Genomic DNA, 115343 nt, shown 5'->3' with positions numbered 1-115343 from the left:
TGTTGTACAAATGCATTCAATCATGAAAAAATATATCGCTCATCTCTCAGTCATCGTGTTGGTGATGTTGGGGAGTTGCACCAACGATTTTGAAAAGATCAACGTTAATCCCGTAGCGCCCGTAGATGTGCAGCCGGAGCTGTTGTTGCGTAAAGTGCTCTTCGATTACGCTGACCAAATGTCGTACGAAGGTTTTGTGGCAGGCAATCTGCTGGGACAGTTATTCACCGCCATTGACTTCAATCTATTCGACCGTCATAGCCTTACCGAAGCGCAATACGGCGGAAATCCCTGGCTGTTTCTGTACGAAAATCTCCGCGACAACGAGATATTACTTACCAAATCCCGCTCCAATCCGGCGTATGCGGTCTACGAAGGCCCGGCCCTGATCTACAAAGCGTACCTGACGGGCGTACTGACGGATTTGTACGGCGATGTGCCTTACAGTCAGTCGTTGAAAGGAAAAGAGGGAAACGTAACGCCGGTATACGACGCACAACGGGATATTTATTTGGGCAAAGACGGCATCATTGAAAACCTCACCAAAGCCGTGAACGTCATCAGTGCTTACAAAGGGGCGCAGGCGTTGCAGGGAGATATTATTTTTGGAGGTAACTTGTCGGCGTGGCGAAAGTTGGCCAATTCGCTGAAATTCAAATACTTGATGAGACTGTCGGCGCAGGAAAATGTAGCCGCTGAGTTGGCAAAAATTTACGCAGGCGGAGACTACATCAAATTACCTTCAGAAAACGCGGCGTACCAATTTACGGCCTCGCAGCCCAATAATTTCCGCATGTCTACGGCGCGCGTTGGTGACTTTAATCTCTTCATTATGTCGGAAACGGTCGAAGAGATTTTGACCAAACTAAATGACCCCCGGAGGCAGATATTCTTTCGACCCACGGCCAATAATGCCAACGTCTACAAAGGATTGCTCAACGGGCCGGATGCGTCCAAACTTTCCATATCGGTCGGGAATTATTCCTTTGCGGGACGGATTTTCCGGGAAGAAGCCGGGAAGTTGAAAGCCAATTTCCTGACGAGTTTTGAGGTCAATTTCCTGATGGCTGAAGCCGCCGAAAAGGGTTTTATTGCCGCCGACGCCAAACAACTCTACGAAACTGGCGTAACGCAGGCCTTTGAGTATTGGGGAGCTACGTTGCTCGATACCTACCTCAAAACCGCCCCAGCGGCTTATAAGCAGAACGGGGCTAACCCCCTTGAGCAGATTATTACGCAAAAATGGTTGGCCAACATCATCAACGGCTACGAAGGTTGGATCGAGTACCGTCGGACGGGTTTCCCCAAATTGAAAACCATCTCGGCGAGTTTGAATCAAAACCTGATACCGGTGCGATTGCCTTATCCTACCACCGAAGATGCTCTGAATAATGCTAATTTTAGAACGGCCGCGTCCAAAACCAATAACAACAGTGTAAATTCGCCCGTTTGGTGGGATAAATAATTTTGTATGGATGCAATTACGTGGCAGTGGGTGATTATGATCGGGTCGAGTCTCCTGTTGTTTGTGGTCTCACCGCTGACGAGTAAAACCAATGATTTTTTTAAAGGAAGCAAAGACAACGTACCGCCCAATTCGCTGTGGCTGACGAGCAGTTTGGTGATTTCGTGGCTCTTTGCCAAATCCATTACTAACGCCGCCGATTTGGGCTATGCCTTCGGATTTGTGGGCGGGGTGGCCTACGCGGGGTATTACCTTTCGTTTATGGTAGCGGGCGTGCTAATCTACCAAATGCGCATCAAAGGGAAGTTTCGCAGTATCCATCATTTCCTGGAAACGCGCTACGGGGAAGTGGCGGTAGGGCTGTTTTCGTTGCTGATTGGTTTCCGACTCATCAACGAGATTTGGTCCAATACCATCATCATTGGTACCTATTTTGGCGAGCAGGGGAGCGTCCCGTATTTTTCGTCCATCACGGTGTTTACGATTCTGACGTTGGCGTACACACTCAAAGGTGGGATGCGGAGCTCAATCTTTACCGATATGATTCACTTGGTGCTGTTTATGGTGCTTTTGGTGTTCATTTTGGCCGTGCTGATTCCCCAAACACCCGGTGGTATCACGACCTTGGCGAGCAAAGGCGAATGGAAAATGAGTCAGGGCCTTAATCTGCTGTGCGTAGCGGTTTTGCAATCCCTGAGTTATCCTTTCCACGACCCCATCATGACCGACCGGGGCTTTATTGCGCCGCCCCGCACTACGTTAGTTTCCTTTGCGATGGCGACCGTTATTGGAATGTCGTGCATCATCCTGTTCAGTTTTGTCGGCATTTTTGGTTCTATGAAAGGCCTGCCCGCCCCCGCCACGGTGGAAGTAGCCAAACTGTTTGGTTTGCCCATGGCGCTGATGATGAATTCCATCATGGTGACCTCGGCGGCCTCTACGATTGATTCTACCTTTTCGTCGTCAACGAAGCTTATTCATCTGGATTTGCTCAAAGAAAAGGGAATCAGCGTTCGTAAAGGGCGCATCACGATGGTGCTGTGCGCTTTGTTCGGAACATTGCCCGTATTTCTAAATCCCGAAATTCTTTCGGCCACCACCATCAGCGGCACGATGGTGCTAGGATTGGCCCCGATTTTTCTGTTTTGGTGGATAAAAGCCCCGAAATGGTCTTTTTATGGCTCCGTTTTGTTCGGCATTGCGTGTGGGCTGACCACGATTTTTGTCAAAGACGTTCATTGGATTCAATTTTCCGAAGGCAAATACGCCGACCTGCTCAGCATCAACGTCGTCGGAACAATAGGGTGCTTTACGTTGTTTTTTATACCTGTTCTGTTTAAAAGAAAGTGACGCCTGAAACGCAACATATCGGTACCCTGCGCGGAAAAGTCCTGATCTTTGGGGGTGTTTACTCCAATTATCAGGCGTTGGAAGAATTGTATCAATTGGCAACGAAGGAAAATATTCCCGCGCAAAACATCATCTGCACGGGCGATATTGCCGGTTACTGCGCTTCGCCGGTCGAGTGCCTGAATTTTTTGGAAGACTGGGGCATTCGGGCGATTCAGGGCAATGTAGAACAAAATCTGCTCAACGGCACCGACGACTGCGGCTGTAATTTTTCCGAAGGCAGTCGGTGTGATTTTTTTGCCAAACAGTGGTTTCCGTACACCGCCGTTCGGATGACCCGCCGTAACCTAAACTACCTCGCAACGTTACCCCTTTTCCTTGACTTTGAATACGCCCAAAAACGGGTAAAGGTGCTGCACGGCTCCATGCAGAATATCTCGGAATTTGTGTTTAAGTCTACGCCGTGGGAAGTAAAAGCGGCCAATTTTGAAGCGGCAAAAGCAGACGTCATTCTGGCCGGTCATTGCGGATTGCCGTTTGCGGATGCCCGGGAAGATAAATTATGGCTCAACGCCGGCGTGATCGGAATGCCCGCCAACGACGGCACCCCCCGCGTGTGGTACGTAATGTTGGACGATGCCAACGACACCTTTTCGTACGAATTCAGAAGTTTTGAGTACGATGCGGGCGAGGCTAACCAACTCATGATGGAAAACGGCCTGCCCTATTCCTATTCCGAAACCCTCCTGACGGGCCTCTGGGACAACTGCGACATCCTGCCTGACGAAGAAACGGCTTTGCAGGGCGTGGCTATTGAGTTTTAGGATTGCATAGAAAGAGCAATTTAAGGTGCCTCCTGATACTCCTAATGATTCACTTTTGCTTTAACCCCATGCCGCGCGGCGGTCCGACTTTAGGCTGAGATATATTTTCAGGAGTATCTTACAACTGCTGATAAAGCCTCTTTAACTCTGCTCATTTACTTAAATCTCTACATAGCATCTTCTCCGTGTTCCGAATATCCTCAATCTTTCCCCAATTGCTTCAACCGCCCCTGATAAGCCTGCCAATAATTTCTTTTGGTAGAATCGTTGAGAAAAGAGGCGGCAACCATTTTTTCAACCGTTTCGGAGCGGGATAGCAAGGTAGTAAGCAGACTATTAAAGATAGTTTCACTGATACCAGCCTGTGTAGCCAGCGTGGCAAATTGCTGACGCATTTTTCCCTGCGCCATGTTTCTGGGTAAAAGTCCATCTTCCAAGGCAAAGTCTTTATCTTCCATGCGGATGCGGCTGTTCAGTAAGTCGTACGCTGGGCTTAGCCGATAGTCGCCCAAGGGGGTTTCGAGCACTGAAAAGTTCTTGAAATGCGCATCGCCATTGGAAAAGAGATAGTTGAACAGCAGGATTTTTAGGAGCTTAGGCGCTTCCAATGGGTAGGCTGGTAGATAGGTCTGCATCAATTGAAATAACTCCGAGTAGTTGCCTGCATACTTGTAATGCGCACCGTGGGTTTGCGGGGTTCGGCCGGCCAAAGAGGCAAAATCCTCCTGTCCCGCTTTTGTTCCATCCTCCCGAATATCAAAACGCTTGGTAATATAGGCGGGAGCACCGTTTTTGAAGAAAATCAGAGCATTTTCGGCCGTTTCCAGTCCAAAGACCTGCCGGGCAATCTGCATGGTAAGGTGCTCATTGGCGGGCATTTGGTCGGGTTTTTTGCCTGCCCCGGGAATAGGTTTCAGAATATGGGTGCCACGCTCGCCTTCATGGGTAAGTCTCAATTTATTTTTTTCAAGCACAACCGAAAATTTTTCCTGTACGCCTGAAATAGACATACGTTTTCTGTTCTCTTCAAACAGGTCATCGGTGTCAGGATTGAACGCCGGCGAATCGTAGGGCAATACATGATGCACCTTTTTGCCATAAAATACCCTATTCAGACAGGCTTTGCTATACGTGCTGAAACCCTCCGCTAAGGTTCCTGGACAATGCGTAAGTTGAGGTACATTCATGGCATTTCCGATTTAATAACCCGAACGGCACCGATGCTGTCGGTGGCCGCCGTAACCATCAGCAAGCCAAAATAATCATCGGCATCAATTCGATGGTGTTTGCAAACGACTTGCTTATTTGAACCTTCAGGCAGCATATTATAGAAAAATGGAAATAAATAATCTCCATTAAATTCCCGGTGTGTCTTGGGAAACGTAAGGCTTATGGATGGCTTATTGCTGTCTGCCCAGGTATCATGATAGCGAAACGTAAACGAGCCGTCATCGTGTTGGGTCAATATCCCCGCTTCTTCATTTCGTAAGAGTATTTTGGCCTGTCTCATGGGTTACGGGAAATCGTTTTTAAGCGTAAGCTGAGTTCCATTCCCAACACATCGGCCAGCTTTTGCAGGGTTTGCAGGGTAGGATTCCCTTTGCCGCTTTCAAACTGTTTTAATGTACGCAAACCGACGCCTGACAACTCCGCAAGGGTTTCCTGCGTCACCTGCATCATTTGTCGGCGTTCTTTGATTGATTTTATTAGCTCTTCAAAGTGCATTATACCGCTCTTTTTTGTGTAAATATACAATCAAATTCAGTAATTATATTAAAAAGAGCATTTTAATGCACTATTTCTTGAAATTATCTTGTATTCGATGAATTATACGGCCCAATAGTGCGATATATGGCACTTTTTAGAATGAATCAAAAATATAGTAACCCTCCGCGTTGTACGCCTCTGTGCCTCCGTGGTTAAAAAAATGCCATTCAAACATAAAAAAATCGGTACCGAAGTCATTCGATACCGATTTATCTGTCAAGCTGCAAAACACTTATTTGGCTACTTCTCCGCCACACGAACTGCCGGCTCCCGCCGTACATCCATAACAATGCTGGTTGATGATGATGGAGCGTTGGGTCAAGGCTTCCATGTCAAAATCCCGCAGGTGCTTGGCTTTGCCCGCTACTTTGAGGTCCAGCATTTGATTAAAATCGCAATCGTATAAGTATCCATCCCAACCAATCGACAGCGTAGTACGGCACATGACGTTGGCCGCTGCCGTCGGATTGAAGGAGTTGACGAGCTTTTCCATGTATTCGCTATAATTGCCGCTCACCAACAAATAATCTAAAAAGCGACTGATGGGGATGTTGGTGATGCAAAACAAATGATTGAATTCAATGCCGTATTTGGCCTTTAGCGCCCGTTTGAATTCCTTTTCCATGCCTGCCTGTCCGCTCGGCAGAAAAGCGCCGGCTGGATTGTAGACCAAATTAAGCGTTAGGCCGCTGTCTTCCTGCCCGTAGCCTACGGCATTGAGCATTTGCAAGGCTTTGATGGAATCTTCAAAGACGCCATCACCGCGCTGCGAATCGGTGCGGGTGGCGGTATAAAACGGCAACGACGAAGCCACTTCAATGCGGTGTTGCTTAAAAAAATCGGGTAAATCGTGGTATTTCTTATTGGCTAAAATAATGGTCAGATTGCACCGAACGATGATGTTGATGTCATTGTCGATGGCCCTGATTTGCTCAATAAACCAACGAAAATGCGGATTCATCTCAGGTGCCCCGCCCGTGAGGTCTATGGTCTTGAATTTATGTTTTTGCAGAACACCCAAACACAACTGCATGGTTTCTTGCGTCATGATTTCCTTGCGGTCTGGCCCCGCATCTACGTGGCAATGCTTACATACCTGATTGCACATTTTCCCCATGTTGACTTGAAAAATGTCGATTTCGGTGGGCTTCAGCGGAAAAAGGCCAATAGGTTCTAGCTTCTCACGAAAAGACGGGAGGTGTTTCCCCAAAGTAAGGCGGTCGTTTAACACCTCCAATTGAAACGCAGATTCGCCCAGTTCATGCTTTCGGGCTTTCAGTGATTTGACAGGATTCATATTGTGGGCAGGAGTGAGGAGTGAGAAGTTTTTTTACTCACTTCTGATTCCTCACTACTCAATTACATTGTTAGTTCTTTTGCTTTATTGATCATTTGGGTGCTATGTACCAGGGTAATTCCCGCTGCCATGACCGCCCCTACGTGAACTGCCTCCATCATTTCGTCTTCTGAGCAGCCTTTTTCGAGCGTATCGGTCGTGTAAGCGTCAATGCAATACGGGCATTTGAGTACGTGAGCCACGGCCAGTGCAATCAACGATTTTTCGCGGGAGGTGAGTGCCCCTTCGGCAAATACGTCACCGTAATACTTAAAAAAATCGTTGGCCAAATCTTTCGCCCCAAAGGCCCCGATACTACCAAATTTCTTGAGGTCTTCGGAATTGTAATACGTCGACATAAAGCGATAATGTTTATGGTTATCTATAATTACGTAAATATAGCAATGTTAGATTTGGACCGTTGTACATAAATTTAAGAGGGTCGGGGCAGTGTGTGTGTATTTATAACTATCTTTCGTAGGGTTTTGTCTTTTAATGGGGTAAAAAAGATACGGATAGAGACATTGAAATGTAGCTTTTGGTAAGCAGCTATAAGTATCCCAAAAGTGTAGCAAAGCCCGCAACGTGACGAGCCGACGGGAATCAATGAGCTTATTATGTAATGTTTTTCCGTAAAAAATGGTTATTTAAGCAGAAGTAATTTTAAGTATGAATAAAAGAAAAAAAAACAGCGAGGTAAAAAACAAAAAAACTCGCTCCCAAAAAAAGATTGTTACTTTTTTGGATGAATTCAAATCAGAGATTGCCGCTTTTTTTGAAATCAATAACGAACAGCCATTTGAACTGCAACAGCTTCACGACCATTTTGACGCCGATGACCATAAAATGCAGTTGATTCTGAATGGGTTACTCGATGAGCTTATTGAAGAAGGACGCATCAAACGTACGCCGGAAGGTTTGTACGTATCCAACGTAAGTGCCAATGTGCTGATTGGAAAAGTAGAACACGTCAACAAAAACTACGCGTTTATTGTCATGGATTCGCCGTTGCCCGAAGGCTCCAAACTTTCGGAAAATGCCGACGTGTGGGTGGACTCCGATGATTTGCGCGGAGCCATTGATGGAGATACGGTGCGCATTACTCTGTTCAGCGATTATCGCAGCGGTCGTCGTCGTGAAGGACGCGTAGAAGAGGTCATTGCCCGGGGAAAAACAGAATTTGTGGGTGAAATCGAACTGTGGCCGAAGTACGGCATTGTGGCTTTAGACAACCGCCGGATGTACGAAGATGTGTACATTCCTGAAAATAAACTTAAAGGGGCACAGGATGGCGATAAAGTACTCATCCACCTGACCCAGTACGCTACGCGCTCGCGCCGCATGGAAGGGGAGGTAGTAGAAGTGCTCGGAAAAGCAGGCTCGCACGAAACTGAAATGCACGCCATTTTGGCGGAATTTGGCTTGCCGATTCGCTTTTCCGAAGAGCTCGAAGCCGAAGCCAACGCGATTCCCGACACCATTTCTGCCGAAGAAATAGGGCGTCGCCGAGATATGCGCGATATCACGACCTTTACCATTGACCCTGCCGACGCCAAAGATTTTGACGATGCGCTTTCGGTGCGGTTTTTAGACAACGGAAACTACGAAATCGGCATCCACATCGCCGATGTGACGCATTATGTGCGCCCCGGAACGGCCTTGGAACAGGAAGCCTACGCCCGCGCCACGTCGGTCTATTTGGTGGATAGAACCGTGCCAATGCTGCCCGAAAAACTTTCCAATAATCTCTGCTCACTACGCCCTAACGAAGATAAACTCACGTTTTCGGTGGTGGTTGAAATGACGCCCGAAGCTAAGATAAAACACGAGTGGTTTGGACGTACGGTGATTCACTCCGACAAACGATTCTCGTACGAAGAAGCGCAGGAAATCTTGGAAATGCAGGCTGCCGCTGATAAAGCCGCCAAAGAAGAGGGCTTCATTGACCTTTCTGCACCGTTGCCGTATGCCAAAGAATTGACGCTTTTGAACACATTGGCGCACAAACTTCGAGCAGACCGATTTGCCAAAGGAGCAGTTAATTTTGAAACTGTTGAGGTGAAATTTCGGTTGGATGAAGCAGGAAAACCCCTCGGGATTTATACCAAGGTGCGCAAAGATGCGCACAAACTCATCGAAGAGTTTATGCTTTTGGCCAATCGACGAGTACCTGAATTCATTTACCAAAAATCAAAAGACAAAGGCAACCCAAACACCATGGTGTATCGAGTTCACGAAGAGCCTGATATGGAGAAACTCCGCATATTTGCCGCTTTTGCGGGGCGTTTGGGGTATAAAATGAAATTTGAGAATGAAAAACTTGCCGCCCAGTCGCTGAACCAGTTGATGGAAGACCTCGAAGGCAAGCCCGAACAAAATGCGCTCGAACAGTTGGCAATTCGGACCATGGCCAAGGCCCGTTATGGCACCGAAGACGCGGGTCACTTTGGGCTTGCGTTTAAGCGTTATTCGCACTTTACGTCGCCCATTCGACGCTATCCCGATATGATGGCGCATCGTTTGTTGCAACATTATCTGGATGGAAAGCCCTCACCCGACCGTGCCGAACTTGAGCCGGCCTGTAAGCATTCCTCGGCGCGGGAGCAATTGGCCGCCAATGCCGAGCGTGCGAGTATCAAGTACAAACAAGTGGAGTTTATGGCTTCCATGGAGCCAGACCGTGTTTGGAACGGCATCATTACGGGCGTGACTGAATTCGGGATTTTTGTGGAAATCACCGACACCGCGTCTGAAGGATTGGTGCGGATGAATGACCTCAACGACGATTATTACGAACTCGACAAAGAAAACTACCGCTTGGTAGGACAGCGCACCAAAAAGTTTTACACTTTTGGTGATGCCGTAAAAGTAAAGGTTAAAGAGACCAATATTTCGCGCAGAAGCATGGATTTGGTGTTGGCCGATGCCAACCCAACGCGCAGTACTTCATCGTTTAAAAATACCACCGAACGGAGTCGTCAACGCAGCGCTGGCTCATCGCCCAAAGATAAAGGCGCCCGCCGAAAACGTAGATAGCAGTCCGTTGGAAGCTATTGATAACCAATAGCTTCCAACTATTTTACTTCTATCCGAACACTTACTTCTTTTTGGGGTTTGCAAAACCAATCTCCTTGGCAGCGTAGGTAATAAGTGGTGGTCACTTGGGGATAAAATCGGCGCTCATTGCGGGCCGAATAGCTGAAGCGTTGGACCAATTCTTTGGCATTTCCATCGGTTTGTGAAAACCATTCCAAGGGCCCTTGTGCCCCATCTACCACGGGACATCCTGAAAAATAGAGAATTGTTTCCTCCCCTTTTCCAACCGTGGTGGTAGAAGCGGTGAGGGTAGGTGCGGGAACGTCGCAGGTAGCACATTCTTTTTCACGCACAACGATGTATTCAACGTTGGGGGCAAAATCGGCGGCTTTGAAAAAATAACGCGACGACCAGCTGGCCGTGGCGGCATTTTCCAAAATAACACGCTGTGTATCAAAAGCAGGCGTTGTCGAAAGGCTTACCTCGGCGCACTTAACTTCGTTGAGTAAACCTGAATAACCCTTGCGGAGGGCTAATTTGTACTCGCGGGCGGTGGGTAGGGTCACGTAGCCTGAATCTTCTTTGACCGTGATTTCGTACGGAAAAGGGTAAAGCGTATCGGGCTTTGGTAAGTCACGATCTACGTCATCCTGGTAGCCTTTGTCTGTAAAACGAATCAATGCCCGCGTAGCCTGACGGTCGGAGGTGACGCCTTTGGGGCCTTCCCAAACGATTTTGAACTTTCGTGAAATAACATTTTTATAGGAAAACGGGCGTTTTACCAACTCACACGGATTTGTAATTCCGCCTCGGTAAAAAACGCCATAAACGATAGTACCGTAGTAAAGGCTGTCTTTAGGGTTATAAAAACCCCGTTCGGTGTTGGTTTCTTCCAAAAAAGAAACGGGTTGGTCGGGCAGACATTTTCCCGTTGTTGCCTGATTGTCGTTGGTTCTCTCGGCTTTGGGCAATATCAAATCGCATCCCGTCAGGGCGGCAATGCTCAGCCACATTCCTACTTTTAGCCACTGTTTCATCTCCCCGAAATAGATAATGGTTTTTACAAATATACGGTGATTTTATCCAAAACGTTTTCCTTGGGTTTAATACAGATTTTGTATCTTTGAAAAATAGCTCCAATAATTGATTCGTCGCACTTTTTAACCTTCCTCACCATGAAATGGGCGTATAGTTTGCAACAAAAATTAAAAATTGCCGTGCTATTGACGGTTATTTTTGGATTGTTATTTGTCAAAAATTTGCTTGACAAACAAAATTTTACGCAGTTAGGCGAGGCGTTTTCTACGGTTTATGAGGACCGGCTGCTGGCAGAAAGCTACATTTATAAATTCTATCATCACTTATCAGATAAGAAGATAGTCATTGATGGCTGTGTGGCGTATGAGGATGTAAATCGGATTAAAGGGCAACTTTCTCGTCACAATGAGGCGATTAATGCGCTGATTTATGAATTTGAAAAAACCAAGCTAACGCCTGCGGAGGAGGTTATTTTCCGCAAATTCAAATCTCACGTGGCCGAAGACTTGCGCTTGGAAAAGCGTTATTTTTACCAAAATGATGGGGTAACAGACATCGTAAACGCCAAAAAAGTGTTGAATAAGTCATTTTATGTGATGTCAAATGACCTGAATCTTCTATCCAATATTCAAATTTCAGAGGGGGAAAAAGTGGCAAACAGCTCGCGACAAATCGTTCTTGGCTCGGCTTCTCAAAACCGATTTGAACTGTCTTTGCTGATTGTGCTGGGATTAGTGGTCCACGTATTGATTTTTGCTTCAAAATCTACGTTTCCAAAAACACCGCAAAATCCGTCATTAAACTAAATTATTTACCAATACACCTCAAAATCAACGATTTCTGATGCCTTTTGATGGGGTTGATACAACCAAAAATACAGCTCCTTGCCCACGGTATCGGCGGATGTAGACACAAAACTACGTTGTGGGAAGTTATCTAGGTTGTTTTTCTGCATTTCTAGGATGCGCTTGTCTTGCTGGATAATGATTCCGAAGAGCTTTTTTACGACCCATTTGCCAAAAAAACGCAACCAAGGGCGTCGCAGAAATACCCGCGCCGCATAAGTACATCCCGCTTTGGATTCATTGAGGCAGGCTTCAATTCTAATGAGCGGCTGTTGGTCTTGGGTGAGGTATTCCAAAATCGCGATGTTGGGATAAATATAATGCGCCGTTGGGGTCAGAAGTTGGTAGTTTTTGGGCAATAGTTTAGTGAGCAATCCTTTGGCTGGTTCGGCTTCATATACCACCATAAAACCATTAGGTTTGGGAAAAAGACGCGCTTTGAGAGGAGTGCGTTTTGTGTTTTCTGAGCGAATAAAACCGTTGTGTACGTAGTGTGTGTGGCTACCTTCTAGAAAATTCTCCAACGTATTGAGCAAGTTTGCGGTGGTGTTTCCCCCCAGCATTACATCTTGTGTTAAGGCAGAAATGGCAGGGAATGGCGCAGTTTCAGAAGTGGTTGCCCACACAATACCACCCTCTACGCGAAGCGAAATACACTCCAACGCAGCATCGGTGGCTTTGTTGATGACGGGTACAAATGTATTTTTGCCTTTATTGTTAAAACACCAGCCGTGATACGGACAAACCAATTCACCGTTTTGCACCCAGCCCTGTGACAACGGCGCACCACGGTGCGGGCAACTATCCTTGAATCCCGCCCATTGGTTATTGGTTTTGTAAATAACCAACGCACCAAAAGGTGATGAAACAGGACAGGGCTGATTGGCCTTGAAATCACGCTCAAACCCCAGCGGCCACCAGGTATTTTCGCTATAACTCATATTTTTCAAGCAACGGAATACCGATTTTGTTGAGTAAAAATAACAGCGTTTTCCACATTTGCTGCCGCGCGGCTGGCAAATGGTTGAAATAAATGGCTGAATATTCCAAATGGCCCTGTCCGCCGCGTAATCGCTTGAAAGATGCTGCCCCAGAACTTAGATTCAGTACGTGGCCAGTTTGGTGCATTCGTTTGAAAATCAAATCAATGGCTTGGATGTAGAGCCCTTTTTTGGGACTTTCGGATGTGTCATAACCTACGATGGGTGAAGTGATAGTGCCGTTTAATTCAAACAAACCCACGACCGATTTCAATAGCCCTTCGTCGTTGCGGTATCCTTCAAACCGAAAAAGTTGATTGGAAAATGCTTTCTCAAAAAACAATTCCGTAAAGCGCGGATTGTGTTGGGAGTATTTTTGGATGTATAATTGATTATAAAGTTCTCTGATTTGCGAAACATAATCACCAATTTCTGTGGGTGAGACGTAAGTCAGCTCAGATTTTTGTACCAGTCGGCGGTCATTGCCAATGTTGTTGTGTTTAGACCAGGTTTGGGCGTTGGGATGAAAATAATATACCTGCCGACTAGCGCCAGTTCGAAACCCGTATCGTTCAAATTCGTGCAGCAAAAGAGAGTGTTGAACTTGGTTGAGTGACCTAAAAATGAGGGTGTGTTGCGGGAATTGTTCGGTTAAAAAACGGACAATTTGCGGCAAATAGATTCCGTGCCAATCGGGGTAAGGGTTGGTGGAAAGTAGAAAATTATTGACGTGAATAGTTTTGTTTATTTCATTGCGAATCAGCCAATTAGACGTGCCTTTCAGGAGTAGATTCAACGATTTGTTCAGAAAAGGATTTCGGATATTTCGGTCAAGTTCTTCAATTGAGTAGGTTACGCAAGCGGTGTAGGGCGAGCATACGTAAGAATTATCAAACTCAGTATCGTTGATAGTGACGGGCAGAAACCAGCGGTCGTTGATGGATAAAAGGCGAAAATCGGTACGAACGTTTTCAATGAGTTGTTGGGACGGATGCTGCTCAAACAATTCTGCCCACGCCCGTATTTGTGGGTTAGGAATTTGCGAAGGAAGCAGCCACTTGATCATCTAGCGTTGCTCTTCAAGCTTGAATCAAGATTAATTCCACTATATTTTTTGCACTTTCAAATTTTAGGTCAGAAGTAACCAGTTTCGCTTTCATTTCAACGGCAGAAGCTACGATAATTGAGTCTACTAATTTCATTCGTGTAGTTAATCTGATTTGAATCGCCTTGTGTTTAATAGCAGCATTAAAGGGGACAATTACGCAATCATCAAGCATTTCACGAATTAATTTGCGCTGCGACTTTGTTAAATCGAATTTGCATAACATCTCCATTTCAGTCATTTCAGAGATGAAAATGATTTTGTTAGAGAGAATTTTGTCGATAATTTCATTCCCATCCAATGGGTCTGATGAGGCTATTGGTATCAGCAAAAATTGTATCCATTTATCCTTCTCGTAATTCTCGCTGATATTCAACGGCGTCTTGTCCCCATTTGATTTTACCGAAATATTTTTTTGTATTGAAGCCTTTGCCGGGTTTCAACTTTTTTAGCTGTTTTTCAATTTCAGCTTTTGAGTCATTGGGTTTAATAATGACGGTCATAATTTTGTATTTTTTGTACAAATATACTAAAAACGCTCGGGTTACCCATTCCACTCAATATCCTGAGTAGAAGCCTGTAACAGCGTTTTGTTTTGCAAGAACTTGATTTTTAAGAGTTCTACCAAACTCAACGGTTGTAAAAATAACGGTAAGGGGTCATGGCCGCTGAAAATCACGTCGTTGGCTAGGTAAAAATCCCGATTCAACATCCGATGCGGCTGCGTAATCAGAAAAGCAAATTTGACGGCCATGTGCTTTTGGCTCGGATTGAGAAGTTGGAAAGAATCGTCCAGAAAACAGCGCGCCAAATCATCGCCAATCAAATGCGCCCCGCTGATGCCGCGCGGGTTGCATTCCAGCACCACAGGCGTACCGTCGGGCTGAATGATAAAGTCAAAACTTAATTGGCCATGATAACCAATCGCTTCCCCAAATCGTTTGATGGAAGAGATAAGTGCTTGATGAGTGACGGGTTCAAAATAAATCCCTGAGCCTTTTCCGACGCGGTATTTAGGGTGATAAATTGTAAGGGCTTTGGGGTTTCCGTGGGCCCAAATGGAATAAACGCAGACTTCTTTGCCACTGACAAATCGTTGGGCTACCCACGCCGTTGAATCAGGGATTTGTTTTATCTGTGCAACCGTTGGGCGGAGGAGCGTAAAATTGGCAAAGCGGGAATAAATGGGCTTGAAAACGTAGGCATTTGCATTTTCAAAATCGGTAAAATCCGCTGCATTTATTGTATCAGGTACGGAAAAAAATCCCTTCGCCAATTCAATAAAGGTATCTTTTCGGTGGAGTTGATGCATCAATTCAAGGCCAGCCGTCCAGACTTGACAAGGCAGGGAATCTTTGGCCATGGCCACGAAAAAAGCCTCCTCACAGGTGGGGAGGCAGTGGTCTATTTTTTCGTCGATGATGATTTGCCTGAGTTTTTCCTGAAAAGATACAAACGCGTAAGCGGGCGGTGGTAAATGGTAATAAGTCGACACGTATTTGCTCCACCGTGCCAAGGTAAACCGCAACGAATCTGCCATGATGACGCGGTGGCCTTGTTTGCCAAAGCTCCGCGCCATCTCAAGCGCAATGGGCGCTCTTGCCCCCAAAATAAGGATGTTTTGCGGCGTCAATAGGATTATTTAGTTTTAAACATCAACAGACTAGCCCCGCTGCGCGATACTAAAAACTGTGTGTCTTTTCCATTTTTAATTGGTTGAATATCACGCACTTCACCAGTCAATAAGAAGCCAGAGTTTGTGGGCAACAACGGAGTGAATTTCCCTTTGGCTTTGGCAAAATTGTTTTCTAATACCAGTCCATAACTTGCATCGTAGCGTCCTTGATAGGTGCTGACGTTGTAGAAATTGCCGCCCAATAAAATGTCGGGCTTACCATCTTTGGTAACGTCGGCGATGTTAAGAGCGAAGATTTTGGATACCTGAGCCTCGCTTGGGAGGTAATGCAATGTAAACTCACCTTTGCCCGTATTTTCAATCCACACGCTTTCAAATATATTCACTTCGCGCTCCTCAGCAGCTTTCAATTCGGCCGATTTAAAGATTTTGCCAAGGGTATTTCCCGCAAAATCTTTGTTGTTGGGAAAGCGTTTGTTTAAGAAGGGTAGCGTTTTCCCGAGCTCATCTTTGGACGCAACGGGATAAAATTCGTCGCCTTCGCCATAAGCAAGAATTTGGTCGTATTTAGCCCCACTTTTTAAGAAATCACCCGCATACATGCGGAGCTTAGCGTCGGTATGTCGTCTGAATTTGGAGTTGGTTCCTAAGTTGCCCACCACAAAATCTAGGTCGCCGTCGCCGTCCAAATCGGCTGGTTTGATGGTTTGCCAAAACCCTTTTTTGTCTTCCAACGAAGTATGTTTTACGTCCAACGACGATTTGTCGTTTTCAAAAACGGTAATGCCCATCCAATCGCCCACAATCACCAAATCAACGTCTTTGTCGTTGTCAATATCGGCCCAAGCGGCATCCGTAATCATCCCCGCTTTACGAAGCTCAGGCGCGAGTTTGTCGGTTTGGTCAGTAAAAATACCCTTGCCATTGTTGATTAATAAATAAGAATCGGGAATTTGTCCGTAGTGAAAGGCCACTATGCGGCCGCCGACAAATAAATCTAAGTCGCCATCTTTGTCAACATCGCCCGCTTTGACGCAGGATTTGTTACCGTAAAGTTTGGGCAAGGCGGCTCGGTTACGGGCAAAATTTCCCTTGCCGTCGTTGAGATACAGCCGGTCGAGTAGCGGCTCATCTTGCGCAAAAAACTCATTGCCACCGCTTACTACGTACAAATCAAGGTCTTTGTCGCCATCGACATCGAGGAAAGACGCGTCGATGTCTTCGCAAAGTGTATCCGTCAAAAACGCCCCCTGTTTGCTTTCTGTAAACTGCCCGTCTGTTTTTTGGACAAACAATTTTCCCGCTTGATATTTTGGGCCACCCACGTAAAAATCATCCAATCCGTCGCCGTTTACATCGCCAACGGCCATCTTGGGGCCTTCCGTAGAAATCTTAAAGGGCATGAGTGGCTCACGCGTAAAATCGTAGTATTCGTTTTCTTTATGGACAAAATCAACGGGATATTGCTTTGTTACGTCTTCAAAAATGGGCGCTTTATCCGCAGGTAATTTCCATTGGCTAGCGGCTGCTTCTTGTTGCAACGTTAGGGTTTGGTTCGATTTTACATTCGTCAGAATCTGGGCTTTCTGCGTAGGCCATATCACCACGAGTGAGTCAATAGTGGCGGCTTTTCCCAATCCAAACGTCAACCAAGGTTCTACCGACGACATAAACCCGCGCGTGGGCATGTTGTGTTGGTATAGCCATTTGCCACTGGTTTTAAGGTACACTTTTGCTCCAATTCCAAAGCCGTTCTCTTTTTGTCCTTGAAGTTTAACTTTCAGAAAAGCGTTCTTAAACACTTCATTCGCCTTGTTTTCGTAGATTCCAGCGGGCGCGTTGAGGTTATTGGTGATGAGTTCCAAATCACCGTCATTGTCTAAGTCGGCGTAGGCGGCCCCGTTGGCGCAGTTAAACTCTTTGAATCCCCAGGCCAGTGATTTGTCCTCGAAAAGCAGACTGTCGGTCCCTTTGTAAAGGTAGTTGTGCCAGCGGCCGTTGGGCATTTTGTCCAAGGCTTCTTTATCGCTTTTCTTGCCTTTTTCTAGCATGATTTCGACCATTGGGTTGGATACGTACTTGATGTATTCCAAGTCGTTGGGGCGGCGTTCAATGCCATTGCTGATAAACAGATCTTTAATGCCGTCGTTGTCATAATCGGCCAGCAGCGGCGACCAGCTCCAGTCCGTGGCCGAGATACCCGACATGGCACCGATGTCGCTGAAGCGCTCGCCCCCCAAGTTTAATTGCAGAGTATTGCGGGTGTATTGGTTATAATAGCCGAATTGCAGTTTGTACAAATATACGTCGAGCGGGTCTTCGCCCATCGACGATTTTTCGACTTTGGGGTCTTGCGGATACATGTCGACGGTGACTATATCGAGCAGGCCGTCGTTGTTGATGTCGGCCATGTCGTTGCCCATCGAGAACTTACTCGTGTGTGTAAAGTGCTCTCTCAGCGCTTCTTTGAAGGTGCCGTCTTTTTGATTAATGTAATAATAATCGTCTTCGTGAAAGTCATTGGCAACGTAGATATCTTCCCAGCCGTCGTTGTTTAAGTCACCCACCGAGATTCCCAGTCCGTAGCCTTGGGGGGCCGCGTAAATTCCTGCTTTGATGCTCACGTTGGTGAAAGCCTTGCCGTCATTGCGGAAAAGATAATCCCCCGCCAATTCATCGCGTTCGAGCGCACGAACGTTGACGCGGTCGTAGGAGATAGATGTATGTACGGCATGATTGAGCAGATACATGTCTAAATCGCCGTCGTGGTCGTAATCAAAAAAGGCGGCTTGGGTTGAAAACCCCTGAAAATCTAACCCGTATTCTTTCGATTTTTCGGAAAAAGTTCCGTCTTGATTGTTGATAAACAGCTCATTATGGCCTTTAAATGATTTGTAGTTGCTGACGGCACATACATAAATATCCAACCAGCCATCTCCATTGACATCGGCCATGGTGACGCCCGTTTTCCAATTGGCGTTTCCGCCGATGTTGGCTTTTTCTGAAACGTCTTCCATTTTTATCCCGCTTCCAGCCTTCGTTTTATTGAGGTAAAGGTGATTTTTTTGTTGGTTAGAAACAAAAAACACATCTGAAAGCCCATCATTGTTAACATCTCCCACGGCTACACCGCCGCCGTTATAAAAATACAGGTAGTCCAAAATATTAAGTTCTCTGGTATCCCGCACTATGTTTGCGAAGGTCACACCGCTTTTTTCGGGGGCGATTTGCTCAAAAAGAGCAGGCCCATCCGCGTTATTGTTGGAGTTTTTGGAACAATTGGTTAGAAAAAACAGACTAAAAATTAAAACACCCCAGGTGTTTCCTTTTATTTTTTTCATCACAGGTTTTATTTTTCTACTACTGAGTTAATCAAAGGACTATTGATTCAGCCCTACTACTTGAACTTTGTCTTTGTTTTTGGCCAGAATAATCAACTCTTTGCCATTGGCACTGCGCGCTTTTCGCATTTTTCGTACCTGACCTTTGACCAAAAAACCTGATTGTGCAGGCTTGACGGTGGCAAACTGCGGCAGACCGTTTTTGTCTTTCCCCAATCCTCGCAGAACCAATCCATCATTTGCGTCATAACGGCCGATTTCAGGTAATACATCGAAGAAATTTCCCGTTAATAGAATGTCAGTTTTCCCGTCCTTGTCGTAGTCGGTTGTCACGATTCCGAAAATAGGAGAGTATTGAGCAGCGAGCGGCAGCGATTGCAAGGTAAATGCGCCTTTGCCATTGTTGATGAGCAACGAACTGTTGGATTGATACACCACTCTTTTTTGTACGCCTTCCATTTGTTCTCGCGAAAAAATGGCATCTATGGGCTTACCGCCGTACTCTTCGTGGCGAACAAATCGTTTTTTTATTACGGGCAATACTTTTTGCAAATCGGGTTTTAGTACCATCGGATACGTTTTTCCGTCGGGATTGTAGCAGGTAATAATCTGTTCTACACTACCGTTGCGATCAAAATCGTTGATGTACAGCTCGGCGGGTTGGGTCTCTGAGCATTGGAGCTTTGTGTTACGTCCTAAGTTTCCCACGATAAAATCGGTGTCGCCGTCACCGTCTACGTCGGCTGCTTCTAGGGCATTCCACCAACCGTTTGAATTTTTAATGGGAATATTCTGGGACTGCGGGAAGTTTCCTTTTCGATTTTGTAAAATCATGATGGGCATCCAATCCCCTACGGCAATGAGTTCAGGATAACCGTCTTTGTTTAGATCTTCAAAGCGTGCATCCGTTACCATGCCCAGTTGGTTGTTGGATAGGGCCTCTTTGGTTACGTCTTTAAAGTTGCCTTTGCCATTGTTTTGGAGTAGGTAGCTGCGCGGGCTGAGGCCATATTGACCAGAAATCATCCGAGAGCCTACGAATAAATCTAGGTCACCATCGCGGTCATAATCGGCCACGGCCACGCATGAGCCATTTTCAAAAACAGCCGGCAGCCCTTGGTTGAGGCTGAAGTTGCCTTTGCCGTCGTTGAGGTAGAGTTTGTCCGCCAAGATTTCTTCGCCCGTCATAAACTCATTTCCGCCCGTCACGACGTATAAATCTAGGTCTTTGTCACCATCGGCATCAAAGAAGGTAGCGGCAGTTTCATCGGCAATGGCAGGGGGGGCAAAAGTAGCTTTTGAAGTTTCTACGAAGCTGCCGTTGGGTTGTTGCATAAACAGCGCGCGTCGTTTTCCAGAACCTCCGCCAATGTAGGCATCGTCCAATCCGTCGCCGTTAATGTCGCCAATGGCTAGGGCTGGGCCTTGCGTAGAATACATTTGTTTCAACAATCCGTCGCGGTTGTAGTCTACGAAGTCGTTTTCTTCGTGTTTGAAATCCAATCCAGAGGCGTTTGTAATGTCATTGAAAGGGGGGGGGATGGTTGAAGCAGCGGGCAATTTCCATAAGTCTTTTGCATCAGCATGATTCAGGGTCAGTTCAACGTCTCCTTTCAGATTTTTGAATGACTGCATTTTGTCGTCGGGCCATACAACCCTCAGCGAATCAATCACTGGGTTGGTACCAAGGCCAAAAACCAAGTTTAAGTCGCTGGATGATTGAAACCCGCGATTGGGCATTTGCTGTAAATACTGCGTCTGTCCTTTTTGATAAACGTAAACTTTGGCCCCAATGGCGTGGGGGTTTTTAGCATTACCTTTTAGTTTTACGCGCAAAAAATGAGTCTTTAATTTTTCTACCGACTGGTTGCGGAACACGCCCAAGGGGGCATTGTTGTTGCTCACTACCAAGTCCAAGTCGCCGTCATTGTCCAAATCGCCATAGGCGGCACCATTTGAGAAGCTGGGTTCACCGAGTCCCCACGCCATGGCTTTGTCTTCAAATTGCAGTTGACCTTTGTTACGAAATGCAAAATTCGAGATAGGCGTCGTTGAAATCATGTCTACGAACTTGCGATAATCAAACTGTATTCTGCCTTCAATCATGGCCTGTATATTTTTTTGGTCGGACAAAAAGGCCACGTAATCTTGGTCTGTCAAGTTTTTAACAATTCCGTTAGCCACAAATAAGTCTTTTTGACCATCATTATCCATGTCAAAAATCAAGGCTCCCCAACTCCAGTCGGTGGCGTGTACACCCGCCATTTGCCCTACTTCGGTAAAAGTAGTGGCAGCAACAGAGGAGGACTCTTTACTCCCGATTGCTGGTTTCTGATTTCTAACACCCTGATTGAGGTGCAGCATATTGCGCATGTATTGGTGCCAATAATCCTGCTTTATTTTGAATTCGGTCAATTCATACCCTTCAAAAACGGAGGTTGTTTTGAGTCGTTTATCATCGCGAGGAAGCATATCTGTTACGAAAATGTCCAGCAATCCATCGTTATTGATGTCGGCAATATCCGCGCCCATCGACGACAGGCTAATGTGATTCATGCTTTCTTCCAATGATTCTTTGAAGGTGCCATTGCGCTGATTGATGTAGAGGTAGTCGCGCTCGTAAAAGTCATTTGAAATATAAATATCGGGCCAATTGTCCTCATTAACATCACCGACGGTGATTCCTAACCCAAAAGCAATCAAGCTGCCATAAATTCCCGCTTCTTCGCTTACATCCGTAAAAACGGGTTTGGCCACGGATGCTGAATCATTTACCACTGGTTTTGGTAACAGTTTATTGGACGTGGCACTGATTGTCTCGTTCCGAAACAGCTTATGTCCACCCAGAGGGTCACGGTATTTTCGGAAATTCTGGTATTGTAGTTTGTCAACGGGCGTAAAACTGTTGTTGAGCAGATACATGTCTAAATCGCCGTCGCGGTCATAGTCAAAAAAAGCCGCGTGGGTGGAGAATCCTCCGTCGAGCAGGCCGTATTCTACCGCTTTATCCACAAACTTTGGTATACCGTCGGGGCCGATGCCCTGATTGATGAATAATTCATTCCCTCGGCTATCGCCTTTGATATTACCCGCGTTACAAACATAAATGTCCATGAGCCCGTCGCCGTTTACGTCGGCAAAAGTGGCACCCGTCGACCATGCTTTGGTACCTCCCACGCCAGCGGCTTGGGTTACATCATCAAATTTCCATTGGTCGTTGGCGTTTTTTCCTTTGTTAAGGTAAAGGTGATTTTCTTCAAAATTGGAGGTCACGTATATATCGGCCCATCCATCATTGTTTACATCGCCGATGGCTACGCCCCCCCCGTTGTAAAAGTTACGGTAATTGAAAATATTCAGTTCTTTTTTATCCAGTAAACGGTTGGTAAAATTAATTCCTGTTTGAGAAGCAGGAAGGGATTCGAACAAATTTTTGTCGGGGTCTTTAGTACAACCCGACATGAACGCCGACAGGAGCAAAATGACTAAAAAGGGTGAATAATTGATTTTGTTCATCATTAGGTTGTGGCAATCACTTGCGGTAAATCTTTTTACAAAATTAACTAAAAAACAAAAGCGAGTGAGTTATTAGACTCACTCGCTTTGTATCAGTTAGCTGATTTAACGTATAACGTTATAAATTAGTAGCCAGGGTTCTGAGCCAATCCAGGGTTGGCATCACGACGTTGCTGAGGAATTGGGAATAACAACGTCTTGGCAGCTGGTTCTTTCATGAATTTAGAACTGAATTTACCACCTACTTTGTTGAATTCACCAAAGCGAATCAGGTCATTGCGACGCCATGCTTCCCACGCCAATTCGCGACCGCGCTCGGCCAGAATATTGTCGAGTGTCAATTGAGAAACAGTCCAAGCTGATACACCAGCACGAGCTCTTACGATGTTGAAATCAGCCAAGGCATCCGCTGTTTTTCCAAGACGGAAAAGGGCTTCTCCGCGCATGAGGTAAACATCGGCCAAACGGAACATTGCCCAGTCGTTATCTTGGTCAGGTACTGTGTTGCCGCGTTGGATTTCGTATTTTCCGAGACGCACACCTGCTCCCTGAAACTCAGGGTCAGCCGAAGTCATTTCGTCTTTGGTCATTACGGGATTGAAGTCCAAATCTTTACCGTTGTCGTCTTTCAACGCTTTGCCATCAGCACCGTACTGAACGCCTGAAATCCACATTTTCTTGCGCAAGTCATTGTCTGAAAATGAGTTATAGAATTCAGCAATGGTACAGAATCCGTTCCAAGGCTGGCCACTCAAGTTATAAGTGCTTTGGCTTTGGTAGTGCAATGTGCGGTACGTAATGGTCATCCCACCTGCCTGAATACGGTCAAAAGGAATAGCCCAAATGTTTTCGGTCGACCCCTCATTTTTTACCGCAAAGTTGGCAAGGAAGTTGGGCTCTAACTTGTATTTTCCTGATTTGATGACGATGTCACACATATCAACGGCTTTCTGCCACTCTGGAGTACCTTTGTATACACCAGCGTTCAAATAAATTTTGGCCAACAATGTTTGAGCCGTCAATTTATTGATACGTCCGTAGTAAGAACCACCAACGTTGTCAGAAAGGTTAGGCAGTGCTTCGGTCAATTCCTTCTCTACAAACGCATAGATTTGCGCGCGGGGAGTGGTGCTTACAGTACCTGAAGTAGATTCTGTAATCAACGGAACGTTACCGAAATAGTCCATGGCAAGGAAATAATAGAAAGCGCGAACCGCTCTCAATTCAGCAATCGCCACTGTGTTGCCAGCTACTTGCGGAATCAGGTTGTTGATGGTGTTAATACCGCTTTCAAAAATCCATCCCCACATGTCGTTGATGGGTCCGTGCGTGGTAGTCCAAGTGTGACGGTTGTAGTTCAACCAGTTACCACCATCATACCAGTCTTTTCCGCGAGTAGGTACTAAGCCTACGTCAGTAGTTACTTCAGCGTTGTGGGCATTCCATGCATAATCCCGTAATCCAGAGTAAGCAGGACCCAACAACGAAGCCAACTGCTCGGGAGTTGAACCAAAGCCCTCTTTAGGTATAACTCCATACACTGACTCATCCAAATTGGTACAAGAGGCTATCGTAAGCACACCCGCCAATGCAAGGTAAGAGAATGTTTTTTTCATTTTTATTCAGTTAGTTTTTGATGTTACAAGTTGATAGTGTAACAGTATGTTTATGTACGATGTTTAGAGAAATTTAGATTTTTCAAATACCTCTAAAGTCGTGTTAATTAGAACGATAGGTTAAAGCCAGCTTGGAAACCGCGTGCTTTAGGGAATTGCTGCTTGGTATAGATACCAGCGGTAGCAAAACCTGTGTTCATTTCAGGGTCAACACCTTTGAATTTGGTCAATACAAACAGGTTGTTTCCTGAAATATACACCTGTGCACGGCTCAATACGCCTTTGCCAGGAATTTGGTAGCCCAGACGGAAGTTAGCCAAACGTACAAAGCTGCCATCTTCTACGAAGTAACTGAATGCACCTGTACGTGTATCACGAACGGGTGAAGTCAACGCTTCGCGAATGGTATTTTCAGCAGGAAGACGGTTGTTTGGATTGGCATACATCATGCGCTCGGCATTGAAGATTTTGTTGCCAAACTGACCATTCAGTAAGAAGCTCAACGAGAATGCTTTGTACGTAAAGTTATTGGTCAAAGAAGCAGTAAACTTAGGAAGTGGACTTCCTTGGAAGTCACGATCTGCATCGTTTTCGCTAATTTTACCGTCGCCATCGATATCTTTAAAGATGAATTGGCCTTTTTCGTCCAATTTCTCAACAATACCGCCGAAGAAAGCTCCTACTGGCAAACCAACTTTGATGAGCGAGAAAGGCACAGCGGAAGTACCCCGAGTGGCGGCTCCCAAACCTGAGAACAAGAAGATTTTATCAGAGCCGATAAATTCACCTTTGGCAAGCGCTGTTACCTCATTTTTCAATGTAGCGGCCGCGAGCGTTGCTTCATAGCGGAAGTCCCCTTTTTCTACAATACCCGCAGTCAACGATAATTCCAAACCTTGGTTACGCATTGAACCTACGTTGGCAAGGATGGTGGGATACAACGGCTTGATAGAAAGCGGAGCGGCAATTTCGTACAATAGATCTTTGGTATTACGGATGTAATAATCCAATGAACCAGTAATGCGGTAGTTCCACAAGGCAAAGTCAATACCTGCACCGTAGTTTTCGTTTACTTCCCATTTCAAATCTGGGTTAGGGTTCTGCGAAGGCTTGTAGGTAGGCAACCAGTTACCATTGTCGTAGTATTTGTTGCTTGGTCCCACCAACGCCAAAGAACGATAAGGTGCAATACCCTCAGAGTTACCCGTCTGACCATAGTTGACGCGAAGCTTCAGGTTGTTGACGGTTGGATTACCTTTCAGGAATGCTTCTTCAGACAATGCCCAACCTACTGACAACGATGGGAAAAGACCCCATTTGTTGTTCTGTCCAAACTTAGTTGAACCATCACGACGAACGGTCAAAGTAGCAAAGTACTTGTTATTCAGAGCTGCAGTAGCACGACCAAAGAAAGAAATCAATTTGTAGTTTGAACGGAAAGAACCAACGGCATCATTTGCCCGTTGGCCAAGCGATACACCAGCTCCAGCCGCTAAGTTGTTAAACAATAAATCGTCAGTGATAAAGTTGTTGTTTACCGCATTAAATCCTTCAAAGTTTACATCCTGATATGAATATCCTCCCAAAGCGCCAAATGTTAATCCATTGAATGTTTTGTTGTAGTTCAACGTAAATTCTAACAGATTATCCTCACTTTGGCCATTATCAACTGGTCCAGTTGAGCGGCTCGCAGTACCTAAGCCCGCCTGTGCTGATTTAGGGATACGTGATATGTAGAAGAAGCCATCTTGTTTAGACCCTTTCATCGCACCGTTTACCCCAAATACCAAATCTTTGGTCAGGCTATATTTTAGGTTGATATTTCCTAAATATTCAATCGACTTAGAGTAGTTGGTAGTTTGCTCTAAAAGCGCTACAGGGTTAAACGCGCCAAACTCACCCAAACGCTCGAAATAACCTGCTCCCGCGGAGATGCTACCAGGTGTTTGGAAAGTTGGGTCGGTTGTATAAACGGGATCGGTAGGCAAGTTGGTGATTGAATAAGTAAAAGCGTCGTAGTTTACGTAATCACGTTTACCGTTAATCAAAGACAGGCTAGTGGCAATTTTCAATTTGCCGTTTAGGGCCGTTTGGTCTAAGTTGATACGGGCACTTACCCGCTCAAAACCTGATTTCAGCACCAAGCCCTGTTGGTTTAAATAACCAATTGAGGCACGGTAACTAAAGTTTTCGGTACCACCTGAAAACGCTAAGTTGTGGCTCATGATTGGAGCCTTGCGCGTAATTTCTTCAAACCAGTTGGTATTGGCACCTTGATCGTTAACTAAAGTAAAACCGAACTTTTTCACGGCATCGCGGTATTCTGAGCCGCTCATGTAATCGGGAGCTTTGGCAACCATGTCTACACCAAACTGGGCATTGTAATCTACCGAAGCACGTCCTGATTTACCACGTTTTGTAGTAATCAGAATAACCCCGTTAGAAGCACGAGCCCCATAAATAGCGGCCGATGAAGCATCACGTAGTACGTCTACGGAAGCAATATCGTTTGCGTCAATGTTTTGAATGGGTACACCCGGTACACCATCAATCACATAAAGAGGGTCAGAGCCTGCGGCCAATGAACCTACCCCGCGCAAACGTACCGTTGGGCGTGAGTTGGGGTCAGAACCCGTTTGGTTGATGGTCAAACCAGCTACCTTACCCTGAATGGCGGCAAGCGGGTTGGCTACGACCCCAGCGTTGAAATCTTTTGAGTTAACGCTGGCTACTGTACCCGAAATTTCTTGGCGTTTTTGGGTACCATACCCCACAACTACCACTTCATTCAATACTTGATTGTCTTCGACCAAGCTAACATCTACAGTGGTACGGTTACCTACGGCAACTTCTTGCGTTTTGTAACCTACGAAACTGAACACGAGTGTGGCGTTGTCGGGTGCGGAGATTTTGTAATTACCGTCTACGTCGGTGTTGGCACCTCGCTGGGTACCCTTTACGGCGATGCTGACACCCGGCATACCGGTACCGCTTGCATCTTTTACATTACCGGACACTTGTTTGTCCTGGGCCCATACCCCCAACGATACTACTGAGACTAGGACTGTCAACAAAAATTTGCTGACAAAGGCCCTCTGTCGAGCTAAAGAAGCCCGACCTGCTAAGGGGAAACTGTTCATCATAGGTTGAAAATTGGTTTTTGTGAATAATTACCTAATTGGTTTTCGCAATTTGTAACGCACTCACTACTACGGTTTTTGGATTGTTCCAAGTATTTGTTGTCACAAATGCTTTAACCAGACGGCAAATTACAATAATTAATTTTTATAATACAAGTTTAGAGTATTAAAAAGGAAGACTCCATTATCTTCCTTTAGCTCACAGTTTATTTGTTTATTAACTTTTTGAGTTGATAAAACATACGTTCCGCGACGCTCACCTCCTGCGTTATGATTTCGGCAGAAGCGTTAAGGTTATTTTTGAAAGGAAGCGTTTTATGTGAAACCTTCTTGCATCACTACACCGCATTGACTGCGCCAATATTTGTGAGATAGCTGTGTAAGGGCGGTATCTCCTACCCGAATCTGTCCTTGTGTAGGCTCATAAAATCGCAATAGTAGTTTAAGTAGCGTCGTCTTACCACTACCGCTTGTACCAACAATGGCGGTAGTTTTGCCTTGAGGAATAAATAAACTGAGGTTTTTAAAGACAGGTAAATTGCCTGCGCCCGTGTAGGTAAAAGTAATGTCTTTCAAATAGAGATACTTGTCCTTTGAAAGTCCGCGCAACAAATCGTTGTTCTCTTCATCTTCCAATTCATAGATTTCATTCAGGCGTTCCAAGCTAATTTTGGCATCCTGCCCTGATTGTAGTAACCCGATCAAGTGTTCAATAGGACCGTTTACTTGCCCGATGATATACTGAACTGCTAACATACCGCCTAAAGTAAGTTGGCCATTCATTACAGCTTGTGCCGATAAGAAAGTAATAAAAATACTTTTGCTTTCATTAATCAATAATGCCCCTGCCTGTTGCCATTGAGACACCGACAGCCCTTTCATTCCCAATTTAAACGACTGAGTTTGCAATTGTTCCCACTCCCAACGCATGGGCGTTTCGGCACCCGCCAGTCGAATATCGTGCATTCCTTGAATAAGTTGAACCAACGAACCATTGCTTTTGGCTGCAATACCAAACCGTTGGTAATCTAACTTACGCCTAAATTTCAGAAAGAGCATAACCCAACTTGCATATAATACAGCGGCTATCATCAAAACCCCAAAAATTGTAAGATTATAAAAGGCTAAAACTGCTCCAAATATGACCAGATTGAAGAGTGAAAATAGAGTATTGAGCGTTTGACCCGTCAGAAACTGCTCAATGCGATGGTGGTCACCTATACGTTGCATGATGTCGCCAAACTGCTTAGAATCAAAAAACGACAAGGGTAAACGAGTGAGTTTGATCAAGAAATCAGAAAGCAGGGACAAATTAAGCCGGGTACTCAAGTGCATCAATAACCACGACCGAATAAACTCGACAGAGGTACGGCCAATCGTAAGGGCCAATTGCGCCAGCAGTACTAACAAAATAAAGGAAGGATTGCGCGTTTGTACGCCTACATCCACCACCGATTGGGTTAGAAATGGAAAAATTAGCTGTAATAAACTTGCTACCACTAAACCAACAGCCAATTGACCTACCAAACGACGATGCTGCCAGAGATACCCCCCGATTCGGGCAGACCCAATATGATTCTGCTCTTTCCCTTCTTTAAGATTTGTTAAAACGTTTTCTTCATAAAACGCAGGTGTAGGCTCAAGCAGCAACACGATTCCTACTTTCTCATTGCCAGATGTTGTTGTTGCCCATTGCTTTTCAAATTCTTCACGGGTGTAAGTAATAAGCCCTTGTGCTGGGTCGGCCACCTCTATTCCACGCGACGTCCCGTTTCGACCCTTTGTCCTTGTAAGAGAAAGGGAATTAAAAAGCCCCCATTGGGGGTTTGGGACGGTACGCCGCGCGGGCCGCACTACCACAAAATGATTATGTCCCCAGTGAACAATACAGGGAAAAGGAGCATCAGAAAGAAGTTTATGTAAAGGTAGTTTGATAGCCAACGTTCGAAATCCGATTGCCTCGGCTGCTTCAGAAATCCCCAACAAATTCACTCCGTCTTTTCCTATTTGTGTCAATTCTCGTAATTCTTGCGCTGAATAGTTCCGACCGTAATACTTTGCCACCATACGCAAGCAGGTAGGCCCGCAATCCATCGCGTCGAGTTGCCTATAAAAAGGGAATTTTGCCACTTTTCGAAAATTAACTACTTAGTTTATGGAGTATATGTATTGACTCTCCAGTTAGTCTTTACATCCTCCGTAGCAGAATTTCACAGGAACGGTCATAAAAGTGCGCAAAGGTTTTCCATTTTGAGAACCCGGTTGCCAAAGAGGCATTAGCTTTACTAATTTGAGAGCTTCTCGCTTAAAATCCGCCCTGTCTCCGTAGAGAATCCTTTCGCCTGAGATAAGTCCATTTTTTTCTACAATAAATTTCAGAAGAATAGTACCCGAAGCTTTTTCTTTTTGTGCTGTTTGGGGGTACTTTGTATTGGCTTTGATAAATTGAAATAAAGCCCCCGTTCCCCCTGGAAATTCAGGCGACTTCTCCGTGAAAGTATAAACAGTTTCTTCCCCGCCTTTAAGACCAAAACTTTCAGGTTGTAAGTCATATACTTTTGTTATGACAGAATCACGATTTTGGCATTCTCCTCCTTTCTGTACAACAATAAAGATTAGAAAAAAGGCAATCGCTACTTGAAATTTCATGACATTATTAGTTTATCCGACAGTGTAACATCCATGTCCCTGATAATTTGAAGCACCTGGATAATTACATTCCAAATCACTTCTCAAATTTCCATTACAATCACTCAAATTCTCACGTGAACACGGAGTCAATGAGGATACACTAAAATATTGGTTGTTGCCCAAACTATACCAGACTGTAAAACTGCACAATATCTTCTGATATCCTCCTTTGACTTTAGCTTGTTGTTCTCTTGTCAGCACTTCAACCGACACGAAATTTAGTCCTTTGAATTTTGATTTCATTTGTTTACTGATTTCCTGTTTATTGAATTAATTTATGAACCGCTGTTCAAATCAACACATTGTGGCAATAGTACTTTCCATTTACCTGATTCGCGAACCACACGCAGACGCAAATCTACCCCTCGACTATCGGTGAATTCCAGTAATGTGCCATCTGTATCGGTAAATAAAACGTTGACATAGTAGACATTCCCTTTTTTGATTGGTTTATGTATCTGAAGCGTTTTTGTTTTTTTAAATGCCCAAAGGCTATCAGCGGTTTTCATTTTTTTCAGGCAGTCATGTGTCAGAAAAGGATGTACATTTCCAGCAAAAACCATTTGTCTAACGGTTGATTTGGGGGTTGAACACCCCCAAATCAACGGCACCAAAATAATAATCAATAAAATGGTTTTCATACATATTGGCATTGCCGGCCATTAGCACTTTGTGAATAGTTTAAAATATTACAAGCCTGCATACAGGCATCGTATCCCTGAGTGGTGGGTGCGTAGCCGCCATCTACTGGTCCAGCACTTTGACCTGGACAATACCATTTGTGAACTACAGGCTTCGTGGTGCCATACCCACCACTCACTTTCTTTTTTTCTTCCTGTGTCAGCACTTCTACCGACTCGAAATTTAGTCCTTTGAATTTTGATTTCATTTGTTTAGTAATTAGATAGTTATTGTTTTATTTTGAACTTCCGCCAGCACCCGTACATGCTTCCATACATCTTGATAAGCATAAGGCGGCCGAAGCCGATACCCATTGATGAATAGCGTAGGTGTAAATTCTATCCCTACTTCCTTTGCCCATTTCTCATGCAGTTGGTATTGTTCTTCACCACTATTGATGTGTCTAATTCTCAACTGCATTTCGTCCTCAAAATACTTCACCCAGCCCGTAAGTTCCGTGTAGGCTTCTTTACACGGATTGCAATGTGGATTGCTTACCATTGTCACTGTAATAGGCGCTTCCGGGTTGCCGATTTGATCTTCATGCGGAAGATGATTCATCTGCACAGGCTGCTGCACATACAAATGCGATAAAAACAAATCACTGTCGTTTTGCCACTGTTCCAACGCACGTTTGGTAGGTACTAACTGCCGTTCTCGTTGCCATACCTGCTTAAAGAAAAGCCATAAAGCTGCTATAAGTGCAAAACTGGCTGTTGTTAGCAGAGAGTCTACTACGTTGATTCCAGAGACATCCCGTAAGTGCCAATCATAATGTCCAAGCCACGCTACCGCAATCATTATCAAAACGCCCTGTACTATCAGGCACAACATACACCATACCCGTACTACAAATGCTTGATAATAAAGTGAGTAGATTATATAGGGAAGTGTAATAAAATGCAAAAGAGGGAGTGGTGAAACCTGCATCAAGGTTAATTGTGCCATGCTCAATGCAAGGGCACTTCCTCCAAAATACACTAACCCAATTTCTGCCCAACTAAATCCAAAAATCTTACTGCTCGAAGATTGTGTGACTGCATTGCACCCCTGTTCCTCTGAGGGAGGGGTTCCCAAATGACATAATTTTTCTACCCATTCTATCCGTTTGCCATACTCGCTTTGTAGTAGTAAAACGGAGACTACAGTTCCGATACCGTAAAGCAAAAAAATGCCCGACAAATAGAGGTGAGTTTGAAGGAAGATGCCGACCAAAACAACAACCCCAAGTGCCCCCCACATCAACCCTTTTTCGAGTTTTGTTCTTTGTTCTTTTTGTCTGTTTTCCTCGTAGTTGGGCTCTCCAGAGTTTTCATCTGGGGCGAGTAGCAGTACTGTACCACTCCATTTCTCCGAAAAGGCTTCTATGGTTTCGGTTACTTCTCCCCTGCTTTCAAGATAGTAGCTGATTTGATTGTTTTGCAGGCGTTGGAGTAGTACAAAATAGGAATCATCCTTTGTTTGACAGTGGGCTATTGCGGGGAGGCTGATTTCTGAGAGTTGGTCTGGTTTTAGGCGAATGGTTAGATTGGGTATTTTAAAAAATCAAAAAAATGAGTTAAATTCCTAATATTCAAAGGCGGCCACCTATTTATAGCATTTTATATAGTTAAATTTGTATAATTTATTTTTAATGAACTTAAAACTTTATCTAACCATTTTTCCATTAGACACCAAATTATGATTTTAAATTTCAATTATTTATTTTAAAATTGAAGAATATACTATATTATCAAATTGCATTGAAGCCAAACATCCAAACCAAAGGGGGGTGTCTGTGTCTATATTGACTTCATCAAAGTAGTAAAAAGGTTGTTCGTTGAGGTAGTAATAATATTTGTTTCCTATCTTCCTGATAGTGAATTTATTGTATTCTACATTGCTGATGTTAGCGGTATAAATATTTATTGGAATAACATTAAATTGTGGAAAGCGAAGACTATTTCCCTTGTTATCAAAATACATTACAGCATTGACTCCTTTATTGGTAAGAAAGTTGCCCCAGTAGAAAAAAGAAAGTCCCCTGTTTTCAGGATTGGGAAGAATCTTAAACTCAAATTCAATTTCAAAATTTTCTTGTAGGTTGATTTTGAAAGGACATTTTACAGGTACTCGTGTCAGGACAGAATAGCTTCCGTTTTCAATTTTTATCGTGGTATCCTTCGTATCAGCGATTGTCCATTGATTTCGGTTGTCGTCAAATGTTTCTTTCAAAAGTAGTTTCTTTTGAAAAGCCATATTGCCTTGATAAGGCAGTTGGTTATCTGCCCATTCTGGCTTGATAGTATTTTCGTCGAACAATTCATCAATATAATACTTCTTACGAAAACTGAAATAATAAATACCCGCATTAGAAGGATCTGAATCACCCGACCTCATAATACTACTGAACTCACCGTTTTGGAAAGCCTTATTTTTATGGCCTCTTCCTAATACACAATGCCCCAACTCGTGATATAATAAAAGCTCACGTTCATGAACACTCATCCTCCTCCAAGTTGCTGAATCAATGGTGATTTCATTGAGTTTTTGGTCGCATAGTCCGATATAACCCTTTGTCAGTGTGGCGTCTAAGCGGGTTTTTAATGCTGATATATCTATTTTTTTACCCCGCAGCTCTGCCTCTTTTTTAAATGTTGTTAAAAACTCTTCGAATTCATTTTTTACAATAATCGGAGTTTCATCAGGCATTATTTCTTTACTGACTTTGCAGGAAGTGACTATAAAAAAAATAAATAACAACTTAGTGGGGTTCATGGGCTCAGGCTCTATTAAATTAAAAAAGGTTTAGGTGGTTTAAAATAAGCCACCTAAACTTAAAATTAAGGAGTACAAATATTAGATGGTTGGCCGTCGGCTCTTCTATAAGGAACGCATGAGCCTCCACAATTGGCATTACAACGACTCTCCGTGCACCAAACTTTATCGAAGCCAGGATTACTTAGACAGATATAAGGATTCTGATCGTATGCATATTCCCAAGTGTATCCATTTGCGGCACTATATCCGCCTTTCACTTTCTTTTTTTCTTCCTGTGTCAGTATATCCACTGAGTCGAAGTTAAGACCTGCAAATTTTGATTTCATTTTAGATATTTGTTAGACTAAAGAACAAGTTCCTGAACCACTTAAGCCATAATACCCTACTGTAGAACCTCCACAAGCTGAAGGATTTGAAGAGCAGGGCGCAACACCCCAGGCAGTGCAATGGCTTTGGCATTCTGATAAAGTAGAGTAAGTAACACCACCATTTGAACATCTATAGCTGGTGCTAGTTCCTCCATACCCACCTTTTACCTTCTTTTTTTCCTCCTGCGTCAGCACTTCCACTGAATCAAAATTTAAACCTGAAAATTTACTTTTCATGAGTGTTTGTTGTCGAAGGGTTAGGGCTGCTGCACCATGCAACGGCTTATTTCGACATCGGAAAACACGTAAAAAAAAAAACGAAAAATCAAATTTTTTATGCTGTTTTGTTGAAAATAATTTAGCATAAAAAAAATTATCCTAAAAGGGTTATTGTTTATATATACCTGATTTTTAGAAATATATACCTGTTGGTTTTTAGAAAAAAAACATAAAAAATGTTCAAATGAAAATCATGCAATCATTCTGGTCTAATATAGCATATGAGCGTCAAATTCACAACGCGGCTGGCTGGTTATCCGCCGAATATCATTCATTGGATGTCGTGGGCATTAAGTGTGCTTACATTGCGTGAGCACTACGGACAGGTCGAAATTTTTACAGACAGCAGGGGCAAAGAAGTATTAATAGATACATTGGCATTGCCATATTCGCATTGCAATACCGCTTTGGACGCGCTTCAGGGGTATCCAGAAGATATGTGGGCATTGGGGAAAATCTTCACGTACAGTCTCCCAAATAAACCATTTATGCATGTAGATGGGGATATTTATTTGTGGGAGGCATTGGGGAGTCGTTTTGAGGAGGCAGCCCTAATTGCCCAAAATCCCGAAGTGGATTTTCAGTATTATTACCAAACACTAAGCGAGATGCAACAGCATTTTGCTTATATTCCTGACTGTATGCGTCGGCAAATGAACGAAATTCCCGTACACTCCTGCAATACTGGACTAATAGGCGGAACGCGGACAGATATTTTCAAAAAATATGCTGAATTGTCATTTGAACTTATTCATAAAAACCAGGAGGCCCTGCCCAAAATAAACCGTCGTACATTTAACATTGGCTTTGAGCAGTTTTTGTATTATTGTCTGGCCAAAGAGCATGGGGTGCCCGTAACGTACTTTATTGAGCGGGAAGAAGATTTTGACCCCACATACCGAGGCTTTGCCCGGTTTGAGAGCGTACCTTACCAAACCAAATTTATCCATGCCTTAGGAGATTTCAAACGCCAACCCGAAACCTGCCGCCACTTGGCACGGCGGCTACGACAAGACTATCCGGAGTATTATTACAGAATCATTGAGGTATGCAAAGCCGCAGGTGTAGCATTGGATTGTCGTTATTATGGGCAAGTCTCCCATTCGTCGGTCGGTTTTGAACCGACTGATGGATTAAACGGCTCAGGTGCCAATAGCCCCAAAGAGGCGTATCGTGCACATTATGAGCAAGATGTACGCCAATATCGTAAGGTACAAGAGTTATTTAGTTTGCCTTTATTGTCATTTCTTGTACAAAAACTACGATTTCCAGAACAGGTGCAATTAATGGAAAATACCAACCAAGATGGTATTTTAGAACAAATACTTATCATTCCTGATATTTACACACTTACTGATAAAAGCATTTCTTTAGATCCGCTTAATATGGTCTTGTTAGACGCATTTTTAGAAGAGCCTATTTCTATTCAAGAAGCGATTGAAAGGGTTGCGCCCTATTTTAAGGTCGAAGAAGCAAGTACCGAATTAGAGAAATTTCGACAGTTGGTATCAGACCGCATCAAAGAATTGATGTATTGGGGTGCGTTGGTAGTAGAATAAATTTCCCTTATCCAATATTGAGATAGTTATGCCATTTTTACTTTAAACATTTCACAGAACGGGTACTTTAGGCTAACTTTGCAAGTGATAACTTAAAAAGACTTTTATGAAATTCTTTATTGATACCGCAAATCTGAGTGAAATCCGGGAAGCCTATGAACTGGGCGTGTTGGATGGCGTTACTACTAACCCATCTTTGATGGCAAAAGAAGGAATCACTGGCAAAGCCAACATCATGGCCCATTACAAAGCAATTTGTGACATTGTAGATGGAGACGTAAGTGCCGAAGTAATTGCTACTGACTTTCAGGGGATGATCAAAGAGGCGGATGAGTTGATTGAAATTGACGAGAAAATTGTTGTAAAAGTACCGATGATTAAGGATGGAGTAAAAGCCATCAAACACCTTTCAGATCGTGGTATTAAGACCAACTGTACCCTTGTGTTTTCGGCAGGGCAGGCGTTGTTGGCCGCTAAAGCGGGCGCTACCTACGTATCTCCTTTCATTGGCCGTTTGGACGATGTTTCCATGGACGGGATGGATTTGATTGAGCAGATTGTAACCATTTATCAAAACTACGGTTATACGACCGAAGTCTTGGCGGCATCAGTTCGTCATTCTATCCACCTTTTGAAATGTGCTGAATTGGGCGCCGATGTGGTTACTTGCCCGTTAAGCGTTATTACCTCGTTGCTCAAGCACCCTCTGACCGACATCGGCTTGGAGAAATTCCTGTCTGACTACAAAAAAGGAAACCAATAAAAATAGTTTACAGCTGGCAGTAGGCAGTTTGCAGTATTTTATTGCTAACAGCCTACTGCTAACTGCTAACTTCCTACTAAACTATGACTGCTTTTTCATCTGAACCGATTATTCAACTCGAAAATACCGACATTTATCAAAACGGCAATAAGCTGGTATTGGCAGATGTAAATTTCGTAATAAACAAAGGCGATTTTGTTTTTTTGATTGGACGAACGGGAAGTGGAAAAAGCTCTCTGCTCAAAACACTCTACGCCGACCTGTGGCTGGAGTCAGGTACTGGAACGGTGGTTGGCTATCAGTTGCAAAAGCTCAAACAAGCCGACGTGCCTTTCCTTCGGCGTAAAATCGGCATTGTCTTCCAAGATTTTCAACTGTTTTTTGACCGTACCGTGGAAGAAAATCTTGAGTTTGTACTGCGAGCCACTGGCTGGACCGACAAAGCCACCATCAAGAACAGAATTTCGGAAGTGCTGATGCAAGTAGGGTTGGGTACTTTACAAAAGAAAATGCCCCATCAACTTTCTGGCGGGGAGCAGCAGCGGGTTGTGATTGCGCGGGCCATGCTCAACGAGCCTCAGATTCTGTTGGCTGATGAGCCGACGGGAAACCTCGACCCTGAAGTAGGCGAACAAATCATGCAGGTGTTTCAGAGTATTAATACCGCAGGAACCGCCATTTTGATGGCTACCCACAATTATGATTTTCTAAAAAAGTACCCCGCACGCGTCTTGAAGTGCGAAGCAGGAAGTGTAAGTGAGGTGTAATATTAAAAAAATACAAAATTTATTGCGTTGATTGGGAAAAATCCAATATTCTTCTTACTTTTGCATAAAATAACTGCACCGAGCGCTTCTTAACGTCTCTGCGTCTTTTTCTCCCATGGGGTATTGGAGTCCCCATCTTTGTCTGTTAGAAAATCACGCTTCGAATTATTTGGCACCGGCTCATTGAGATTTCATGAGTGTTCAGTGCATGGGCAATTTTTAAAAATCCTGTTATTGATCGTATCCGCCGATAGGTTGAGTTAAAAACTCGTCGAGGGAAGGTAATTGTTGAAAGGTTTTCGCCGGCTAGAAACCCTTCTATGCCACGTTGTGCTTACCGCTCGAACAATTAACGGGAATACTATTAACCGTTTAACTTGTGCGTAAGCACGCAAAAACAATCAATGGAAGTACTTTTTGATTCATTAGGCCTTTCAGAAGAAGTTCTGAAAGCAGTAACAGAAATGGGTTTTACCAAACCCTCACCCATTCAGGCAGAAGCCATCCCGTCCCTTTTGGAAGGCCGTGACGTATTGGGACAAGCCCAGACAGGAACGGGCAAAACCGCCGCTTTCGGTATTCCTGCTCTTGAAAAAGTGGATATCTCCGATAAGCGTACCCAAGTATTAATGTTGTGTCCTACCCGTGAGTTGGCAGTACAGGTAACCGAAGAGTTACGTCGTTTGGCCAAATACAAAAAAGGGTTGAAACTCGAAACCGTTTACGGTGGTGATTCGATTGAACGTCAGATTCGTTCGTTGAAAATAGGTGCCCAGATTGTGGTCGGAACGCCCGGTCGTGTCATGGACCTTATTGAGCGTAAGGCGCTTAAGCTAGATTTCGTAAATTATGTAGTATTAGACGAAGCCGACGAAATGCTCGATATGGGCTTTCGTGAAGATATTGATACCATTCTGGAAAGTGTACCCGATGAGCGCCAAACGGTGTTGTTTTCGGCTACCATGTCGAAGCCCATCATGGGCATTGCTCAAAAATTCCAGGAAGATCCCGTCCAGATTAAAATTACGCGGAAGGAAGTTACCAACGAAAACATTGAGCAAACGTATTTTGAAGTAAAACAACGGGGCAAAATTGAAGTGACTTGCCGGGTATTGGATGCCTACGATTTAAAGCAGGTTATTATTTTCTGTAACACCAAACGCAAAGTAGACGAAGTAACCGAAGAACTTTCTTCCAAAGGATATTCGGTCGAAAGTTTGCACGGCGATTTGCGCCAAACACAACGGAATCAAGTAATGGCGAAGTTTCGTTCGGGAGCCGCCAATATCTTGGTAGCCACCGACGTAGCCGCTCGCGGTATCGACGTGTCGGGTATTGACGCCGTTATCAACTTTGACTTACCGCTCGACGAAGAATACTACGTTCACCGTATCGGTCGTACTGGCCGTGCTGGCTTAACGGGTAAAGCGCTGACGTTGGTAGCCAAAGATGAAAAATACCGTTTGCGCCAAATTGAGACCTATACTAAGGTAAAAATCGACAAAGGAGTTATTCCAACTTTTGAAGACATCGTAGGTGTACGCAAAGCCCGTTTTATCTCGCAAGTAGAAGAGGCGGTTTCGACTGGCGATTTGGATTTGTACGAAGATATGTTGGGGATGTTGCACCATACCACTGGCTTCACTACGGAGCAGATTGTGGCCGCATTGGTCAAAATCAACATGGGTGTTCAGAAAAGCGAATTTGCCGACAATGATTTGGCATGGGATGCTGATCGTGACCGTCGCCCATCAGAAAGAGGATTTGAGAAACGTGGCCGTTTTGAAGACCGCGGCGGAAGAGGCGAAGAGCGTGGCTCAGGGCGTTTCGGCGACCGTGGCGGCGATAGAGGTCCCCGTGAAGGCGGTGGTCCAAAACGTAACGAACCGGGTATGGTTCGCCTGTTTGTGAGCGTAGGCCGCAAAGACCGCGTTCAACCACGCGACATCGTGGGCGCTATCGCTGGCGAGGCGGGTATTCCCGGCCGGGTGATTGGTTCAATTGATATTTTTGATGCGTACTCGTTTGTGGATGTTCCCGAGCGCGACGCCCGCAAAGTGGTGGAAGCCATGAGCGGCAATACCATCAAAGGTAAAATGGTCAATATCGAAGTAGCACGATAACCGCAGGGGCGGTGTTTAGCGCTGCCTTTCAATCATTTGCAGTTCACAATTTACAGTATAAGTACCTTATCTGTTGATTGTGAACTGTTTTTGTATTTAATGAAGACCAAAACTATTTCAGTATAACTTTGGTTGAATAAATGCGTGAAATGACAACACGCCAATTTACATTCCGCAAGAAAAAGAAACGTTGTATGATAGAAAGACCCATCACCGACTGGTTGCCCCTGACAAAAAAAGAGGTTGAAAAAAGAGGCTGGGACGAAGTGGATGTTGTGTTGGTTTCGGGGGATGCCTACGTAGACCATCCTGCCTTTGGTACGGCCGTCATCGGTCGTATCATGGAAAGCGAAGGCTTTAAGGTGGCGGTGGTAGCCCAACCCAACTGGAAAGACGATTTACGGGATTTTAAAAAATTCGGTCGACCCAAATACTTTTTTGGCGTCACGGCGGGCTGCATGGATTCGATGGTGAATCACTACACGGCCAACAAACGCCTGCGCTCCAACGACTCGTACACGCCGGGCGGCGAGGCGGGTTTTCGCCCAGACTATGCCACCACGGTCTACTCCAATATATTAAAAGAACTCTATCCCGATGTGCCAGTATTGATTGGCGGGATTGAGGCGTCATTGCGCCGTGTAACGCATTATGACTACTGGAAAGACCAGTTGATGCCCACCATCTTGGCCGATTCTAAAGCCGATTTGTTGGTGTATGGCATGGGTGAGCAACCCCTGCGTGAGCTGTTGAAGTTGGTGCGCGAAGGAGTTCCGTTGAATACCATTCGTAACGTGAACCAAATCGCCTATTTGCAAGACTCGGAAGCAGAGTTGCCAAGCGACAAAGGTTGGGAAACGGTCGAGCTGGCGAGCCATGAGGTATGCTTGCAAGATAAAATCAAGTACGCCGCCAACTTCAAGATTGTAGAGGTAGAATCCAATAAATGGCAGGCCAATCGAATCATCCAGAAAGTGGGCAACCAAACATTGGTCATCAATCCGCCGTTCAAAATCATGGACGAAAAAGAGATTGATGCATCGTTTGACTTGCCTTATACGCGTTTGCCGCATCCCAAGTACAAAACGCGCGGCACGATTCCTGCCTACGAAATGATTAAGTTTTCCATCAACATGCACCGGGGATGTTTTGGTGGGTGTAGTTTCTGCACCATCTCGGCGCATCAGGGAAAATTCATCGCATCACGGAGCGAGAAGTCAATCATGAAAGAAGTGGAGGAGGTAACAAAACACCCTGAATTTAAGGGTTATATCTCCGATTTGGGCGGGCCGTCGGCCAATATGTACCGCATGAAAGGCAAAGACGAAGCTATTTGTGCGCGTTGCACAAGTCCGAGCTGTATTCACCCTGTGATTTGTTCAAATTTGGATACCTCCCACAAGCCAATTACGGAATTATATAAAAAAGTAGATGCGCATCCGAAAGTGAAAAAGGCCTTTGTAGGGTCGGGGATTCGTTACGATTTGTTGGTGGATGATTTCAACAAAAACAACAAAGACAACAACCACGACGAATACATGGAGCAACTCATTACGCGCCACGTGTCGGGCCGGTTGAAAGTAGCGCCCGAACACACCTCTGACGACACGCTGCGTGTAATGCGTAAGCCGTCGTTTAAGTATTTTAAATTGTTTAAACAGAAATACGATAAGATTTCCGACAAACATAATCTGAACCAGCCGCTGATTCCGTATTTCATTTCTTCTCACCCCGGCTGCGAAGAAGCAGATATGGCCAATTTGGCGGCCGAAACCAAAGACCTTGGCTTCCGGCTGGAGCAGGTGCAGGATTTTACACCCACGCCCATGACCGTGGCGGAGGTGATTTACTATTCGGGCGTTCATCCCTATACGTTGAAGCCCGTTTTTACGGCCAAAACAAAAGAAGAAAAACTAGACCAAAATCGGTATTTCTTTTGGTACAAGCCCGAATTTAGAAGCCTGATTAGAAGCCGATTAAACAAACTGAAACGCCCCGATTTAGCCGATCGACTTTTGAGCAATCCCAAAAAGCAGGAAACGCGGGTGGAGAAGAAAATGGGTAAAAAGCGATAAGTCATTTGTAGGCTTGGCAAGTTTTAAAAACGGGGACGCCCAGTCGGGGACGCCCAGTCTTGCCAAGCCTTTTTTTATTTTTTCTTCAACGAAATCACTTCGCTATACGCTTCATTCAGCGCTTCTACCATTTTATTCCATTCAGAAAAACTCGTTTTCTTGACAAGTAATGTGTTAAGTGTTAGTTTGCTACGAACAATGATTTGCCCATTTTTCTGTTCGTAACTAAGTGCAAACCCAAAATCAGGATTGGCAAACGACCTGTTTTCGGGCAAGTAAGAAACCTCATACCCTGCGGGAATCGGTAAGATTTCGACGGTTTCTTGCGTATGCGTAAATTCGTGTTTCCAGTCATTTTTACGCGTATCTTCCATGCGTTTATCCGCCCAGGTACGTATCAAGTGGGGATTGATAAACAACTCGCCCGCCGCTTCCTGCACGTAGTCGGGCACCCGAAACGTGTAGTCAAATTGCACAGGAACATCCCGCTGATTGATGCCCGAAACCGTCCGTTTTTCCAGCGTCGACTTATTGGAGCCACGACTGAGAATGTTTTTGTAATACTCATCCCGTTGCGGTTCCGAGCGGTATTGAATCGCCGATTTTACGGATGTTTTCCACAAACCTTCAAACATCAACGTGCCTTGTCCCTTCAGCGTTTTGCCCTCGATGGAAAGAATCATAGAATCCCTTCGGAAATTTTGTACAGCTGGAACAATAGGCACAGTTACGATTTCATATTTGTCTTCAGAGGTCATAATCATTGCTTCTTTTCCCTGAATGTGAGATGTAGGTAGGCCAAAATCAATGCGGTCGTCGGTAGCATCCAAAAACTGCCATTTACCATCGCGCTTAACGGCCGCAATCATGTGGTTATCAACACTCATCGAGGGGTTTTCCACATAACGATACGGAATATCCCGCGTACCAATCCAGACCAAATGTGCTGGAACGCCCGCCAAATTGAGCATCGTAGAAGTCAAACTAGCCATGTCTTTACAATCTCCGTAGCGTTTTTGACAAACGTCGGCCGCTTGACGGGGAATAAAACCGCCCAAGCCTTCTTCAAAAGCAATGTACTTAATGTGGTCTTGCACCCAATAATAAACCGACTTGATTTTTTCTTCGTCTGTTTTGCCCCGCGTCAGAGAGTCGGTGAGGGCCTGCAAAGGAGCATTTGGTTGTTTGTTGAGGTCTTTGACCAGACTTTTATAGTAATTAAACAGCTTTTGTACATTTCCCAATACCTCCGTGGTTTTGCCGTCGACGGTATAACTTTCGATGAATAAAAGCACTTGCGGTACATAATACCGCAGGGAGAGGGATTCGGTTTCGAGCGGAGAAGCTTTCAGGTTTTGGGCTTTCCAAGCGTAGGTTGTTTTGCCGTTCAGGGTGGTTTGTTTAAACGTAATCCCCTTCATATCGCCGTAGGTTTTATAGGATATTTTAACCGAGGCTGGAAACGTAACTGAAAAATCGCTGTTGATTACGGGCACGTAGTTGCCAAATACAAACCCCGAAAGCATGTACGGGTTTTTGATGCGCTCACGGTAAGATACGGTGCCGATGCCTCCCTGTTTTGCCCCTGGAAACGTAAATTTTTTAACCTGCATATCATCAAAAAATATCCCTCCTCCCGGGCTGGGGCGTTCGGTTTTGAAGTCGGTGACGGGCGTACGTTTAAATCCTGCTTTTTCAGGAACGTACGAAATGGCCTCCAAATCCTTGATTTCTTGAAACGCATCCGAAAAATAAATGCGCTCGTCGGCCCAAACGCTGGCGCGTTCATCCAAAAACACGCGGTCTTCCTGGTGCAAAACGTCGATTTGCAAGGCCCCATTAACCAAATCTACCGTTACCTGTTCGGAGCGGTTGAGATACGCCATTTCTTCATTCGGAAACTTAGCCTTCAGTTGGGCGACGTTTACTTTGGGTTGTGCCCAACTAAGGGTAAACGAGAGGAGTATAAAGGTTAGCGTTGCGAGGGTGAAGCGGGTGATTCCAACGGTTTTATGGGGCAAAAACGGGTAAGGCATAACTTAGAAAATGATTTATGTGGCGTATAAATAACGGAAGGTTGCAGGGAAAAGTTTTATTTTGTGAAACGTTGCGGACCAAATGACTTTTTTCTTCTTTTGGAGCATAACACTTAATTACATTTTATGGAACAACCATCGGATGATTTGATTGTCAATACAAATGAAGCCATTCAAGCGTATCTAAATATGCCTGATTTGCTGCGAGATTTGCTTCTTCAAATAACAAAAGATTTTCAGACGGCACAAATACCCTTATCACCCGAGTCATTGGTGAATTGTTCTTTTGAAGAATTGTGTGAAAAACTCGTGAAGGCCTTGGATGCGCATTTGGCCAAGGGGGGAACACTCAAAAATGTCTTAAATCGGGTTGATTTAACCGAAAAACAACTAAAAAAGCACATTCCGGAGCGCCTGACGTCCAAGCTGCGCCCTTTGGCGGAGTTGATCATAAAGAGAGAATTACAAAAAGTAGTCATCCGTTATTGGTATCGGCAATCTTCAGAAAAATAAAAAACCGCAGAATCAATCGTCAGTTTTTTAAAGATTTCGTTGAACCTTAGTACCTTTGTAAGTGTTAAGGTGACACTAACTTATGATGGAATAGTGATGAGTAACAGTTATGCGTCTTTGGCGCTGGAGTTGACGACTGCCGTTGACGACGAGCGGCCTGTATATATTGCTGGAAATTTTTGTGAATGGTTTCCCGACATTGAGCGATTTAGAATGCAGAAGGTAGAGCCGGGTAAATATAGATTTCAATTTCCGTCTGATTTTTTGTTTGATAAACCGCTCGAATATAAATACACCCGTGGAGGGTGGGATCAAGTAGAGCTTGATTCTTTTGGAGAGGCACCTCAAAATCGCAGAGTTCGCGCAAAAACAAAGTCCCAAAAAGATTTTGTACCCCACTGGCGTAAAGATGGGCGCTCTTTTGACCCACTCCTCATTCCGACCGTAGAAACGGTTGCGGAACAATTTGAAATGCCACAGCTGGGGCGCACGCGCCGCATTCGCATTTTACTTCCCCACGATTATTATACTTCTGAAAAACGTTACCCAGTGGTCTACCTTCAAGACGGTCAAAACCTGTTTGAAGATGGCTCGGTGTATGGAAATTGGGAAATCGATAAAAAGATGGCTATTCTGGCCGCTCAGGGCAAAGAAAGCGTGATTATTGTGGCCATAGACCATGCCGACGAAGACCGTTTGCACGAATTTGCCCCCTATGCCAATCCTAAATTTGGGAAAGGCTCTGGAAAAAAATATGCCAATTTTATCGTACGTACGTTAAAACCGTACATTGACAAACACTACCGGACCCGTCCTGAGCGCCAGCATACAGGCGTGGGAGGAAGCTCCATGGGTGGACTGATAAGTATCTATGCGGGTTTGATGTACCCCGAAGTACTTGGTCGTTTAATGATATTTTCACCGTCTTTATGGGTTTCTGAAAAAATATACTTCGACGCCATTGAGTTTTTCAATCCGATGGAAACGAAGATTTATGTATACGCAGGAGGTAAAGAAGGGCGGTACATGATTCAAAGCACAGAACGCCTCAAAGAGGCTGTAGAGCGACAAGGATGGTCGCCAGAGCGCCTGCAATTAAAACTCTCCATTGACCCCAAAGGAGAGCATAACGAAACCCGATGGGGGAAAGAGTTCCCCAAGGCCATTGAGTGGCTCTTTTTTGAGACCCGTTGATACAACGCATTTTGGCATTTTTCTTGCTCTAACGCTTGAGGCTTTATTCAAATGTTAGCGCAAGAAACTCGATGCCAATCAAAATGTGTATCTACAAAATCGTCCATCTGTGGGCTTTCGCGGTCAATAACCTGTTGTCAAAGCGGTGTTTTTTCGGCGGCGGGTTGTTGTTTCTTACGGGTGTGATGTATGCACAAACTCCTGTTCTTCTCAAAGATATTAATTCCCTTACTGATCCTATTCGCCCAGGGACAACCTTGAGCAGTGATCCACGTTTTTTGGTGAATCACAAAGGTACGCTGTTTTTTACGGCCAAAGAAAACAGCACTACCGTTGGACTTTGGAAGTCGAATGGTACAGCTAAAGAAACGATAAAAGTAACCGATTTGCCTTATTCTGCTTATGGATTGACCAGCGCAGGGAATCTTCTCTATTTTGCCGCCGACCAGTCAAATTTTGGTTATGAACTTTGGAAATCAGATGGCTCTGCAAGTGGAACCGTGCGCATAAAAGATATATATCCGGGCAGTATGGGTAGTATGCCAGAAAGTTTTACGAACGTCAACGGCGTGTTGTATTTTGTGGCTACTGACCTTGTTCACGGGAGCGAACTTTGGAAATCTGACGGCACCGAAGCGGGAACCGTATTGGTAAAAGACATTCTGCTGGGCAATGGAGGGAGTAATCCCCAAGGGTTGACCAACGTAAATGGCGCTTTATATTTTGTCGCGGATGACGGTTCAAATGGCTACGAACTTTGGAAAACTGACGGTACCGAAGCGGGGACAACGTTGATTAAGGATATTTATGCTGGGCCATCTAGCAGCGCAGCGCAGCATCTTACCAACGTAAATGGCACGTTGTATTTTGTGGCCGACAACGGGACCCATGGCTATGAACTTTGGAGGTCGAATGGCACCGCTGCGGGAACGACGCTGGTCAAAGATATTTGGAGTGGTAACCAAAGCTCGATGCCCCAATTTTTGACCGAGCTAAACGGCCTCGTGTATTTTTCGGCCAATAACGGAACCAACGGCTATGAGCTTTGGAAATCAGACGGTACCGCCGCTGGAACTGTATTGGTGGCAGATATGCAAGCAGGTAACTTAGGTTCTAATCCACATTACCTTAGTAATATACGCGGCACTTTGTACTTCTCGGCAATAAATGGGATAACGGGGCGTGAGTTTTGGAAGTCGGATGGAACAGGAACTGGTACGTTGATGGTGAAAAAAATTGCCCTTGGTGGCGGAGCCTCCGCGAGTAACCCCCTGTTTTTTACCGATGGAAAAGGAATCGTGTATTTTTCCGCAAACGACGGAGAGAAAGGCCAAGAGCTTTGGAAATCAGACGGAAAAGAGGCGGGGACTGCTGCTTTGAAAGAACTGCGGGTGGGGAGTACAAGCAGTGGAATTAGTAATATGATGTCGGTGGCCGATACCGTATACTTTACCGCTGATGATGGGAAGATTGGCGGGGAGATATGGAAATTAGTGCCCTGTGCAGTGGTCAAATTAGTGACGGCCGATACCACCATTTGTCATAAAGGCCCTTTTTCTCTGCCTAAAATGGTTACCAACTCCGCTGACTTTGTCTCGATGGTATGGCGGCAGGGGAGTGTAACAGGTACCATTGTGGATAACCCTGAAAATGCACTGCTTACTAGCGCCGTTACCGATTTTTATGTTACGGCACAGATGACATCAGGCTGTACCAGTACCGCCAAAGTAACCGTCAGAACCATTCCGTTTCCTGAAAGTGTGGGCAGCTTATATCTTTTATTGGAAGGACCCTATCAAAAAGGAATAGGACAGATGACAACCTCCTTAAACCAAAAAGGCCTTTTGCCAGGCCAAACGCCCATTAATGCTTTAGGGGTGGCAACTCCTGCAAGGCAACCGTATTATGGCGCGCCCTGGAATTATAATGGCACCGAAACGACGGCTCCTTACGCTGCCAACGCAACGGATTGGATTTTGGTATCGCTACGTACCAGTCCCAATGACCCCGCCACAACGGTTTTTAAGGCAGCGGCCGTATTACAAAAAAATGGGTTGAGTGTGGTGATTGGGTGCCCTGATAAGTTAAAAAACTACACCAATTACTACGTTGCCGTTGAACACCGCAACCACGTCGGCATTGTTTCGGGTACGCCAGCGCTGTTTATTTATGATCACTTTTTTTATGATTTTACCATTCAGCAATCTTACATCCCGCCTGGAATATCATCCATTGGGCAGAAACGATTTGATAATCGCTACATGATGTATGCGGGAGATTTACAAAAAACAAAGCTAGGGGAGGTAAATGCCAATGACGTCATCATTTGGCAAGAACAAAACGGGCAATTTGCCCGCTATTTGCCCGGCGACGCTAATTTGGATGGCGAAGTGAATGCCCTTGATCAAATGCTTTGGATGGTAAACAATGGTCTTTTTACGGGAATTCGATTTTAATCATCATGAAAAAAAAGATTTACGTTTTGCTGCTGGTTCATTTAATGGCGGTAGTGGCTCACAGTCAAGGAATTCCGAAAGAAGTAATCTATGAACCCGATGAAGGTGGATACCCGTCTGGTTATACACCCACGCAAAAACTTGGCAAATTTGATTTGTCTAGCAGCGCTTCCAATGAGCCGTTTCGGCATTTATTCAAACTTTTTGAGGCTCAAAAAGTCGTTTGGGATGATGTTACCGATTTTCGAGATTATGGATTTAAAGCTTTTTTTGGTAGCGCCGTTGAAGGTAAACCGAAAGAAAATCGATACACCGACATCAATGAAGGGGCTTTTAGGGATGCGTTTACGGTTGATGGAGAATCGTTTCCTAAAAACCCTATTTACAACCCTGACCCTAATCGGCTGCTTTCGGCACAAGGGCAGCGCTTTAAGTGCTTTGATGCACCTTTTCTTTTTGTGACCATTGACGACGTCAATGAAGCCAGTAAATGGAACCCTTTTTTACTGACCGAGCATGAACTGGATCGCCGAGGAAAATACGCGGGTGATGGCAGAATCGGCTTTTTGCGGTGGGACATTGAAACGTTCTCCAATGCAGAATGGATAAGTATTCTCAGAGGCCGGCAGGTATGGGACAATGGAAAATACCGCCATGCCTTCAACGGAGGCACAGACCCTGCCTTTAAAGACTTGACCGATTCCCAATTTTTTGACTACGTACAGCATCGTTGGAGTTATGTGTTTACCGAATTGTTTTACAAAACACGGTATTATAGCAACAACTCAAAGATTTGGCAATATGGCGCGGGTCCCGTCAATCAGGCAGATCCTTTTATTTTTAGACAATTCGATGATAATGGAAATGTTACGTACAACACCGCCAACAATCCTATCTGGAATTTGCGAAATAAATTCAATAATCGGGCCGTAAATGAGGAGTTGAATTACATGGAAGGCTGGGATTTTGTGCAGCAGTTTGCGATGTGGGCTATCTTGCAATACGACTCTCAGTACAAACAATGGGTAAATACAGACATAATTCGATTAAAAAATCCCCCTAAAACCAACGTAACGCCTGGGGCTCCTACGCGTTACCACATTGTTGATATTGGTGTAGATACCACCACCGGAAACCGCCGTGTGCGCGTTACGCTTCATGCCCAAGATGGAAGCCTGCGGGCGGCAAACCAAGCTTACCGGGTTACGTTTCAGCATTGGCGTGGGTTTGCCGAAGCTAATTTTCCCGTAGGTACGCACACTCTAGAGCTGACAACGACGTCGCCCGAACTCGTCTGGCAGACCGACGACCATTTTCTGCTGCTGATTTGGAATACCATTTATTGTGCCCGCTATCTTGAACCGACTAAACTTGGTTTTATCAATTGGGAACCCACTCCCCGAACCTACAACTTTAGCCCTTATTCATTGGCAACGACCGATATTTTTGAACAGCGAATCTACGACGCCGTTGTAGGTTTTGCCAATTTACAAAACTACGGTGTCGTGAATTGGGAAGCCAATACCGTAGGCAAGGTGAATCCGATGGTTAGGGAAAGCATTATTTTGGCGCAAAAAAAAATAGCCCCCTACAAAACGCATATCGAAAATCATACCTTGGTCTTTACCGATGTAAGTATGGATGGAGGCGCTACTTGGATAGAAGGAGGATATGCCAAAAAACCGTATGAAGCCCACTATAACGGCTGGTGGATGGGCGGTTTTTTTCAAAATAATCTACCTTTTCCGATGGTAATGGGCTCTTATAATGAGCAACAAAAAACCTTTCTATTTACGCATTTGGCAGGAAAACTCCCCACGGGTGTCCTCAACTACAAAGTTCGAGTGAGGGTGCCAAAAACGGATACTGTCCATGTCTTTGATGTATCTTCTACCCGAAATCTAGCATATTCGATTTTTAAGATTTAGCTTCGTGAATGCAAAAAATCGTTATCACTGGAGCATCAGGTTTTTTAGGTGGGCGTTTGTTAAAACACCTTACGCATCGAAAGAGCGCACAAAGGGTGGTGGGAACGGGCCGGCGCACCGAGCGGATAGTCGAATTTGAAAGGCAGGGGTGTTGTTATGAAGCGGGAGATTTATTAGACGTTGATTTTTGTGAAACGTTGCTCGCTGAAACCGAAGCGGTTGTGCATTGTGCCGCGTTGTCGGCGCCGTGGGGCAAGCGTGAAGAATTCGTAAAAGCTAACGTCATTGTTACCCAAAATCTGTTGAAAGCAGCCCAAAAAACGGGCGTTAAAAAGTTTATTTTTATCTCTACACCGAGCATTTATTTTAACGCTCGGCACCGATTGAATGTTTCGGAAAGCGACCCGTTGCCTACCAAAATGGTCAATGAATACGCCGCCACCAAATGGGAAGCTGAGCAGGAAGTATTGAGCCAACATTCTCCCTTTTTTCAAACCATTGCCTTGCGCCCGCGTGCCATCATCGGGGCGGAAGATACCGTTATCTTTCCTAGATTATTGAAAGCCTACGAAAGCGGTCGCCTAAAAATCATTGGCAACGGCCAAAATATCGTGGATTTGACCACGGCACTGAACGTTATTGAGGCCGTGAATTGTGCATTTAAAGCTCCCGTGGAGGCTTGGGGGCAAGCATACAATATCACAAATGGAGAGCCGGTCAATTTGTGGAAAGAAATCATTTTTTTACTCAAACAACTTGGCCTGAGGCCCGTAACAAAACACGTGCCCTTGGCAATAGCCGATGCAGCGGCCCGATTGATGGAGCTGAAAGCCCAACTTACCAGCGGCCCTGAGCCTACGCTGACGCGGTATGGCATTGGCGTATTGGCAAAATCGCTGACTATGGATATTTCCAAAGCACAAACCTTGTTGAATTATCACCCTGTACAAACTACTCGGGAAGGAATTGTCGAGTTTATTGAATGGTATCGAACCCAACAACCGTAAGTTATCGCCTCTTTGCGTCGGGGTATTGCACCGCCCATGATCGGATTGTGGACCCCAAAAACGGTCGGGGAAAGGCCCGTTTTTATGCTGTTTGGATGTTGATTGAACACCCACGGCACGGACTTTATGTGTTTGATACGGGATATGCTCCCCGATTTCTGGAAGCAACACGGCATTTTCCTGATAAATTTTACGGCTGGGCTACCCCAGCTTTTATTAAGAATGAAGAAACGGCAATGGCGCAATTGGCGCAGGTGGGCATCAAACCGTCGGATTTGAGCGGAATGATTATCTCGCATTTTCACGCCGACCACGTGGCGGGAATGTTGGATTTTCCGAAAATACCCATTGTCTGTCATTCGGCTGCTATGCAACAAGTGTTGTCGGTGAAGGGTTTGGGGGCGGTCAGGCACGGGATAGTAAAGGCGCTGATTCCGAATGATTTGAGAGAGAGGGCGCGGATAATAACGGAGGATTCTGTAATCTCAAATAAAGCCATAATGCAGAATCCCGATGAGCCGACTAGCCTTCAATTTCAGGATGTGTTTGGGGATGGTTCGGTTGAATTGGCGCAGCTACCAGGACATGCGCGTGGGCAGCTGGGTATTCGTATTCACACGGCTGACCATACGTTATTTTTTGCCACCGATGCTGCGTGGCGCAAAAGCGCTCTGGACGCGGGCATTTTACCAAGCCCCACCGTAAAACTATTTTTTGACGATTGGGCGGCTTATAAAACTACGTTTTCGGCCCTGCGCAACTATCAGCAAACCTTCCCCACGCATCGACTGCTTTTTACACATTGTCCCGAAACGCTGAATTATATTCCCTCATTCAATTCTTGAAAACTTTCGAGCCTTGCTGAGGCTGTTTTATTGATACCTATGTTTTTCAAACTTCAAATTATTTATTTTTTGGCTAAAATTAAGCTGCGTGGCTTGTTCCGAAATCGAGCGCAGCTACAACGTTTTCAACAACGGAGTTGGCATCGTTTTGCCCAGACTATACTGCCTAAATCCACTTTTTATCGCCCCTATTTAAATGTTTCCCTAGACCAAATTCCACTGATGCGTAAAGAGTTGTTTATGGAACATTTTGATGAAATAAACACCGTAGCAATACGCAAAGAAGAGGCAATGAAGATAGCACTCCAAGCGGAAGAAAGCCGCGATTTTGCGTCGGAGCTTAACGGTATTACGGTAGGGCTATCGACGGGAACAAGCGGGAAGCGAGGGCTGTTTCTGGCCTCCAAGATTGAGCGAGCGCAGTGGGTAGCGATGGTGCTCCACCGCGTGGTGAAATGGTCGATTTTTAAGCGTCAAAAAGTGGCGTTTTTCCTGCGGGCCAACAGCAATTTGTACAGCTCGGTCCAATCTTCGGTGTTGGCGTTTTACTTCTTTGATATTTTTAGAAAGACCGAAGAACTGGTGGCCGAGCTAGACCTCCTAAAGCCCGATATTGTTGCCGCTCAACCGTCTCTTTTACGGTATTTGGCCGAGGCGCAGCAGGCAGGGAATCTCAGCATTACGCCTCACCAAATTATTTCTTTTGCCGAAGTGCTGCATGATGACGACCGCACGGTGATTGAGCGCGTGTTTGACCTTAAAATCACTGAAGTGTATCAATGCACCGAAGGTTTTTTGGGGGTAAGTTGTGCGCACGGAACGATGCACCTCAACGAAGATGTGGCCATTTTTGAAAAAAAATACGTGAGCAAATATCGGTTTATTCCCATCGTAACGGATTTTACGCGTACTTCGCAGCCCATTATTCGGTACGAAATGACGGATATTCTGGCTGAACGTACTATGCCTTGCCCTTGCGGGTCGGCGATGATGGGCATTGAGCGCATCGAAGGTAGAATGGATGATGTGCTTCTGTTTGACCAAGAAGGAAAAATAATTTCAATATTCCCCGATACGCTGGTACGAAAAATTGCCCGCGCCACCGACGATTTTAGTCATTACAGTATTAGGCAAGTGACCGCAGATAGGATAGAAGTGGCGGTAGAAACAGAACCGAAAAATAAAGCAATGGTCAGCCAGTTAATAGAAACGGCTATTTTGGAGGTGTTGGAAGGGCAGGGTATAAAAAATACCGTGGTTGTTTTTACCGAAGAAAAAGTAAATGAGAAAGGTGCAAAACATCGCCGTGTAGTGCGTACGTTTAAGAAAATTCTATGAAAATTCAGATTCAAGCCATTGAGAAATACCTGCCTGGAGTTGCCATTGAAAGTGCGCAATTGGAGGAGAAACTGGGTCTTTCTGCGGGCTGGATTGAAAAAAATGCGGGCGTAAAAACGAGGCATTGGGCAGCAACCGACGAAACCGTGGCTTCGATGGCGGCTACGGCCTTACAGAAGGCCCTGACTGCTGCTAGCCTGTCGGTCGATACCCTAGATTTGTTGATTTACGCGGGGGCCTCCTACGATTACCCCATTCCGCACAATGCAGGGCGTATCAAAAAAGCGTTGGGGACAACGGCTAAATTTCCTTGTTTTGACGTGGATTCCACCTGCCTGAGTTTTTTGAATGCACTCGATATTGCGCATTTGTATTTCCAACGCAACGCCGTGCGCACCATTGCCATCGTATCTGCTGAGTTGGCTTCGCGCGCGCTGAATCCCCAAGACCCCAAAACGTATGGATTATTGGGCGATGCTGCGGTGGCGGTTATTTTGAGCAAAAGTGACGAGGGTTATGAGCCCGTTTTTCCCTATTTTATCAACAATCCCGAAGGCGCCGATTTGGCTTGGATACCCACGGGCGGAAGCGTAAATCGTGGTATGGCGGCCGATACACCTGAAGAATCATTTTATTTCAGAATGGATGGGAAACGCCTTATTTCGCTCACTTTGCAAGAATTGAAGCCGTTTCTATCCCAATATGAGCAGCTTTCGGGGCTGGCCTTGACAGAATACGATTACGTTATTCCGCACCAAACCAGTCGGTTTGGAAATGAGATTTTTGCCAAACAATACTACCTAAACGAGCACTGTTTAATTAATACATTGGCCCATTATGGCAACTGTATTTCGGCTTCTATTCCTTTAGGGTTGTGCGATTTGGTCCAACAAAAAAAGGATTTGTCGGACCATAAAATCCTGCTTATCGGCAGTGCGGCGGGGCTATCGCTGGGTGCTTTGACGATTCGGTTTTGAGTTATTTCAACAAAACCCCATCAATCGCTTTCCAGTCGATTTTTGCAACTATCTGACGAGCGATGTCGACGGGTGCCGTAATTGTGACTACGATATTTTCCACTAGTTTACCACCTTTCTTAAACTTGGGTTGATAGCGCGTATCCTGTCCATTTTTGATGAGTTGGGGATTCCATCCACCCAATAAAATGACGGTTTCCTGACGGCCGATTGCCCCCTGTAAATCGGGCTTGAGACGTACTTCAAGCGCTACGGGACTGTTGGGTACGGAAATGGCTTGGGTATTCTCGACAATTCGGGCACTTTCGAGGTGTTGTAGGCGATAGTTGCCAAGGTTCATTTCAACACTCACCGAGTAGGTATCTCTGGCGCGTTGCACAATTGCATTTGGATTTTCTTTGTACATCGTATCGCGGTGTACGTATAGAGAAGTAGGTACGGTGGGCGCGGCTTTGACGGTATCCAGTTCGGCTTTCCGAACCACGGCCAGCTCGCTGTTTTCCATGATGAGGTCATAACGGTCGGTGCAGAGGTGGGTAAACCCGCCCCATTCTGAGGTTACTTCCAAGTTGCCTATTGAATGTTTTTCGTCAAAAACCCGCCAGCTTCCGTTGGGAGTGACGTTGGTAAATTGGCGTTGGAGTTCTTTGACTACCCGTTCGTAGGCGGCATTTTCAGCAGCGGTAGCAGGACGGCATTGGGCTTGTAAGATAAGAGAAAGACCCATCAAAAATGCGGTAAGCAAAAATTTCATAGCATGTAGTTTTTTGTACGTTCGGTGAGAATAAAAATTCCCGAAAATTAACTTAAAAATATCATGCTAACCCTTCTTGGTGTAGAACTATTTCCCCAATATTGCCACATTTCCTTTCTAAACAGAAAATGGACCGCAGAATTATCCACGGCCCATTTTCTGTTATTTTAATTATAAAACCAAAATTATACTCTCGACAATTTGACGGGATACGTTTGTTTGGCGTTCCATTGGCAAATGTAGATGTTCTCGTCATTGTCTACGCATACATCATGGCAGTGCATCAATATGCCACCTACTGCCGCCGCATCCTGAACCATCATCTGAAGTTTTCCGTCGCGGTATTCGGGTTTGGTGCCGCCCGGGTTTGAAACTACTTTGTCGTTTTTGTCCAAAATCGTGACGAAACCCGAGTTGTTGGTTTGGTTCATGTAGCGCAAACGCGACCAGCAAACGCCCGCAAACAAATGGTCTCCGTGAATCACGGGGCGACAAACGAACGCGCCGGGGAGGAAAATGGTCGATAAATATTTGCCGTCCAATGTGAAACGTTTGAACGAATTATGCACCCGTGAGGTGATGAGCAACGTGGGGTTTGCTTTATTTCGGTAATCTACCGTGATACCATGGGCGGTGGCAAATTGGTCGTCGCCGTCGCCGGGGCCACCGAATTTACGGATAAATTCGCCCTTAGAGCTATATTGTAAAATCCACTGTGAACCATACCCGTCGGCTACATAAATGTCCCCGTTGGGCCCAACCGTAGTTTCGGTAGGCAGGAATTTTTCTTCGGGTTTGTAAGCGCCAACTTTGGACGGGTGCTCAATGGTGAAAATTACTTTTCCGTTGATGTCGGTTTTGGTAACGCGGTTGGAGTTGGGGTCACAGATAAACAGAAACTCTTCGCCGTTGGCATTCCAGAGCGTAAGGCCGTGTCCGCCAGGGTATTCATGCCCCCAGCTGTCTAGCAGTTTGCCAGAACGGTCGTACACCAAAATGTTGTTTTTGGTTTCATCCGTGACCATAATAAGCCGTCCTTTGCTGTCCATGACCATTTCATGGCAGTTTTTGACGGGAAATTTTGAGGAGTCTAATTTACCCCAATCGGCATTGATTTTATAGCGGTGTGACCCGTGGCCGATGATGCCGTCGGCCGGTTGGGCGTTCACCGAAGTGATAATAGAAGGGGCCAGCAACGTGGTAGCGGCGGTTTTGACAAAATCGCGACGGGAAGTGGAAAGGTTCATGGTTTAGAATGTGCTTTTTTAGCAAAAAGGGCAGAGGCTGCTTTTTTTACTTCTTTATGGATATATGCTTTGTAATGAACAGATTGAAACACAGTTTATATTTGGGGAAATTCCCAAGGGGCACGGTAAGTGGGGGTAATGAGGGCATTGGCGGCTTTATTTTTGCCGAACGATTGCGCCGCTTCATTCCATTCCAGGCGCGAATTGGTGCGCAATGCGATGTTGCCTGCGTGAGCATACAAGGCAACCAATCGGCCGTTTTCGATGGGGCAATTCGTTTCTTTGCGGGTTCTGATGCATTCTAGCCAGTTTTTTACATGCTCTTCGTGCGTTTCTTTGCCGCTTCGTTTGGGAATTGCGGGCACTTTATACCCGCCTTTGTCAATTTCTGGAAACAGCTCCCAACCGCCCCGGTCTATCACGAGCGTGGCGTCATTGCCGATAAAAGCCAGCCCATAAGAGCGCCCATAAGGGCCGTTTTGGGTGCCAGCGGTTTGTTCCCACGAAATGGTATAATCGGGAAGTTGGTACATTACACTCAAGGTATCAAACGCTTCGTGGGCAAAGTCGGGCGAATAAAAATTGCCGCCCGAAGCAGCGACCGACAGCGGCGGCGTTTTGATGTTTTTGGCCCACAGCGCAATGTCCAACAGGTGAGCGCCCCAATCGGTCATGAGGCCACCGCCGTAATCCCAAAAAAAACGCCACGAACCGTGGTGTCGGGTTCGGTTGTAGGTACGCAGGGGTGCAGGGCCTAGCCATTGATTGAAATCAATATGGGCGGGGACTGGTTCGTCGGGCACGATTCGAGAGCCGATTGCATAGTTAAAATTGGCCCAACTGTGTACTTTCCGCAGCGTGCCGATGCCCCCTGAATGGATAAATTGCATCGCACTTTGCCAATGCTCTCCGCTACGTTGTTGTTGCCCGACTTGTACTACACGATTGTAGCGCCGCGCTGCTTTTACCATCACGTTACATTCGCCGATTGAATTGGCCAGTGGTTTTTCTACGTACACATCTTTGCCCGCCCGACAGGCTTCAACCATGGGGAGGCAATGCCAATGGTCGGGCGTAGCGATAATGACCGCGTCGATGTCTTTGTTTTCCAATAATTTCCTAAAATCCCCGTACAGTTGGGGTCGTTTTCCCTGCTTACGCATTACTTCATCGGCGCGTTTGTTGCCAATGTTGGTATCAATATCACAAATTGCCGCGCACTCCACATTCGGTTGGTTGAGGGCGTGATTCATGATTCCGTTACCCATATTATTGCAACCAATGACACCAATAACGATTTTTTCATTGGCCGACTTACGCACATGGTTCGTGGCACGGGTTTCAATACTTTGTACAAAGGCGCCCGCTGCCACCGAAAGCTGTGTGGTCTGTTCTAAGAATTTTCTGCGGTTCATTGATTTGAATTATTTTTAACGGTGAAATACAGGAAGAATCAATTTTGGAAAACAGCAACCGATTGTGAATAGCAGCCAGATGGAAATACAACCTATCAAGCATTTCAAGCGGATTTTCTACCCAAAGCGATGAGCGTAGAAAGCGATTGTTTTGACTGTTTAAATGTGGGGAGAAATACCTGTGTTTTAAAGCAATGGGAGCCAACAGTTTTCGACCAAAAACAAACCATTTTTTAAAAACTACGGTTAGTAAATGAAGGGGCATTCCCTAACTTTGTGCCTTTAGCAATCAGCCGCATGAACGTAGCCGAAAACCAACAAAATACTTCCGAAATAGACTTCGAAACCCTCAATCCGAAGCAATACATTATCATTAAAGGCGCTCGCGTCAACAACCTTAAAAACATTGATGTTGCTATTCCCCGCAATAAATTGATTGTGGTCACCGGGGTATCGGGGAGTGGAAAGTCGTCATTGGCTTTTGATACGCTTTTTGCCGAAGGGCAGCGCATGTACGTCGAAAGTTTGAGTAGCTATGCGCGTCAGTTTTTGGGGCGAATGGAAAAACCCGAAGTAGATTATATCAAGGGCGTGTCGCCAGCGGTGGCTATTGAGCAAAAGGTCAATACCCGAAACCCGCGCTCTACCGTAGGTACTACCACCGAGATTTATGATTATCTTAAGCTGCTTTTTGCGCGGGTGGGGGTTACTTATTCGCCCATTTCGGGCTTGCCCGTACGAAAAGATACCGTGACCGACGTGGTTGATTTTATGCTGCACCACGAAGAAGGTACGCGTGTGATGGTGTTGGCACCCTTGATTGTGAAGGAAGAGAGAAGCCTAGCCCAAGAATTAAGTATTTTACTCTCGAAGGGATACACAAGGGTCGTTGTCAATCAGGAAACGAAATCTATTGAGGAATTGATAGAAACTAAGGAGTATGCCGCGTTTTCTGCCGCTGATTTTTTTATTCTTATCGACCGGGCTTCGGTCAAACACGACGATGAAGATACGCAGTTTCGGTTGTCAGATTCGGTACAAACGGCTTTTTTCGAGGGAGAAGGCCTGTGTATTGTCGACGTGATAGGAGGGGAGCGCCGGGCGTTTTCGGATAAGTTTGAACTCGACGGAATGAAGTTTGAAGAGCCTACGGTCAATCTTTTTAGTTTCAATAACCCTTATGGGGCCTGCAAACGTTGCGAAGGTTTTGGAAAAGTGTTGGGGTTGGACCCTGATTTGATTATTCCCGACAAAAACCTCTCGGTATTTGAAGGAGCAATTGCCCCTTGGCGAACCGAAAAAATGGCCGAGTGGCTAGCGCCTCTTCTGCGCCACGGTATTCGTTTTGATTTTCCTATTCACCGGGCCTATAAAGACCTGACCCAAGAGCAAAAAGACATCCTCTGGACGGGAAATACGTATTTTGAAGGGCTAACCGCATTTTTTGAACACCTCGAATCGCAAACCCACAAGGTCCAATACCGCGTCATGCTATCCCGCTACCGTGGTCGTACTACTTGTCCAGAGTGCCGTGGTTCGCGCTTGCGCAAAGATGCGGGGTATGTAAAGATGGGTGGTGTTTCCATTACTGATTTGGTGTTGTTGCCCATTAGTGAGGTGTTGCAGTTTTTTAAGAACCTTTCGTTGCCTGATTATCAATTTAGCATTGCCAAACGTATTTTAATTGAAATAGAAAACCGTTTGGAATACATGGAACGCGTCGGATTGGGCTACTTAACGCTCAATCGTTTGACAAATTCGCTTTCAGGAGGAGAATTTCAGCGGATAAAATTGGCCACGTCTCTGGGCAGCGCACTGGTTGGCTCGATGTATATTTTGGACGAGCCGAGTATTGGGCTTCACCCGCGCGATACCCGCAAGCTAGTAGGCGTGCTGGAATCTCTGCGCGACATGGGCAACACGGTGATTGTGGTAGAGCATGAAGAAGAAGTAATGCGCGCCGCTGACCAAATCATTGACATTGGCCCCGACGCTGGAAATTTAGGGGGCGAAGTGGTATGGCAGGGAAGCTGGGAGGATATTCTGAACCCTATTGAAGGCATTCATTCTCATACCATACGATTCCTGAGGGGTGAAGATAAAATTCCTGTACCTACTTTTCGCCGAAAGGCAACCCATTGGCTTGAACTCACGGGAGCGCGGGAAAATAACCTCAAAGACGTAGACGTAAAGTTCCCGCTTGGGACGTTTACGGTAGTAACGGGCGTATCAGGTTCTGGTAAATCGACGCTTGTTCGAAAAATCTTATTTCCAGCCTTGGCCCGCCAAAAGGGAGAATACAACGAAGAAGCAGGAAAGTACACTAATCTGACGGGAAGTTTGGACCGCATTGACAATCTTGAGATGGTAGACCAAAACCCCATCGGCAAGTCGTCGCGCTCCAATCCCGTTACGTATATCAAGGCTTACGATTACATAAGACAGATGATGAGTGAGGTGCCCTTGGCCAAAGCGCGGGGCTATAAACCCTCTCATTTTTCTTTTAATATCGAGGGAGGCCGCTGTGAAACCTGCCAAGGAGAAGGGCAAGTGAAGATTGAAATGCAGTTCATGGCCGATATTTACCTCAAATGCGAAGCCTGCGGCGGAAAACGATTCAAACAGGAGATTTTGGATGTTCGGTACCAACGTCCCGACCAAGGCTCGGCTGACATTGCCGATATTTTGGATATGACCATTGATGAAGCCATCAGCTTTTTCAGGGCCGATGAACCCAAACTCGCTGACCGCCTTTTGCCGCTTCAGGAAGTGGGCCTCGGCTACGTAAAACTAGGTCAATCGTCCAACACGCTTTCGGGAGGGGAGGCGCAGCGCGTAAAACTGGCTTTCTTTTTGAGCAAATCAAACCCCAATCAAGGACGCTCCTTGTTTATTTTTGATGAGCCCACCACTGGCCTGCATTTTCATGATATACAAAAACTCCTGAAAGCGCTCAATGCGTTGGTAAACCAAGGTGATACCGTGATTGTGATTGAGCACAACGTTGAGGTGATTAAATCGGCAGATTGGATTATTGATATGGGCCCCGAAGGTGGCGAAGCGGGAGGCTATGTCACCTTCGAGGGAACACCCGAAGAAATGGTGAAGCTTTCGGACAATTACACTGCGGTGTTTTTGGAAGAAAAAATGAGGATGTAGGCCTATTTGACAAAAATCTGCAAAGTAGTGCCTTCGTAGACTCCTAAGTTGGCATCTCTCACTTGCTCCATTACGGGGCGCAGAGCGCAGGTGGCTTCATCGACGCAGTCATCACACTTGACATAAAAATGAAGCGATACACAGGGTGTTGGCGCAATAGGGCCGTCAATTACCCTGATGACCTGGGCGAAATTGACTCTTGCAGGTTCCACGCGTAATAAATACCCGCCACCTTTTCCTTTTTGGCTGGACAGAATCCCGTGGTTACGCAGCTCTAAAAGAATAGCTTCCAAGAATTTTTTTGGGATATTTTCACGTTCCGCAATGTGCGAAATGAGAACGGGACCTTTTCCGAATTCTTCGGTCAGCACTTTGAGTGCTTTAAGGGCATATTTTGCTTTCTTTGAGATCATAGCACTAGCACACTATTGAGTAAAAGGTTATAAGAGAGAGGCATAAACAAATTTACTCGATTAATTTAATATATTATATACGAAAAGCTAATTTTTTAAAAACTACCCCGCCTTGTCTATCAATTTGCTTACGATATCAAAGTCTATCTTTAAAACTTTCATACCCAAACGTCTTTACCAATTTGAAGCGCTCATTGGCCTGCCAAATGCCGATGGAAGGAAGATTGACACCGTTGAAGGTGGTAGTTTTCACCATTGTATAGTGAATCATGTCATCAAAGACCAGCGTATCTCCGATTTTTAAAGGTTCGTCAAACGAATAGTCGCCCATAAAATCGCCTGCGAGGCAGGTCATACCGCCTAGTCGGTAGGTAGGTTTATCGGCTACTGGTTCGTGATAGGCACCCAATATGCGCGGTTTGTAAGGCATTTCGAGGGTGTCGGGCATGTGGGCGGCAAAAGAAGTATTTAAGATGGCAACCTCGATTCCCTGGCTTTCTACCATATCCAACACGGTCGATACCAAATACCCGGTTCGCCACGCAATGGCTGACCCTGGCTCTAAAATGACATCCAGATTGTATTTTTCCTTTATTGCTTTTACGAGTGAGATAAGTTTGGGTATATCGTAGCCTTCGCGGGTCATAAGATGCCCGCCGCCCATATTGAGCCACTTGGCTTGGTGGAGCAGGTCGCCAAAGCGGCTTTCGAGGGCTTCGAGGGTACGCTCTAGTACGTCGGAGCCATTTTCGCAAAGTGTATGAAAGTGAATCCCTTCGATTCCTGTGGGCAGTGTATCTCCAAAATGACTGCGTGTTACCCCTAAACGAGACCCAGGAACACAGGGGTTGTACATGTCGGTTTCCACTTCAGAATACTGAGGGTTCACTCGGATTCCGCACGAAACAGTTTTTTCAGGGTGAGTTTGATTATAGTCGTTGACGCGTTGTTTAAACCGCTCCCACTGAGATAATGAATTGAAAGTGAGGTGACTACTGCGTTCCAATACTTCCCCAAACTCTTCATCCTGATAAGCGGGGATGTAGGTGTGCGCCCGATAGCCTAAATATTCATTGATAAGCTTTATTTCATTGAGTGAGCTTGCGGTGGCCCCTGGCAGATACTCGCCCACAATGGGGAATGCGCTATACATAGAAAAGCCTTTCAGTGCCAATATAATTTGGCATCCAGCCTCATCCATGACCTGACGGATAAGTTGGAGGTTTTGGCGTAGAAGACGTTCTTCCAAAACAAAACAAGGCGATGGAATTTGTGCAAAGTCAATGGGCATGATTCTAAATAATAAATGAGGGTGCAAAGGTAAGTAAATCGTGAAGGAAACATTTAATTGGGAGAGTTCGTTTGTTAATTCAGTTATATTCTGGCTGATTTTACGTTAATTTAGAATCTAACAATCGTTTTTTTGTCAATGAAGATAGGATTAGTACTGTCGGGAGGAGGTGCCCGAGGCATCATGCACCTTGGGGTAATAAAAGCGTTACAGGAGCGAAAGGTAGATATTGCTGCTATTTCGGGCACGAGCGCGGGGGCCATCGTTGGGGCGCTTATCGCCCACGGGCATAGTCCAGATGAAGTGCTTGCTAAGTTGCTTACAATCAACTTTTTGAAATACCTTCGTCCTTCGTTTAACGGCCCTGGCCTATTGAGAATGGACAAAGCCGAAGAGCTTTATCGGGAGTTGTTACCCCATAATTCATTTGAAAAATTAAAAATCCCTCTCACTGTTGCAGCCACCGACATAGAAGCTGGCGAAATTGTGTATTTTCAATCGGGGGAGTTGATTCGCCCGCTGATGGCTTCAAGTTGCTTGCCGGGCATCTTTGAACCCATTCGCCACAATAAGCGGCTGTTTGTGGATGGTGCCGTTTTGAATAATCTACCCATCGAGCCGCTCTTAAAAGATGAAGTAAACTTCTTAATTGGGGTCAATTGTAACCCTCCGCTTCCAGATAAGCCAATCCGCTCAATGCGGACCGTCATTGAGCGCAGTTTATTGCTGGCCGTTCGCAATAAAACACAAGAACGTACTCTACAGTGCCAATTGCTGTTTGAACCAAAAGAGGTAGGGAAATACGACATATTTGATGTTCGGAAAGCCCGCGAAATTTTTCTGGTTGGCTACCATTCCGTCACCAAGTCTCCCGATAAACTGCGTATGCTAGAAGATTACGCTAATTTACCAAAGCAATAAATGCTGTTTTATAACTCACTAAAATAGACGAACCCCCCTTTTTTTTAGACAAACTCCTTCGCATAGGGCTATTTTTTTTGCGGTTAAATTGATTTTTTACAAGGTTTTTATTGTACTTTTTAAAGAATTTTTTAAAAGAAACAATTTTGGATTTGACTTTTAGGGACAATTGTTAATACCGTAAATAGGCCCTAATTCCTTAGAAATTTTGCTTAAAAAGGCCTTTTTTGACAATATTATCTACTGTAAGTACAAGTAATTTCATTCTTTTTGGGCTTGAAATTTCTCATTTCCCCAATAAGCCCACTGTTTGAATTGTTATATTCTTTATTTTACTTTACGTTCAGAAATTTTCTTAACCTAACTAAACAAGTACCCTATGAATCGTAACTCTATCTCTTACTTCCCCAAATTTTCTATCCCTCTGATCTAGGATAGGAACAGGCAACATTTTCAAAACTGTGATTGGCTAAACAAACTTGTTTTGCTCGGTTTTTCTATTGCCTTCACTTTAGCGCTTCAGCGATTTTTCCATACATGTTTCACTTTAATCAAACCAAACTAAATTACCCTTATGAGGAAATTTTTATGTATCAACTTTCTGCTTGTGTGCATGGTTTGGGCTACTGGGGTAGCTCAAGACCGTAAAATCACGGGGAAAGTGACCTCGGCAGAGGATGGAAGCCCCCTGCCAGGCGTATCGGTCGTGGTAAAAGGTACATCCAAAGGTGTGAATACCGATGCCGCAGGAAGTTATTCAATCGAGGCTCCGACTAGTGCCACTTTGGTATTTAGTTTTGTGGGTACTGTTTCGCAAGAGATTAATATCGGTAATCGTACGACAGTGGATGTTAAATTAGCCGCAGATACCAAGCAGCTCTCTGAAGTGGTTGTAACCGCCCAAGGTATTGTACGCGAAAAACGTGCATTAGGTTATTCGGTAGCTTCGGTAGATGCCAAAGGTATTCAAGACCGTCCGCAGGCTGACGTAGGTCGTGTACTTCAGGGCAAAGTGGCAGGGGTTAATATTACCCAAACTTCTGGTGTGTCGGGAACGGGTACAAACATCACAATTCGCGGATATTCTTCTATTACTGGGTCTAACCAGCCGCTTTTTGTAGTAGATGGTGTACCTTTCAATTCAAATACCAACTCACGTGCTGGATTTACAGGGGGAGGTCAATCGGCGTCAAGCCGCTTTTTGGATTTGGACCCTAACAGTATTGAAAGTATTAACGTGCTGAAAGGTTTGGCGGCAACCGTATTGTACGGTGACCAAGGCCGTAACGGGGTAATTTTGGTAACTACCAAAGGGGGGAGTAAAAAAGCCCGTAAAACGGAATATAGCCTTACACAATCCTTTTTTACCAACACTGCCCATTTGCCACAGTACCAAAATCAATATGTAGGTGGATTCCAACAAAACTTGGGATACTTCTTTTCTAACTGGGGACCTACCATTGAAGAAGCTAAAATTTATCCTTCACAAAACACCAATACTGCTTTAACCAACCACCCTTACGCATTCTTGTCAAACGCTGCGTTGAGAGGGGCTATGGCTGACTATGTGGCTTCTGTTAGTCCATACACCATGCAAACTTTTCCTAATAACGTAAAAGATTTCTTTCGTACTGGAAAAATAGCCAATACCTCACTTAATATTTCGGGTGGTGGAGAAAAGGTAAGCTACAATATCTCGGCAGGTTATGTAAACGAGCAAGGGTATATTGCCAATAATGATCTGAAGAAGCTGAACTTGGGCCTAGGATTGAATGCCCAACTGAGCAAAAAAGTGACGATCAATACTACCTTCAATTTCGCTAATACAGATCAAGCTACCCCACCTTTGAATAGTGGTGATGGTAACGGTTCGAACGGTGGCTTTCCTTCAATCATCTCTCACGTGATGTTTACACCTCGCCAAGTGGACTTGATGGGCTGGCCGTACGAAAGCCCAGTAGATGGTAGTAGCGTGTATTTTCGCTCGGGCAATGACATCCCTAACCCCCGCTGGATGTTGCAAAATTATAAAACGACCGATGTCGTAAACCGCATCTTTACTACCACTTCAGTAAATATTGACTTGGCTAAAGACTTGGCACTTACGTATCGGGTAGGTTTGGATACTTATTCTGAAAATCAGGAGTATAAATTCAACAAGGGCGGTGTACAGCTGGTCAATGGCTTTTACAATACTTTTGATATAAAGAATACCATTTGGAACAACGATTTGATTTTGTCTTATTCAAAGGCACTCACGTCTAAATTAAACGTAGCGGGTAAATTAGGTGGTAACATTCGTAATGATACATATAGAGGAAACGTGGTAACGAGCCAAAACCAATTGGCACGTAACTTGTTCCGCCACAGTAACTTCATTGACAACGTTGCCCAAGATTTTACCACCGAAGAAACCCGTATGGGTATTTATGGCGAATTAACTGCTGACTACAGCAATTACCTTTTCTTAAACTTTGCGGCTCGTAATGACTGGACCTCGACCGTTGAAAAGGAGAACCGTCGCATTTTCTATCCTTCAGGTAGTATTTCTTTTGTTCCTACCTCTGCTTTTGAAGGCCTGCAAAGTAACTTTTTAAGCTTTTTAAAAGTTCGCGCTGGGGTGGGTACTTCAGCGGGTTTTCCAAGCCCCTACCGTACGCGTAATATTCTCGACCAAAGCGCCCGTGGTTTCTTGAATTCAGCTGGTGCTGCGGTGCAGACTCATGCGGTGAGCAATGTTTTGGGGAACTCTAATCTGAAACCTGAACTACAAACCGAATTCGAATTTGGTTTGGAAGGTAAATTCCTCAACAACCGCGTAAATGCAGATTTAACTTTTTACCGTCGCGATACTCGTAACTTGATCACAGATTCGCCGTTGGATGCTTCTACTGGATTTACCGCTACAACCATCAACATTGGTAAGTTGCGTAACGAAGGTATCGAATTGAGTATTGGTGGTACGGCGGTTAAAAGTGGGAACTTCTCTTGGGAGCCTACGCTAGTATATTCGCGCAACGTCCCTAAAGTACTTGATTTGGGTGGTACGTTACAAGAAGTACAAGTAACGGGCTTTGGCTCGGCATTGGGTAACTACGCCATTGTTGGAAAACCTTTCAATATTATCAAAGGAACAGGATACCGCCGTAATGAGCAAGGACAACTTCTGATTGATGGTCAGGGTTATTTACAAACTACTACTTCTCCCATTATTTTAGGTAACCCTAACCCTGCATTTAATCTAAGCTTTATCAATGAATTTAGCTACAAAGGCATTACGCTCAACATGATGTGGGCCTACCGCCACGGAGGGGCTATGTACTCTTCTACAGCAGGAGCAATTTTAGGGCGGGGTTTGAGCAAAGACACTGGACTTGAGGTAGGATACGACCGTGCTCAGACGTTTATTTTCCCTGGAGTGAAAGCAGATGGCTCGGCAAATACCCACCAAGTAACAGCTTCCGATGTAGGCTTCAACAACGTGTATTTCTTTGGTGATGAAGGTCGTGTTTTTGATGCTACTACCATTCGTTTGCAGGAATTATCGTTGTCATATCAGTTACCTAAAGGACCTCTTTCAAAAATAGGGATTAAAGGTGCGTCGGTGGCCTTGACAGGTAACAACCTTTGGTATCTAGCTCCTAACTTTCCAAAGTATTTGAATTTTGATACGGATAACTTAGGCTTAGGCGTCGGCAATGGACTTGGTTTTGAATTCTTGACTGGACCAAGTGCTCGCCGTATCGGTGGTACATTGAAATTATCATTCTAACCTAATGAAAGAAGATTTTATGGATTCAAAGTAGTAGTTGATGCTTACATTGAAAATGCTACTTAAAATCAATTGCAATAGCAACTTAAAATCAACAATCAACTTAAAATCAACAACAATGATAAAGAAAATTAAAATATCCTTGTTGGCACTGCTTACGGTTGTAGTGAGTTCTTGTGAGCTCAATTTGTTGGATAACCCCAACGCCGTAACTACTGGCAGTACTGACATCAATTACTTGCTCAATAACATCCAAATTAGTCTGGCTGGTCATTTTAACGGATTTAGCGACGCAGGGATGCGCCTTACTCGGATGCTTAACCAAGGGGCTGCCATTTATGACAACGCTATTTCTCCAGGGGGGCAGGATGGAAACTGGAATACCGCTTATGCTGGAATCCTAAACGACGTAAAGACGATTATTCCACTGGCTGAAAAAGCAGAGTTGTTTCAACACGCTGGAGTAGCACGTATCGCTCGTGCTATGGTATTAGCCAATTTGGTGGATCATTATGGCGACGTACCTTTCACCGAAGCGCTCGACCCCGCCAATTTTATCCCAAAAGCTGATGCTGGTGAAGGGATTTATGCCGCGGCTATTGCTGACTTAGATAAGGCCGTCGAAAATATGAATGCAAAATCTAAAGCAGGTTTGACTAGTGACCTTTATTTCGCGGGGAATGCTGATCGGTGGATTCGTGCTGCTAACTCCCTTAAATTAAAGATGTTACTAAACCTTCGTTTGAAAGATGCCGCAGGGTCAAAATCTAAAATTGATGCTTTGATTGCAGGTGGGAAACTGATTTCTGCTAATGCCGAAAACTTTGTTTTCAAATATGGTACTAACTTGACCAACCCTGATACGCGTCACCCACGCTATGCAGCTCAGTACAGCCCAACAGGTGGTGGTGATTATCAATCAAACCAATACATGGGTGTAATGTATGACCGTAGTGACCCACGTATTCGTTTTTACTTCTATCGTCAGACTGTCAGAAACCCAACCGATGTTAATGCCTTGCGCTGCATTACGAATGCAAAACCTGGTCATTATTCAATCAGTGACTATTTCTGCCTCCCTACAGGGGTAGGTTATTGGGGACGCGACCACCTGAGCAACGAAGGTATACCACCAGATGGTTTGTTGCGTACTGCATGGGGGCTTTATCCCGCAGGAGGTCTTTATGACAACAACGCAGGTGTAGGTGTTTCTCTGGGAGCAGGTGCTGGCGGAGCTGGTATTCACCCAATCATGATGCAATCTTTTGTAGATTTTATGTTGGCAGAATCAGCACTGACGCTGAAAACGGCAGGAGATCCTAAGAAACTGCTTGAATCTGGTATTCGTAAATCAATGGCCGATGTTAGAGCTTTGGCTCTTGGTAGCACCGAAGCTGGTAAAATTGGCACTTTTGAAGCTGCCAACGGCATTGTATGGGCGGATGAAGTAAACAAATACGTAGCCAAAACCTTGGACGCTTACGACAAAGCTACTGCTGATAGCGATCGCCTCAATATCATTGCAACGGAGTATTGGCTTTCACTGTATGGAAATGGTATTGAAGCCTACAACATGTACCGTCGTACTGGTAAACCTGCTAATTTGCAGCCAGGCTTAGATCCAAACGTGGGTGGATTTATACGTTCGTTCTACTACCCAACTTCGTATATTGCCCGTAACTCTAACGCCAAACAGAAGGCTAATATGACGTTGCCTGTATTTTGGGATACCAATCCTGCTGGCATGTTGAAATAAAAAGTTGGTGGTAATGAGTTATTGATTTCTATCAAATAACTCATTACCTAATCACCAAATCACTTTAAATCTAATATGACAATGAAACTAATCAAATATTCTTCGCTTATCTTAGCCGTAAGCCTATTTTTTGGGGCTTGTAAGACTGAGATGGTGGAAAAACTCGATGATTTTAACTTGGAGCAAGGTGGATACATGCGTACAGTGACCCCTTATCCAGTAGCGGCTGCTACATTTAGTGTAAGTAAAGCCAACATGGCGGGGACGAAAATGGAGGCCGTATTGGAAGCAGTTACTCCTGATAAAGGAGCTTTGTTTTCCTCCTACGATTTAACCGTAAAATTTGTAGATGCAACCCCTGCCAATGGCAATAAAAGCACTTCAGATGTTACGCTGCGTTCTATCCCTGCTTCTTCATATACCAAAGATGCTACTACTGGCTATCCAAGACATACCCTCGTAATCACGGGTGCGGATGTTCTAACAGCTACAAAGTTGACCGCCGCTGATGTATCAACTGGTGACCGCTTTGAAATCAGTGCTACCATGAAATTGACCAACGGTAAGTCGTTTAATGCGGCCAATACAGGGTTGAATATTACAGGAGGAGCTTTTTACAGCTCTCCCTTTTTCTACCGGTTGAACGTGGTAAACTAAAAAAATACTTTTGTAATAAAAAAATAGCAGCCTTTTGGGGCTGCTATTTTTTTATGTGACGATATTATCCTTTATACAAAATAGCTCTGTCAACTTTAGCAGGTAGTGGTCCCACGGTGCTGATTTTCAGGGCCGCTATATTGGCGCCAGCCTGCGCACATTCGGCGGGTGATTTGCCATCCAACCACGCCGTCAGAAAGCCAGACCAGTACGAATCGCCCGCGCCAGTAGCATCTTTTACTTCAATGGGCTTTCCTGCAATCTCTACATATTGTTTCCCATAATCAGAGGAGACAATACTGCCTTTGCCTCCCAATGTCAAACACACTAATTGTGCGCCCATTTGGTGGAATTTTGCAATAATGGCATCATTGGAAAGGGTTTGCCCGAAGATGCGCTCGGCATCGTCTTCGCTGAGTTTTACGAAAGCCCCGTTTTTGCAATAATCTTCAATAACCTGCTGTGCCTGCGTGCGGTCGGGCCAAATGGAAGGTGCATAATTGGCGTCCAGACTCACAATACACCCAGCGGCTTTGGCGCGCGGGGCGGCGGCTACAACGACACTTTGGGCGGGCTCCTGACTCAAAGCAAAACAGGTAGTATGAAAAAATGAGGCATTTTGAAGTAAATCATCGGGAATATACGCGGCTTGAATCATGCGGTCGGCCGTGCGATAAGCGATAAAGTCGGGTGTACCTTTGGTGCGCGATACTAGCACAATGCTAGTGGGCGCGTGGGTGTCTCGGCCAATATAAGTGGTATCAACACCCGTTTCGGCTACTTTTTCTACGAGGTACGTTCCCACATTATCATTTCCAACGCAAGCGACTAGGGCCGTTGAGTTTCCCAGACGTGCCATGTTGGCGGCAAGGTTGGCGGGACTGCCACCCTGAAATCGTTTGAAGATTTCGGTATCTGCGAGATTTTGCGTAAATTCAGTTCCGATTAAGTCCGCAAGGAGTTCCCCCACCGACACTAAGGCGTATTTTCGAGTCATCATAGGTTTTAGGAAATAGACTGCAATTTAGGAATGGTTTGCAGATTTGCAAAAGAGAAATTTGGCACAAAATTTGAGATAAAATCTTGTATGACAGATAAGCGTTTGTTTATTTTGCAAACACCTATTTGGGAATTAATAAGCCTCCATTGCTCAGTTGCGGTTCGACGTTTCGATAGAGCCTGGCATTGGTGATGTGTAGGTAGTATAATAATAAGCCTCCATAGCCCAGTTGCGGTTCGACGTTTCGATAGAGCGGAGCGTTGGTGATGTGTAGGTGGTATAATGATAAGCCTCCATAGCTCAGTTGGTAGAGCGGCGCATTCGTAATGCGTAGGTCGCAGGTTCAAGTCCTGTTGGAGGCTCGAAGTTAACAGTAAAAACAACCTCTCTGATAACCAGGGAGGTTGTTTTTGTCTAGTGGTATTGGTGATAGGATTCGCAGCTAATTTGGGCAGTATTTTCTCTAATGAACCAGTGCTGGTTTAGGTAAAAACACCTGAGACTTTCAAAAAACATGAAAAGTTGTATTTTTCTCTTACCGCTTGCCATTTGGTTAATGAGTTGTTCATTGGCAACATCGTATCCTGAAACCTTCGAGTATAGCCCGAAAAAAGGAGAAAGTGCTATCGAAATCCAGAAGCAAATGGCAGGGGAGCTGTATGGATTTTACCGAAAAAATAAAGATAAAAAGTACGAGTTTTATGAAGTACAGGTAAGTGAGGCCAACTTGTTGATTAACTATTGTCCTCACAATCAAACACTCTGCCTCTCTTATGATTTATGCAGCGGATGGACTTTTTACTTTGTACAGGTTGATGAAGTGGCGTTGAAAAAGTTGGCAGACGCACGCCTGCCTTTTGTGGGCTACATTAAATTGCTGACTAGGGAAGAGAATACTAAAAAATGGGGCAAAACCAAAACCCATGCCTGTGGAAACTCTTTTTATGAACAGTAGAGTAGTAGCGAAGGATAAATGAAATGTTCCGTCAAACCCTCCGCTCTGGCGTTTTAAAATCAAGCAACAACTCATTGGGCAATACGACTTTTGGCTCCAAGATTCTAACAAGCTGCCCGAAGGCGTCCTGTTTCATCTTGGTGTCGCCTTTGTCAAAACAGCGATAAGAGTCGTAGTTGACGTAAGCCGTATTGGTAGGCTCGTATAAAAAACCGCCCCTGGGTAAGTGATGATTATCCAATTCGGGCACGTACACCACGGTGAGGGTGATGCTGTCCTGATATTTCGGATAGAATGTCCACGTTAACTTCATTCAAAAATAGGTTGCGTTTTGTTTCGTAAAGTCTCCCTTTATTTTACAAAGTACCAGAATTTTCAGAACAAAGCAATAACGCAGAGGCATTACCAGCGAACCGATTTGAATTTCCAGCCGGGAACCTTTTTTTGCATTTCGGGTTCGTCGTCACGTTTGGTGAGGCCGCAAGCAAGATAATTTTGGTGGAGTTTTGCCAACGCTTCGCGGTCAAGCTCTACGCCCAAGCCGGGTTCTTGCGGCACGAGTACGGCGCCTTCTTCAAACTTAAAACGCCCGCCCACGATAACTTCGTCCGATTGCCAAGGGTAATGCGTGTCTAAGGCATACGTCATTTTTGGCAATGCCGCGCCCAAATGCACCATGGCCGCTAACGAAATGCCCAAGTGGCTGTTGGAGTGCATCGACAAGCCGCGCCCAAAGGTCTCGCAAATGCCCGAAAGGGTCATGGAGGCGCGCAGGCCGCCCCAAAAATGATGGTCGCTCAAAATAATATCTTCCGAGCCAAGGGCAATGCTGTTGGGAATATCCTCAAACGATGTGGTACACATATTGGTAGCAAGCGGCGTTTTGAGGGCTTTGCGTACCTTCGCCATGTTTTCCTGCCCGCGTGTGGGGTCTTCTAAATATTCGAGAATCGGCTCCATTTCTTTGCCGTATTTGATGGCCGTTTCTACGGTCCAGAGGGCGTTGGGGTCAACACGGAGCGGGACATTCGGGCCGAAGGCATCGTACAATGCAAACATGGCATCTACCTCCTGACGCGGCTCAAACACGCCGCCTTTGAGTTTAATAGATTGAAAACCACACTCCTTGCACATGGCTTGGGCTTGGGCTACAATTTCTGCTGGATTCAAGGCACTTGCCTGTCGGGCAGCGGCCCATCCCGTCGCGTTGGGGTCGATGTCAAAAGCTAATTCTCCGCCCGCACCTTCGTATTTATAAAAAAGATAGGCGGAAAAAGGCACGCGGTCGCGCATTTTTCCACCCAGCAAATCCACAATTGGCCGTCCTGTTACTTTACCGATGATGTCCATGCAGGCCACTTCTACGGCGCTGAAAATATGCACCAATTTGCGTTGGTCCCAAGGTGTTTCGCCGCGTTGGGCCGAAGTGTCAGTACCAAAACGCTCCACCAACACATGCCTGATTTCATTTAATTGAAATACATCCCGACCGATGAGCAACGCTTTGGCTTCTTCCAAAGCCGCATCAATATCTTTATTCCCCGGTATTTCGCTGATGCCCGAAATATTATCGTCGGTAATCACCTCCATGATGGTACGAAGCGCATAAGGAGCGTGCAGCCCCGCCGCATTGAGCAGGGGCGGGTCAACAACGGCAATGGGCGTAATGATGATTTCTTTGATACGGGGGCCAAATGTAGATGACATAAGAAAAGTGATTTTTTAAAAATATTTTATTAGCGATTTTTATTACACAGAGAGCCACGGAGTTAAAGATGAGAACCACAAAGAAAATACTCTCTGTGGTTCTTTATAAAAATGCTATTTTCCTCTGTGTAATGTTAAAAACCTCACACTTCTTCCGAAACGGTTTGCAGTAGTCCTTTAATGTAGCCGTAGCAAAACGAAAAAGCCTGTAAACTGGCGGCGGGGTCGTGGTGGTGGGGCACGTGGTCGGGCATGACCATGCCTGCATAGCCCACATCCCGTAACGCTCTGACTACCTGCGCAAAGTTCATTTCGCCGTTGTCAGGGTACACTTCCTGAAAGTTATTAAAATTGCCTTTGATGTTTCGCAAATGGACATTGAAAATCTGATTGCGTTCGCCAACCCATTTGATGATGGGATAAATGTCGTTTTTGGGGTCTTTCAAACCTTCGGCAATGGAGCCGATGCAAAAATTAAACCCGTGGTATTCACTGTCGTAAAGTTTGGCAAAACGTTGAATCCCTTTAAAAACATCGGGGCTATTCCAACGCATTACGCCCCGATAAGCGGCAGGTACTGGTGGGTCGGCGATGTGGTTGGCTAATTTAACTTTATACTCCTTGGCAACGGGCAGAATACGGTCGAGTAGGTAAGTGATTCGCTCAAATATCTGATCAACAGAAACATCCCCCGCTACTGTCTTGGGGTCATTCCTTTTCAACGCTTCTTCATAATTCCACGCGCTGTATTCAGCATTGCCGCGTTTGGGGTCGGTGTATTTTCCAGTGCGAAGCACGGGCAGTATGGTGGTGTTGTAATTCAATACTTTAATGCCCGTTTTGCCCGCTACCTGAATCATCTGCTGAAGATATTCGATTTCGCGGTCGCGCTCTGGACTTTTGCCGAGCATTATATTAGGGTAGGCTACTCTATCAATCCCTGCCGAGGTCAGCGGATAGTGGTAAGCGTCAAGGCTGATGCCGTACTTCTCGCAGGCTTCTTTTTTTGCCAATGAATCTTCCAAGTCCCATCCCTTGCCGGGAATGATTTTTGGAGAGCCTCCGTCGATATTAAATACCCCGTGGCGGGCTTTAAATTCGAGATTTTCCACACTCGTGCCGCCCGATTGGCAACCCACTTTCATGAGTACTTTTTTGGGTGGAGTAGGTAAGGTGGCGGCCTTGGCGTGATCGGGCCCGAAAATGGCCGCTCCTACGGAGCCTGCCGTCATTGTTTTTAGGAAATCGGTACGTTTCATCGTAGTAAGTGGCAAGCCACGGTTAAAGGTTACAGTTGGATAAAGGGCGTTGAAAGATTATTTTTCCAGTAGCAATAACAGCGAGCTGTGGTCGAGTTCGCCGTTTCCCTGCGCTACGGCGGCTTCCATTTGGGCCGCTACCAACGCCGTGCCTTTGAGAGGCACGGAAAATTCTTCGCCCGTTTGGAGGGCAATGCCCATGTCTTTTTTGTGTAATTTTATTTTAAAGCCGGGGTTGAAATTACGGTCAATCATGCGTTTGCCGTGGAGATCAAGAATGCGGCTTTGGGCAAAGCCCCCGAGCAATACTTCCCGCATTTTTTCGAGGTCAACGCCCGCTTTTTGGGCCAAGGCAAAAGCCTCTGCCACGGCCTGAATCGTCATGCCGACAATCATTTGGTTGCAGGCTTTGGTAGTTTGACCCGCGCCGGGCTCACCGATATGCACAATGTTTTTGCCCATGGCCTGAAACAACGGCAATGCTCGCTCAAAAGCATTGGCACTACCGCCAACCATGATTGAAAGCGTGGCGCCAACGGCCCCGACTTGTCCGCCCGAAACGGGAGCGTCTAAGGCCTCTACGCCTTTGGCCTGCATTAAGTGGTAGATATTCACCGCCGTAGCTGGTGCAATGGTCGACATATCAATAAACAACGCCCCCGCTTGAATGCCTTCCAACACGCCGTCGGCTCCCGAAACCACCTGCTCCACATCGGGTGAATCGGGCAACATCGTGATGATGACGTCGGAGTGTTGGGCTAGTTCTTTAGTTGTCAAAAAGGCTGTTGTGCCAGCCTCGGTCAATTCGGTGGCGGCGCTGCTTTTGCTCAAAACAGACACGGGGTAGCCTGCTTTCAGTAAGTTCAAAGCCATGGGTTTTCCCATGATTCCTAGTCCGATAAATCCTACTTTTTCCATATTTTTAAAAATAAATGTATCACGCAGAGCCCCGCAGAGGACAAAGAGCGATTGAGTTATAATTACGTTAGAATCTTTACACCAAAGGGAATAGTTTTGCCCCTATCATGATGACCACGAGGCCCGTCAATCCCATCACTACTAGTAGAGGTGAAATGGTTTTCAAGGCTTCTTTTTCGGTCAAATTGCTGAGTTTACAGATAATCCAGAAACCTGCATCGTTCATCCAAGGCACCAACTTAGAGCCACAGCCGATGGCTAGGCCCAAGTACACGGGGTGAAACTCCAGATTGGCATTATTGGCCATTCCCGACAAAATTCCCGACGCGGTAATCAGCGCAACCGTAGCCGAACCTTGGGCGGTACGCACCACGGCGGCAATGAAAAACGCCATCGGAATGAGGGCCATTTGGTACTCTTTGGTCATGTCGGCAATGCGGGCGCTAATGCCTGTTTGTTGTAACATTCCGCCAAAAGCCCCGCCCGCCGCTGTAATCAAAATAATGCCGCCGCCGCTCATCAAAGCTGCCTGCACAAAAGGTGTAAGGCCCTCTTTGTTGTCTTTCTTTTGGCTGGCCAATAGCAATAGAGCGGCAATCCCGCCCGTGACGATGGCAATGTTTTTGTCGCCGAAAAACTTTACAACCGTGATGAGATTGCTCAAAAAGGGCGATTGGGTCTCACCCGGCTTGAATAGATTACTCAGGAAGGTGTCGGCGCAGATAAACACGATGGGAATCAGTACTGGCAGCAACGAAACGCCCAACCCGGGCAGGTGTTTGGTTTCTTTAGCGGCAATGGATTTGAGGTCTTCCAGCTTAGCATCCAATGAATCTCGCAGTTCAATCGGCCATTTTTTGTTGGCCCACAGGGCGAAAAAATAGCCAGCAGTAATGGTAAACAGCCCGACAATCGTGCCGGCAATCATCATCAAACCAATCGGAATATGCATTTCTCCAATCAAAAACAACGGTCCGGGGGCGGGTGGCACCAGTGAATTAGCCATGGCCGCACCCGCCATAATACACAAAACGAGTAAAAGGTAGTTTTTGCCAATCCGTAACGTCATGGCTTTGGCCAAGGGAATCATCAGGAAAAGAACGGTGTCAAAGAACACGGGAATACCCAAAAAGAAACTGCTCACTAAAAACGCGGCGGGTGCTTTGTCGATGCCCGTGAGGCGTAAAACTGACCGTATGATGCGCTCGGCGGCGCCGCTTTCGAGCATACATTTGCCAATGATGGCGGCCATGGCAATTAGGATACCGATTTTGGCGCAGGTATTCCCAAATTCGGTGGCAATGCGCTCGCCGATGCCTTTTTTGGATAACGCCAATGCCGCCGCAGGAGCAGTGCCTTTGGCCAGTGCAAACTGCTCAATGACGGCAGCAGGCGTCATCAACGCTACCACAAATGCCCCTAACAAAAGCGCCAAAAAGGGGTGTAATTTAAGCCCAATGATGCCACCGACTACGATAAGAACACCAACGGATAGGATAAAAATGGGATCAGTCATTCAAAAAAAGGTTTAGGAACGGAGGTTGGTTGGTGGGTAATCGTCGGAAAGCTTCGGTACTAGGTATACGTTGCCCGGGCTGCTGCTAATTTTTTAGCCATGGCCCGTGCGCCGTCGGCCACAAAGGTGGCGTCGGCACCGCAGGCAATGAAACGGATGCCCATGTCGTGGTACTTTTGGTAATCGTCGGGATTGAAAAACAAGATACCCGTCGATTTGCCCGATTTTTGGGCGGCCTGAATGATTCTTTGGAGGGCGTCGATGAAAATTGGATTGTCGAACTGACCGAAAATCCCGAGTTCCATCGAAAGGTCTGCGGGCCCGATGAAAAGTACATCGACCCCTTCCAACGCGGCGATTTCGTCCAGATGGTTCAGGGCTTCTACGGTTTCGATTTGGATAATACCTAAAAGGCTTTCTTTTGAGGCGTCGTAATACGCCTGGAAATTTTGCCCAAATCCCGTTGCCCGGACCATTTTGGCCACGCCTCGGTTGCCGAACGGCGGATAATGCAGGCCGTTGATTACCTTTTTGGCTTCGATAGCATTGTTTACTTTGGGGCACATAACGCCCGCCGCACCCATGTCCAACACCCGTGAAATACGGGCAGAATCACTGCTCTCGACGCGCACAAAGGCGGCCGTAGGCGTGCTTTCCAGCGCCTGCAATTGCGCCAATACATCCTTTTCCGTACCGGCACCGTGTTCTAAGTCAATCAAGACCCAATCGAACCCTGAGAGTCCTACGATTTCAGCCGTGAGTGGGCTTCCAAGATTTAACCAACACCCGTTGAGGGTTTCTCCTTGTTGGAGTCGTTTTTTTAGATTTTTCATGTATAAAAAAGGATGAAAACAAGATGATTTACTTCTTGTCCCACCATATTCTGGTATCTAAAAGGTTAGGGCCTTGGCGGCTAATGGCCTGTTCTACATTGGTTTTATTTACGTTCAGCTCGGCGTCGGTATAAGTCAGGCGACGAATAAATGGCTCGGTCTTAAGGTCGCTGCCCGGATAAGGGTTTGGCGTCAAAATTGGGTAACCACTGCGACGAAAATTAGCCCATGCTTCGGGCCCAATCAGAAAAGAAGCAACCCAGTATTGGGTGTTGATTTGCTCCAATTCTTTGCCAACCGCGAGCGGATTGGCTTGGACGTAAGTGGTGATGGCGGCGTCGGCGATGGCCGTGCTTGCTCCATAATTTGCAAATTGCTGCATGTGTGCCCGAATACCGTTGGCGTACAAGACGGTGGGGTCGCCTGTGGTCCATTTCCGAAAAGCGGCTTCGGCCAGTAAAAGTTGCGTTTGGGCGTAGGTAACCAGAAAACTTGGCGCGGCCAGACCCGCCATGCGGGTGCGGTCGAGTTGGCTGTAATCCCACAGACTCGCCAGTTTGTTGGCCGTTACGGCTGCGCTGATGGTGGTGTTGTCGTAGCCCAAAGGTGCTCCGATTTGAACCCCTGGTGTGCGATTAGCACGGGATTCTACCTGCTGTGCGCCGCTGGTGGCCCCCACGTACCTAACCGCAATCGAAGCTAAACGTGGGTCATTGTTTTTGCTTAAAAAAGTGACAAAATCCTCGGCCAAATAAAAGAAAGCCGATTGGCCGCCGTTGAGTTGCGAACCCACAGGGTTGGTAAAATTGGCGTTATGACGAATGATGGCATTGTCGGCATTGGCTTGCATGACCCCACCCGCCACGGCTTTGGCTACGTATTCGGCAGCTTTGGTCGGGTTAACTTTTGATAGGCGCATGGCCGCGCGCAGCAGTAGCGAATAGCCCAAGCGTTTCCATTTGGTCACATCTCCGTCGTACAAAACATCGCTGGCTACTCTTGCTTTGGAAGCATCCAGACCAGCCGAAGCGGCATCCAATTCACTCAAAATAGCGGTATAGATTGACTCCTGCGTGTCGTAAACGGGAGTGGCAATGCCTTCCAGATAGTTTTTGCCTGCCTGCGTGTAGGGAATGTCGCCGTAGGTATCGGTCAACAACATGAAGGAATAGGCTTTCCAGATGCGGGCCATGTTGTAAAGATTAGAACGCGCAGGGAGGTCTTTGGTTTTGGCCACCACGTCGGTCAATTCCTTGATATTGGTCTGATAGTAGGTATTCCAGTTGCCAGAGGCTACACCCCGATTGTCCTGGTTGAAGTTTGCCGCCGAACCCTGACCACTGAAAGGCGTAATCATTTGCTTGACGATGGTGGTTTCGTAACTCAAATTACCGTAACCCGGCGCGGTGTTGACGATAGCGGTGTTGAGCTGGTATCCGGGGTCAACAGCGGTCAGGGCAATGGGGTTGACGTTCATTTCGTCAAATCCTTTGTCGCAGGAAGCCAGAAAGCAACAGGCGATTATTGGGAGATAAATACGTATTTTTTTCATCTTGATTCTCTTTTGGTGATTTGAATCTTAAAATTTAACATTCAGATTAAATCCGATACTGCGTGTAACGGGCAATCCCGTGGCTTCTAGTCCAATCAGGTTATCGGAAGGAAAACCGAATTGTTCGGGGTGGATATTGGGAACCCATTTTTTGAGCACGGCCACGTTGTTGGCGACGGCATTGAGCCGAAGTCCTTTGATGAACGGAATGGCTGTGGGGAGGAATTTGGTGAAATCGTAGCCAATCGTGATTTGGCGTAATTGCCACAGACCTGCGTTGTACACAAACTCTTCGGCGATGTTTTGAGAGCGTACCGTTTCGTAATAGGCTTGCACGCCTGACTTGGTTTTGTTGACCTCGCCGTTGGGGTTTACCCCATCTCCGATGACGAAGTTTTCGGCCCTTCCCACCAACGTCGCTTTGTGCAATCCGTGCCGCCACGCGTTGTGGTTGGTGCCCGAAATCATCTTATGGCCTAGTTTGAAATCAATCAAGAATGAAAGGCTTATGCCTCTGTATGTGAGGTTATTGGTAAATCCACCCACCCACAGCGGCAGCGCACTGCCAAACGCAATCTGGGTTGGCGTACGTAACGGACGGCCATTACCAGCATCAAATACCTGACGGCCTTGGGCGTCGCGGAGGTAGCCAAAGCCAAACAATTGTCCCATCGGTTGGCCTACCACTTGGCGCAGTTCACCCGTAAAGTCACCCGTGCCGACGGTAATCATATTGTCGCTCACGCCACTGCCCAAATCAAGTACTTTGGTTTTGTTATAAGCCGCATTGAAAATAAAATTCCAACTGAAATCCTGACGTCTGATGGGGTTTAGATTGACCAACATTTCCAAACCTTGATTACGGCTTTGGCCGACGTTGATTAATTGATTGAGGTAGCCGCCCGCGTTGGAGGTTTGAGCGCGGAGGATTTGGTCGGACGACAATTTGTCGTAGTACGTAAAATCCAATCCAATCAGGTTGTTAAACAGCTTCAACTCTAATCCAAACTCTTTCTCCGAAACCCGCATTGGACGGAGGTTGGCATTCGGAACGGTTGAGCCGCTGATGCTTCCCAAAGGCTGTGCTACGCCGCTCGGCGACGGAAATTGCTGGGGATTGATGCCATAAAAAAGGTTGTTGGCATACGGCGACACGTCGGTGTCGCTTCCCACTTCGGCGTAGGCAGCCCTAATTTTACCGAAGTTAATCCAAGAGGGTAAAGAGGTAGCAAATGCCTGCGAGAACACAAAACTCGCCGTAATGGAAGGGTATAAAATGCTGCGATTGGCAGGCGATAAGGTTGAAAACCAGTCGTTTCTGACGGTTCCGTTTAAGAATAAATAGTCTTTGAATGAAACCTCTGCCGACGCATACAACGAATTTACCTGACGCTCCGAGAACTCATAGGTAGCGTCGCGCTGGCGGCTATTGCCGATGGTGTACAGGTCGCGGGTGTAAAAATCTTGGACAAATACGTTATGGCGGCTGATGCGGCGATACATTTGGTTGCCCCCTACGTTCACGTTGACGCCCACAGCACCGAAGGTTTTATTGGCTCCCAACAAGAAGTCAGCGTTGAGTTCGCGCACGTTGCGGGCATCCTGCACGTATTGGCCGTTCACAAATCCGGCGGGAGCGGCGGGTTGACGTTGGGTGCCCGTGGGCAAGTTGTAATCCTGTTCACGAGAATAGTAATCCTGACCAACTCGACCCTGCAAAAACAGCCAATTGGTGAAATTATAGCGAGCGGTCAGGTTGCCAAACACACGGTCGTTGCGGATGTTATCAAAACGTTTGAGGGCAAAATAAGGGTTGGTACGGTTGGTAAAGCGCGACCATACAGTTTCGTTGCCGTTGGCATCGGAGGCGTATTTTTCCAATAAATCCAACGGCATCGAATTGGCCATGTTGAAGATAATTACTGGGCTGTAATCCTGCTCGGCAATGTTTGGTGGATTTTTGCGGTACTCGTTAGAGTAGTTAACGTTGCCCGAAACGGTCAGTTTTTTAAGCGTTTGCGTAAAACCCAAATTAATGGTTCGGCGGTCGTAGCCAGAGTTGCGCAAAATGGTACGGTTGTCTAAGTTGGAAACCGAAAGACTGAAGCCCCCGTTTTCGTTGCCCGAAGACAGGGTCAAGGTGTTAGTCCAAGTGTAACCTTTTTGATAAAACTTTGAGATTTGATTGCGCTGCGGCTCGTACGGAACGGTGATGTTGTCAAAAAGAATATGGGTCATGCCAGGCTGAAACTTCTCTCCAAAACTCCACTGACCTGAGGTGGGAAAAGGTGCCGTAGGGCGAACGCCGTTTTCGCCTTGTCCGTATTCGTATTGATAATCAGTGTAATCCAACGGAGTTTCAGACGTAAAATTAGAGTTGTAACTCAGCGAAATCCCCGAGCCTGTGCCGCGTGTTTTGGTGGTAATCATGATAACCCCATCTTTGGCTCGTGACCCGTAAAGGGCTGACGCGGCTGCCCCTTTCAAGACCGTCATGGCCTCGATGTCGTCGGGGTTGATGCTGCTCAATCCGTCGCCACCGTCGGAGGTTCTATTGCTTCCCTTTTCAGAAACATCGCCCCGCGCACCGTTGTTGGTGTTGTCAATCGGCACGCCGTTGACCACGATTAGAGGTGAGTTGTTGCCGCCGAACGAAGATTGCCCGCGAATACGGATTTTGCTTGTTCCCGCTGGCCCAGAGCCCAACGATGTGATGTTTACCCCCGCCATTTTTCCCTGCAAGGCATTCATAAAATTGGCGGTACGGTTTACGGTCATCTCTTCCGTACCTACCGTGGCGGTGGCGTAGCCGATGCTTTTGGCCTGTTTTTTAATCCCCAAGGCCGTCACGACAACCTCGCCCAAAGATTTGCTTTCGGGGGCTAAAGAAACGGAAATATTGGTCTGATTGCCAACGGTGATTTCTTTGCTTTCATAGCCTACGTAGCTGAAAACCAATACGGCAGCGGTTTCGGGTACTTCCAACTGAAAAGCGCCATCCACGTTGGTGGTGGTGCCTCGCTGGGTGCCTTTAATTAACACGCTCACACCAGGTAGCCCCGTGCCTTTTTCATCGGTAACTTTTCCTTTGACGGTTTGTGCCATTACCTCCGCCTTTTCCAAACTCTTCACTTGCGGTATTTCGCTCGTTATGGGTTTTTCGGTGGGTTGTTCGGGACTGACACTCTCTTGAAATCGGGCGTCAGCTTCCGCCGTTTTAGGAGATTTTTTGGTTTCCAAAATAACGTAGGAACCGTTTTTGACTTTCTTATAACTCAGGCCCGATGTCCGTAAAATACGGTCCAGATTTTGTTCCAGATTTGCGTTCAAATTGACGACATCAGAAGAAACGGTAATGCCTTCTACTAGGCCACCCTCAAACAAAATATCTACTTGATAGCGACTTTTGAGGTCTTTGAGCACATCCCTCAACTTCAGCATGGTTGGTGCGGCGGCCTCTGATTTTTGAGGCAGCTTGTAGGCACGGGCGTAGGTTTGCGCCCAAATGGGATGCCCGCTTAGCGACAAAGCTAGGAGCATGAAACCCATCCCGCAGGATTTTTGTAGGCTTTTTTTCATAGTAGAGAACGGTTTAGCGGCTATTGGTTATCAGTTAGAATCACGGTGTTACCCGTTTTTACAATTTTGATATTGAAAATTTCGGAGACAATACCGAGTAATTCGTCCGCGTTTTCGGCGCGAAAAGACCCTACGAGCGTGCGTTTTGAAAGGGTTTCATCTTTGATAATGACCTGAATCCCGTAGTTTTCATCCATTATTTTGGCAAACTCTTCCAGCGTAGTATCATCAAATACAAAGCGATGGTCTTTCCACGCGGCGTATTTTTCGGGTTGCGGGGTTACTTCCTGCTGGAGGTGATTGCTTTGGTCGAGCGTCACCAAGTCGCCAGGTTTCATGATAACCTGTTTTTGGGTTTGCCCTTCGCGGTAGCGCAACTGCACTTTGCCCTTGTTGAGTACGACTTTGGCGGTTTGCTGACGCGAGTACACCGTAAACTCCGTACCTAGCACCACAACCTCAAACCCCTTGTTGGTTTTGACGATAAACTTCTGATGATTAGGCGTATGTTTTACGTCAAAATTGGCTTCTCCCGTCAACAACACTTCGCGGGTTTTGGCCCCAAAACCAAAACGCGGTACCCGCAGGGATGAATTTGCGTTGAGCGTCACTTTGGTCTGATCGCTGAGCTCCAATGATTTGGTTTCACCAAACGCCGTGCTGTGGGTTTGATATATGATATTGTTTCTGAACACCCAACTGCCGACCAACAGTCCTCCAATCAAACAGGCCGCCAGCATCCATAGCCCGAAATGTCGCGGTGTAGGAAGTGGGGTTTCTTCCGTTGGGAAAATAAGGGACGGATTTTGGTCAAATTGGTCGGCGTAGGCATGAAACCGTTCAAGGGCTTCGGGCAAGCTCGTCAAATATTGAGGACGTTGGTACTCGTACTCGACCAACCACTTATAAAATAGCTCTTCATTGGAGGGGTGTTTGACCCACTCGTCAACCATTTGTTTTTGTAAGGCGGATGTTTTTCCTGACAAATAGCTGAATATGAATTCTTTGTTGATTTCTGCGTTCATTGATGCTTTCTTTTGTGACCCGACAAGAATCGTTTTTTTGTTCCTTACAAGCGAGGAGTTTTACATAAAAAATCAGTGAAAAAGCCCCGTAAGGAAAGCGAATAATGAGAGCAACCACTTGTCTTTCAAAAGATCTCGAATGTACTGGTTGGCGCGGGTGAGCTGTACATCGACGGTCTTGACGGATAGATTGAGTTCGTCGGCGATTTCGCGGTACTTTTTACCTTCAAATTTTTGCATCAGATAAATCCGCCGCCGTTCGAGAGGTAGCTTGTTTACGGCTTCTTCTACGTCGTGGTATAATTCTTCAAACTGACTGATTTGGTCGGGTTGCTGCTCGTCGAGGATGGGTTTTTGGGCAGCTTCGCCGAGGTCGGCTTTGCGGCTCAAATCCCAACGGAGATGGTTATACGCCCGATTTCGCACCGTCCGAAACAAATACAGACGGTAGGAAGAATCTATTTCCAGAAAAGTCTTGTTGGCGTAAAACTGAAAGAAAATCTCAGAAACCAAGTCCTCGGCAATTTCGCGCGAGCCGACAAACTTCACCGCGTGCGTACACATCGGTTGGTAATAGCGTTTGTACAGCAACTCTACCCCAAGCCGCAGGCTGGTTTCCAGCGTTTTGCGGATAAACAATTCATCATCCAACTCAAAAGTGGTTTTGAGAGGTGGGTTGGCTGGGTTAAGCGGAATGGAAGGAGCACCCAAGGCTTTTGGGTTTCGCTCTTCGTAAGGTTCGTTGTACGCCTGCTCCATCGTTTGTGCCTGAGGGTAATATTGCTGAAGGATTTATATACCTTTCCGTAATCTACTACTAAGACAAGTTGGGAGGTCGGAACTCCTTACATAAATATAAAAATATTTTTATTTTTTTGAATGTTATTAATTTTTCAACTAAAAATCAACCCTAAATACCCGTTTTCTGGTCTAAAATACTAAAACCTTATGAACGCATGAATTATACCGAATTGTAGTAATTTTGAGCCTAACACTTAAAAAAATACGTTGAATGAAAATGAAGAAATTATTACTCGCTACTTTGGTTTGTACGGCATTTTTATCGCCTCTGCTTCTGAACGCCCAACGATGGGAACAGGTAGGCAAAAAAGGGGACTGGGCAAATACCATTGGTGTTGTGGGCATGGGTGGCTACTTATACAGCATTGAAAAAGACGGGACGCTGTTTCAAACCGATAAACAGGGAAATTACCGACAGCTTGGCGATAAAGGATTATTTGATAATGCCGACCTGCTGGTGTCGTTGGACAACGAAATTTGGACCATTGAAGATGGCTCTCTTTACCAGACAATTCCCTCAAAGGCAGTTTGGCGACAAGTGGGTAAACCGGGCGATTGGAAAGATACGCAGGGAATGGTAGGCCTGAATGGAAAGCTTTACAGCATTGAAACCAGCGGAACGCTTTACGAAACCTCCAAAGACGGTACTTGGCGACAAATCGGTAATGATGGGGAGTTTACCGATGCCGAAATGCTCGAAGCCATGGACGGACATCTGTGGACGGTCGAAAAAGGTACACTTTATAAAAGCAACATGAAAACCCTGCGCTGGCAGCAGGTAGGCAAGGTGGGAGATTGGGAAAATACCATTGCGATGGTGGCCGACCGTGGCTTTTTGTGGAGTGTAGAAGCTGACGGAACGCTTTTCAAAACTGATAAAAACGGAAACTACGAGCAAGTAGGCGAAAAAGGCCTCCTGAGCGCAGTAACGCGCATTATTGCCATGGATAACACACTCTACGTCATTGAAAACGGTACATTGTATCGCACGAAAGGCTAAGAAAACAGTTGAGAACGTCGGCGAGGGCTGCGCGCCCCGGTTCAAACCTCGCCGACGTTAGCATTTTTAATGAATTGTATAAACCGAAAGGGTCGTTATCTTCGCCTTTCCACCTTCCGACGTCAACGTGATTCCGCCTTCGTGTTTTGTAGGGAAAACCCATTCGGTCAGGGCTTGCTCGCCGTCCTGCGCGAATAACTCAAGGATTGACTTGTCGGCCAATAGCCTGATTTTAAGCTTCCCATCTTTCAACGGCACTTTCACACGCTCCACGCTCGAAAACCTCGGATGAAAATTCACCTGTCCCGAACGCGTGCGGTCGAGGGATAATTCCTGAGTGTTGGCATCGTAGCGGATGGCCGTAGCTTCGCCTTGGCTTTGGAAGACATTGAGCGTGACCACCTTGGCCTGTTGTGGTTGGATTTCTAGCGTCAAATCAAATACTTCGCCTTTGAACGGCACTTCATACGTGCCATCAACCACCTTGTTTTTAACGCTGAGAGCCTCTTTTTGGGCACTTTTAAGTTGAATAATGGGCTGTTGAACAAGTCGGAGTCCATCGGTTGTTTTTTTCAGTGAAAACTCTCGGGCCACCGAAAACCCACCCCGCCACGTGTCACCAGTCGGGATTTCGCGGGCGTATTCCCAATCGTTTATCCAGCCAATCATAACGGGTTTGGCGTGCGATTTTGGCAAATTATTGAAGGGAATGGCCGCATAAAAATCCTTGCCTTCGTCCACGTACAGGATTTCATTTTGTTTTTGGGGAGTGAAGGTTTTTCCGTCAAAATCGCCCACAAAATACTGCATGGCCAAGTAATTCTTTTGGCGGTGCCCACTCGAAATCATCAAAACCCACTTGGTTTCATTGGTTCCTTCCACGGGTACTTTGGTCAGGGAGGGGCATTCCCAAATCTTGGTCATGTCGCCTTGCTTGCCAAATTCACTCAGTAATGTCCAATTTTTCAGGTCTTTGGATTCATAAAACTGAGCCATGTATTCGAGTGGCTTTACGACGGTCATAATCCAGACTTGCTTTTCGGGATACCAAATCACGTTGGGGTCGCGGAAGTCCTTCATGCCTAAGTCCAACACGGGGTTTTTGTCGTAACGTTTCCAGGTTCTGCCTTTATCGGCGCTGTACGCGATACTCTGGTGCTGGGCTTTGCCTTCAATGTGCGACGTAAAAATCGCCACCATTCCTTTGGTAAAGCCTTTCTCAAAGAAGCCCGAAGTATTCATGCTGTCGATGACGGCACAGCCCGAAAAAATCATGGTTTGGGTTCCGTCAGCGTTGTCAAACTCAGGCAGGGCCACGGGGAGCGTTTCCCAGTTTTTGAGGTCTTTGCTCACAGCATGTCCCCAGCTCATGTGCCCCCATACATTACCGAAAGGGTTGTATTGGTAAAATAAATGGTATTCTCCGTCAAGATACACCATTCCATTGGGGTCATTTACCCAATTTTTTGGCGCGGTATAGTGGTACTGCGGACGATAATCTTGGGGTTTGTTTTGTGCAAAACAAGCCACTGAGAAAAGGAGAAACAACAGACAAGGGGCTATTTTTTTCATTCGTATGTGTCATTAAAAAGTTTCCAAATGTACCTTTTTACAATAAGAATGGTAGCAGTAAGATATAACCACTACCATTTCTTTCATGTGTTTCTAATCTATCAGTATTTGTTTTTTAATACCCTGGATTCTGCTTATAAAGTCCGTTGGTAAACGTAATTTCAGCCTGCGGAATGGGTAAATATTCATCGCGTCCAGCGGTAAATTTCGCCGTTGCCAAGTATGTTCTGCTCACTTTCTCTTTGGCGATGTAGGCATTGAGCGTGGGCTCAGCAATGCCCCAACGAACTAAGTCAAAGAAGCGCGAACCTTCGGTTGCAAACTCCAAACGGCGTTCCCATTGCAAAGCTTTGAAAGCAAACTCCTGCGTCCAGCCCGTAGCCGAATAGGGTTTTACGTTGTACTTTGAAGCAAAGGTCCCGTCGAGTTTTTTGAGGCGGCCCGTACTGGCGGCGGCTCTTTCTCGGATTTGATTGATCAGCGGCAACGCGTTGGCGGGTTGACCCAATTGGATATAGGCCTCGGCCTGCATCAGCAGCACATCATCGTATCGAAGAATATCGTAATTTTTAGCGGTTCCCATAAAAGGACCGAGTTTGAAATACGACCCGCTCGTGGCCAATTGCTGAAAGCGCATGGTATGAAAATTACCATACACGCCTGGGTCGCGTACCCAGCTGTTGCTGAACAACTTAGTGTTGTCGTATTTGTACACATGCCCGTCAATACCTACGGTATGGTCGAGGCGCGGGTCAACGGTTTGGGTGGCCAAATCGGCGGGTTTGTTGTTGAAAGTATCAAAATTGGGCAATCCGTTGGCATCGGTGGTGTGGGCATTGACCAAATTCTGGCTTCCTGCATGAAACCCGCAGCACCCGTATTGAGGCGCGCCGTGTGGGTAATTCAGACCATCTTCGTAGCTCATGCGACCCGCAGTGGTGCCGTCATTGACGGTAAACTGAATGGCGAAAATAGACTCGGGACCGTTTTCGGTTTCGGGCAGGAAGTTGTCGGCAATGTCTTTGCTCAAGCTGTATTTTCCTGAAGAAATCACGGCCTGCGTCAGCGTCACTACTTCCTGTAAGCGGCCTTTATTGATATTGGTCACTTTGTGGTTACTGTCCTGCTCGTAAGCTTGATACAGCCTTAATTTGGCCAAATACGCCTGCGCTGATAGTTTATTGGCTCTTCCTAATTCTGCCTGCGAGGTGGGCAGATTGTCAATGGCAAATTGGAAATCAGCCGCAATTTTGTTCCATGATTCTTCATTGGTCAGGGTATTGGAAACCTTTAAAATATCCGCTTCGGTGGCCGTTTCGTCAAAAATTGGGATGTTTTTGTACAGCAGCTTCATGGTAAAATAGCTGTGCGCTCTCAAAAAACGTAACTCCGCCAAACGTATTTTTTTGTTGGGAAAATTGGCTTCTGTCAGGGTGTTGACCGCGCGCAGCGCCACATTACATCTCGAAATGGACTTAAACAAATTTTGCCACGTACGGGTCACGAAAGCGCCCATGGTAGGCGTGACCAAATTGTAGTGCTCAAGGGCGTCGATTTCTCCCACGTCGCCCGTACCGCCACCGCCTTTGTAGGTGTCGTCGGAACGTACGCTGCCGTACACCCAATTGCTATAAATAGGCCCAATCATATCGCCGTTGCCGATGGCGGCGTAGGCGGAGGTCACCAAGCCGTCAATGGCCGTTGGTGAGGTGAGGTCAGAGGACGACAATACGCCCGTAGGAGTGTAATCAAGGGCATTTTCGCAGGAGCTGAACGCCAGTATTCCCGAAATAAATATAGTGGAGAATAGTTTCTTTTTCATGTTTGCTCTAATTAGAATGTATTAAAATGACGCGTTAACACCGAAAGTGAACGTTTTTGGAATAGGTACAGGTCCAAGGTCAATACGCTCAGGGTCAGGACTTAAATAATTCTTGCTCTTAAACCAAAACAAGTTTTCGGCCATGGCGAATACGCGCAGTCGAGTAAAGACTCCTTTGGCGTTAATGCTGTATCCCAATTGAATGTTTCGCATTTTAAAATAAGATGTATTGACGATGAAGTAGTCAGAAGTGCGTCCTTCGCCGTTGTTATCTTTTAGGGTCAAAGCGGGAACATTAGTATTGGTATTTTGGGGTGTCCAAGCGTCAAATACGCCGGGGCCTACGTTCTCACGTCCTTTCATTAAATTATTGAACAGCGTATAGACATCAAAACCTTTGCGGCCAGCGACGCCTGAACCAAAGAGAGACAGGTCAAATTTTTTGTAGGTCAAATCAACCCGCAACCCGTACTCCAACGCGGGCAGGGTAGTACCAATCCATGTTCTGTCCAAATCGTCGATTCTGTTGTCGTTGTTGATGTCCACGTAGCGGATTCGGCCTGGCCCTGCGCCTACTTGCACGGGGGCGGCGTCTACTTCCGATTGCGATTGGAACAATCCGTCGGTTTTGTAGCCAAAGATGTCAAATTGGGAGTGACCGATGATGGTATTGACGAGGTTACCGGCGTAGGCAGGGCGTACGTTCTCGGGCAGTTCGGTAATTCTATCCCGGAAGTGGGTGAAGTTTGCCACAACATTGTATTTCAAATCCCGTTGCGTCATACCGCGATAGCCCAGCACAAATTCCCAGCCTTTGTTTGATTTTGAGGCTCCGTTTACGGCTTTTGACTGTCCTTCGCCAAGCGCGGAAGCAACGGGAGGAGTAATCAAAATACCCGAGGTTTTACGGGTAAAATAATCAAAAGATCCAAAGATGCGATTGTTCAAAATGGCAAAATCAGTTCCGACGTTGATTTCGTCGGTGGTTTCCCATTTCAGTGCTGAGTTGGCGGCTTGGGTTTGAACAAAGCCTGAAGGCAATGTGCCCGTATTGGCCCCTGATAAAGCATAGGCCGTGCCGATGTTCATGTACTGTTCCCAAAAACCACCCACCAACTGTGCCTGCGTGGTGCCATAGCGGGTATCAAACAATCCGAAACGAGCCAAGTCGCCAATTTGTTGATTTCCAACGCGCCCCGCACCGATTCTTACTTTCAGTTCTGAAAAGAGGCTGTTGTTTTTCATGAATTCTTCTTGGTCAATTCTCCAGCCCAACGAAGCTGCTGGGAAAATACCGTAGCGGTTGTCGGTACCAAAACGAGACGAACCGTCGCGACGAATAGTGACCGCCACTAAGTATTTATCCGAAAAATTATAATCAACCCGCGCAAACTGCGACAGCAAACGGTGGCCAGTTGAGCCGCCCGTTACGGTGGTGTTGCCTGTGCCAGCGTTCAGCGTAAAATAATCTTCGGTTTGCAGGGCAAATCCTTCTTTTTTGGTGGTTTGGAAGTTCAAATCTGTTTTGATGTATTCAGTTCCAACCAAAAACTTGAAGTGATTTTTGTCGTTCAGGTCCCAATTGTACCGCAATGTATTTGACCAAGTAGTGCTCAAAAAATGGTTTTGGTCAAAGAATAAGCTGTTGGTGGTGCGGTTAAACGCTCCTTCCGAAAAGGTTGGCGTGATTACTTTATTCAAAAAGCGCGCATCATCTGCGCCCAAATTTGATTTGAAAAACAGGTTTTTGATGGGTTGAATTTCTACAAAAATATTTCCGAAGGTGCTCAAACGGTTGGCGTTGTTCCACTTGGCAATGTCCTGCATGTGGAGTGGGTTGTTACGGTCAGAATAGCCTGCTCCAGAAGCCCCCGCATAAGTAACCCCGTCTTTTTGGAAAACAGGAATGGTTGGAACTAACGTAACGGCCAATGAAGTAGTGGAAGCGCCGCCTAAGTCGTTGGCAGTCAGGGTTTCGTTGGAGTTGGCAACGCGTAAGTTGATGCCAAAGCGCACTTTATCATCAAAGGCGCGGGTGAGGGCATTGATGCTGCCACTCAAACGGTCGTAGTTGGTAAACCGCAGCATCCCTGTATTCTTGAGGTGGCCCAAGTTTATTTCGAGTGAGGAGGTTTTGGTGCCGTATGAAGCTGTAAAGTCATTTCTGGTCACGATGCCCGTTTTGTACATTACATCTTGCCAATCGGTATCACCGGCGGGTGTATTGGGGTCGCCGCCCACGAAAGGCTTCACCGTCACGCCCGTCAATACGGGATTACTAAAGTTTTTGTTCCAATTAAAATCGTAAATCTCACCGTAACCTGCCGCGGGGTCTTGGCCGTCATTGACCGATGCTTGCCACAAAGCGCGGCCTCTGTCGACGGCGTTCAGCATTTTGAAGCGCATTGATTTTTCAGATTGTGCCGATACACTGCTGTTGAACTGAAATTCGATTTTGCCGTTGGTATTGCCGCCGTTTTTGGTGGTGACGATAATCACGCCGTTGGAAGCGCGCGCTCCGTAAATGGATTCGGCCGAGGCATCTTTCAACACCTGAATAGACTCAATGTTGGCTGGGTTCATGTTTTGGAACACTTCGGGGCGTGTGGTCGGAATTCCATCAATGACGTAAAGCGGGTCGTTGTTTCCCAAAGTATTGGCCCCGCGAATCAAGATTCGGCTGTTGGAACCGTTGGGAGAGCCGTCTCTTTCGATGTACAAGCCCGGTACCCGTCCTTGCAAAGACTGCATGGGATTGCCTGAGCTGTTGTTTTTGATGGGGGCCAATTCAACCACCGCTACCGAGCCCGTCAAATCTTCTTTTCGCTGCGTAGTGTAGCCCACCACCACTACTTCGCCGAGGGCGCCGCCGGGAGTGAGGCTGACGTTTACTGTGCTGATTCTAGTAATTGAAACCTCTTTGGTGGTGTAACCGATGAACGAAACTTTGAGCGTGGTGGCGTTGTCGGGTACTGAAATCGAGAATTTACCTTCGGCGTTGGCGGTAGTTCCGATGGTGGTACCAGCCACCAGAATGCTGGCACCTACGAGTGGCTCGTTGTTGTCTTCGCCCGTAACGCTGCCCGTTACGACGCGTTGCGCCAAAACGATTTGCAGCGAAAGCAGCCACGCTGCGATGACCGGAAGATAGTGCTTCATCTTGGTTAAGTAGAGAATTTTAGTGTTCATAGTAGATTGTTATTGTATTTGGGGGGTGAGAAAAGAATGAATTTCGGAAGCAGTAACCAAAGGCGTAGCACCGCGATACGTGGCAACCAACGAGCCCATGGCGCAGGCAAACTGCACACTGTCGGCGGGGGATTGACCTTCTAACAGACAGGTGAGCAAGGCGGCCAAAAACGAATCACCACTACCGATGGTGTCTTGGACGTCGACCCGAAAACCTGCACTTTGGTAGAATTTTCCACCCGTCCATAGCATAGCTCCGTGCTCGCCTTTGGTTACGCAAATGGTTTGAATATCAAAGGTTTCAGCCAAAGTGATGATGGCGCTTTGCTCGTCGTCATTGGGCGCGTACCACGCTGCCAGCATGTCTAGTTCGTTGGCATTCATCTTGACCATATCGGCAGCGCGCAAGAGTTGTTCAAGCGTATTTTGGTCATAATGCGGAGCGCGCAGATTGACGTCAAAAACCTTGAAACGCGCTTTTTTGAGCAATCGAAAAAGCGTATCGGCCGACGCCGCACTGCGAGCGGCCAAGCTGCCGTACACAAATACATCGGCATTGGCGACGGTGGTTTCGAGGGCTTCATCGCATTGGATATAGTCCCAAGCCACGGGCTGGACAATCTTGTAGGTAACTTCGTTTTTGTCGCTGACGTTGGCCTTAACCACGCCCGTCAGGTGCGTTTCGCCTTGTTGAATCAAGTCGGTAGTTAGTCCTTTTTCTTTGAGAAAATCGAGGAGTTCCTTGCCTAATTCATCGTGGCCGATGCGGCTGATCATCTGAGGGTTATGGCCTAGATTTTTGAGGTGAACGGCCACGTTCATCGGCGCTCCACCAGGCTGTTTTCCCGTGGGCAACACATCCCAAAGCATTTCTCCAAAACAAATAATGTTGGTTTTCATATTGGTAGAAGGATTAAAGTCTTAGTGAGCAAAAACGGTAGGTTCGATTTTTTCGAGCGAAGAGCCCTTGGTTTCGGGCATGATTTTCCAGACAAAAAGCAGTTGGAGTAGCATCATGCCAGAGAAGAACAGAAACGTATTGCCGCCGCCCAAATAGGCCGCAATAGACGGGAAGCTGAAGGCTACAATGGCCGCCATAATCCAGTGCGTAAAACTCCCTAATGCCTGACCGTTGGCGCGTACTTCGTTGGGGAAGATTTCCGAAATAAACACCCAAATCACCGCTCCCTGAGAGAAGGCAAAAAAAGCGATGTACACAAAAAGCAAAACTGGAACGGTCATGCCGAAATCTTCTAAATAGAAGGCACGCGCTACCAAACCCAGCGTCACAATCAAACCTATTGAACCCACGAGCATCAACTTACGGCGACCGAAACGGTCAATGACATTCAGGGCCAACAGCGTGAAAACCAAATTGGTCAACCCAATACCCGCCGACGAAAGCAAGGCCGAATCTTTGCCCAAACCAGTCATTTCAAAAATGCGTGGTGCGTAGTAGATGATGGCGTTGATGCCCGAAAGTTGGTTGAAAAGAGCAAACAGCACCGCCAGCATCACAGGGGTTTTATACTTGCCCGAAAAAAGTTGGGGTTTGCGTTGAGTGGTATCGGCTTGGCTGTTGGAAATGCGCTCAAGCGTTTGGATAGCGGTTTCGGGGTCAATGATTTGAAGAATAGACAAGGCCTCGGCGGTTTTGCCTTTCTTTAAGACTAACCAACGCGGACTTTCGGGAATGTTGAGCACCGTAATGATAAACAACAACGCTGGAAATGCCTGCACGCCCAACATCCAACGCCATGCTTCCTGCGGAATATCTTGTAGAAAATAATTGGAAATGTAGGCAATCAGAATTCCGAAAACGACATTGAATTGAAACATCGCCACCATTTTGCCGCGCGAACGGGCCGGCGAAATTTCGGTGATGTACATCGGCGCCGCTACTGACGAAGCGCCTACGCCCAAACCGCCCAGAAAGCGGAACACCAAAAACAAACTCCAATCGTGGGCCAAGGCCGTGCCAAGCGCCGAGAGTAAATACGAAACGGCAATCCAGAACAACGTCTTTTTGCGCCCGAGGCGGTCGGCAGGAATGCCGCCAAAAAACGACCCCACCACGGTTCCGATTAAGGCGATAGAAACGGTCAGGCCGTGTTGGAAAGGAGTGAGTGACCAAAGCCGTTGGAGGGTTTGCTCTACACCCGAAATAACGGCCGTATCAAACCCGAAAAGAAAACCGCCCAATGCGGCAGTAATGGACCAAAAGAAGATGCTGTTCTGACGACTCATTCGTGTAAAAGATTTAAAGGAATGGGTCAAAAGTAGCAGGTCGTCAGTGCATCGGATTTTGGTATTCTTTCAAATACTTATAAATTTCGTACAATGTGTAAGCTGTTGTTTTTTAGGGCTTTATAATCGTTGATTGATAATTTTCTTTCAAAAATGTTACGGCTATTTTCAAAAATCGTACATGGCTTGGGAGCAATGGGTCAGGGGCGAAGCTGGCGGATGGAGCAGTAGGTTTGCCTCCGCACTCTAAAGAAAGTGATAAGAGGAGGTTGTTGGTGAAAAAACACCAACAACGGCGTTCACGACCGTGGCGTCGGTTACTCATAACCGAACGCTTGGGGTTCTCAAACCCCAACGCCTTTCCTAAATTCTGAAGGCGTTTGATGTTGTTTTTGGCGGAAGAGCGTGGTGAAATAGGCAGCGGAGTTGAAGCCCGTTTCGTAGGCTACATCGGCAATACTCTTGTTGGTGTCGCGCAGGAGCGCTTTGGCTTTGTTGATTCGGATTTCGGTAATGTAATCGTTGACGTTCATCTGCAACAGCGCGTGTACTTTGCGGTACAACTGCACCCGCGACATGCCCATGTCGGTGCTTAATTTTTCGACTCCAAATTCAGTATCGGCAATGTGCGCTTCAATGCGCGCCGTGAGTTCGTTGAGAAAACGTTTTTCGGTTTTGTTTTCGTTGGCAAATACGTATTCTGAACTAAACCGCCGCTGAATCTTGGCGCGGTTGTTGAGCATAGTTTTGATGGTTTCGGTCAGGTGCGTGGTGTTGAAGGGTTTGGTCAAATACACGTCGGCTCCCGCTTTTGAGCCTTCGATTTTGGCGTCGATTTGGCTTTTTGCGGTAAGCAGCAAAACGGGAATATGCGACGTTCGAAAATCTTCTTTGACGCGTTGGGTCAGCTCAAATCCATCCATGCCGGGCAACATTACGTCGCAAATAATCAGGTCTGGAATCATAGACAAAATTCCTTCCCAGCCGCGCTCGGCGGTGGTAAATGACTTGATAGAGACGATTTTAGCCAGTTTGTCTACTATATAATGACTCAAATCAATGTTGTCTTCAATCAATACAACGGTGGTTGTTTCGCCAGAAACCTCCGCGGTTAGCGTGGGGGGCACTACCTCGGTTTCTTCCAAAAAGGTAGGAGTTGGGCGTTCCGTTTTGTCCAAAAGCGCCTTTTCATCAGGCATCAAATGGGTGTCTCCTTTGGGTAACGAAATGGCGAATGTTGTCCCTTCGTTTTTGGTGGAAGTGACTTCAATTTCGCCGTGGTGTAAATGCACAAACTCCCGCGACAACGCCAAACCGAGTCCCGTGCCGAGGCTGTACTTTTTTTGTCCGCTAAAATACAAATCAAACGCACGCTCTTTTTCGGTTTCCGACATTCCTTCGCCGTTGTCTTTGATAATAATTTGCACGTTTTTGGCGGTTTCTTGCAATACTACGTGGATATAACCGCCCTTCGGCGTGTATTTGAAGGCGTTGGAAAGCAGATTGAACAATACTTTGTCGAGCTTTTCGGCGTCAAACCAAAGGGGAAGTAGCGTAGTAGAAGTGATAAATTGTAAATCAATTTTGGATTTGTGGGCTTTCTGCTGAAAATCCGTCACAATGTCCCGGAGAAATTGCACAATGTCCTGTTCAGATGCTAAAAGAAGTTGCTTGCCAGCGTCGGTTTTGCGGAGGTCGAGCATTTGGTCTACCAGTCGCAGCAACCGATGGGCGTTTTTTTGGATGTATAACAAACCCGATTTGAGGTCTTTTTGTGAAATAGCTTTTTGAATCAGTAAATCTTCTACGGGCGTAAGAATCAAACTCAGCGGCGTTCGAAACTCGTGGGAGATGTACGAATAAAAGCGAAGTTTCTCTTCCGTAGCCTGACGGGCTTTGTTGGAAACCTCCTCAATTTTGTCTTTTTGCTCGTTGATTTGTCGATTCTGGAGTTCTAATTTTTTATTGGACAACTGCTTGGCTCTCACCAAATACAGCGCCCAAATTCCCAGCAATACCGCCAACACCAGACACGTAATGATGACATACAGCGCATTCTTCTGACTGGCGTAGGTATCGTTCAACTGGCCGATTCGTTGGTTGAGCTTTTCGATGTCTTGTTGTTGGTGTAACAACTTGTCGCTCTGGGCTTTGATGGCTTTGATATTACTGCGGTCAATCCGAATGGAATTCAATAGATATTCGCGTTTGGCGGCTTTCCCAGCCAAGATTTGGGCGGCGACTTCGATGGCTTCCTCTCCGCCAGTAGGATACAAAAACGTGGCCGTGAGGGTACCATCCATGATTTTTTGTAAACCACTTTTGGGGCCAGGAAGTCCATCGATGCCCACAAAAAGCGGCAACGGACTGATGCCCGCTTCTTGACACACTCGTTGAACACTCAGCGCCATGACGTCGTTGTGCGCAAAAACCAAATCAGCTTCACGAAGTACGTCAAGATTTGCCAATGCTACTTTTCGGGCGGTATCTTGTTCCCATTGCCCATACAATTGGCCACTAATCTGAATCTTAGGCGCTTTGGCAATGCCTTCCAGCAACCCCTTGTGGCGTTCCTGCGCGGGTGAGGAGCTTGCAAGTCCCCATATTTCAACCACTTTACCGCCGTTTTTTAGGAGTGTAGGAACTGCCTCACCCACCATACGCCCAATTTCAAGGTTGTCGGCCCCGATGAAGGAATTGTAGGAGTCGGAGGTGATTTTGCGGTCGAGCAATACCACGGGAATGCCTTTTTGGAAAACTTCATCAATGGCAGCCGTTAAAACGGACGAGGTTTCGTTGGGGGAAATAATAAGTAAGTCAATGTCTTGCCGTACCAATTCCTTTATTTGGGCCAATTGGGTAGCCGTACTGTTGGCGGCGTCTTTGTACAGTAGTTGAAAATGAGGGTAAAGGGCCAGTTCGCGTTTCATGTCGTTGAGCATGACCCGCCGCCACTCATCGCCGCCTGTGCATTGCGAAAAACCAATGGTATAGGTTTTCTTTTCAGTGGGCGTTTGACAGCCCCAACCTATCCATATCAAAAGAAGTAATAGCCGTAGTCGCATGGTTTTTTTGCCTTCGGGACGAAAATACCTAAAATAGTCAAAAGCATCATTGTTCTGGTATTTTCCAAAGAAAAAATTAGCTAGATTTCAATAACCCATTTTCTATTAATCACCTTTTTGTAGTCTTTCAACTCTTCAAAAACATTTGAGGGGGACATTCACTCCGCTACTTAGAATGTTTATTTTAGCTTTTTAAGCAAGGTTTTCCCAAAAGTATAAACGATTTTGGGGCCATTCGGAGTTAATAACCAGAATCACCTGTATGCCCATGCCTAAATCGTCGTTTTATATTTTTTGTCTTTTACTGTTTGTGCTTGTAGGTTCGGCTCAGGCGCAGATAGAGTCCATAAGTCTCCGTGGATTGATAACTTTGAAAAACCCCTCTTCTTATAAAATCTATCGTGTTACTGACGCTGGAAAGCAAGGCGATTGGAAGTACGATGCTACTGATAATGAGTCTATTGCCAACGGTGGTACGGTGCTGGAAAGTGCCAGTCGGGCCATTAAAGGCCGATATAAGCGGATATTTGAGTATGAAGACGGTGTAAATATTGACTGGTTTCTTGACAATCCCTCAGTTCCCATCAATGAGGGTTTGTTGTGGGCCTTAGCAGCTTGCGACCGCGTCAATTTTGCGGCCAAAACCTACACGATTGCTCCAATTGTTATTACGCCTAAGCAACTCGTCAATCCTAGAAGGTTACGTTTCTACTTCCAAAATACCGTTTTAAAAGCCCAAAATGGACTTAACAAAATCAAAGTGCTTCATTTGGAAGATATTCAGGAGTTGACGTTAGGAGGTTCGTTAACCCTTGATGGAAATACTTCTAATCTTAAAATCGCTAATCCGATAAACGAAGGCGGAGAGGCGTTTCTGCAAATCACAGCCCCCGCCAATAACCCCAAATCGCGATTAACAATGGGGTCGATTACGTTTAGAAATATCCCAATGTGTGCAATAAATATTTTTACCCGCGACCAAGAACGTGACAGCGGTTATGACCGAATACGGGTCAAAGCTTTTCGGGAAATCAACGGGTTTAATTGCCTGAATCTACAAAAAGATGATTTTGCGGTGTGGGGTGTCAACGTGCGGGGCGCCCACCGGGCCGTTATCATTGATTCTTTGTATGCGCAACAGGACAAAGAAGTGTGGGGGGATGCGCCCATCGAGAAGCCTTTTTATACGTTTACGTTTGAAAACCAAGTAGACCCTACCGTTCATAAACGCAAGGATAGTTTGTACATTAAACACCTGTATGCCAAGTATTCCTGCGCTATTGTGCTGTACACGCAGGCCATCAACAACGTACGCATCGACAACTATGTGATGGAAGACGTACTACGAAAGCCAGGCGTAGCCGATGCCGCGGCCTACCCCAATATGCTGAAAAAAAATCTTTCTTGGGTCGGCTCTAAGCATACTTGGACCTCCTATCGAAGTCCGAAAAGTAGTTTTCGTATCAAAAAAATGTTGGTCAAAAATACCAATTCGGCGTTTATGAGTGAGTCGGTGATGAACGAAATGACGGTGTTGTGGCTCAATAAAGCCATTACGGGAGCGGTATTTGACGAGGTAGAAACCGACGTTCGGCTAAAGCTTTATGGCGACGGGTATTATTTTAACTATCCCGATGTGCCCGACGGGCGGCACCGTATCGGTACATTTGTGTGCCGAATCCCCGCCAAGAAGAATTATGTGCAACCTTTGGGTTCGGATTTAACCATCGACAGGCTACATTTGGCCAAAGGCACAGGGGTGACGTTTGCGATGGGAAACTGCAAAATCGGGTCCATCACGCAGGAGGTGGGCACGCAGGCGACGTTTGAAAGTCGCGAGAATAAGTTTAAAAATGATACTCCACTTTACAACGGCTTCATTGTAGAGTCCTGCAAAGCGACCGATATTCTTTGGAAATTTAACTGGTATATTCCACAAGAAAATTTTGCGGATGTGAATAAAGTATCGACGGGAGAGCGCTACGAGTTTAAGAACTTTTCGGGTAATAATTTCTTACAAACGCACACCTCCGTCGGCTTGCCCGACGGCCGTTCCATCTATGTGACGGCCTTTCGTTACGACGAAGATTCCAAACTACGGGCTTCGGTTCAGCAATTTCTGAATTTTGTGGAATTCAACTGGACCAATGTTGAAATGAAATTGAAGGATTCGTCGGCCAGTGATTTGACCCAACGGTATGTGCCAATGCAGTCTAGCGCGGAGGGGTTGTTGAAAACTGCGCGTAAGTCCCTCCCCAAAACGGGTTGGAAAAAAGGCTGGCAACCGAGCTCGTTTGTCAAATGTACCATCCAGCGTTGAGAAGATTTTATAAAAAAACAGGCGGTTGAAGATTTTGCTTCAACCGCCCTGCTTTTTTATATCGTTAAATTTTCAGCATTTACTGGCTTAGAATAACAAGCTCAGTCCACCGCCGACACTCAGTAAGCCGATAGGGTGCACTTCGCTGATTTTTTCGTCGCCTTTGTCTTTTCCAATGGTTAAGGTACTGGTAATGTCGTTGAAAGACGCTTTGGTGCTCACATAGTCGGCATGGACGGCAAGGGCAAAATTGCGCGTGATTTTGCAACGAACGCTCGCGCCGCTTCCTACCGAAAACGAGCCGTTGCGGCTCTGGGCAGTTTTAATAGTCAGCGGAACGTCAAAAAATGTTCCTTTCAGCTCGGTGAAGGGACGCTGAATCCACGAATAGCCCCCCGTAACGCGTGCGTCAAACATCCAAATTCCTGCTTTGAAGGTCATGTAAGGCCCTGCCAAAAAATGCGAACAGTTCCACGTGCCGCCCGAAGACGCCCATGTGCCGCCTGGATGGCTTTTTTGTATACTTTCAACGAGTTTGAGTGTGCTTGTTTGGTTAAGGCAGTTGGTAAAAGACCCCATAATTCCTATCCGCCGCGTAAGGCGGTACCCCGCCGATACTTGCATGGACGAGCCTCGCAAAGCGCTGATTTCCGAAGATGCGTTGGGATCTGCTTTCATCAGAGATTTGACGGGAATGCTGGTACCGCCCGAAAAATTCACAAAACCTCGGTGGTCAATGTGCGATAAAATAAAACTTTGTTGGGCAAAACTCATGCCCGTTACGAGTAACCCGATGACAAGAGTGTATATTTTCTTCATAACAACTTATGGGATTAAGGTTTGTATAAAAGGCTAGTAACAACATTCGTGCCAAACTTTTAATGTGCTGATTTACAGGGAAATTGTCGACTGATTTCTTTGAACAGAAAATGTTTTACGATATTCGCAACTTGAAATTTTCAGAATGAATGTATTGGATGAAACCATAGCGCGGATTGCGGCCTTGCAGTCGAGAGGAGAGGGGTATTTTGACGAAGGATTATTTCCAGCGCAGCGCACTAATCGCCTAATTGGATACCAACGCCCCGATACGACGGTGTTTTTTACGGCGGTGATTGTGTTTACGTTGCAAAAACTGAAACCGTTTCTTTCGGCCCAAAGTCAACGATTGGTGGATGAAATTGCGCAAAAGGGCGTTCAGAATTACCCAAAATTTCAGAATAAAGACGGGCTCAAAACCTACAATTTCTGGAAAACAACGCCTTCCAAACATTTTCCGAACGGCCATTTGTTTCGGCATTTTGAGCATTTTCGAATTCCTGATGATACCGACGACACGGCCATGATTTATCTCACTTCGGCGCCCACGCGGGAGGAGGTGCTTTGGCTTAAAGAAAAATTGAGTTTACACGCCAACGGTACAAAGCAATTCATTCAAAATACTTATCCCGAATACCGGCTACTGAAAGGGTATTCAACGTGGTTTGGTAAAAACATGTACATCGAGTTTGACGCCTGTGTTTTGGCTAATGTTTTGTATTGTATTTATGAATATAATTTGCCTATTAATCAGCATGATACAGACAGTTTGAAATATATCCGGTCGGTGATTGAAACCAACCGTTATTTGAATCAGCCCTTCAGATGTGCGCACCAGTATCCGCGTACGGTGCCGATTATTTACCACGTTGCGCGTTTGATGGGGGCATTTGTGATTTTCGAGTTAGAGCCTATTCGCGAAAAACTAATTGCTGATACTCAGTGTCTTCTGCAAAAACCGCTGTCGATATTAGACGAAATTTGCCTAAAGACGTCATTGATGAGGTTGGGCGTAAAAGGAGTGCCCGAAGCCCGGCTTCCCGTTTCGAACGCTGATTTTGAGGGTTTTTATTTCTTCATTGCGGGTTTGTTGACGGCTTACGAAAATCCGTTGTTGTACCGTCTGGCCATCTCTCCGTGGTTTCAGATGCGCTGGGAATGTGAAGCCCATTGTTGGACATTGGTGGCCGAACACTTGGCTTTGCGGCAAATTGGCTGAGATGTTTTCTCAGTTTTCTTCAAAATCTTTTAGGAATATTTAAATAAAAGCAGGAATAAAAAGGCGTTTTTGCCTTTTATACTTGATTGCCAAGGGCAATTGATTCCAGCAATCACCATGACGTTCATTGTTCCTAACTTTATTTCAGAATGAAACCTTTTCATTTTTTTCTCTCGGTAGCCCTGTGCAGTATAGGATGGTTCGCTTTTAAGCCCCAAGCCCCCAACATAGTGAAAGCTCCGCCCAAAAAAACGGAGCTGCGATTGGTGCAGGATGAAAAAGCTGGGACTATTTCAGTGTTTCGACTCAACGGAAAAGAACCCATTTTGACCCAAAATGCCAAGGCAGATTTTCGTCCTTATCTGCACCCCATCATGGCCCCCGATGGCAAGGGTGTTCTGACCGAGTATAGTCCGGGGCACCACAAACACCAAACGGGTATTTATTGGGGCTATACGCGCGTGAACGGGCGTGATTATTTTCACCATCCTGAGGGGGATTATTGGCGGCGGGTTTCGGCCAAAGTAATCAGAAGCAAGGGCCCAGAAGTAAAGTGGGAAACGGTGTACGATTTGCTCGACGAAAAGGGCAACGCGGTACTGACCGAAACCCAAACTTGGACCATGACGGAGAAAGATGGGAAATATATTCTTAATCTTGAATGGGCGGGTGAAGCCCAAACCGATGTAACGATTGGGAAATACGACTACGGCGGGTTGTTTGTGAGAATGCCGTGGAAACAGGGAATCAAAGGCGAAGTGATAAACGCCGCTCGTCAAAAAAATGAGAAAGCTGAAGGGCAACGCGCCACTTGGGTTGATATTGGAATGCAGGTAGAAGGTCGCAGTGACTTGGCGCATATTGCCATTTTTGACCATCCTGAAAACAAAGGCTTTCCGCAATATTGGCGGGTAGACGGCCAATTGGGGGCTGGACCTGCCCGGGCTCGTACGGGAGACTGGCAAATTAAAAAGGGAAAAGTGGAGGTCATAAAGCATCAATTGGTGATTTATACGGGCGAGTTCAACGATGTTAAATTGTCGGGCACTTGGAGTGAATTTAGTGGGCAGGATATGGCCTACGCCCTCTGGGGAGTAGCGCAGCAGGAAGGCCGCGATGCCAAGTTTCTGTCGCCCGAAGAAGCCATTGCCAACATGACCCTTAAAGAAGGTTTTAAAGTAAATACGTGGGCATCTGAGCCGATGATGACGCAGCCGATGGCTTTTTGCTGGGATGACCGAGGTCGCCTGTGGGTGGCCGAAAACCGTGACTATGAATCGCGCGGGCATGGATTTTCCAATGCGGGCAACAGCCGAATTCTCATTCTGGAAGATACCAATCATGATGGAGTAGCCGATACCAAAAAGGTGTTTTTGGAAGGAATTGCTTTTCCCGCCGCCATGGCCGTTGGCTTTGACGGACTGTATCTAGGGGCTCCGCCAAACCTCCTTTTTGTGCCCGACCGCAACCACGACGACGTGGCGGATATGGATAATATTGAAGTGCGGCTTACGGGCTGGGGTATCCGCGACCGCCACGAAACGCTCAACAGTTTACATTGGGGCCCCGATGGTTGGTTGTATGGCTGCCAAGGATTTGCGACGCCTTCAAAAGTGCGAAAACCCGAAGGCAAAGGCCGTATTTACAAGCATAAAGACCCATTTCCCGAAGATATTTTGCAGGGAGAAGGCGTAGATATCAACGGTGGTGTGTGGCGCTATCATCCAACAAAAGATAAATTTGAAGTGGTGGCGCATGGTTTTAGCAATCCTTGGGGAATTGATTATGATGCTAAAGGACAGTTGTTTATCAGCGCCTGTGTGATTCCGCACATGTGGCATGTCATTCTGGGTGGAATTTATCACCGGCAGGGTGGACAACATTTTAATCCGTATATCTACAGCGATATTCGCACGATTGCCGACCACAGTCACCGCTCGGCGCATGGCGGTGCGCGGGTGTATCAATCGGATGCGTTTCCTGAGGAGCATAAGGGTCGAATTTTCATGGCCAACATCCACGAGCACGCCGTTTTGTCGGATGTTTTGGAGAAAAAAGGCTCGGGTTTTGTGGCCAAACACGGCGATGAATTGCTCATGGCCAACAACGCCCAATGGGTAGGGTTTAGCATGGAAGTAGGCCCCGACGGGGGGCTGTACGTACTCGACTGGCACGATGCCGACATCTGCGGCAAAGAAGTCATAAACGGAGAAACGGGTCGTATTTTTAGAATTATGCCCAAAGAATCATTGGCTAAAAACTGGGATGGGCGCTTTGGTGATTTGACTAAACTGTCAGATAAACAATTGGTTGAGCTGCAAACAAGCCCTAGCGACTGGCATTCAAGAAGGGCCAGGGTGATTCTTCAATCTCGGGCTACCAAAGGAAGTTTAGACAAAAGTGCCTTGGCTGATTTACAAACTATTTTTCAGACAAATGCGAATCCCGATTACCGACTTCGGGCGCTGTGGGCGTTGCATATTACGGGAAGTATCACGGCGGCAGAGTTACAGAAGTCCTTGACCGACCGAGATGAATACATTCGCGCTTGGGCAATTCAACTGTTATGCGAAGACAAAACACCTTCGACCGAAGCCTTAGCCGCGTTTGTAAAAATGGCGAAAGAAGACGCGTCGCCTGTGGTACGGCTTTATTTGACCTCAGCTATGCAGCGGATTGATACTGAATCAGGGTGGAAAATTGTAGAGCAGTTGGCCAAACACGGCGAAGACAACGAAGACCACAACCTGCCCAAGATGATATGGTTTGGCCTGGAGCCATTGGTCAAAACCAATCCCAATCGCGCCCTTGAATTGGCGTCACAAACGCAGATTTCACTGATTGCCAAATACGTGGCGCGTCGGTTGATAGATGCCAATGCCCCCGAAACGGTCATTGCGATGGTGGGCAAATCACCTAAAAATCAGGTAAGTATTCTGGAAGGTATGCGGGATGGATTGGAAGGGCGATTTGACTTAAAAGCACCTGCGAATTGGGCCGCCGTATACGCTAAGCTGCGCCAAGAAAAAGGCGAAGTAGCAAATCTTGCCACCCAAATAGCCCAACGTTTTGGGGATACTGAGGCTACTCAAAAATCCATGATTACGCTCAAAAATAAGAATGCGCCCTTACTCCTGCGCCAACAGGCACTGCAAGCCATTGCAGCCCGTAAACGAGAGGAGCTGGTAAATGAAATTCCCAACTTGTTGAATGAACCTAAATTGCGGATGGATGTGATTAGGGCTATTGCCGATTATGACAAGGAGCCGTTGGCTAAATTGTTGATTTCTAAATATAAAGACCTTAGTGCTGTCGAAAAACAACAGGCCATACAGACCCTTTCATCCCGTCCTAAATATGGTTGGCAATTAACGCAGGCCCTTAAAAATCAGACGATTCCTAAACGTGATGTGCCGCCTTATGCCGCTCGACAATTGTTGCGGGTAGTGGGGAGTGGATTTATTGAAGTGTGGGGGCCCATTGAACAGGAGCCGTCGTTGGAAAAATCGTATTCAAAATACCAACGAATGATTACCGATAAAGCCGTTGCCACGGCCAATGCGGTTAAGGGTGAAGTGGTTTTTCAACGTACCTGCGGAAGTTGTCATAAAATGTACGGCAAAGGTGGAAACATTGGCCCCGACTTGACGGGGTCTAACCGTGCCAATCTGGATTATTTGTTGTTCAACGTGCTGAATCCCAGTGGCGAAATCCAAGAAGATTATAAGTTGGTGGTGGTGACCACCCGCGATGGACGCACGTACTCTGGCAATGTTATTTCAGAAAATGAGCGACAGTTGACTATGCGTGTGGTCGGCCAAGATGCGGTGGTAGTCAACAAATCGTCGATTCAGTCGCGGGAGGTGATGCCCACGTCGCTGATGCCCGTGGGATTGTTTGACGCACTGGCCGAACAGGAAGTACTGGATTTGGTAAAATACATGCGAACCATGAGCGGCAACAAACAGGCACAGAAATAAACAAAACGCCCCAAAAACGGCCTTGGCACAAAAAGACCAATCTCCTTCGTACCTTTGTGTTTTATAAATAGCAAAGCGCATGAAGTTTGAAGAGTATCACATTGCCCCCGAAATCAAGAAAAGTTTAGTGAATCTGGGGTTCAAACGCCCCACCGACATTCAGTTTAAAGCGATTCCTTCCATTCTGAAAGGGGAAGATGTGTTGGCTATTGCCCAAACGGGTACGGGAAAAACGGCCGCGTTTGCCATACCCATCATTCATTTGCTCAACGAGCGCAAACGCAACAATCGCCGCCCCGACGGCGTCAAATGCGTTGTGATGGTGCCTACGCACGAGTTGGCTTTGCAAATCACCGAAGTGTTTAACCGCCTTGGCCATTTTACGTTAGTAGAAACCTTGGGCTTATTTGGAGGCGTGGCGCAGGACCCCCAGATAGCCAAATTGAACAAGGGTGTTGATGTGGTGGTGGCAACTCCTGGGCGCTTGTTTGACTTGGTCAGTCAGGGCCACCTCAAGCTGGATCGGGTTGAGGTGCTGATTCTCGACGAAGCCGACCACATGCTGGATTTGGGTTTTATCAAAGACATTCGCGATTTGCTTCGTCACCTACCGCGTCGGCGGCAGACCTTGTTTTTTTCGGCTACCATTGACGATAAAATCAAGAAATTAGCCTATTCGCTCATCAACAGCGGGGCCATTCGTATTCAGATTTCTCCCAAAGACCCCGTGGCCAAAAATATTGAACATTTTGTGGCTTATGTGGAAATGGACGATAAACGCTTCTTTCTCGAACGCATCATCAATGAGCATCCCGAAAGTAAAATCATGGTTTTTGTTCGGACCAAAGTGCGTGCCGAGCGGGTATTTAAGGCGTTGGAGCGCATGGAAATCAAGAGCCTGACGCTGCACGGAGATAAAGACCAAAAAGACCGATTGGCGGCACTTAATGATTTTAAAAGCGGAAAAACCAAAGTGCTGATAGCCACCGACATCAGTGCCCGTGGTATTGATATTACGGGAGTAGATTATGTCATTAATTATGACTTACCCGAACAAGCCGAAAACTACGTCCACCGGGTAGGGCGCACTGGGCGTGGTACGCTCAAGGGTCATGCTGTTTCGTTTTGCAGCCCGGAAGAAAAACCCATTTTGGATGAAATTGAGACTTATCTCGATAAGCCCATCGATGTACTCCAAATCAGCAAAGCCGAATACGACAGCATGATTGATTTTACGAATGATAATTCTGGAAACTTGCAGGTGCTTTTGCGCGAAATAGAGGAATTGGAAGAAGGGCGGAAAAAGAAAAAACGCAAAAAGAAATAGAAGCTACGCAAAGACTTTTTTTAATAAGTATAGAATTAAGGGCCTCTGAGTGAATGGTTTTGTCATTCTCTGAGGCTTTTTGTTTTTTGTCGCTTTTTTAAAAATTAGTTTACGATTTTTTTAATCCTGTATGGGTTGTTCGTCGAGTTTTGTTCTAAATTGCGGTTCCAAAAGTCAATTTTTTATTAAAAAATCCATATTAATTATTTTTTTTATTCATCAATGAAGTACATCCGTGCGTTGTTGAGTCTGCTGGTAGCTGGTGGACTGACGTACCTGCTCAATCAACCATTAGGTCCTGCTCCCGCTTTAGGGCCTTTTTTTAGTCCTTTTACTGGGTTTTGGCAAAATGACGAAGCGCCCCAAAAAGCATCCTCTTCTGAATTAAAACTACAAGGGCTAAAGGGCGAGGTGATTGTAAAATACGACGACAACGGTGTACCCCATATTTTTGCCGACAACGACGAGGATTTATTTTTTGCCCAAGGATACATCATTGCGCGTGACCGCCTGTGGCAAATGGATTTTTATACCCGCGTTACTTCTGGTCGATTGAGTGAAGTAATGGGGCCTTTAGCGCTTGACTTTGACCGTTATAATCGCCGTCTTCAATTACCAGAAGGAGCCGCAAAACTCGCCGAAGTATTCATGAAAGACCCTGAGTCAAAACTGGTTGCGGAGTCGTATTCGGCGGGAATAAATGCGTATATCGAGCAGGTTGAATACAAAGATTTAGCGATTGAGTTCAAGATTTTGGGGTATAGCCCCGAAGCATGGTCGCCGTTAAAAACGGCCTTGGTGGAGATGCTAATGCGCAAAGACATGAACGCCCGCTCCGATGATTATCGTATGTCAAATACATTGGCTGCGCACGGAAAAGAAGTCGTCAAAGATTTGTTCCCCAATTATCCTATCGAAGAATCACCCATCATTCCTAAAGGGACTAAGTGGGATTTTACGCCTGTGGCCGTGCCCAAAGTACCCGAAATGTTGAAAGCAAGCGTAGCCGCCCGGCTAGACATAGAATCAGAGAACCCCGGTATTGGGTCCAACAACTGGGCTGTGCATGGTTCGCGCACTGCAACTGGATTGCCCTTGCTTTCCAATGACCCGCACTTGGGTCTATCCCTTCCTTCTATCTGGTACCAGATGCAGCTCGTGTCGCCCACCGTCAATGTCTATGGTGTGTGTGTGCCTGGCTGGCCGGGTATAGGGATTGGTTTTAATAAAGACATTGCCTGGGGAATGACCAATGTGGGCTCCGATGTGTTTGATTTTTACCAAATTCAGTTCAAAGACAAAACGCAGAAAGAATACCAACACGACGGGCAATGGCGACCAGTGACCATGAAAGTCAATGAATTTAGGGTGAAAGGGGAGGCAAAAGCCGTGCAAGATACAGTTCGGTATACCCATCACGGGCCGATTCTTTACAGTGACGGACAAACGCCGTTTATGGGAGATTTGCCCGTGGGTCATGCCCTCACGTGGATTGGGCCCGTGGCGGTGGGGAATTCGTTGAAAGCGTTGTACATGATTAATCGCGCCAAAAACTACGATGATTACCGGGCTATTTTGCCTTATTTGGCTTCACCAGCGTTCAACGTTGTGTTTGCAAGCAATCAAAATGACGTGGCGATTACCTCGGCGGGACATTTGCCGCTTAAGTGGAAAGAGCAGGGCAAGTTTGTGTTGGATGGGGCTAATCCTGCACACGACTGGCGTGATTGGATTCCCGTGGAGCAAAATCCATACGTCAAAAATCCAGCGCGTGGGTACGTAAGTTCGGCCAATCAATTTCCTGCTGACCCTTCTTATCCCTATTATTTGGGGTGGAAATTTGCGCCGGGTGAGCGAGGAATTCGGATAAATGAGCGTCTGGAAAAAATGACCCAAGCCACCATCGACAGTCTGCGCCTGCTCCAAAACGATAATTTTAACGTAGAAGCTCGCCGGGTTTTGCCCGATTTGCTCAAAATATTGGAAAAAGATTCAAGCTCAAAAGCCAATCCTGCGTATCAGATTTTGGCGAACTGGAACCTAAGAAACGACCCCGAAGAGCTAGGGCCGACGATTTTTGAGCGTTGGGTCAAAGAACTGCGTTTGGCAATATGGGATGATGATTTTCCGTCAACTGATAAAAAAGCTCCCATGATGCTTCCCACCCGTGACCGCACGTGGGCCTTGCTTCAAAAGCAACCAAATTCGAAATGGTTTGATGATAAAAGAACTCCTAAAAAGACTGAAACGGCCGCCGATATTGTTCGCACGACCTTTGCGGCTACGATAGATTCGCTCATTGACAAACACGGACGTATCAATGAAGAATCTTGGGCGTGGGGGAAGGCAAAAGGCACTGATATTAAACATCTTGTGCCACTTTTTAAGTCTTTCTCACGGATGGATGTCATCAACGGTGGCGGTGCAAACATAGTCAATGCCACGACCGAGGGAGGTCATGGACCGTCGTGGCGGATGGTGGTGCAATTGGACAAAACGTGGCCTAAAGCCATCGGACTGTATCCGGGAGGTCAGTCTGGAAACCCAGGAAGCCGTTTGTATGACAATATGATTGACCGCTGGGCCAAGGGAGAGCTGAATGAACTGGTTTATTTGAAGTCAAAAGAAGAGAATCATCCTAAGATTATTTCGACCCTAAAATTGAGTAAATGAACGGTTTAATACCATAGATATTGTTGTTAAATTAGATAGTTGGTCATATTTTGTTAAAATCCGCTGAAAACTAGGGAATTATGCTATTAAAATAAGTATAAACTAACTATTTTTGCGTAATTCCTAAGTACTTCATAGATTACAGTACGTTTTCATTCTCCTAAACTCAAAGTTATGCTTTACGTTCTTATCATTCTATTCAGTGCCATTGCGCAATATTTTGGCCCTTGGTGGTTGATGCCTATCGTGTGTTTTGTGTTATGCTTGTGGAAAGCAGATGCTGCCTTAAAAGCTTTTGGAGTTGCTTTTTTTGCAGCGGCAACGTTATGGTTAGGTTACGCTTCTTATCAACATTTTGTCAATGAAGGACTCATTGGTCAAAAAGTAGCCGACATTTTTAAAATTCCCAATGTGCTGGTTCTGGTAGTGATTACAACGCTGATTGGCGGAATCGTATCAGGTTTTGCGGGTATGGCAGGTTACTACTGCCGTCGAGCGCTGGCATAACGGTTAGTACCTAAAAAAGCCCTGCTAATTGTTTTTGGCAGGGCTTTTTTATTGGTTTAGAAGGGTGTCAAACGTTTCTTTCCATCCACCCGAGGATGTAGTTAAACACTTCCAACTTACTGGGTTCATTATGAATTTCGTGGTACATTCCATCCCATTTTTTATAGGTAATTGGACCGCTTACTCGATGCGCAAATGCCTCACTTGCAGGCTGTGAGGTAAGTTTATCTTCTGCGCCGTGCATTAGTAATGTTGGAACCGGCATGGTATCCGAATAACTGTTGAGAAAAGCGGCCGCTTCCAAAATGCCAATACTGGCCGATGCCGTAATAAAACCATGCACCAACGGGTCATTTTTGTACGCTTCAACTACTGCTGTATCTTTTGAAATATGCTCCTGAGCCAAGCCACTCTCTTGACTGAAGCTGGGAAAAACCGAGCGCATTAGTTTGCCCAACGTAATCAAAATGGGTTTAGGCTCAAACGCTAATTGTATCCACGGCCCACTGACAATCAGGCCTTTCAGGGCTGGCTTGCGGCGTAATACATAGTTTAGTACCAAATTCCCGCCCATCGAATGTCCGTAAAGAAACAATGGTGCGGAAGAGTTTTCATAGGTGACAAACTCCAGAAAGGTCTCAATGTCATTTAAATACGCGTCGTATTTGGGGGCGTGCCCGCGTTTACCTTCCGATTTTCCATGACCTCGGTTATCAAGGGCGTAAACAGAATACCCATTTTTGTTGAAAAATTCGGCCACGTGCGCATACCTGCCGCTGTGTTCTCCAAAACCGTGGACGAGCGCAATGATGCCCTTAGGGGTTTCGATGGGCCATGACTGTGTAAACAGCGTAAGCCCATCTTTTGCAATGAGGTTTTGGGTAATTTCTGACATGGTTTAGGTTTTTGGATGAAAGATAAACAAAAACCCAAAACAGCCGCTCCAAACGGGTAAGAAAAACCCACTTTCTGCCTTTATGAAAGGTAGTTTAATGTGCAGATTAAAATGGCAATAAAACCAAAATGGATATTTACGGGAGTGGTCGCAGTGATATTGCTGAGCTCATTTTCGTTTTTAGGAATGTTTGAACATCGGGTGGATTTCAACGACGAAGTGAAACCCATTTTGAACAAGCATTGCATGGCGTGCCATGGAGGTGTCAAAAAGGCGGGAGGAGTAAGTTTTCTGTTCGAACAAGATATGTACCAACCCGCTAAATCGGGCAAACCACCCGTGGTGGCGGGTGATGCCGATGATAGTGAAATGATGCGGCGTATCTTATTGCCAGAAGGCCACGAAGATAAAATGCCCAAAGACGGTCCGCCGTTGACGGAAGAAGACGTGGAGGTACTCACAAAGTGGATTGACCAAGGTGCTCAATGGGGAAACCACTGGGCTTACAACCGCACCGAGCGCCCAGATGTACCCAAGATTGGTAGTTTTTTGGCGCGAATCGGCTTAACTGACGACGAAGAAACCCGTTGGGCCAAAAATGAAATTGACCATTTTGTTCTTGAAAAACTACGAGAGCAAGGCCTTAAACCTGCGCCCGAAGCCGACCGTGCCACGCTCATTAGGCGAGTAAGTCTCGATTTGACGGGGCTCCCACCTACGGATGCGCAGGTACAACAATTTCTTCGTGATACATCGCCCAAAGCCTACGAAACGCTCGTCGATTCGCTGTTGGCTTCGTCGGCTTACGGAGAACGTTGGGCGGGTACATGGTTGGATTTGGCGCGCTATGCCGACACCAAAGGCTACGAGCGCGACCCCGGGCGCAGCATCTGGCGCTACCGCGATTGGCTTATCAAAGCCTACAACGAAGACAAACCCTACGACCGATTTGTGACGGAACAGTTGGCGGGGGATTTGTTGCCCAACGCGACGGACGATAACCTCATTGCAACGGGATTTCACCGCAACACCATGACCAACGATGAAGGCGGTACGCAGGACGAAGAGTTTCGCGTAGCGGCGGTCATCGACCGGGTCAATACCACCTGGGATGTTTTTCAGGGAACGACTTTCAGTTGTGTGCAATGCCATAGCCACCCTTACGACCCGTTCAGGCACGAAGAATATTACAAATACATGGCGTTTTTCAATAATTCTCGTGATGAAGACGTCACCAGCGAAACGCCCACCCTGCGTTTTTATAAGAGCGAAGACTCGCTTAGGATTGCGAAAGTTGAAAGCTGGATTCAACAAAATGCCCCCAAAAATGGGACGAAAGCAATGAATCTTGCTGAGTTTCGGCAGTTTGTACGCATCATGGAGCCTAAAGTTAACTCTCACGATTTTGACCAACATGTTAATGCGTCGTTGCTAGATGCCAAATATTTTGGTATTCAAGACAACGGTTCGGCGCGTTGGCAAAATGTGACGTTGACGGGCAAACGTCGCCTTTTGATAGCCATTGGGACCAACGCCGAAAATGCGTTGTTAGAACTTCATCAGGATAGTTTGCGCGGCAAAATAGTAGCATCGTTGGCGGTTCCCAAGACGGGAGGCGCAGGGCGAGATACCGTTGTGATTTTGCCAGTATTGCCTGATGCTGGAAAAAGAACGCTTTACTGGACGCTCAAAAGCCCCAAAACACCCAAAGAATGGGTGCAGATTAAATGGGCGACGTTTCAGCAGGCGTTACCGGGAAGTGACCAGCCCGCATTTGCCGAAATTGAAAAAGAATACGCCCAAATCCTGACGGGTAATGTCGAAAACACACCTATTATGTACGATGGTCACGGGGACTTGGCGCGCCAAACCCACGTCTTTATTCGCGGAAATTGGACCGTAAAAGGGGCTAAAGTTCAGCCTGATGTACCGGATATTTTTAAAGTAAAAGGCGCAGAAAACGATCAACTGCGACAAAAATCGCCCAATCGTTTGGGTTTGGCCCAATGGATGACCTCGCGCAACCACCCACTGACAGCCCGCGTGGCCGTAAATCGTTTGTGGGAACAATTGTTCGGAACGGGTATTGTAGAAACGGTAGAAGACTTTGGTTCTCAGGGGATTGCCCCCACGCATCAAGCATTGCTTGATTGGCTTTCGGTAGAGCTTATGGAAACGCAACAGTGGAGCATTAAGAAGGCGTTGAAAAAAATCGTGCTGTCGGCTACCTATCGTCAAAGCTCGGCGGTGACACCCGAAAAGTTGGAAAAAGACCCCTACAATAAATGGCTGTCGCGCGGGGCGCGGGTCCGCCTGACGGCCGAGCAGGTGCGCGATCAAATGCTGGCCGTAAGTGGATTATTGTCCCGAAAAATGTACGGAAAAAGCGTAATGCCTTTGCAGCCCGATAATATCTGGCTGTCGCCCTACGATGGGGCCAAGTGGCAACTCAGCGCGGGTGAAGATCGCTACCGCCGTGCGTTGTATATTTATTGGAAACGCACCGCACCTTATCCTTCTATGGTGACTTTCGACGCGCCGAGTCGGGAGTTTTGTCAAGTGCGACGCTTACGGACCAACACGCCTTTGCAGGCCTTAGTAACGCTCAATGACCCCGTGTATCTGGAAGTGGCGCATTGTTTTTCCGAAACGATTGCGGCGCAATATTCGCAGCCTCAGCAGCAGATTCGGGAGGCTTATCGCCGCCTGACGTACCGTACTATTTCGACCAAACGCTTACAAGTGCTGATGAAGTTGTATCAAAAATCACTGGCCGAATACCGCAAGAATCCCGAAGGTGCAAAGAAACTACTAGCCAACGAACCCAATGCTAGACCAGAACTCGCCGCCCTGACCGTAACCACCAACGCCATGCTCAATTTGGATGAAGTAGTGACGAAAGAATAGACGATTAGCGCTCTTACTTCATGTTTCCTGCTTCTTAGTTTCAGTCCTCAAAGTATTCTTTGTAAATTTTTAGTATACTTGGAAGATAAACGATTCCGAAAACAGATGAAAATAAACTTCTATGGTGCAGCACGCCGTGTAACGGGCACTAAGCACTTGATTACGACCGAACAGGGAACGAAAATCTTGCTTGATTGTGGACTTTTTCAGGGTATCAATACCCAAGATCTCAACCAAAACCTTGGGTTTAGCGCCAAAGATATTGATTTTGTTATTCTTTCTCACGCCCACATTGATCACGCGGGTTTATTGCCTCGTTTGGTCCGTCAGGGATACCGTGGGCCTATTTACTGTACCCCACCGACGGCCGACTTGTGTAATATTATGCTGCTCGACAGTGCGTTTATTCAACAAAAAGACCTCGAACGCATCAACGAGCGTCGCCGCCGTAAAGGGGATGCTGTACTGGAGTTACTGTACGACGAAAACGATGTGCGCCAAACGCTTGAGTTATTTGTGACGGTCGGATACCACGAAGATTTTTGGCTGAACCGTGATGAAGTAAAAGTTAGATTTACCGATACGGGTCACATCTTAGGCAGTGCGGCGGTACATTTGACCATTAAAGATCAAGGTGTTGAAAAGCAAGTAACTTTTTCGGGCGATGTGGGCCGTCCGAATGATAAAATTTTGCGCAGCCCTGAGCCCTTTCCACAGGCACAGGTGATTATTTGTGAATCTACCTACGGCAACCGGGTCCATGAGCCCGAGCCCGACATGAAAGCGCATTTGCTGCGCATTGTGCGCGATACCTGCGTGACGCGCGGGGGCAAGCTTATCATTCCTGCTTTTGCCGTTGACCGTACGCAGGAGCTAATTTATGCGCTTGACCAACTTGAAAATGAAGGATTACTGCCACGCCTCAAAGTGTTTATTGATAGTCCGTTGGCCATAAAAGCGACCTCTATCATGCGAAAGCACGACGAATATTTTAACCCCGATATTGTAGAATACATCGAAAAGGACGGCGACGCATTCAATTTTCCTAATTTATACTACATATCGGATGTCGAACAATCTAAAGCTATAAACAACCTCAAAGAGCCTTGCGTGATTATTTCAGCCTCGGGTATGGCCGAAGCGGGGCGTATCAAGCACCACATTAAAAATAATATTCTTGACCCCGACAGCACTATTTTACTGGTAGGTTATTGCTCGCCTGATAGCCTCGGGGCCGCGCTCAAACGTGGCCAACCAGAAGTGAAAATATTTGGAGAAACTTTCCAAGTACGGGCACGAGTGGAGGTAATGGATTCATTCTCAGCCCATGCTGACTATACCGAGCTCATTCAGTTCTTGAAATGCCAAGACCCCACGCGGGTGAAAACGGTGTTTTTGGTTCATGGCGAATACGAAAATCAAGTAGTATTCAAGGAACGACTCGAAGCCGAAGGATTCCGAAATGTTGAAATTCCCGCGCAGGGCGAAGGTTTCTTTCTTTAAATAACCGCATCGGCGGCCGCTTGCGTCTACCAAGCCTTATACTGGGCAGATGCAAAGGCCTGCCCCTACGATTGTAGATTTTACTAAAAAACACTCTCTGAAAGTTGCGAAAATGAGGAAGTAGCGCTTACTTTGCAACATCAAAACAACCGGCGAAGTGGTGGAATTGGTAGACACGCACGTTTCAGGTGCGTGTGCCTCACGGCATGCGAGTTCGAGTCTCGCCTTCGTCACGAGAAACTCTGCATTTGCAGAGTTTTTTTGTTTTTAGACAAAGTGCTAGCTAGTTCGGATCAAAACCAAAAGTTGTGGAGTAACTTAGATTAAGCATATATCTGAGTTAGCCGATACAGGAAGAATTCTACGTTTCTTACCCCTCTGAACTGACTTCTGAACGCTTTGATTTTGGCGTT

General features: G+C 46.1%; 81 protein-coding genes, 2 tRNA genes and 1 pseudogene. 35 read left to right on the top strand and 49 right to left on the bottom strand.

Features of this window, described 5'->3' with window-relative positions:
* Positions 1-22 precede the first annotated feature (22 nt).
* The 3 genes from NCI00_RS13855 to NCI00_RS13845 are packed head-to-tail and all read left to right on the top strand — an operon-like array spanning position 23 to position 3639.
* Complete coding sequence (locus tag NCI00_RS13855; protein WP_253528523.1) at positions 23-1465, top strand: SusD/RagB family nutrient-binding outer membrane lipoprotein; 1443 nt, start codon at positions 23-25, stop codon at positions 1463-1465.
* A gap of 6 nt (positions 1466-1471) precedes the next feature.
* The gene (locus tag NCI00_RS13850) at positions 1472-2815 is read left to right on the top strand and encodes a sodium:solute symporter family transporter (protein WP_253528521.1); all 1344 of its coding nucleotides are present in this window, start codon (positions 1472-1474) and stop codon (positions 2813-2815) included.
* Positions 2812-3639 (top strand): metallophosphoesterase family protein, encoded by an 828-nt coding sequence (locus NCI00_RS13845; protein ID WP_253528519.1) that lies wholly within the window; start codon positions 2812-2814, stop codon positions 3637-3639. The genes NCI00_RS13850 and NCI00_RS13845 overlap by 4 nt, the downstream gene beginning before the upstream one ends.
* Before the next feature lie 200 nt (positions 3640-3839).
* Here the strand turns inward: NCI00_RS13845 and NCI00_RS13840 are convergent, their stop codons facing one another.
* The 5 genes from NCI00_RS13840 to NCI00_RS13820 form a co-directional block, all read right to left on the bottom strand.
* Positions 3840-4826 carry a type II toxin-antitoxin system HipA family toxin gene (locus tag NCI00_RS13840; protein ID WP_253528517.1) on the bottom strand — a complete coding sequence of 329 codons (987 nt, stop codon included), beginning with the start codon at positions 4824-4826 and terminating at the stop codon, positions 3840-3842.
* Positions 4823-5149, bottom strand: coding sequence for a HipA N-terminal domain-containing protein (locus NCI00_RS13835; RefSeq protein WP_253528515.1), 327 nt, complete (start codon positions 5147-5149; stop codon positions 4823-4825). Before NCI00_RS13835 ends, NCI00_RS13840 begins: the two co-directional genes overlap by 4 nt.
* Positions 5146-5364 carry a helix-turn-helix domain-containing protein gene (locus NCI00_RS13830; RefSeq protein ID WP_253528513.1) on the bottom strand — a complete coding sequence of 73 codons (219 nt, stop codon included), beginning with the start codon at positions 5362-5364 and terminating at the stop codon, positions 5146-5148. Before NCI00_RS13830 ends, NCI00_RS13835 begins: the two co-directional genes overlap by 4 nt.
* Positions 5365-5638: 274 nt before the next feature.
* A complete protein-coding gene (arsS, locus tag NCI00_RS13825; protein WP_253528509.1) occupies positions 5639-6703 on the bottom strand; it encodes an arsenosugar biosynthesis radical SAM (seleno)protein ArsS in 1065 nt (354 codons plus the stop codon).
* Between the two features lie 62 nt (positions 6704-6765).
* On the bottom strand, positions 6766-7101 hold the full coding sequence (locus NCI00_RS13820; protein ID WP_114463701.1) for an arsenosugar biosynthesis-associated peroxidase-like protein: 336 nt from the start codon (positions 7099-7101) through the stop codon (positions 6766-6768).
* A 310-nt stretch (positions 7102-7411) separates the two neighbouring features.
* Between NCI00_RS13820 and rnr the strand changes: the two genes are divergently transcribed.
* Positions 7412-9778 (top strand): ribonuclease R, encoded by a 2367-nt coding sequence (gene rnr, locus NCI00_RS13815; RefSeq protein WP_253528507.1) that lies wholly within the window; start codon positions 7412-7414, stop codon positions 9776-9778.
* A gap of 38 nt (positions 9779-9816) precedes the next feature.
* Here the strand turns inward: rnr and NCI00_RS13810 are convergent, their stop codons facing one another.
* Positions 9817-10815 (bottom strand): hypothetical protein, encoded by a 999-nt coding sequence (locus tag NCI00_RS13810; protein ID WP_253528505.1) that lies wholly within the window; start codon positions 10813-10815, stop codon positions 9817-9819.
* Positions 10816-10953: 138 nt separating this feature from the next.
* On the opposite strand from NCI00_RS13810, the gene NCI00_RS13805 reads away from it, so the two are divergent.
* Entirely contained in the window at positions 10954-11622 is a 669-nt protein-coding gene (locus NCI00_RS13805; protein ID WP_253528503.1) for an MCP four helix bundle domain-containing protein, read from the top strand.
* Positions 11623-11627: 5 nt separating this feature from the next.
* Here the strand turns inward: NCI00_RS13805 and NCI00_RS13800 are convergent, their stop codons facing one another.
* From NCI00_RS13800 to NCI00_RS13725, 17 genes and pseudogenes are all read right to left on the bottom strand, one after another.
* Complete coding sequence (locus tag NCI00_RS13800) at positions 11628-12602, bottom strand: Rieske 2Fe-2S domain-containing protein (RefSeq protein WP_253528501.1); 975 nt, start codon at positions 12600-12602, stop codon at positions 11628-11630.
* On the bottom strand, positions 12592-13707 hold the full coding sequence (locus tag NCI00_RS13795; protein WP_253528499.1) for a hypothetical protein: 1116 nt from the start codon (positions 13705-13707) through the stop codon (positions 12592-12594). The genes NCI00_RS13800 and NCI00_RS13795 overlap by 11 nt, the downstream gene beginning before the upstream one ends.
* Before the next feature lie 13 nt (positions 13708-13720).
* Positions 13721-14077, bottom strand: coding sequence for a PIN domain-containing protein (locus NCI00_RS13790; protein WP_253528497.1), 357 nt, complete (start codon positions 14075-14077; stop codon positions 13721-13723).
* A gap of 13 nt (positions 14078-14090) precedes the next feature.
* Positions 14091-14249: a hypothetical protein gene (locus NCI00_RS13785; RefSeq protein WP_253528495.1), complete on the bottom strand. Its 159-nt coding sequence runs from the start codon at positions 14247-14249 to the stop codon at positions 14091-14093.
* Positions 14250-14290: 41 nt separating this feature from the next.
* Complete coding sequence (locus NCI00_RS13780) at positions 14291-15379, bottom strand: ATP-grasp domain-containing protein (RefSeq protein ID WP_253528492.1); 1089 nt, start codon at positions 15377-15379, stop codon at positions 14291-14293.
* A 5-nt stretch (positions 15380-15384) separates the two neighbouring features.
* Entirely contained in the window at positions 15385-18723 is a 3339-nt protein-coding gene (locus tag NCI00_RS13775; RefSeq protein WP_253528490.1) for a VCBS repeat-containing protein, read from the bottom strand.
* Between the two features lie 39 nt (positions 18724-18762).
* A complete protein-coding gene (locus NCI00_RS13770; RefSeq protein ID WP_253528488.1) occupies positions 18763-22242 on the bottom strand; it encodes a VCBS repeat-containing protein in 3480 nt (1159 codons plus the stop codon).
* Positions 22243-22364: 122 nt separating this feature from the next.
* Positions 22365-23855 carry a RagB/SusD family nutrient uptake outer membrane protein gene (locus tag NCI00_RS13765; protein WP_253528486.1) on the bottom strand — a complete coding sequence of 497 codons (1491 nt, stop codon included), beginning with the start codon at positions 23853-23855 and terminating at the stop codon, positions 22365-22367.
* Between the two features lie 107 nt (positions 23856-23962).
* Positions 23963-26872, bottom strand: a complete 2910-nt coding sequence (locus NCI00_RS13760; RefSeq protein ID WP_253528483.1) for a SusC/RagA family TonB-linked outer membrane protein — start codon at positions 26870-26872, stop codon at positions 23963-23965.
* A 438-nt stretch (positions 26873-27310) separates the two neighbouring features.
* A complete protein-coding gene (locus NCI00_RS13755) occupies positions 27311-29125 on the bottom strand; it encodes a peptidase domain-containing ABC transporter (RefSeq protein WP_253528481.1) in 1815 nt (604 codons plus the stop codon).
* Positions 29126-29176: 51 nt separating this feature from the next.
* Complete coding sequence (locus NCI00_RS13750) at positions 29177-29644, bottom strand: TonB family protein (RefSeq protein WP_253528479.1); 468 nt, start codon at positions 29642-29644, stop codon at positions 29177-29179.
* 317 nt (positions 29645-29961) lie between these two features.
* Complete coding sequence (locus NCI00_RS13745; RefSeq protein ID WP_253528477.1) at positions 29962-30327, bottom strand: hypothetical protein; 366 nt, start codon at positions 30325-30327, stop codon at positions 29962-29964.
* Positions 30324-30575 carry a hypothetical protein gene (locus NCI00_RS13740; protein WP_253528475.1) on the bottom strand — a complete coding sequence of 84 codons (252 nt, stop codon included), beginning with the start codon at positions 30573-30575 and terminating at the stop codon, positions 30324-30326. The genes NCI00_RS13745 and NCI00_RS13740 overlap by 4 nt, the downstream gene beginning before the upstream one ends.
* Positions 30576-30586: 11 nt before the next feature.
* Positions 30587-31609 carry a vitamin K epoxide reductase family protein gene (locus NCI00_RS13735; protein WP_253528473.1) on the bottom strand — a complete coding sequence of 341 codons (1023 nt, stop codon included), beginning with the start codon at positions 31607-31609 and terminating at the stop codon, positions 30587-30589.
* 81 nt (positions 31610-31690) lie between these two features.
* A pseudogene (locus NCI00_RS29585) lies at positions 31691-31888 on the bottom strand (cysteine peptidase family C39 domain-containing protein); the annotation flags it as partial.
* Positions 31889-32068: 180 nt separating this feature from the next.
* Positions 32069-33124, bottom strand: coding sequence for a putative metallopeptidase (locus NCI00_RS13730; RefSeq protein ID WP_253528470.1), 1056 nt, complete (start codon positions 33122-33124; stop codon positions 32069-32071).
* A 341-nt stretch (positions 33125-33465) separates the two neighbouring features.
* Positions 33466-33732 (bottom strand): hypothetical protein, encoded by a 267-nt coding sequence (locus NCI00_RS13725; protein WP_253528468.1) that lies wholly within the window; start codon positions 33730-33732, stop codon positions 33466-33468.
* Between the two features lie 263 nt (positions 33733-33995).
* On the opposite strand from NCI00_RS13725, the gene NCI00_RS13720 reads away from it, so the two are divergent.
* The 5 genes from NCI00_RS13720 to NCI00_RS13700 all read left to right on the top strand — a co-directional run bounded on the left by NCI00_RS13720 (position 33996) and on the right by NCI00_RS13700 (position 41061).
* Entirely contained in the window at positions 33996-35333 is a 1338-nt protein-coding gene (locus tag NCI00_RS13720; protein ID WP_253528466.1) for a DUF6734 family protein, read from the top strand.
* A gap of 106 nt (positions 35334-35439) precedes the next feature.
* Positions 35440-36096, top strand: a complete 657-nt coding sequence (gene fsa / locus NCI00_RS13715) for a fructose-6-phosphate aldolase (RefSeq protein ID WP_114067785.1) — start codon at positions 35440-35442, stop codon at positions 36094-36096.
* An 83-nt stretch (positions 36097-36179) separates the two neighbouring features.
* Positions 36180-36863, top strand: a complete 684-nt coding sequence (locus tag NCI00_RS13710) for a cell division ATP-binding protein FtsE (RefSeq protein WP_114463689.1) — start codon at positions 36180-36182, stop codon at positions 36861-36863.
* Positions 36864-37267: 404 nt separating this feature from the next.
* Positions 37268-38986, top strand: a complete 1719-nt coding sequence (locus NCI00_RS13705) for a DEAD/DEAH box helicase (RefSeq protein WP_253528464.1) — start codon at positions 37268-37270, stop codon at positions 38984-38986.
* A gap of 194 nt (positions 38987-39180) precedes the next feature.
* Positions 39181-41061: a YgiQ family radical SAM protein gene (locus NCI00_RS13700; RefSeq protein WP_253528462.1), complete on the top strand. Its 1881-nt coding sequence runs from the start codon at positions 39181-39183 to the stop codon at positions 41059-41061.
* A gap of 74 nt (positions 41062-41135) precedes the next feature.
* On the opposite strand, the gene NCI00_RS13695 is transcribed toward NCI00_RS13700, so the two are convergent.
* Entirely contained in the window at positions 41136-43097 is a 1962-nt protein-coding gene (locus NCI00_RS13695) for a DUF3857 domain-containing protein (protein WP_253528460.1), read from the bottom strand.
* Between the two features lie 126 nt (positions 43098-43223).
* Between NCI00_RS13695 and NCI00_RS13690 the strand changes: the two genes are divergently transcribed.
* From NCI00_RS13690 to NCI00_RS13655, 8 genes are all read left to right on the top strand, one after another.
* Complete coding sequence (locus NCI00_RS13690) at positions 43224-43610, top strand: hypothetical protein (RefSeq protein ID WP_166556645.1); 387 nt, start codon at positions 43224-43226, stop codon at positions 43608-43610.
* 96 nt (positions 43611-43706) lie between these two features.
* Positions 43707-44804, top strand: a complete 1098-nt coding sequence (locus tag NCI00_RS13685) for an alpha/beta hydrolase (protein ID WP_253528459.1) — start codon at positions 43707-43709, stop codon at positions 44802-44804.
* Positions 44805-44887: 83 nt separating this feature from the next.
* Complete coding sequence (locus NCI00_RS13680) at positions 44888-47260, top strand: ELWxxDGT repeat protein (protein ID WP_253528456.1); 2373 nt, start codon at positions 44888-44890, stop codon at positions 47258-47260.
* A 5-nt stretch (positions 47261-47265) separates the two neighbouring features.
* A complete protein-coding gene (locus NCI00_RS13675; RefSeq protein WP_253528453.1) occupies positions 47266-49188 on the top strand; it encodes a hypothetical protein in 1923 nt (640 codons plus the stop codon).
* A gap of 8 nt (positions 49189-49196) precedes the next feature.
* Positions 49197-50195 (top strand): NAD-dependent epimerase/dehydratase family protein, encoded by a 999-nt coding sequence (locus tag NCI00_RS13670; protein ID WP_253528452.1) that lies wholly within the window; start codon positions 49197-49199, stop codon positions 50193-50195.
* Entirely contained in the window at positions 50171-51040 is an 870-nt protein-coding gene (locus tag NCI00_RS13665; protein WP_253528450.1) for an MBL fold metallo-hydrolase, read from the top strand. Before NCI00_RS13670 ends, NCI00_RS13665 begins: the two co-directional genes overlap by 25 nt.
* Before the next feature lie 39 nt (positions 51041-51079).
* On the top strand, positions 51080-52378 hold the full coding sequence (locus NCI00_RS13660; protein ID WP_256498257.1) for a F390 synthetase-related protein: 1299 nt from the start codon (positions 51080-51082) through the stop codon (positions 52376-52378).
* Entirely contained in the window at positions 52375-53355 is a 981-nt protein-coding gene (locus tag NCI00_RS13655; RefSeq protein WP_253528445.1) for a 3-oxoacyl-ACP synthase III family protein, read from the top strand. The genes NCI00_RS13660 and NCI00_RS13655 overlap by 4 nt, the downstream gene beginning before the upstream one ends.
* 1 nt (position 53356) lies before the next feature.
* Here the strand turns inward: NCI00_RS13655 and NCI00_RS13650 are convergent, their stop codons facing one another.
* The 3 genes from NCI00_RS13650 to NCI00_RS13640 form a co-directional block, all read right to left on the bottom strand.
* Positions 53357-54109, bottom strand: coding sequence for a hypothetical protein (locus NCI00_RS13650; protein WP_253528443.1), 753 nt, complete (start codon positions 54107-54109; stop codon positions 53357-53359).
* A 185-nt stretch (positions 54110-54294) separates the two neighbouring features.
* On the bottom strand, positions 54295-55356 hold the full coding sequence (locus NCI00_RS13645; protein ID WP_166556654.1) for a 6-bladed beta-propeller: 1062 nt from the start codon (positions 55354-55356) through the stop codon (positions 54295-54297).
* Positions 55357-55451: 95 nt separating this feature from the next.
* Positions 55452-56771, bottom strand: coding sequence for a Gfo/Idh/MocA family protein (locus NCI00_RS13640; RefSeq protein WP_253528441.1), 1320 nt, complete (start codon positions 56769-56771; stop codon positions 55452-55454).
* 297 nt (positions 56772-57068) lie between these two features.
* On the opposite strand from NCI00_RS13640, the gene uvrA reads away from it, so the two are divergent.
* Positions 57069-59930, top strand: coding sequence for an excinuclease ABC subunit UvrA (gene uvrA, locus NCI00_RS13635; RefSeq protein WP_253528934.1), 2862 nt, complete (start codon positions 57069-57071; stop codon positions 59928-59930).
* Between the two features lie 2 nt (positions 59931-59932).
* On the opposite strand, the gene NCI00_RS13630 is transcribed toward uvrA, so the two are convergent.
* Both NCI00_RS13630 and nspC read right to left on the bottom strand, forming a co-directional pair.
* Complete coding sequence (locus NCI00_RS13630; RefSeq protein ID WP_114463675.1) at positions 59933-60343, bottom strand: RrF2 family transcriptional regulator; 411 nt, start codon at positions 60341-60343, stop codon at positions 59933-59935.
* Between the two features lie 136 nt (positions 60344-60479).
* Positions 60480-61634: a carboxynorspermidine decarboxylase gene (gene nspC / locus NCI00_RS13625; protein ID WP_253528439.1), complete on the bottom strand. Its 1155-nt coding sequence runs from the start codon at positions 61632-61634 to the stop codon at positions 60480-60482.
* 138 nt (positions 61635-61772) lie between these two features.
* Here nspC and NCI00_RS13620 point away from each other — a divergent pair, with 138 nt between their 5' ends.
* The 4 genes from NCI00_RS13620 to NCI00_RS13605 all read left to right on the top strand — a co-directional run bounded on the left by NCI00_RS13620 (position 61773) and on the right by NCI00_RS13605 (position 68740).
* Complete coding sequence (locus NCI00_RS13620; protein WP_253528437.1) at positions 61773-62555, top strand: patatin-like phospholipase family protein; 783 nt, start codon at positions 61773-61775, stop codon at positions 62553-62555.
* A 574-nt stretch (positions 62556-63129) separates the two neighbouring features.
* Positions 63130-66327 (top strand): SusC/RagA family TonB-linked outer membrane protein, encoded by a 3198-nt coding sequence (locus NCI00_RS13615; protein WP_253528435.1) that lies wholly within the window; start codon positions 63130-63132, stop codon positions 66325-66327.
* 118 nt (positions 66328-66445) lie between these two features.
* Complete coding sequence (locus NCI00_RS13610) at positions 66446-68083, top strand: SusD/RagB family nutrient-binding outer membrane lipoprotein (protein WP_253528433.1); 1638 nt, start codon at positions 66446-66448, stop codon at positions 68081-68083.
* Positions 68084-68164: 81 nt separating this feature from the next.
* Positions 68165-68740 carry a hypothetical protein gene (locus NCI00_RS13605; RefSeq protein ID WP_253528431.1) on the top strand — a complete coding sequence of 192 codons (576 nt, stop codon included), beginning with the start codon at positions 68165-68167 and terminating at the stop codon, positions 68738-68740.
* A 64-nt stretch (positions 68741-68804) separates the two neighbouring features.
* Here the strand turns inward: NCI00_RS13605 and NCI00_RS13600 are convergent, their stop codons facing one another.
* The gene (locus NCI00_RS13600) at positions 68805-69740 is read right to left on the bottom strand and encodes a carbohydrate kinase family protein (protein WP_253528429.1); all 936 of its coding nucleotides are present in this window, start codon (positions 69738-69740) and stop codon (positions 68805-68807) included.
* Between the two features lie 150 nt (positions 69741-69890).
* Positions 69891-70037 (bottom strand): hypothetical protein, encoded by a 147-nt coding sequence (locus NCI00_RS13595; RefSeq protein WP_253528427.1) that lies wholly within the window; start codon positions 70035-70037, stop codon positions 69891-69893.
* On the opposite strand from NCI00_RS13595, the gene NCI00_RS13590 reads away from it, so the two are divergent.
* Positions 70030-70102, top strand: a tRNA-Thr gene (locus NCI00_RS13590). The genes NCI00_RS13595 and NCI00_RS13590 overlap by 8 nt on opposite strands.
* A gap of 152 nt (positions 70103-70254) precedes the next feature.
* Positions 70255-70695, top strand: a complete 441-nt coding sequence (locus NCI00_RS13585) for a hypothetical protein (RefSeq protein WP_253528425.1) — start codon at positions 70255-70257, stop codon at positions 70693-70695.
* A 31-nt stretch (positions 70696-70726) separates the two neighbouring features.
* Here the strand turns inward: NCI00_RS13585 and NCI00_RS13580 are convergent, their stop codons facing one another.
* The 10 genes from NCI00_RS13580 to NCI00_RS13535 form a co-directional block, all read right to left on the bottom strand.
* The gene (locus NCI00_RS13580) at positions 70727-71008 is read right to left on the bottom strand and encodes a hypothetical protein (RefSeq protein WP_253528423.1); all 282 of its coding nucleotides are present in this window, start codon (positions 71006-71008) and stop codon (positions 70727-70729) included.
* An 89-nt stretch (positions 71009-71097) separates the two neighbouring features.
* A complete protein-coding gene (locus NCI00_RS13575; RefSeq protein ID WP_253528419.1) occupies positions 71098-72402 on the bottom strand; it encodes an enolase C-terminal domain-like protein in 1305 nt (434 codons plus the stop codon).
* A gap of 143 nt (positions 72403-72545) precedes the next feature.
* Positions 72546-73661: a mannonate dehydratase gene (locus tag NCI00_RS13570; RefSeq protein WP_253528415.1), complete on the bottom strand. Its 1116-nt coding sequence runs from the start codon at positions 73659-73661 to the stop codon at positions 72546-72548.
* A gap of 57 nt (positions 73662-73718) precedes the next feature.
* The gene (locus tag NCI00_RS13565) at positions 73719-74579 is read right to left on the bottom strand and encodes a 2-hydroxy-3-oxopropionate reductase (protein ID WP_253528413.1); all 861 of its coding nucleotides are present in this window, start codon (positions 74577-74579) and stop codon (positions 73719-73721) included.
* Positions 74580-74655: 76 nt separating this feature from the next.
* Positions 74656-76095 carry a GntP family permease gene (locus NCI00_RS13560; protein WP_253528411.1) on the bottom strand — a complete coding sequence of 480 codons (1440 nt, stop codon included), beginning with the start codon at positions 76093-76095 and terminating at the stop codon, positions 74656-74658.
* 59 nt (positions 76096-76154) lie between these two features.
* The gene (locus NCI00_RS13555; RefSeq protein ID WP_253528409.1) at positions 76155-76928 is read right to left on the bottom strand and encodes an HpcH/HpaI aldolase family protein; all 774 of its coding nucleotides are present in this window, start codon (positions 76926-76928) and stop codon (positions 76155-76157) included.
* A 28-nt stretch (positions 76929-76956) separates the two neighbouring features.
* Positions 76957-78480 (bottom strand): SusD/RagB family nutrient-binding outer membrane lipoprotein, encoded by a 1524-nt coding sequence (locus NCI00_RS13550; protein ID WP_253528407.1) that lies wholly within the window; start codon positions 78478-78480, stop codon positions 76957-76959.
* Positions 78481-78507: 27 nt separating this feature from the next.
* On the bottom strand, positions 78508-82059 hold the full coding sequence (locus tag NCI00_RS13545) for a SusC/RagA family TonB-linked outer membrane protein (protein ID WP_374758840.1): 3552 nt from the start codon (positions 82057-82059) through the stop codon (positions 78508-78510).
* A gap of 20 nt (positions 82060-82079) precedes the next feature.
* The gene (locus NCI00_RS13540) at positions 82080-83084 is read right to left on the bottom strand and encodes a FecR family protein (RefSeq protein WP_253528405.1); all 1005 of its coding nucleotides are present in this window, start codon (positions 83082-83084) and stop codon (positions 82080-82082) included.
* 72 nt (positions 83085-83156) lie between these two features.
* Positions 83157-83843: an RNA polymerase sigma-70 factor gene (locus NCI00_RS13535; protein WP_253528403.1), complete on the bottom strand. Its 687-nt coding sequence runs from the start codon at positions 83841-83843 to the stop codon at positions 83157-83159.
* Positions 83844-84102: 259 nt separating this feature from the next.
* Between NCI00_RS13535 and NCI00_RS13530 the strand changes: the two genes are divergently transcribed.
* On the top strand, positions 84103-84885 hold the full coding sequence (locus NCI00_RS13530) for a DUF6242 domain-containing protein (protein WP_253528401.1): 783 nt from the start codon (positions 84103-84105) through the stop codon (positions 84883-84885).
* A 66-nt stretch (positions 84886-84951) separates the two neighbouring features.
* On the opposite strand, the gene NCI00_RS13525 is transcribed toward NCI00_RS13530, so the two are convergent.
* From NCI00_RS13525 to NCI00_RS13500, 6 genes are all read right to left on the bottom strand, one after another.
* Positions 84952-86457, bottom strand: a complete 1506-nt coding sequence (locus NCI00_RS13525) for a glycoside hydrolase family 32 protein (protein WP_253528399.1) — start codon at positions 86455-86457, stop codon at positions 84952-84954.
* Positions 86458-86572: 115 nt separating this feature from the next.
* Entirely contained in the window at positions 86573-88279 is a 1707-nt protein-coding gene (locus NCI00_RS13520) for a RagB/SusD family nutrient uptake outer membrane protein (RefSeq protein WP_253528397.1), read from the bottom strand.
* Positions 88280-88300: 21 nt separating this feature from the next.
* Complete coding sequence (locus tag NCI00_RS13515) at positions 88301-91438, bottom strand: SusC/RagA family TonB-linked outer membrane protein (protein ID WP_253528395.1); 3138 nt, start codon at positions 91436-91438, stop codon at positions 88301-88303.
* A gap of 39 nt (positions 91439-91477) precedes the next feature.
* Positions 91478-92368: a carbohydrate kinase family protein gene (locus NCI00_RS13510; protein ID WP_253528393.1), complete on the bottom strand. Its 891-nt coding sequence runs from the start codon at positions 92366-92368 to the stop codon at positions 91478-91480.
* 21 nt (positions 92369-92389) lie between these two features.
* Complete coding sequence (locus tag NCI00_RS13505; protein WP_253528391.1) at positions 92390-93715, bottom strand: sugar porter family MFS transporter; 1326 nt, start codon at positions 93713-93715, stop codon at positions 92390-92392.
* Between the two features lie 344 nt (positions 93716-94059).
* Positions 94060-96780 (bottom strand): substrate-binding domain-containing protein, encoded by a 2721-nt coding sequence (locus NCI00_RS13500; protein WP_253528389.1) that lies wholly within the window; start codon positions 96778-96780, stop codon positions 94060-94062.
* Between the two features lie 262 nt (positions 96781-97042).
* On the opposite strand from NCI00_RS13500, the gene NCI00_RS13495 reads away from it, so the two are divergent.
* The gene (locus NCI00_RS13495; protein ID WP_253528387.1) at positions 97043-99100 is read left to right on the top strand and encodes a hypothetical protein; all 2058 of its coding nucleotides are present in this window, start codon (positions 97043-97045) and stop codon (positions 99098-99100) included.
* Positions 99101-99187: 87 nt separating this feature from the next.
* Here NCI00_RS13495 and NCI00_RS13490 read toward each other — a convergent pair whose 3' ends face one another.
* Positions 99188-99919, bottom strand: coding sequence for a hypothetical protein (locus NCI00_RS13490; RefSeq protein WP_253528385.1), 732 nt, complete (start codon positions 99917-99919; stop codon positions 99188-99190).
* 145 nt (positions 99920-100064) lie between these two features.
* Here NCI00_RS13490 and NCI00_RS13485 point away from each other — a divergent pair, with 145 nt between their 5' ends.
* The 5 genes from NCI00_RS13485 to NCI00_RS13465 all read left to right on the top strand — a co-directional run bounded on the left by NCI00_RS13485 (position 100065) and on the right by NCI00_RS13465 (position 109625).
* Positions 100065-101138, top strand: a complete 1074-nt coding sequence (locus NCI00_RS13485; RefSeq protein ID WP_253528383.1) for a hypothetical protein — start codon at positions 100065-100067, stop codon at positions 101136-101138.
* Between the two features lie 149 nt (positions 101139-101287).
* Positions 101288-105118 (top strand): PVC-type heme-binding CxxCH protein, encoded by a 3831-nt coding sequence (locus NCI00_RS13480; protein WP_253528380.1) that lies wholly within the window; start codon positions 101288-101290, stop codon positions 105116-105118.
* Positions 105119-105197: 79 nt separating this feature from the next.
* Positions 105198-106445 carry a DEAD/DEAH box helicase gene (locus NCI00_RS13475; RefSeq protein WP_166556690.1) on the top strand — a complete coding sequence of 416 codons (1248 nt, stop codon included), beginning with the start codon at positions 105198-105200 and terminating at the stop codon, positions 106443-106445.
* Positions 106446-106667: 222 nt separating this feature from the next.
* Positions 106668-109118, top strand: coding sequence for a penicillin acylase family protein (locus tag NCI00_RS13470; RefSeq protein WP_253528377.1), 2451 nt, complete (start codon positions 106668-106670; stop codon positions 109116-109118).
* A 174-nt stretch (positions 109119-109292) separates the two neighbouring features.
* A complete protein-coding gene (locus NCI00_RS13465) occupies positions 109293-109625 on the top strand; it encodes a hypothetical protein (RefSeq protein WP_166556692.1) in 333 nt (110 codons plus the stop codon).
* Between the two features lie 67 nt (positions 109626-109692).
* On the opposite strand, the gene NCI00_RS13460 is transcribed toward NCI00_RS13465, so the two are convergent.
* Positions 109693-110520, bottom strand: a complete 828-nt coding sequence (locus NCI00_RS13460) for an alpha/beta hydrolase (RefSeq protein ID WP_253528374.1) — start codon at positions 110518-110520, stop codon at positions 109693-109695.
* Positions 110521-110637: 117 nt separating this feature from the next.
* Between NCI00_RS13460 and NCI00_RS13455 the strand changes: the two genes are divergently transcribed.
* The 3 genes from NCI00_RS13455 to NCI00_RS13445 all read left to right on the top strand — a co-directional run bounded on the left by NCI00_RS13455 (position 110638) and on the right by NCI00_RS13445 (position 115163).
* On the top strand, positions 110638-113427 hold the full coding sequence (locus NCI00_RS13455) for a DUF1553 domain-containing protein (RefSeq protein WP_374758841.1): 2790 nt from the start codon (positions 110638-110640) through the stop codon (positions 113425-113427).
* 105 nt (positions 113428-113532) lie between these two features.
* Complete coding sequence (locus tag NCI00_RS13450; RefSeq protein ID WP_253528368.1) at positions 113533-114930, top strand: MBL fold metallo-hydrolase RNA specificity domain-containing protein; 1398 nt, start codon at positions 113533-113535, stop codon at positions 114928-114930.
* A 151-nt stretch (positions 114931-115081) separates the two neighbouring features.
* Positions 115082-115163 (top strand) — tRNA-Leu (locus NCI00_RS13445).
* Positions 115164-115343: the final 180 nt, after the last annotated feature.

The organism is Runella salmonicolor, assembly GCF_024158025.1.
GTDB classification, from domain to species: domain Bacteria; phylum Bacteroidota; class Bacteroidia; order Cytophagales; family Spirosomataceae; genus Runella; species Runella salmonicolor.
This window is presented reverse-complemented; position numbering and strand designations above follow the sequence as displayed.

Excerpts from the sequence above, each read along its gene's own strand:
- NCI00_RS13645 (WP_166556654.1), bottom strand. The coding sequence starts at position 55,356 with ATGAACCTTTCCACTTCCCGTCGCGATTTTGTCAAAACCGCCGCTACC.
- NCI00_RS13575 (WP_253528419.1), bottom strand. The coding sequence starts at position 72,402 with ATGTCATCTACATTTGGCCCCCGTATCAAAGAAATCATCATTACGCCC.
- NCI00_RS13745 (WP_253528477.1), bottom strand. The coding sequence starts at position 30,327 with ATGAAAACCATTTTATTGATTATTATTTTGGTGCCGTTGATTTGGGGG.
- NCI00_RS13570 (WP_253528415.1), bottom strand. The coding sequence starts at position 73,661 with ATGAAACGTACCGATTTCCTAAAAACAATGACGGCAGGCTCCGTAGGA.
- NCI00_RS13555 (WP_253528409.1), bottom strand. The coding sequence starts at position 76,928 with ATGAAAAATCTAAAAAAACGACTCCAACAAGGAGAAACCCTCAACGGG.
- NCI00_RS13750 (WP_253528479.1), bottom strand. The coding sequence starts at position 29,644 with ATGAAATTTCAAGTAGCGATTGCCTTTTTTCTAATCTTTATTGTTGTA.
- NCI00_RS13550 (WP_253528407.1), bottom strand. The coding sequence starts at position 78,480 with ATGAAAAAAATACGTATTTATCTCCCAATAATCGCCTGTTGCTTTCTG.
- NCI00_RS13600 (WP_253528429.1), bottom strand. The coding sequence starts at position 69,740 with ATGATGACTCGAAAATACGCCTTAGTGTCGGTGGGGGAACTCCTTGCG.
- NCI00_RS13805 (WP_253528503.1), top strand. The coding sequence starts at position 10,954 with ATGAAATGGGCGTATAGTTTGCAACAAAAATTAAAAATTGCCGTGCTA.
- NCI00_RS13680 (WP_253528456.1), top strand. The coding sequence starts at position 44,888 with ATGTGTATCTACAAAATCGTCCATCTGTGGGCTTTCGCGGTCAATAAC.
- NCI00_RS13615 (WP_253528435.1), top strand. The coding sequence starts at position 63,130 with ATGAGGAAATTTTTATGTATCAACTTTCTGCTTGTGTGCATGGTTTGG.
- NCI00_RS13765 (WP_253528486.1), bottom strand. The coding sequence starts at position 23,855 with ATGAAAAAAACATTCTCTTACCTTGCATTGGCGGGTGTGCTTACGATA.
- NCI00_RS13650 (WP_253528443.1), bottom strand. The coding sequence starts at position 54,109 with ATGAAATTTTTGCTTACCGCATTTTTGATGGGTCTTTCTCTTATCTTA.
- NCI00_RS13580 (WP_253528423.1), bottom strand. The coding sequence starts at position 71,008 with ATGAAGTTAACGTGGACATTCTATCCGAAATATCAGGACAGCATCACC.
- NCI00_RS13535 (WP_253528403.1), bottom strand. The coding sequence starts at position 83,843 with ATGGAGCAGGCGTACAACGAACCTTACGAAGAGCGAAACCCAAAAGCC.
- nspC (WP_253528439.1), bottom strand. The coding sequence starts at position 61,634 with ATGCCCATTGACTTTGCACAAATTCCATCGCCTTGTTTTGTTTTGGAA.
- NCI00_RS13855 (WP_253528523.1), top strand. The coding sequence starts at position 23 with ATGAAAAAATATATCGCTCATCTCTCAGTCATCGTGTTGGTGATGTTG.
- NCI00_RS13620 (WP_253528437.1), top strand. The coding sequence starts at position 61,773 with ATGAAGATAGGATTAGTACTGTCGGGAGGAGGTGCCCGAGGCATCATG.
- NCI00_RS13465 (WP_166556692.1), top strand. The coding sequence starts at position 109,293 with ATGCTTTACGTTCTTATCATTCTATTCAGTGCCATTGCGCAATATTTT.
- NCI00_RS13475 (WP_166556690.1), top strand. The coding sequence starts at position 105,198 with ATGAAGTTTGAAGAGTATCACATTGCCCCCGAAATCAAGAAAAGTTTA.
- NCI00_RS13720 (WP_253528466.1), top strand. The coding sequence starts at position 33,996 with ATGAGCGTCAAATTCACAACGCGGCTGGCTGGTTATCCGCCGAATATC.
- NCI00_RS13485 (WP_253528383.1), top strand. The coding sequence starts at position 100,065 with ATGAATGTATTGGATGAAACCATAGCGCGGATTGCGGCCTTGCAGTCG.
- NCI00_RS13525 (WP_253528399.1), bottom strand. The coding sequence starts at position 86,457 with ATGAAAAAAATAGCCCCTTGTCTGTTGTTTCTCCTTTTCTCAGTGGCT.
- NCI00_RS13710 (WP_114463689.1), top strand. The coding sequence starts at position 36,180 with ATGACTGCTTTTTCATCTGAACCGATTATTCAACTCGAAAATACCGAC.
- NCI00_RS13670 (WP_253528452.1), top strand. The coding sequence starts at position 49,197 with ATGCAAAAAATCGTTATCACTGGAGCATCAGGTTTTTTAGGTGGGCGT.
- NCI00_RS13695 (WP_253528460.1), bottom strand. The coding sequence starts at position 43,097 with ATGCCTTACCCGTTTTTGCCCCATAAAACCGTTGGAATCACCCGCTTC.
- NCI00_RS13740 (WP_253528475.1), bottom strand. The coding sequence starts at position 30,575 with ATGAAATCAAAATTCAAAGGACTAAATTTCGAGTCGGTAGAAGTGCTG.
- NCI00_RS13735 (WP_253528473.1), bottom strand. The coding sequence starts at position 31,609 with ATGTGGGGGGCACTTGGGGTTGTTGTTTTGGTCGGCATCTTCCTTCAA.
- NCI00_RS13785 (WP_253528495.1), bottom strand. The coding sequence starts at position 14,249 with ATGACCGTCATTATTAAACCCAATGACTCAAAAGCTGAAATTGAAAAA.
- NCI00_RS13770 (WP_253528488.1), bottom strand. The coding sequence starts at position 22,242 with ATGATGAACAAAATCAATTATTCACCCTTTTTAGTCATTTTGCTCCTG.
- NCI00_RS13660 (WP_256498257.1), top strand. The coding sequence starts at position 51,080 with ATGTTTTTCAAACTTCAAATTATTTATTTTTTGGCTAAAATTAAGCTG.
- NCI00_RS13835 (WP_253528515.1), bottom strand. The coding sequence starts at position 5,149 with ATGAGACAGGCCAAAATACTCTTACGAAATGAAGAAGCGGGGATATTG.
- NCI00_RS13470 (WP_253528377.1), top strand. The coding sequence starts at position 106,668 with ATGAAGTACATCCGTGCGTTGTTGAGTCTGCTGGTAGCTGGTGGACTG.
- NCI00_RS13540 (WP_253528405.1), bottom strand. The coding sequence starts at position 83,084 with ATGAACGCAGAAATCAACAAAGAATTCATATTCAGCTATTTGTCAGGA.
- NCI00_RS13460 (WP_253528374.1), bottom strand. The coding sequence starts at position 110,520 with ATGTCAGAAATTACCCAAAACCTCATTGCAAAAGATGGGCTTACGCTG.
- NCI00_RS13830 (WP_253528513.1), bottom strand. The coding sequence starts at position 5,364 with ATGCACTTTGAAGAGCTAATAAAATCAATCAAAGAACGCCGACAAATG.
- fsa (WP_114067785.1), top strand. The coding sequence starts at position 35,440 with ATGAAATTCTTTATTGATACCGCAAATCTGAGTGAAATCCGGGAAGCC.
- NCI00_RS13800 (WP_253528501.1), bottom strand. The coding sequence starts at position 12,602 with ATGAGTTATAGCGAAAATACCTGGTGGCCGCTGGGGTTTGAGCGTGAT.
- NCI00_RS13450 (WP_253528368.1), top strand. The coding sequence starts at position 113,533 with ATGAAAATAAACTTCTATGGTGCAGCACGCCGTGTAACGGGCACTAAG.
- arsS (WP_253528509.1), bottom strand. The coding sequence starts at position 6,703 with ATGAATCCTGTCAAATCACTGAAAGCCCGAAAGCATGAACTGGGCGAA.
- NCI00_RS13850 (WP_253528521.1), top strand. The coding sequence starts at position 1,472 with ATGGATGCAATTACGTGGCAGTGGGTGATTATGATCGGGTCGAGTCTC.
- NCI00_RS13640 (WP_253528441.1), bottom strand. The coding sequence starts at position 56,771 with ATGAACCGCAGAAAATTCTTAGAACAGACCACACAGCTTTCGGTGGCA.
- NCI00_RS13560 (WP_253528411.1), bottom strand. The coding sequence starts at position 76,095 with ATGACTGATCCCATTTTTATCCTATCCGTTGGTGTTCTTATCGTAGTC.
- NCI00_RS13690 (WP_166556645.1), top strand. The coding sequence starts at position 43,224 with ATGGAACAACCATCGGATGATTTGATTGTCAATACAAATGAAGCCATT.
- NCI00_RS13795 (WP_253528499.1), bottom strand. The coding sequence starts at position 13,707 with ATGATCAAGTGGCTGCTTCCTTCGCAAATTCCTAACCCACAAATACGG.
- uvrA (WP_253528934.1), top strand. The coding sequence starts at position 57,069 with ATGAACGTAGCCGAAAACCAACAAAATACTTCCGAAATAGACTTCGAA.
- NCI00_RS13820 (WP_114463701.1), bottom strand. The coding sequence starts at position 7,101 with ATGTCGACGTATTACAATTCCGAAGACCTCAAGAAATTTGGTAGTATC.
- NCI00_RS13585 (WP_253528425.1), top strand. The coding sequence starts at position 70,255 with ATGAAAAGTTGTATTTTTCTCTTACCGCTTGCCATTTGGTTAATGAGT.
- NCI00_RS13725 (WP_253528468.1), bottom strand. The coding sequence starts at position 33,732 with ATGAAAAGTAAATTTTCAGGTTTAAATTTTGATTCAGTGGAAGTGCTG.
- rnr (WP_253528507.1), top strand. The coding sequence starts at position 7,412 with ATGAATAAAAGAAAAAAAAACAGCGAGGTAAAAAACAAAAAAACTCGC.
- NCI00_RS13705 (WP_253528464.1), top strand. The coding sequence starts at position 37,268 with ATGGAAGTACTTTTTGATTCATTAGGCCTTTCAGAAGAAGTTCTGAAA.
- NCI00_RS13480 (WP_253528380.1), top strand. The coding sequence starts at position 101,288 with ATGAAACCTTTTCATTTTTTTCTCTCGGTAGCCCTGTGCAGTATAGGA.
- NCI00_RS13530 (WP_253528401.1), top strand. The coding sequence starts at position 84,103 with ATGAAGAAATTATTACTCGCTACTTTGGTTTGTACGGCATTTTTATCG.
- NCI00_RS13595 (WP_253528427.1), bottom strand. The coding sequence starts at position 70,037 with ATGGAGGCTTATCATTATACCACCTACACATCACCAACGCTCCGCTCT.
- NCI00_RS13665 (WP_253528450.1), top strand. The coding sequence starts at position 50,171 with ATGGTATCGAACCCAACAACCGTAAGTTATCGCCTCTTTGCGTCGGGG.
- NCI00_RS13655 (WP_253528445.1), top strand. The coding sequence starts at position 52,375 with ATGAAAATTCAGATTCAAGCCATTGAGAAATACCTGCCTGGAGTTGCC.
- NCI00_RS13630 (WP_114463675.1), bottom strand. The coding sequence starts at position 60,343 with ATGATCTCAAAGAAAGCAAAATATGCCCTTAAAGCACTCAAAGTGCTG.
- NCI00_RS13545 (WP_374758840.1), bottom strand. The coding sequence starts at position 82,059 with ATGAAAAAAAGCCTACAAAAATCCTGCGGGATGGGTTTCATGCTCCTA.
- NCI00_RS13610 (WP_253528433.1), top strand. The coding sequence starts at position 66,446 with ATGATAAAGAAAATTAAAATATCCTTGTTGGCACTGCTTACGGTTGTA.
- NCI00_RS13500 (WP_253528389.1), bottom strand. The coding sequence starts at position 96,780 with ATGCGACTACGGCTATTACTTCTTTTGATATGGATAGGTTGGGGCTGT.
- NCI00_RS13810 (WP_253528505.1), bottom strand. The coding sequence starts at position 10,815 with ATGAAACAGTGGCTAAAAGTAGGAATGTGGCTGAGCATTGCCGCCCTG.
- NCI00_RS13505 (WP_253528391.1), bottom strand. The coding sequence starts at position 93,715 with ATGAGTCGTCAGAACAGCATCTTCTTTTGGTCCATTACTGCCGCATTG.
- NCI00_RS13605 (WP_253528431.1), top strand. The coding sequence starts at position 68,165 with ATGAAACTAATCAAATATTCTTCGCTTATCTTAGCCGTAAGCCTATTT.
- NCI00_RS13495 (WP_253528387.1), top strand. The coding sequence starts at position 97,043 with ATGCCCATGCCTAAATCGTCGTTTTATATTTTTTGTCTTTTACTGTTT.
- NCI00_RS13700 (WP_253528462.1), top strand. The coding sequence starts at position 39,181 with ATGATAGAAAGACCCATCACCGACTGGTTGCCCCTGACAAAAAAAGAG.
- NCI00_RS13775 (WP_253528490.1), bottom strand. The coding sequence starts at position 18,723 with ATGAAAAAAATAAAAGGAAACACCTGGGGTGTTTTAATTTTTAGTCTG.
- NCI00_RS13490 (WP_253528385.1), bottom strand. The coding sequence starts at position 99,919 with ATGAAGAAAATATACACTCTTGTCATCGGGTTACTCGTAACGGGCATG.
- NCI00_RS13565 (WP_253528413.1), bottom strand. The coding sequence starts at position 74,579 with ATGGAAAAAGTAGGATTTATCGGACTAGGAATCATGGGAAAACCCATG.
- NCI00_RS13675 (WP_253528453.1), top strand. The coding sequence starts at position 47,266 with ATGAAAAAAAAGATTTACGTTTTGCTGCTGGTTCATTTAATGGCGGTA.
- NCI00_RS13685 (WP_253528459.1), top strand. The coding sequence starts at position 43,707 with ATGAGTAACAGTTATGCGTCTTTGGCGCTGGAGTTGACGACTGCCGTT.
- NCI00_RS13515 (WP_253528395.1), bottom strand. The coding sequence starts at position 91,438 with ATGAAGCACTATCTTCCGGTCATCGCAGCGTGGCTGCTTTCGCTGCAA.
- NCI00_RS13510 (WP_253528393.1), bottom strand. The coding sequence starts at position 92,368 with ATGAAAACCAACATTATTTGTTTTGGAGAAATGCTTTGGGATGTGTTG.
- NCI00_RS13730 (WP_253528470.1), bottom strand. The coding sequence starts at position 33,124 with ATGAACCCCACTAAGTTGTTATTTATTTTTTTTATAGTCACTTCCTGC.
- NCI00_RS13840 (WP_253528517.1), bottom strand. The coding sequence starts at position 4,826 with ATGAATGTACCTCAACTTACGCATTGTCCAGGAACCTTAGCGGAGGGT.
- NCI00_RS13520 (WP_253528397.1), bottom strand. The coding sequence starts at position 88,279 with ATGAAAAAGAAACTATTCTCCACTATATTTATTTCGGGAATACTGGCG.